Source organism: Rhizobium sp. RU36D (assembly GCF_900176345.1).
In the GTDB taxonomy this organism is placed as follows: Bacteria; Pseudomonadota; Alphaproteobacteria; order Rhizobiales; family Rhizobiaceae; genus Allorhizobium.
Genome location: NZ_FWXU01000009.1, coordinates 1 through 113,212 on the forward strand (window position 1 = coordinate 1; position 113,212 = coordinate 113,212).

At 62.0% G+C, this 113,212-nt stretch carries 105 protein-coding genes, 2 tRNA genes and 2 riboswitches (1 of these 109 cut by a window edge); of the genes, 50 read left to right on the plus strand and 57 right to left on the minus strand.

Going from position 1 to position 113,212, the window contains the following annotated elements:
* Nucleotides 1-251: hypothetical protein (locus B9A97_RS13035; protein ID WP_084365785.1), on the plus strand; the 251-nt coding region annotated here is incomplete at its 5' end.
* A 209-nt stretch (nt 252-460) separates the two neighbouring features.
* Here B9A97_RS13035 and B9A97_RS13040 read toward each other — a convergent pair.
* From B9A97_RS13040 to B9A97_RS13050, 3 genes are all read right to left on the minus strand, one after another.
* Entirely contained in the window at nt 461-1,486 is a 1,026-nt protein-coding gene (locus B9A97_RS13040) for a hydroxyacid dehydrogenase (protein ID WP_084365786.1), read from the minus strand.
* A 117-nt stretch (nt 1,487-1,603) separates the two neighbouring features.
* Entirely contained in the window at nt 1,604-3,493 is a 1,890-nt protein-coding gene (locus B9A97_RS13045; protein WP_143530442.1) for a site-specific integrase, read from the minus strand.
* A 90-nt stretch (nt 3,494-3,583) separates the two neighbouring features.
* Nucleotides 3,584-3,673 (minus strand) — tRNA-Ser (locus B9A97_RS13050).
* Between the two features lie 299 nt (nt 3,674-3,972).
* On the opposite strand from B9A97_RS13050, the gene rplU reads away from it, so the two are divergent.
* The 14 genes from rplU to B9A97_RS13120 all read left to right on the plus strand — a co-directional run bounded on the left by rplU (nt 3,973) and on the right by B9A97_RS13120 (nt 16,299).
* On the plus strand, nt 3,973-4,287 hold the full coding sequence (gene rplU, locus B9A97_RS13055) for a 50S ribosomal protein L21 (RefSeq protein WP_084365788.1): 315 nt from the start codon (nt 3,973-3,975) through the stop codon (nt 4,285-4,287).
* Nucleotides 4,288-4,324: 37 nt separating this feature from the next.
* Complete coding sequence (rpmA, locus tag B9A97_RS13060; protein WP_084365789.1) at nt 4,325-4,597, plus strand: 50S ribosomal protein L27; 273 nt, start codon at nt 4,325-4,327, stop codon at nt 4,595-4,597.
* Between the two features lie 136 nt (nt 4,598-4,733).
* A complete protein-coding gene (locus tag B9A97_RS13065) occupies nt 4,734-5,366 on the plus strand; it encodes a GNAT family N-acetyltransferase (RefSeq protein ID WP_084365790.1) in 633 nt (210 codons plus the stop codon).
* Nucleotides 5,363-5,929 carry a GNAT family N-acetyltransferase gene (locus B9A97_RS13070; RefSeq protein ID WP_244564213.1) on the plus strand — a complete coding sequence of 189 codons (567 nt, stop codon included), beginning with the start codon at nt 5,363-5,365 and terminating at the stop codon, nt 5,927-5,929. Before B9A97_RS13065 ends, B9A97_RS13070 begins: the two co-directional genes overlap by 4 nt.
* A gap of 136 nt (nt 5,930-6,065) precedes the next feature.
* Entirely contained in the window at nt 6,066-7,169 is a 1,104-nt protein-coding gene (gene obgE / locus B9A97_RS13075) for a GTPase ObgE (RefSeq protein ID WP_084365792.1), read from the plus strand.
* Nucleotides 7,166-8,344 carry a glutamate 5-kinase gene (gene proB / locus B9A97_RS13080; RefSeq protein ID WP_084365793.1) on the plus strand — a complete coding sequence of 393 codons (1,179 nt, stop codon included), beginning with the start codon at nt 7,166-7,168 and terminating at the stop codon, nt 8,342-8,344. Before obgE ends, proB begins: the two co-directional genes overlap by 4 nt.
* Nucleotides 8,337-9,623, plus strand: coding sequence for a glutamate-5-semialdehyde dehydrogenase (locus B9A97_RS13085; protein WP_084365794.1), 1,287 nt, complete (start codon nt 8,337-8,339; stop codon nt 9,621-9,623). The genes proB and B9A97_RS13085 overlap by 8 nt, the downstream gene beginning before the upstream one ends.
* A 37-nt stretch (nt 9,624-9,660) precedes the next feature.
* Complete coding sequence (locus B9A97_RS13090) at nt 9,661-10,245, plus strand: nicotinate-nucleotide adenylyltransferase (RefSeq protein ID WP_084365795.1); 585 nt, start codon at nt 9,661-9,663, stop codon at nt 10,243-10,245.
* 61 nt (nt 10,246-10,306) lie between these two features.
* Nucleotides 10,307-10,756 (plus strand): ribosome silencing factor, encoded by a 450-nt coding sequence (rsfS, locus tag B9A97_RS13095; protein WP_084365796.1) that lies wholly within the window; start codon nt 10,307-10,309, stop codon nt 10,754-10,756.
* Nucleotides 10,757-10,927: 171 nt separating this feature from the next.
* Nucleotides 10,928-11,410, plus strand: a complete 483-nt coding sequence (gene rlmH / locus B9A97_RS13100) for a 23S rRNA (pseudouridine(1915)-N(3))-methyltransferase RlmH (protein WP_084365797.1) — start codon at nt 10,928-10,930, stop codon at nt 11,408-11,410.
* Nucleotides 11,411-11,503: 93 nt separating this feature from the next.
* Complete coding sequence (locus B9A97_RS13105; protein ID WP_084365798.1) at nt 11,504-12,958, plus strand: murein hydrolase activator EnvC family protein; 1,455 nt, start codon at nt 11,504-11,506, stop codon at nt 12,956-12,958.
* Entirely contained in the window at nt 12,948-14,270 is a 1,323-nt protein-coding gene (locus tag B9A97_RS13110; RefSeq protein ID WP_084365799.1) for a S41 family peptidase, read from the plus strand. Before B9A97_RS13105 ends, B9A97_RS13110 begins: the two co-directional genes overlap by 11 nt.
* A gap of 240 nt (nt 14,271-14,510) precedes the next feature.
* Nucleotides 14,511-15,638 (plus strand): divergent polysaccharide deacetylase family protein, encoded by a 1,128-nt coding sequence (locus B9A97_RS13115; protein WP_084365947.1) that lies wholly within the window; start codon nt 14,511-14,513, stop codon nt 15,636-15,638.
* A gap of 133 nt (nt 15,639-15,771) precedes the next feature.
* Nucleotides 15,772-16,299 (plus strand): RNA pyrophosphohydrolase, encoded by a 528-nt coding sequence (locus B9A97_RS13120; protein WP_084365800.1) that lies wholly within the window; start codon nt 15,772-15,774, stop codon nt 16,297-16,299.
* A gap of 51 nt (nt 16,300-16,350) precedes the next feature.
* Here B9A97_RS13120 and bfr read toward each other — a convergent pair whose 3' ends face one another.
* The 5 genes from bfr to B9A97_RS30145 form a co-directional block, all read right to left on the minus strand.
* Nucleotides 16,351-16,836 (minus strand): bacterioferritin, encoded by a 486-nt coding sequence (bfr, locus tag B9A97_RS13125; RefSeq protein ID WP_084365801.1) that lies wholly within the window; start codon nt 16,834-16,836, stop codon nt 16,351-16,353.
* 486 nt (nt 16,837-17,322) lie between these two features.
* Nucleotides 17,323-17,745, minus strand: coding sequence for a BFD-like (2Fe-2S) protein (locus B9A97_RS13130; protein ID WP_084365802.1), 423 nt, complete (start codon nt 17,743-17,745; stop codon nt 17,323-17,325).
* Between the two features lie 6 nt (nt 17,746-17,751).
* Nucleotides 17,752-21,090 carry an error-prone DNA polymerase gene (locus tag B9A97_RS13135; protein ID WP_084365803.1) on the minus strand — a complete coding sequence of 1,113 codons (3,339 nt, stop codon included), beginning with the start codon at nt 21,088-21,090 and terminating at the stop codon, nt 17,752-17,754.
* Nucleotides 21,087-22,499 carry a Y-family DNA polymerase gene (locus B9A97_RS13140; protein ID WP_244564219.1) on the minus strand — a complete coding sequence of 471 codons (1,413 nt, stop codon included), beginning with the start codon at nt 22,497-22,499 and terminating at the stop codon, nt 21,087-21,089. The genes B9A97_RS13135 and B9A97_RS13140 overlap by 4 nt, the downstream gene beginning before the upstream one ends.
* 40 nt (nt 22,500-22,539) lie before the next feature.
* Nucleotides 22,540-23,460 carry a hypothetical protein gene (locus B9A97_RS30145; protein ID WP_244564214.1) on the minus strand — a complete coding sequence of 307 codons (921 nt, stop codon included), beginning with the start codon at nt 23,458-23,460 and terminating at the stop codon, nt 22,540-22,542.
* Between the two features lie 158 nt (nt 23,461-23,618).
* Here B9A97_RS30145 and B9A97_RS13145 point away from each other — a divergent pair, with 158 nt between their 5' ends.
* Nucleotides 23,619-24,062, plus strand: a complete 444-nt coding sequence (locus B9A97_RS13145) for a metallopeptidase family protein (protein WP_084365805.1) — start codon at nt 23,619-23,621, stop codon at nt 24,060-24,062.
* 6 nt (nt 24,063-24,068) lie between these two features.
* On the opposite strand, the gene B9A97_RS13150 is transcribed toward B9A97_RS13145, so the two are convergent.
* The 3 genes from B9A97_RS13150 to B9A97_RS13160 all read right to left on the minus strand — a co-directional run bounded on the left by B9A97_RS13150 (nt 24,069) and on the right by B9A97_RS13160 (nt 25,728).
* The gene (locus B9A97_RS13150; RefSeq protein WP_084365806.1) at nt 24,069-24,497 is read right to left on the minus strand and encodes a GlcG/HbpS family heme-binding protein; all 429 of its coding nucleotides are present in this window, start codon (nt 24,495-24,497) and stop codon (nt 24,069-24,071) included.
* A 122-nt stretch (nt 24,498-24,619) separates the two neighbouring features.
* Complete coding sequence (locus B9A97_RS13155; protein WP_084365807.1) at nt 24,620-24,826, minus strand: DUF1737 domain-containing protein; 207 nt, start codon at nt 24,824-24,826, stop codon at nt 24,620-24,622.
* A complete protein-coding gene (locus tag B9A97_RS13160) occupies nt 24,823-25,728 on the minus strand; it encodes an HpcH/HpaI aldolase/citrate lyase family protein (protein WP_084365808.1) in 906 nt (301 codons plus the stop codon). Before B9A97_RS13160 ends, B9A97_RS13155 begins: the two co-directional genes overlap by 4 nt.
* 142 nt (nt 25,729-25,870) lie before the next feature.
* Between B9A97_RS13160 and B9A97_RS30150 the strand changes: the two genes are divergently transcribed.
* The 5 genes from B9A97_RS30150 (at nt 25,871) to B9A97_RS13185 (ending at nt 30,171) form a co-directional block, all read left to right on the plus strand.
* Nucleotides 25,871-26,107 (plus strand): hypothetical protein, encoded by a 237-nt coding sequence (locus B9A97_RS30150; protein WP_244564215.1) that lies wholly within the window; start codon nt 25,871-25,873, stop codon nt 26,105-26,107.
* Nucleotides 26,108-26,217: 110 nt separating this feature from the next.
* The gene (leuD, locus tag B9A97_RS13170; RefSeq protein WP_084365809.1) at nt 26,218-26,823 is read left to right on the plus strand and encodes a 3-isopropylmalate dehydratase small subunit; all 606 of its coding nucleotides are present in this window, start codon (nt 26,218-26,220) and stop codon (nt 26,821-26,823) included.
* Between the two features lie 257 nt (nt 26,824-27,080).
* Complete coding sequence (gene leuB / locus B9A97_RS13175; RefSeq protein WP_084365810.1) at nt 27,081-28,193, plus strand: 3-isopropylmalate dehydrogenase; 1,113 nt, start codon at nt 27,081-27,083, stop codon at nt 28,191-28,193.
* Nucleotides 28,194-28,261: 68 nt separating this feature from the next.
* Complete coding sequence (gene lpxE, locus B9A97_RS13180) at nt 28,262-29,023, plus strand: lipid A 1-phosphatase LpxE (protein ID WP_084365811.1); 762 nt, start codon at nt 28,262-28,264, stop codon at nt 29,021-29,023.
* Nucleotides 29,024-29,301: 278 nt separating this feature from the next.
* Nucleotides 29,302-30,171 carry an RNA polymerase factor sigma-32 gene (locus B9A97_RS13185; protein ID WP_084365812.1) on the plus strand — a complete coding sequence of 290 codons (870 nt, stop codon included), beginning with the start codon at nt 29,302-29,304 and terminating at the stop codon, nt 30,169-30,171.
* 56 nt (nt 30,172-30,227) lie between these two features.
* Here the strand turns inward: B9A97_RS13185 and B9A97_RS29785 are convergent, their stop codons facing one another.
* The 6 genes from B9A97_RS29785 to B9A97_RS13215 form a co-directional block, all read right to left on the minus strand.
* On the minus strand, nt 30,228-30,581 hold the full coding sequence (locus B9A97_RS29785) for a hypothetical protein (RefSeq protein ID WP_084365813.1): 354 nt from the start codon (nt 30,579-30,581) through the stop codon (nt 30,228-30,230).
* A 223-nt stretch (nt 30,582-30,804) separates the two neighbouring features.
* Nucleotides 30,805-32,277, minus strand: a complete 1,473-nt coding sequence (locus B9A97_RS13195; RefSeq protein WP_244564220.1) for a M48 family metalloprotease — start codon at nt 32,275-32,277, stop codon at nt 30,805-30,807.
* Between the two features lie 282 nt (nt 32,278-32,559).
* Nucleotides 32,560-33,282 (minus strand): thiamine ABC transporter ATP-binding protein, encoded by a 723-nt coding sequence (locus B9A97_RS13200; RefSeq protein WP_084365815.1) that lies wholly within the window; start codon nt 33,280-33,282, stop codon nt 32,560-32,562.
* On the minus strand, nt 33,272-34,897 hold the full coding sequence (gene thiP / locus B9A97_RS13205) for a thiamine/thiamine pyrophosphate ABC transporter permease (protein WP_084365816.1): 1,626 nt from the start codon (nt 34,895-34,897) through the stop codon (nt 33,272-33,274). The genes B9A97_RS13200 and thiP overlap by 11 nt, the downstream gene beginning before the upstream one ends.
* 5 nt (nt 34,898-34,902) lie before the next feature.
* Complete coding sequence (gene thiB, locus B9A97_RS13210; protein WP_084365817.1) at nt 34,903-35,925, minus strand: thiamine ABC transporter substrate binding subunit; 1,023 nt, start codon at nt 35,923-35,925, stop codon at nt 34,903-34,905.
* Between the two features lie 44 nt (nt 35,926-35,969).
* Nucleotides 35,970-36,082: riboswitch (TPP riboswitch) on the minus strand.
* Nucleotides 36,083-36,136: 54 nt separating this feature from the next.
* Nucleotides 36,137-36,919, minus strand: coding sequence for an ATP-grasp domain-containing protein (locus B9A97_RS13215; RefSeq protein ID WP_084365818.1), 783 nt, complete (start codon nt 36,917-36,919; stop codon nt 36,137-36,139).
* Nucleotides 36,920-37,077: 158 nt separating this feature from the next.
* On the opposite strand from B9A97_RS13215, the gene B9A97_RS13220 reads away from it, so the two are divergent.
* On the plus strand, nt 37,078-38,841 hold the full coding sequence (locus B9A97_RS13220) for an ABC transporter ATP-binding protein/permease (RefSeq protein ID WP_084365819.1): 1,764 nt from the start codon (nt 37,078-37,080) through the stop codon (nt 38,839-38,841).
* Between the two features lie 6 nt (nt 38,842-38,847).
* On the opposite strand, the gene B9A97_RS13225 is transcribed toward B9A97_RS13220, so the two are convergent.
* Complete coding sequence (locus tag B9A97_RS13225; protein ID WP_084365820.1) at nt 38,848-39,840, minus strand: MBL fold metallo-hydrolase; 993 nt, start codon at nt 39,838-39,840, stop codon at nt 38,848-38,850.
* Between the two features lie 166 nt (nt 39,841-40,006).
* Nucleotides 40,007-42,259 carry a methyl-accepting chemotaxis protein gene (locus B9A97_RS13230; RefSeq protein ID WP_084365821.1) on the minus strand — a complete coding sequence of 751 codons (2,253 nt, stop codon included), beginning with the start codon at nt 42,257-42,259 and terminating at the stop codon, nt 40,007-40,009.
* A 373-nt stretch (nt 42,260-42,632) separates the two neighbouring features.
* On the opposite strand from B9A97_RS13230, the gene ffh reads away from it, so the two are divergent.
* The 5 genes from ffh (at nt 42,633) to trmD (ending at nt 46,346) form a co-directional block, all read left to right on the plus strand.
* Nucleotides 42,633-44,213: a signal recognition particle protein gene (gene ffh / locus B9A97_RS13240; protein ID WP_084365822.1), complete on the plus strand. Its 1,581-nt coding sequence runs from the start codon at nt 42,633-42,635 to the stop codon at nt 44,211-44,213.
* A gap of 9 nt (nt 44,214-44,222) precedes the next feature.
* Entirely contained in the window at nt 44,223-44,543 is a 321-nt protein-coding gene (locus B9A97_RS13245; protein WP_084365823.1) for a chorismate mutase, read from the plus strand.
* A gap of 37 nt (nt 44,544-44,580) precedes the next feature.
* Nucleotides 44,581-44,949 carry a 30S ribosomal protein S16 gene (rpsP, locus tag B9A97_RS13250; protein ID WP_084365824.1) on the plus strand — a complete coding sequence of 123 codons (369 nt, stop codon included), beginning with the start codon at nt 44,581-44,583 and terminating at the stop codon, nt 44,947-44,949.
* Nucleotides 44,950-45,074: 125 nt separating this feature from the next.
* Entirely contained in the window at nt 45,075-45,647 is a 573-nt protein-coding gene (gene rimM / locus B9A97_RS13255; RefSeq protein WP_084365825.1) for a ribosome maturation factor RimM, read from the plus strand.
* Nucleotides 45,648-45,650: 3 nt separating this feature from the next.
* Nucleotides 45,651-46,346, plus strand: a complete 696-nt coding sequence (gene trmD / locus B9A97_RS13260; RefSeq protein ID WP_084365826.1) for a tRNA (guanosine(37)-N1)-methyltransferase TrmD — start codon at nt 45,651-45,653, stop codon at nt 46,344-46,346.
* On the opposite strand, the gene B9A97_RS13265 is transcribed toward trmD, so the two are convergent.
* A complete protein-coding gene (locus B9A97_RS13265) occupies nt 46,328-47,074 on the minus strand; it encodes a sulfite exporter TauE/SafE family protein (RefSeq protein ID WP_084365827.1) in 747 nt (248 codons plus the stop codon). The two genes, trmD and B9A97_RS13265, sit on opposite strands and share 19 nt — an antisense overlap.
* Nucleotides 47,075-47,355: 281 nt before the next feature.
* On the opposite strand from B9A97_RS13265, the gene rplS reads away from it, so the two are divergent.
* Complete coding sequence (gene rplS / locus B9A97_RS13270) at nt 47,356-47,898, plus strand: 50S ribosomal protein L19 (protein ID WP_084365828.1); 543 nt, start codon at nt 47,356-47,358, stop codon at nt 47,896-47,898.
* 111 nt (nt 47,899-48,009) lie between these two features.
* Nucleotides 48,010-48,813 carry an exodeoxyribonuclease III gene (locus B9A97_RS13275; protein WP_084365949.1) on the plus strand — a complete coding sequence of 268 codons (804 nt, stop codon included), beginning with the start codon at nt 48,010-48,012 and terminating at the stop codon, nt 48,811-48,813.
* Between the two features lie 278 nt (nt 48,814-49,091).
* On the opposite strand, the gene B9A97_RS13280 is transcribed toward B9A97_RS13275, so the two are convergent.
* Nucleotides 49,092-49,547: a cyclic nucleotide-binding domain-containing protein gene (locus B9A97_RS13280; protein ID WP_084365829.1), complete on the minus strand. Its 456-nt coding sequence runs from the start codon at nt 49,545-49,547 to the stop codon at nt 49,092-49,094.
* Between the two features lie 66 nt (nt 49,548-49,613).
* Complete coding sequence (locus tag B9A97_RS13285; protein WP_084365950.1) at nt 49,614-50,297, minus strand: response regulator transcription factor; 684 nt, start codon at nt 50,295-50,297, stop codon at nt 49,614-49,616.
* Nucleotides 50,298-50,447: 150 nt separating this feature from the next.
* Between B9A97_RS13285 and B9A97_RS13290 the strand changes: the two genes are divergently transcribed.
* A complete protein-coding gene (locus tag B9A97_RS13290) occupies nt 50,448-50,987 on the plus strand; it encodes a L,D-transpeptidase family protein (protein ID WP_084365830.1) in 540 nt (179 codons plus the stop codon).
* A 118-nt stretch (nt 50,988-51,105) separates the two neighbouring features.
* Nucleotides 51,106-51,885, plus strand: coding sequence for a DUF1194 domain-containing protein (locus tag B9A97_RS13295; RefSeq protein WP_084365831.1), 780 nt, complete (start codon nt 51,106-51,108; stop codon nt 51,883-51,885).
* A gap of 293 nt (nt 51,886-52,178) precedes the next feature.
* Here B9A97_RS13295 and leuC read toward each other — a convergent pair whose 3' ends face one another.
* From leuC to B9A97_RS13315, 4 genes are all read right to left on the minus strand, one after another.
* A complete protein-coding gene (leuC, locus tag B9A97_RS13300; protein WP_084365832.1) occupies nt 52,179-53,588 on the minus strand; it encodes a 3-isopropylmalate dehydratase large subunit in 1,410 nt (469 codons plus the stop codon).
* Between the two features lie 242 nt (nt 53,589-53,830).
* Nucleotides 53,831-55,534, minus strand: a complete 1,704-nt coding sequence (locus B9A97_RS13305; RefSeq protein WP_084365833.1) for an O-linked N-acetylglucosamine transferase, SPINDLY family protein — start codon at nt 55,532-55,534, stop codon at nt 53,831-53,833.
* Nucleotides 55,535-55,718: 184 nt separating this feature from the next.
* Nucleotides 55,719-56,543, minus strand: a complete 825-nt coding sequence (locus B9A97_RS13310; RefSeq protein ID WP_084365834.1) for an amino acid ABC transporter permease — start codon at nt 56,541-56,543, stop codon at nt 55,719-55,721.
* A gap of 28 nt (nt 56,544-56,571) precedes the next feature.
* Nucleotides 56,572-57,369: a basic amino acid ABC transporter substrate-binding protein gene (locus B9A97_RS13315; protein ID WP_084365951.1), complete on the minus strand. Its 798-nt coding sequence runs from the start codon at nt 57,367-57,369 to the stop codon at nt 56,572-56,574.
* Nucleotides 57,370-57,496: 127 nt separating this feature from the next.
* Here B9A97_RS13315 and B9A97_RS13320 point away from each other — a divergent pair, with 127 nt between their 5' ends.
* Nucleotides 57,497-58,456 (plus strand): YihY/virulence factor BrkB family protein, encoded by a 960-nt coding sequence (locus tag B9A97_RS13320; protein WP_084365952.1) that lies wholly within the window; start codon nt 57,497-57,499, stop codon nt 58,454-58,456.
* Between the two features lie 59 nt (nt 58,457-58,515).
* Here the strand turns inward: B9A97_RS13320 and B9A97_RS13325 are convergent, their stop codons facing one another.
* The 9 genes from B9A97_RS13325 to tesB all read right to left on the minus strand — a co-directional run bounded on the left by B9A97_RS13325 (nt 58,516) and on the right by tesB (nt 68,466).
* Nucleotides 58,516-59,040: a copper uptake system-associated protein gene (locus tag B9A97_RS13325; RefSeq protein WP_084365835.1), complete on the minus strand. Its 525-nt coding sequence runs from the start codon at nt 59,038-59,040 to the stop codon at nt 58,516-58,518.
* Between the two features lie 54 nt (nt 59,041-59,094).
* Nucleotides 59,095-60,510, minus strand: a complete 1,416-nt coding sequence (locus B9A97_RS13330; protein WP_084365836.1) for a PepSY-associated TM helix domain-containing protein — start codon at nt 60,508-60,510, stop codon at nt 59,095-59,097.
* Nucleotides 60,511-60,538: 28 nt separating this feature from the next.
* Entirely contained in the window at nt 60,539-61,219 is a 681-nt protein-coding gene (locus B9A97_RS13335) for a helix-turn-helix domain-containing protein (RefSeq protein WP_084365837.1), read from the minus strand.
* A gap of 97 nt (nt 61,220-61,316) precedes the next feature.
* Nucleotides 61,317-61,709, minus strand: coding sequence for a hypothetical protein (locus B9A97_RS13340; RefSeq protein WP_084365838.1), 393 nt, complete (start codon nt 61,707-61,709; stop codon nt 61,317-61,319).
* A gap of 166 nt (nt 61,710-61,875) precedes the next feature.
* The gene (locus B9A97_RS13345; RefSeq protein ID WP_084365839.1) at nt 61,876-62,565 is read right to left on the minus strand and encodes an outer membrane lipoprotein carrier protein LolA; all 690 of its coding nucleotides are present in this window, start codon (nt 62,563-62,565) and stop codon (nt 61,876-61,878) included.
* Between the two features lie 86 nt (nt 62,566-62,651).
* Nucleotides 62,652-65,303, minus strand: coding sequence for an FtsK/SpoIIIE family DNA translocase (locus tag B9A97_RS13350; protein ID WP_084365840.1), 2,652 nt, complete (start codon nt 65,301-65,303; stop codon nt 62,652-62,654).
* Nucleotides 65,304-65,573: 270 nt separating this feature from the next.
* Nucleotides 65,574-66,998 (minus strand): ammonium transporter, encoded by a 1,425-nt coding sequence (locus B9A97_RS13355; RefSeq protein ID WP_084365841.1) that lies wholly within the window; start codon nt 66,996-66,998, stop codon nt 65,574-65,576.
* A 27-nt stretch (nt 66,999-67,025) separates the two neighbouring features.
* Nucleotides 67,026-67,364 (minus strand): P-II family nitrogen regulator, encoded by a 339-nt coding sequence (locus tag B9A97_RS13360; RefSeq protein ID WP_143530447.1) that lies wholly within the window; start codon nt 67,362-67,364, stop codon nt 67,026-67,028.
* Nucleotides 67,365-67,584: 220 nt separating this feature from the next.
* Nucleotides 67,585-68,466, minus strand: coding sequence for an acyl-CoA thioesterase II (gene tesB, locus B9A97_RS13365; protein WP_084365843.1), 882 nt, complete (start codon nt 68,464-68,466; stop codon nt 67,585-67,587).
* A gap of 103 nt (nt 68,467-68,569) precedes the next feature.
* On the opposite strand from tesB, the gene B9A97_RS13370 reads away from it, so the two are divergent.
* A complete protein-coding gene (locus tag B9A97_RS13370) occupies nt 68,570-69,784 on the plus strand; it encodes a ubiquinone biosynthesis hydroxylase (RefSeq protein ID WP_084365844.1) in 1,215 nt (404 codons plus the stop codon).
* A 20-nt stretch (nt 69,785-69,804) separates the two neighbouring features.
* Here B9A97_RS13370 and B9A97_RS13375 read toward each other — a convergent pair whose 3' ends face one another.
* The 5 genes from B9A97_RS13375 to B9A97_RS13395 all read right to left on the minus strand — a co-directional run bounded on the left by B9A97_RS13375 (nt 69,805) and on the right by B9A97_RS13395 (nt 72,892).
* Nucleotides 69,805-70,305 carry a GNAT family N-acetyltransferase gene (locus tag B9A97_RS13375; protein WP_348532395.1) on the minus strand — a complete coding sequence of 167 codons (501 nt, stop codon included), beginning with the start codon at nt 70,303-70,305 and terminating at the stop codon, nt 69,805-69,807.
* Between the two features lie 37 nt (nt 70,306-70,342).
* Nucleotides 70,343-70,531: a Trm112 family protein gene (locus B9A97_RS13380; RefSeq protein WP_084365845.1), complete on the minus strand. Its 189-nt coding sequence runs from the start codon at nt 70,529-70,531 to the stop codon at nt 70,343-70,345.
* A 2-nt stretch (nt 70,532-70,533) separates the two neighbouring features.
* Complete coding sequence (locus tag B9A97_RS13385; RefSeq protein ID WP_084365846.1) at nt 70,534-71,217, minus strand: LON peptidase substrate-binding domain-containing protein; 684 nt, start codon at nt 71,215-71,217, stop codon at nt 70,534-70,536.
* A 115-nt stretch (nt 71,218-71,332) separates the two neighbouring features.
* On the minus strand, nt 71,333-72,313 hold the full coding sequence (gene trxA, locus B9A97_RS13390) for a thioredoxin (RefSeq protein ID WP_084365847.1): 981 nt from the start codon (nt 72,311-72,313) through the stop codon (nt 71,333-71,335).
* A gap of 69 nt (nt 72,314-72,382) precedes the next feature.
* A complete protein-coding gene (locus B9A97_RS13395; protein ID WP_084365848.1) occupies nt 72,383-72,892 on the minus strand; it encodes a prolyl-tRNA synthetase associated domain-containing protein in 510 nt (169 codons plus the stop codon).
* A 66-nt stretch (nt 72,893-72,958) separates the two neighbouring features.
* Between B9A97_RS13395 and B9A97_RS29385 the strand changes: the two genes are divergently transcribed.
* The 3 genes from B9A97_RS29385 (at nt 72,959) to B9A97_RS13405 (ending at nt 73,878) form a co-directional block, all read left to right on the plus strand.
* The gene (locus B9A97_RS29385; RefSeq protein WP_143530448.1) at nt 72,959-73,210 is read left to right on the plus strand and encodes a hypothetical protein; all 252 of its coding nucleotides are present in this window, start codon (nt 72,959-72,961) and stop codon (nt 73,208-73,210) included.
* An 81-nt stretch (nt 73,211-73,291) separates the two neighbouring features.
* Nucleotides 73,292-73,366, plus strand: a tRNA-Gly gene (locus B9A97_RS13400).
* Nucleotides 73,367-73,422: 56 nt separating this feature from the next.
* Nucleotides 73,423-73,878, plus strand: coding sequence for an HIRAN domain-containing protein (locus B9A97_RS13405; protein WP_084365849.1), 456 nt, complete (start codon nt 73,423-73,425; stop codon nt 73,876-73,878).
* Between the two features lie 68 nt (nt 73,879-73,946).
* Here B9A97_RS13405 and B9A97_RS13410 read toward each other — a convergent pair whose 3' ends face one another.
* The 6 genes from B9A97_RS13410 to B9A97_RS13435 all read right to left on the minus strand — a co-directional run bounded on the left by B9A97_RS13410 (nt 73,947) and on the right by B9A97_RS13435 (nt 80,119).
* A complete protein-coding gene (locus B9A97_RS13410) occupies nt 73,947-74,522 on the minus strand; it encodes a CarD family transcriptional regulator (protein ID WP_084365850.1) in 576 nt (191 codons plus the stop codon).
* 371 nt (nt 74,523-74,893) lie between these two features.
* The gene (gene fdxA, locus B9A97_RS13415) at nt 74,894-75,232 is read right to left on the minus strand and encodes a ferredoxin FdxA (RefSeq protein ID WP_084365851.1); all 339 of its coding nucleotides are present in this window, start codon (nt 75,230-75,232) and stop codon (nt 74,894-74,896) included.
* A gap of 283 nt (nt 75,233-75,515) precedes the next feature.
* The gene (locus tag B9A97_RS13420) at nt 75,516-76,535 is read right to left on the minus strand and encodes an aldose epimerase family protein (protein ID WP_084365852.1); all 1,020 of its coding nucleotides are present in this window, start codon (nt 76,533-76,535) and stop codon (nt 75,516-75,518) included.
* A 99-nt stretch (nt 76,536-76,634) separates the two neighbouring features.
* Entirely contained in the window at nt 76,635-77,819 is a 1,185-nt protein-coding gene (locus tag B9A97_RS13425) for a vWA domain-containing protein (protein ID WP_084365853.1), read from the minus strand.
* Between the two features lie 274 nt (nt 77,820-78,093).
* On the minus strand, nt 78,094-79,038 hold the full coding sequence (gene metA / locus B9A97_RS13430) for a homoserine O-acetyltransferase MetA (protein ID WP_084365854.1): 945 nt from the start codon (nt 79,036-79,038) through the stop codon (nt 78,094-78,096).
* An 83-nt stretch (nt 79,039-79,121) separates the two neighbouring features.
* Nucleotides 79,122-79,200: riboswitch (SAM riboswitch) on the minus strand.
* Between the two features lie 79 nt (nt 79,201-79,279).
* Complete coding sequence (locus tag B9A97_RS13435; RefSeq protein WP_084365954.1) at nt 79,280-80,119, minus strand: AAA family ATPase; 840 nt, start codon at nt 80,117-80,119, stop codon at nt 79,280-79,282.
* Between the two features lie 106 nt (nt 80,120-80,225).
* Between B9A97_RS13435 and B9A97_RS13440 the strand changes: the two genes are divergently transcribed.
* The 7 genes from B9A97_RS13440 (at nt 80,226) to B9A97_RS13470 (ending at nt 88,978) form a co-directional block, all read left to right on the plus strand.
* On the plus strand, nt 80,226-80,876 hold the full coding sequence (locus B9A97_RS13440) for a thiamine diphosphokinase (RefSeq protein ID WP_084365955.1): 651 nt from the start codon (nt 80,226-80,228) through the stop codon (nt 80,874-80,876).
* A 4-nt stretch (nt 80,877-80,880) separates the two neighbouring features.
* Nucleotides 80,881-82,710, plus strand: coding sequence for an ABC-F family ATP-binding cassette domain-containing protein (locus B9A97_RS13445; RefSeq protein ID WP_084365855.1), 1,830 nt, complete (start codon nt 80,881-80,883; stop codon nt 82,708-82,710).
* Nucleotides 82,711-83,801: 1,091 nt separating this feature from the next.
* Nucleotides 83,802-84,716, plus strand: a complete 915-nt coding sequence (gene dapF, locus B9A97_RS13450) for a diaminopimelate epimerase (RefSeq protein WP_084365856.1) — start codon at nt 83,802-83,804, stop codon at nt 84,714-84,716.
* Nucleotides 84,713-85,990, plus strand: a complete 1,278-nt coding sequence (mtaB, locus tag B9A97_RS13455; RefSeq protein WP_084365857.1) for a tRNA (N(6)-L-threonylcarbamoyladenosine(37)-C(2))-methylthiotransferase MtaB — start codon at nt 84,713-84,715, stop codon at nt 85,988-85,990. The genes dapF and mtaB overlap by 4 nt, the downstream gene beginning before the upstream one ends.
* Before the next feature lie 18 nt (nt 85,991-86,008).
* On the plus strand, nt 86,009-87,676 hold the full coding sequence (ftsY, locus tag B9A97_RS13460) for a signal recognition particle-docking protein FtsY (protein WP_084365858.1): 1,668 nt from the start codon (nt 86,009-86,011) through the stop codon (nt 87,674-87,676).
* A 67-nt stretch (nt 87,677-87,743) separates the two neighbouring features.
* The gene (locus B9A97_RS13465; protein ID WP_084365859.1) at nt 87,744-88,391 is read left to right on the plus strand and encodes a septation protein A; all 648 of its coding nucleotides are present in this window, start codon (nt 87,744-87,746) and stop codon (nt 88,389-88,391) included.
* Entirely contained in the window at nt 88,388-88,978 is a 591-nt protein-coding gene (locus B9A97_RS13470) for a DUF2585 domain-containing protein (protein WP_084365860.1), read from the plus strand. The genes B9A97_RS13465 and B9A97_RS13470 overlap by 4 nt, the downstream gene beginning before the upstream one ends.
* Before the next feature lie 219 nt (nt 88,979-89,197).
* Here B9A97_RS13470 and B9A97_RS13475 read toward each other — a convergent pair whose 3' ends face one another.
* The 5 genes from B9A97_RS13475 to ccmA all read right to left on the minus strand — a co-directional run bounded on the left by B9A97_RS13475 (nt 89,198) and on the right by ccmA (nt 92,387).
* A complete protein-coding gene (locus B9A97_RS13475; RefSeq protein WP_084365861.1) occupies nt 89,198-89,797 on the minus strand; it encodes a DsbE family thiol:disulfide interchange protein in 600 nt (199 codons plus the stop codon).
* The gene (ccmD, locus tag B9A97_RS13480; RefSeq protein ID WP_244564222.1) at nt 89,794-89,952 is read right to left on the minus strand and encodes a heme exporter protein CcmD; all 159 of its coding nucleotides are present in this window, start codon (nt 89,950-89,952) and stop codon (nt 89,794-89,796) included. The genes B9A97_RS13475 and ccmD overlap by 4 nt, the downstream gene beginning before the upstream one ends.
* Nucleotides 89,953-89,973: 21 nt before the next feature.
* Nucleotides 89,974-90,735, minus strand: coding sequence for a heme ABC transporter permease (locus B9A97_RS13485; protein WP_084365863.1), 762 nt, complete (start codon nt 90,733-90,735; stop codon nt 89,974-89,976).
* An 82-nt stretch (nt 90,736-90,817) separates the two neighbouring features.
* On the minus strand, nt 90,818-91,477 hold the full coding sequence (gene ccmB / locus B9A97_RS13490) for a heme exporter protein CcmB (protein ID WP_084365864.1): 660 nt from the start codon (nt 91,475-91,477) through the stop codon (nt 90,818-90,820).
* A gap of 271 nt (nt 91,478-91,748) precedes the next feature.
* The gene (ccmA, locus tag B9A97_RS13500; RefSeq protein WP_084365865.1) at nt 91,749-92,387 is read right to left on the minus strand and encodes a heme ABC exporter ATP-binding protein CcmA; all 639 of its coding nucleotides are present in this window, start codon (nt 92,385-92,387) and stop codon (nt 91,749-91,751) included.
* Between the two features lie 271 nt (nt 92,388-92,658).
* Between ccmA and acnA the strand changes: the two genes are divergently transcribed.
* The 3 genes from acnA to B9A97_RS13515 all read left to right on the plus strand — a co-directional run bounded on the left by acnA (nt 92,659) and on the right by B9A97_RS13515 (nt 97,068).
* Nucleotides 92,659-95,352, plus strand: coding sequence for an aconitate hydratase AcnA (gene acnA / locus B9A97_RS13505; protein ID WP_084365866.1), 2,694 nt, complete (start codon nt 92,659-92,661; stop codon nt 95,350-95,352).
* A gap of 236 nt (nt 95,353-95,588) precedes the next feature.
* Nucleotides 95,589-96,344: a DUF1223 domain-containing protein gene (locus B9A97_RS13510; protein ID WP_143530450.1), complete on the plus strand. Its 756-nt coding sequence runs from the start codon at nt 95,589-95,591 to the stop codon at nt 96,342-96,344.
* Between the two features lie 325 nt (nt 96,345-96,669).
* Nucleotides 96,670-97,068: a DUF2794 domain-containing protein gene (locus B9A97_RS13515; protein ID WP_084365868.1), complete on the plus strand. Its 399-nt coding sequence runs from the start codon at nt 96,670-96,672 to the stop codon at nt 97,066-97,068.
* Between the two features lie 7 nt (nt 97,069-97,075).
* Here the strand turns inward: B9A97_RS13515 and B9A97_RS13520 are convergent, their stop codons facing one another.
* Nucleotides 97,076-97,633, minus strand: a complete 558-nt coding sequence (locus B9A97_RS13520; RefSeq protein WP_084365869.1) for a GNAT family N-acetyltransferase — start codon at nt 97,631-97,633, stop codon at nt 97,076-97,078.
* Nucleotides 97,634-97,978: 345 nt separating this feature from the next.
* On the opposite strand from B9A97_RS13520, the gene B9A97_RS13525 reads away from it, so the two are divergent.
* Nucleotides 97,979-99,013, plus strand: a complete 1,035-nt coding sequence (locus B9A97_RS13525; protein WP_084365870.1) for an aspartate-semialdehyde dehydrogenase — start codon at nt 97,979-97,981, stop codon at nt 99,011-99,013.
* Between the two features lie 205 nt (nt 99,014-99,218).
* Nucleotides 99,219-100,043 (plus strand): lytic murein transglycosylase, encoded by an 825-nt coding sequence (locus B9A97_RS13530; RefSeq protein ID WP_084365871.1) that lies wholly within the window; start codon nt 99,219-99,221, stop codon nt 100,041-100,043.
* A 30-nt stretch (nt 100,044-100,073) separates the two neighbouring features.
* Here B9A97_RS13530 and B9A97_RS13535 read toward each other — a convergent pair whose 3' ends face one another.
* The 3 genes from B9A97_RS13535 to pdxY all read right to left on the minus strand — a co-directional run bounded on the left by B9A97_RS13535 (nt 100,074) and on the right by pdxY (nt 103,424).
* Nucleotides 100,074-101,681, minus strand: coding sequence for a GGDEF domain-containing protein (locus B9A97_RS13535; RefSeq protein WP_084365872.1), 1,608 nt, complete (start codon nt 101,679-101,681; stop codon nt 100,074-100,076).
* A 107-nt stretch (nt 101,682-101,788) separates the two neighbouring features.
* Entirely contained in the window at nt 101,789-102,463 is a 675-nt protein-coding gene (locus tag B9A97_RS13540) for a carbonic anhydrase (protein WP_084365873.1), read from the minus strand.
* A gap of 85 nt (nt 102,464-102,548) precedes the next feature.
* Nucleotides 102,549-103,424 (minus strand): pyridoxal kinase PdxY, encoded by an 876-nt coding sequence (gene pdxY, locus B9A97_RS13545; protein ID WP_084365874.1) that lies wholly within the window; start codon nt 103,422-103,424, stop codon nt 102,549-102,551.
* A 190-nt stretch (nt 103,425-103,614) separates the two neighbouring features.
* On the opposite strand from pdxY, the gene B9A97_RS13550 reads away from it, so the two are divergent.
* Both B9A97_RS13550 and B9A97_RS13555 read left to right on the plus strand, forming a co-directional pair.
* On the plus strand, nt 103,615-108,402 hold the full coding sequence (locus B9A97_RS13550; protein ID WP_084365875.1) for an NAD-glutamate dehydrogenase: 4,788 nt from the start codon (nt 103,615-103,617) through the stop codon (nt 108,400-108,402).
* Between the two features lie 151 nt (nt 108,403-108,553).
* Nucleotides 108,554-109,939, plus strand: a complete 1,386-nt coding sequence (locus B9A97_RS13555) for an MFS transporter (RefSeq protein ID WP_084365876.1) — start codon at nt 108,554-108,556, stop codon at nt 109,937-109,939.
* A 54-nt stretch (nt 109,940-109,993) separates the two neighbouring features.
* Here B9A97_RS13555 and purH read toward each other — a convergent pair whose 3' ends face one another.
* Both purH and B9A97_RS13565 read right to left on the minus strand, forming a co-directional pair.
* Nucleotides 109,994-111,610 (minus strand): bifunctional phosphoribosylaminoimidazolecarboxamide formyltransferase/IMP cyclohydrolase, encoded by a 1,617-nt coding sequence (gene purH / locus B9A97_RS13560; protein WP_084365877.1) that lies wholly within the window; start codon nt 111,608-111,610, stop codon nt 109,994-109,996.
* 131 nt (nt 111,611-111,741) lie between these two features.
* Nucleotides 111,742-113,212 carry the 3' portion of a heparinase II/III family protein gene (locus tag B9A97_RS13565; protein ID WP_084365878.1) on the minus strand. 206 nt of this gene lie beyond the right edge of the window, so the window shows 1,471 of its 1,677 coding nt (coding positions 207-1,677); its start codon lies beyond the right edge, outside the window — the gene reads right to left on this strand; it ends in the stop codon at nt 111,742-111,744.

The window sequence follows — 113,212 nt, forward strand, 5'->3', positions numbered from 1 at the left end:
GTCCTGACCGGGACGACGTGGCAAGGGTGGCGTTGTTCTGGTTGATCCGCAGGGCCGTGGACAAGGGCCAGGAGGCCGAGCTTGAGACGTTCCAGCGCGTGATCGTCTCCATGCTCACCGAGCAGGGCTTCGATGAGCGCGAAAGCGATGCCGTCTTCGATGACCTCGTCGCCAAGTACCGGTCCGGTGGCCTTCCCTTCCGCAGGAAGCTCCATCTGCTCTTTCCGGACCGAAACGAACGGGAGACGTGAGCCGTCACTCTATCGGGCCCGGCTCTTTCCTCCACTATCGTCTTCCCACGCTCCTCGCGCCAAACGGCGTTTGCTCAGTGGATACCTGTTCCCCCCATTACTTCTTAAAACGCCGTTTGATTCTGAATCGATTTTCCAGAGTGCGACAACGAGGTAGGGCAGCGAAGCGCGCACGTTTCCTGCTCATGACGAGGTCGGCACCTAAGCCTTCAAGACACAGTCACCGGCTTCGACCGCAGCATGCTGGCCGTCGCCGGATCGGCACGCCGGCAAAGGCGCGGCGGTAATCCCTTCATGATCAGTTCTGCATCGGCAACGGCCATGGATCCCAAGGCATAGAACGCGTCGCGTGTGCCGCCCGTCCTATGGGCAGAAAGAAGAATGCCGGAGACTTTGCGAACAGGATCGTCTGCAGCGACAGGTTCTTCCGGGAAAACGTCCGTTGCGACTTTGATGTGGCCCGATTCGGCTGCCTCTATCATCGCCGAGAAGTCAACGAGAGCGGCCCGGCTCATCAGCAGGAAGGCGGCCCCCGGCCTCATCATGGCGAATTCGTTCTTGCCGATGAACCCTTGGTTCTGAAGAGTGACGCTTGCAAAGACAAAGACGACCTGGCTTTCGCGCAGGACCTCTTCAAGCGTCGATGGCTGACAGTCCAGTCGTTCGACGATCTCATTGGGAAGCCATGGATCTAATACGCGGACCTTATTCTTAAACGGGCGGATGAGTTCGCGAAGTTCACGGCCAAGATCTCCGAAGCCGATGATCCCCACGGGTGCTCCGGCAAAGCGAAAGGTGTTCGCGTTGCCCTCAAGGCCGTAGCGCTCGGTGCCCTGACGAAAGTCCCGATCCGCTGCGGTAATGCCACGCGCGAGGTCAAGCGCCATTGCCAGTGACGCTTCCGCCACCGGGGACGCAAATGCCGAGGCAGGCGTAATCACCCATATCCCGCGCTCAACGCAGGCCTGGTAGTCGATGTTCGGCAGAAAGTTCGACTCGACATTGATGATGGCCTTCAGCCCGGGAGCTTTGTCGAGCCGCTCCTTTGGCATATCTGTCTGGCCGAATATCAGCACCGTATTGGGAAGATACCGCTCCACCTCGTCAGCGGACATCGGACGATGTTCTGACACGATGACGTCCCCCAGAGCCTCAAGTCGAGCCTTGACGGCGGGTTCCATGATCAGTTCGAGTGTCCTCGGTAGCGGATCGACAAGAATAATGCTGCGGCTCATTGCTTCCTCCCACGAGAATCGCAGTTTGCCAGAAGACTAGCCGGAAAAGGCCTTCACGGGACCCCTGCTCCGTGGGGCCTGACAAGATAACCGCGTTACCCTTCATTGAGGCGGAAATCATTTCCGCTTTGGCGGACCCGCAACACGTTTGCGCTTGGCAATCGCGTCGAAGTCCAGTCCCCTGAAGATCGAGTAGTCGATCTCCGGATCGAGCGGCAGGGTTTTCAGCTTGCGCGCTTCCTTTTCCGTGGCGACTTCGAAACCGTAGAGATCATGCTCGTCGCTTCCCGCGCTGTGTCCAGCCTGCACCCGCCGCTCGCGGGCATCGACGCCCGATTCACGCATGTCCTGAATATTGCCGCTTCGAAGCGAGTGGAACACCTCGCGTCGACCAGTGCTTTTTTCACCCTTCTTCGGCTTGATGCCCGCCTTCGTGAACAGGCGCTGCATGTAGGATGAGCCGCTCTTGCTGGGGTCCGCGAGTTTCATGATGTTGGGAAATAGAAAGTTCGATCCCTGGCGGGTTGCCCATTCGATGAAGCCAATTTCATACAGGAAGTCGTGCAAAACGAAGTAGCGTTCGCTATCCTGCGTCTTGACAGGGACGGTGGTCCAGACGCCGTTGATCTGCGAAAGACGGGTCACTTGCCCCACCCATACCTCCGGGAACTGTTCGCGGATATCGTTTCCGCGCAGATGGATCAGCAACCCCAGACGTCGAGAGGTGAGATGCCCGAGGAGAGGCAGCATGATGTCCTCCATCAGCCCGGACTCAACACCCGTTCGGAACAGGGTATTCATCTTTGATGTGCCGATAGGGGTTGCCTTGCGCGGGCTGGCGGCCGTCTTCGGGATCTTGATTTCTACCCCGGCGAACGGATCGCGGAAGCCACCTGCGGTGATCGAGGAACGGATCGCTGCCTTGATAACAGCCAGATAGCCTTCTTGAAGCGTCTTTTCGGCCAGGGGCCTCAGGTGAAGATCCTTGTTGTTCTCGATGACCTGCCAGGTCGTGTGATCCGGATCACGCTTGTTATTATCTGCAGGCCAGTACTGCATATAATTGACGAAGGCCTGAAGGTCAGCCGGAAGATAGGTGTCGACAGGATGATCGCCGATCAACTCGATGAAAAGAGCGAGGCGGCTCTCTGCCGTCGAAAGATCGCGTGCGATGTTGGCTCCGCCAGCAATACGTCGCGCGGCGATGTAGGTCGGGATCACGTCGCTGAGTTTTGGCTGAATTGATTTTGGCCGCCTGACGGTGCGCCGGTCCAGTTCGAAGGCTGGAATCAGTTTGCCGTCGGCATCGCGCGGCATGTCACGCTCGTGCCAGGGTACGTCAGTGGCTGTTTGACGATCAACCATGTCGGCCTGTGACATGACCGATACATGGGCTGCCGACTGTGGTGCGCCCGGGGTCAGCGGCGGGGCGGGATCCGAGAGCGCGGAGGAGGCTGAAAGTTTCGCGATAGCGGACTGTTTCAGCATCTCCGCATGGCCCACCACAAGTTCGTTGAAGGACTCGCCACGGGCCTGCCGCTCCAGTTCCCGGTTGAGGCTGACGAGGTCACGGATGCCAGCAGCCTTTTGCATCTCCTCGACGGGAATCGGTGCGTCCGAGCGGTCGATCATCCGGAGATAGGCCTTCAGCTCGCCCTTCATCTCGATGACGGCTTCCACTGCCCGCATCTCGCTGTCGTCGTCGTCCTGCATGCCTCTGCCGTGCCTCATCTCATCGAACATCAATCTGGCCTTCGCCGCCAGAAGGTCGGCCAGGAGTCTTGCGCGCCTGTGGGAACAGGCGCCGAGACTGAGCCGCAAGGGCGGGATGGCACGCGTGCCGCCGCTCGTCTTCGGCATCTTAATCTGGAAGATGTAAACGGACCCTGATTTGGCGAGGTAGGGACCAGGCCCCCGGCCCTTGGGCTTTGCAGACGGTGTCTGATTCGACGGCTCGGGCGATACCCCGACGTGTACCGGAAGGTGTACCGGGCGCGATACCTGCATGATTTTCACTCCTCAAGGGCCGCTGGCGAGCAGAGGTTTTGCGAGGAAATCCAAGGTCTTGCAGGTAACTGGCGGAGAGTGAACACAACCTGGCGGAGAGGGTGGGATTCGAACCCACGATACGGTTGCCCGTATGCCGCATTTCGAGTGCGGTGCTTTCGACCACTCAGCCACCTCTCCGGTCACATTGGTCGGCGCATGTGTTGCGCGGGCTGTCTCATAGCGATGAAAGATCGGGCTGACAAGGGCGAATATCAAAACAGCCTAAGCTTTTATCTTGACAGTTTTTTGCGCCTCACGTATGCGGGCGGTGAATTAGGCATGGGCTAACTGTGTCTTGATTTCTCTGCCTCGCATGGCAGGGCTTCACCGGCGGATATCTCGGGCTCTTTGGAACCTTCTTTATCCGCTCCATCCGACTGGCAAAAAGACGGCCGTCCCAAGGGATAAGAGCCGGAACGAACATGAAAGGATAAAAAATGTTCGCAGTCATCAAGACCGGCGGTAAGCAGTACCGCGTAAGCGCCAACGACGTTCTGACCATCGAAAAGCTGGAAGCAGACGCAGGCGCATCCATCGAATTCACCGAAGTTCTCGTTGTCGGCGTCGGCGCCGATGCCAAGTTCGGCGCCCCCTTCGTGGCTGGCGCGTCGGTCAAGGCTGAAGTCGTCGAGCACAATCGCGGCAAGAAGGTCATCGCCTTCAAGAAGCGTCGTCGCCAGAACTCCAAGCGGTCGCGCGGCCATCGCCAGCACCACACGGTCGTCCGTATCACGGACATCGTGGCAGCTTGAACGGTTAACGAGAAACAAGGTTTAAAGGAGAAATCCCATGGCACATAAAAAAGCTGGCGGTTCCTCGCGTAACGGTCGCGATTCCAACTCCAAGCGTCTTGGCGTGAAGAAGTTCGGCGGCGAAGTCGTCGTTGCGGGCAACATCATCGTGCGTCAGCGCGGCACCCAGTGGCATCCAGGCGCCAATGTCGGCCTTGGCAAGGACCATACCCTTTTTGCTCTGTCCGCCGGCAATGTTGCGTACCGTACCAAGGCCAATGGCCGAGTATACGTGTCCGTAATGCCGAAAGCGGCAGAAGCAGCGGAATAAGCCGGTAGCGCTTTAAAACAGCCGGCGTCACATCGACCCGGCTGGCCGTATCAGGTTCAGACAAGACAAAAGGGGAGATGGGGCGCCACCCAACTCCCTTTTTTCTTTGCCTTTTTTCCAACAGAGGAGCTGAACCATGCAAAGCGAACTATTAAGGGCAGACCAACAACGGTCTCCCGAAAGCCGGTTGAGGCCGGATCGGTTAAGGAGCGATTGCCCCGTCTTATTGTCACAAAGGCTCGTCCTGCGCGCGCCTCATGAAGACGACATCGACGCCCTTGCCCATCTCGCCAATAATGCCGCCATTGCGACCATGGTGTCGCGCATGCCGCATCCCTACACCGCCAAGGACGCCGCCGATTTCGTGCGACGTTCCGCAATTGGCGAGATTGGCAAATGCGTCTATGCCATCACCAAAGGTGACAACGGCGCCTTTCTCGGTTGCTGCGCGCTTGAGCCCCATCCCGGCGGCGATACGCTGGAACTGGGCTATTGGCTGGGTCAGCCCTTCTGGAACCAGGGCTATGCCACGGAAGCCGCCCATGCCCTGATCGACATGGCCTTCCGCACGCGGCAGATCGCCCATATCGATGCCCGGTGCCGGGTCACCAACATCCCCTCGCGGCGGGTGATCCAGAAATGCGGCTTCCAGTTCCAGGGCTCCGGTATGGTCGGCAACATCGCCATGGGCGGCATGATGCCGGTCGAATGGTACCGGCTCGACCGCAAGACCTGGATGTCCCTGAAGAGCTGGGGGGACATGCGATGACGGTCGATCTCCTGCGACGTCCGGCCCAGCAGCTTGGCCCCTGCCCGGTCATCCGCACGGCACGTCTCGTGCTGAGGCCCCATCGGCTTGAGGATGCGGATGCGATCGCGCATTCCCTTGGCGACTTCGCGGTCACGCGCATGCTATCGCGCGTGCCGCAACCCTATCATCGCCAGGATGCGGTGGACTGGCTCACGTCGGAGCCGGCAGGGCCGAAACCATGGAACCTCGCCATCACATCAGATGGCAATGACCATATCGGCATGGTGGGGCTGGAGCTTCGCCACGGTCGGTGGCACATCGGCTATTGGCTCGGCCGTCCCCATTGGGGCAAGGGTTTGATGACGGAGGCGGCGGCCGCGGCCATCGATCGCTTCTTCGATGCCCTGCCGGAAGCGACCCTCTATTCCGGCGCATTTGCCGATAATGGAGCCTCGCTCCGGATCCAGGAAAAGCTCGGTTTCCGTGTCACTCACAGCAACCAGGTCTATAGCCTGTCACGCAATGCCATGGCACCGCATATCGAGACGAAACTGACCAGGGCCGAATTTCGCCGGCCCTGATCCCGCGCTTGGCCGGGCGGCGCTTGTCACCCGGCCAGGCGGAAAAACCCGTGATTATTCTTTGACGCCGGGCTGAAGCAGGGATATCGATGCCCTCTCATGACAGCACAGTCCGGCCCTGACCGATGGTAGAACGATGAAATTTCTCGACGAGGCAAAAGTCTATATCCGCTCCGGCGACGGTGGTGCCGGCGCGGTATCCTTCCGCCGCGAGAAATTCATCGAATTCGGCGGGCCCGATGGCGGCGATGGCGGCCGGGGCGGCGATGTCTGGGTGGAAGCCGTCAATGGCCTCAACACGCTGATCGACTTCCGCTATCAGCAGCATTTCAAGGCAAAGACCGGCACCCACGGCATGGGCCGCAACCGCACGGGTGCCAATGGCACTGACGTGACGCTGAAGGTGCCGGTCGGCACCCAGATCTTCGAGGAAGACAATGAAACGCTGATCGTCGACATGACGGTCGAGGGGCAGCGTTTCAGGCTGGCCGCCGGCGGCAATGGCGGCTTTGGCAATGCCTATTTCAAATCCTCGACAAACCAGGCGCCGGACTGGGCCAATCCAGGGCTCGCAGGCGAGGAAAAGACCATCTGGCTCAGGCTGAAGCTGATCGCCGATGCCGGCCTGGTCGGCCTGCCCAATGCCGGCAAGTCCACCTTCCTGGCCTCTGTGACCCGCGCGCGACCCAAAATCGCTAACTATCCTTTCACCACCTTGCACCCCAATCTCGGCGTTGCCACGGTTGACGGTCGAGAATTCATCCTTGCCGACATTCCCGGCCTGATCGAGGGTGCCCATGAGGGCATCGGCATTGGCGACCGCTTCCTCGGCCATGTCGAGCGCACCCGCGTCCTGCTGCATCTGGTCTCTGCGGTCGAGGAACATGCCGGCAAGGCCTACAAGACGGTGCGCAACGAACTCATCGCCTATGGCGGCGGGTTGGAAGACAAGCCGGAGATCGTCGCCCTGTCGCAGATCGATGTGCTGGATGAGGCGGATCTCAAGAAGAAGGCCCAGCAGCTCAAGCGTGCCTCGGGCAAGACACCGATGCTGATCTCAGCGATCACCGGATCCGGCATGACCGATGTGCTCAGGGCGCTGCGCGACATCATCGTCGCGGATGGCGGCGGATCGGCCGACGAGCTGCCGGAGCGGACCCGCAAGGCGCGCCATCACGAGCGCCCCGTGGAAGACGACAATGCGGAAGACGACAATGCCGATGAGGACGGTGAAGAATGACACGGGGCCTGAAATCACTCGATGATTGCAAGCGCATCGTCGTCAAGATCGGCTCCGCTCTCCTGGTGGATCGCCAAACGGGGCTGAAAAAGGCCTGGCTTGACGCGATCTGCGCCGATATTGCGGAGCTGAAAGCCAGGGGTGTCGAAGTGCTCGTCGTCTCTTCGGGCGCGATCGCGCTCGGCCGCACCGTGCTCGGCCTGCCCTCCGGCGCCTTGAAGCTGGAAGAAAGCCAGGCGGCCGCAGCGGTCGGCCAGATCGCGCTGGCACGTGACTGGTCGCAGAGCCTGTCGCAGCACGACATCGTCGCCGGGCAGATCCTGCTGACGCTCGGCGATACGGAAGAACGCCGCCGCTATCTCAATGCCCGCGCCACTCTCCAGCAGTTGTTGAAGCTCGGTGCCATCCCGATCATCAACGAGAATGACACGGTCGCCACGACCGAAATCCGCTATGGCGACAATGACCGGCTGGCCGCGCGCGTCGCCACCATGGCCGGCGCCGAACTGCTCGTCCTGCTGTCGGATATCGATGGTTTGTACACCGCGCCGCCGCATCTCGACCCCGACGCACGCTTTCTGGCGCGGATCGAGGAAATCACACCAGAGATCGAAGCCATGGCGGGCGGTGCCGCGTCTGAGCTGTCGCGCGGCGGCATGCGCACCAAGATCGACGCCGGCAAGATCGCAACCGGCGCCGGCTGCGCCATGATCATTGCCTCTGGCAAGCCGCTTCATCCTCTCAAGGCCATACGCGAAGGCGCGCACCACTCCTGGTTCGCCCCCTCAGGCACACCGGTGACGGCGCGCAAGACCTGGATTGCCGGCCAATTGCAGCCCGCGGGCGAATTGCATGTCGATGCCGGCGCGCAGACGGCCTTGCGCAGCGGCAAGAGCCTGCTTCCGGCGGGCGTGCGCCAGGTGATTGGCCACTTCTCACGCGGCGACACCGTGGCCGTCATCGGCACAGAAGGTCGGGAGATCGCGCGCGGTCTCGCCGGCTACGATGCCGATGAGGCCGGCCGCATTGCCGGCCGCAAGTCGGGCGAGATCGAGGCGATCCTGGGCTATGCCGGACGCGCCGCCATGGTTCACCGGGACGACCTGGTCCTGACCGAAATTACCCGCAAGACAGACAGTGAGCTACGCCAGCAGAAGGACGCTACCCATGCTTGAACGTGTCGCCCAGGAAGCAGCCAGCATTGAAGAGCTGATGCTTCAGATCGGACGCAATGCCAAGGCAGCGGCGCGACCACTGGCGACCGCATCGACGGAGCAGAAGAACCGTGCGCTTGAAGCCATGGCCTCTGCCATTCTCGCCTCCGAGGCGGACATCCTGGCCGCCAATGCCAAGGATCTGGAGAAGGTCCGCGACAGCGGCCTGCAAGCCTCCTTCATCGACCGGCTGACACTGAGCAAGGATCGCATCGCCGCCATGGCGCAGGGTCTTCGCGAGGTAGCCGAGCTGAAGGATCCGGTGGGCGAGGTCATCGCCGCCTGGGACCGGCCCAATGGATTGCATATCGAGCGCGTGCGCACGCCGCTCGGCGTCATCGGCGTCATCTATGAGAGCCGGCCCAATGTGACGGCCGATGCCGGCGCGCTGTGCCTGAAGGCCGGCAATGCCGTGATCCTGCGCGGCGGGTCGGATTCGGCGCTGTCCTCGCGGGCAATCCATGCCTGCCTGGTCAAAGGGTTGGTCGAGGCCGGATTGCCGGAAGCGGCCATTCAATTGGTCCCTGTGACGGATCGCGCCGCCGTCGGCGCCATGCTGACGGGCCTTGACGGCGCCATCGACGTGATCGTGCCCCGCGGCGGAAAAAGCCTCGTCGCCCGCGTCCAGTCGGAGGCGCGCGTACCGGTCTTCGCCCATCTCGAAGGCCTCTGCCATATCTATGTGGATGCCTCGGCCGATCTCGACATGGCAAAGCGTATCGTGGTCAATGCCAAGATGCGGCGCACCGGCATCTGCGGCGCCGCCGAGACGCTGTTGATCGACAGCGCCGCCATGAACAGCCATCTTCAACCCCTTATCGAGGCGCTGCTGGCAGCCGGCTGCGAAGTGCGGGCCTCGCCGATCGTGCTGAAGGTCATTCCCGGCCTCAAGCCCGCGACGGAAGAGGATTGGCGCACAGAATATCTCGATGCGATCATTTCGGTCGCCGTGGTCGATGGCATCTCCGGCGCCATCGACCACATAGCCCGCTATTCGTCCAACCACACCGAGGCTGTCATTGCCGAGGATCCCGAGGTGGTCGAGCGCTTCTTCAACGAGATCGATTCAGCAATCCTCCTGCACAATGCCTCGACGCAATTCGCCGATGGCGGCGAATTTGGCATGGGTGGCGAGATCGGCATCGCTACGGGCAAGATGCATGCGCGCGGCCCCGTGGGCGTGGAGCAATTGACCTCGTTTAAGTACCGCGTTCACGGCACCGGCCAGATCAGGCCCTGACGTGAGCGGACAGGAAGTCGCCTATCGTTACCGCGTCATGCCGCATACGGAACGCGGCATGGTCGTCGGCCTGTTCGGCGGCTCCTTCAATCCGCCGCACGAGGGCCACAAGCTGGTGGCGGAAATCGCATTGCGCCGGCTTGGCCTGAAGCAGCTCTGGTGGATGGTGACGCCCGGCAATCCCCTGAAGAGTCATAAAGAATTGGCACCGCTGGCCGACCGGCTGGCGATGAGCGAGGCGATGGCGGACGACCCGCGAATCAAGGTCACCGCCTTCGAGCAGGCGCTTGGTACCTCCTATACCGCACGGACGCTGGATCATGTGAAGGCGCGCAATCCCCATGCCCGATTCATCTGGATCATGGGTGCCGACAACCTGAAGAGCTTTCACCACTGGCAGCAATGGCAGAGGATCGTGACGACCTTTCCGATCGCGGTGATCGACCGTCCCGGCTCCACGCTGTCCTACCTGTCATCGAAGATGGCGCGCACCTTTGACTATGCGCGGATCGATGAGGATGATGCCGGCGTGCTCTGGAAGAAGAAGGCCCCGGCATGGACCTTCATCCATGGCCCGCGATCGACCTTGAGTTCCACCGCGCTGCGCGCCGCCCGCCCTTGAAAGATTAACCATTTGATGCCACCTTTTAGGGGTGACGTGTGCCCATGGGCACGAGTCGCGCATGTGTTGTTCTGTTACTGCAAGGAAAGGAAGCACTCTGCCAACAGTACACACCAAGGGCAAGACGGCCACCGTCCTTCCCAAAAGCCCGGAACGTGGCGTCGATGCCGCAGCCCGCGCGCTTGAACTGGTCCTCGCGAGCCTTGAGGACTCCAAAGCTGAAGATATCGTCTCCATCAACATCATGGGTAAATCGGCGCTGGGCGACCACATGGTTGTCGTCTCTGGCCGTTCGAACCGTCATGTGACCGCGATCAGCGAACACCTGGTCAGCGATCTGAAAGACGAGGGTTTCGGCGCCCCGCGCGTCGAGGGACTGGAAACCGGCGACTGGGTGCTCATCGATACCGGTGACATCATCGTCCATGTTTTCCGTCCGGAGGTCCGAGCCTTCTACAACATCGAAAAGATGTGGGCGGCGCCGGACATGGAAGAAAACCGGCTGCACTGAGCCTGGGCGCAAATAGCCAAGGTCAGGAACCGTCAAAGCCACAGGGCTCCGTGAGCATTGCCACGGGGAAGTGGCGCTTGATATCCGGTTCGGATATGGCGATAGGACTTCCACGACCGGCCAATACGGCCGGGCAGTGAAGGACTGGGCCTGAAGGATTGAGGTGCAGCGATGCGCGTGACGATCATTGCAGTGGGTCGGCTGAAGGCCGGCCCCGAGAAGGAACTTGCCGCGCGCTATCTCGACCGCTTCGCCAAGACCGGACCAGCCTCCGGCCTGGAATTCGTGCGCACCATCGAGCTTGCGGAAAGCCGCGCCAGCAATCCGGAAACCCGCAAGCGCGAAGAAGCAGCCCAGATAGAGAAATCCCTGCCGGATAACGCGCTGGTGGTTGCGCTGGATGAGCGCGGCAAGGCGCTCGACAGCCCCGCCTTCGCTTCCCTGCTGGGCGACGCGCGGGACATGGGCCAGCGCGACCTCGTCTTCGTCATCGGCGGGGCCGATGGCATCGACGCGGACTTTCGGCAAAAGGCGCAGCAGGCGATCAATCTGGGCCGCATGACATGGCCCCATCAGCTGGTCCGCATCTTGATCGCCGAACAACTCTATCGTGCCGTGACCATCCTGTCGGGCCATCCCTATCATCGGGTTTGAGGCGACACCGGGCAGGTGGAAGAAGGTTGATTTGCGGTGCCGAGCAAATCAGCTTAATTTGCGCCGATCGATCACAGGAATCACCCACGCTCAATGGCCAGACCGCGGACGACAGCCATAGCCGGCCGACCACGCCTCGCCATTGCCTTCGTGGCCGTTTGCGCGACTGCGCTTGCCCTCGCCAGCGGCTGGGATGATTCGCGGCAGGCCCTGGCCCAGGATCAGCCGCCGGCAGACCCTCCCACTGCTTCCGTTCCGCCAACGATCCCGCCCGAGCCTGTCGTCGCCGATCCTGCCGCAGCCCTGCAGGACAAGCGCAACCAGATCGGCCGCGAATTGCAGACGCTCTCTGCCTCCATCAAGGTCTCGGAGGAAAAGGCTCGCGAGCTCTCCGAGACGATCGCGTCAATCGAAAAGACTTCGGCCAGCCTGCGCCAGGCCCTGATCGAATCCGCCTCCCGGCGCAAGGAGCTGGAGCGCAGCATTTCCGAAAGCGAGAAGACGCTCGCCGGCTTCGGTGTGCGCGAGGACGCGATCCGCCAGTCCTTCCGGGAGCGGCGGGCGATCCTGGCGGAAGTCCTGGCCGCCCTGCAGCGCATGGGGCGCAATCCGCCGCCCGCCCTGCTGGTCAGCCCGGAGGATGCGCTGGGCTCGGTTCGCTCGGCCATCCTGCTGGGTGCGGTCGTGCCGGGGATTAGGGGCGAAACCGAAAAGTTGGCAAAGGATCTGGCCGAACTCGCCAGCCTGCGCCAGGCGGGCCAGAAGGAGCGTGATTCGCTTCTGGTAACCATGCAAAGCCGGCAGGAAGAAGAGCGGCGCATGGATATGCTGCTGGTCGAAAACGACAAGCTCGTGCGCCAGAATGCCGGGCAGTTGCAGGAGGAGCGCGCCCGCTCGGAGGAACTGGCGGGCAAGGCCTCCAGCCTGGAAGGCCTGATCGGTTCGCTGGAAAAGGAGATCACCTCGGTGCGCGAAGCCATGGAACAGGCCCGCGCAGAGGAAGAGCGGCAGCGCCAGTTGACCGAGGAGCAGCGTCAACGAATCCGTGATCAGGCGGAAAATACCCTGCCCGATAAAAACCGCATTGCGCCAGCAAGCTTGTTTTCCGAGCTGAAAGGCAAGCTGGAGCTTCCAGCCGCTGGTGATGTCTTGCGCGTATTCGGCGATCCTGATGGGACGGGACATCAGGCGAAAGGTGTGGTTCTTGCCGCCTCCCCCGGCGCATTGGTGACGGCACCTGCGGACGGACTGGTGGTTTTTGCCGGCCAGTTCCGCAGCTACGGGCAGATGATCATTCTGAACATGGGCGATGGTTATCACGTCGTTCTGTCAGGCATGGACAAGGTCGATACGCGACAAGGCAAGTTCGTTCTGTCTGGCGAACCCTTGGCGACAATGGGTGAGAAAAGAGTGGCAAGTGCCACCGCATTGGCGCTGGAAACCGAACGTCCAACGCTTTACATTGAATTCAGGAAAGATGGTGCGCCGATTGATTCCGCGCCATGGTGGGTTGAAAGAGACTCGGGAAAGGCTAGCAATGATACGTAGGGCTTCATTTGTTCTCGTCGGCGCACTGATGGGCGCGACCGCGATGAGCGTCATCTATTCGGCGGGAGTGCCTGCCGTGGCCGCCGGCGCCTCGACCTACAAGGAGCTGTCGATCTTCGGCGATGTGTTCGAGCGGGTGCGCGCGCAATATGTGACGCCGCCGGATGAAGAAAAGCTGGTCGAAAATGCCATCAATGGCATGCTGAGCTCGCTGGACCCGCATTCGAGCTACATGAATGCCAAGGACGCCTCCGACATGCAGACCCAGACGCGGGGCGAGTTCGGCGGCATCGGCATCGAAGTCACCATGGAAGACGAGCTCGTTAAGGTCATCACCCCGATCGACGACACGCCCGGCTCGCGCGCCGGCATTCTCGCCGGCGACCTGATCTCGGAGATCAACGGTGAAGCCGTTCGTGGCCTCAAGCTCGAAGAAGCCGTCGACAAGATGCGCGGCGCGGTCAACACGCCGATCAAGCTGACCATCCTGCGCAAGGGCGCCGACCAGCCGATCGACATCACCGTCGTTCGTGAAATCATTGCGATCCGCGCCGTGAAGTCCCGCGTGGAAGGCGACGTCGGCTATCTCCGCGTGATCTCATTCACCGAAAAGACCTATGACGACCTGGAAAAGGCGATCGAGAAGATCAAGAAGGACGTGCCGGCCGACAAGCTGAAGGGCTATGTTCTTGACCTGCGCCTGAACCCCGGCGGCTTGCTCGACCAGGCCATCTACGTTTCCGACGCCTTCCTGGAACGCGGCGAAGTGGTTTCGACCCGCAGCCGCAATGCCGACGACACGCGCCGCTTCAACGCCTCGGCCGGTGACCTCACGGATGGCAAGCCTGTCATCGTGCTGGTCAATGGCGGCTCCGCCTCCGCGTCGGAAATCGTTGCCGGCGCTCTTCAGGACCTGAAGCGCGCGACGGTTCTCGGAACCCGCTCCTTCGGCAAGGGCTCCGTCCAGACCATCATCCCGATGGGCGACAAGGGTGCGCTGCGCCTCACGACGGCGCTCTATTACACGCCCTCGGGCAAGTCGATCCAAGGCACCGGTATCCAGCCTGACATCCAGGTCGAGCAGCCGCTGCCCGAGGAGTTCAAGGGCAAGGTGCGTGCCGAGGGTGAATCTGCCCTGCCGGGCCACATCAAGGGTCAGAACGAGAACGAGGAAGGCTCGGGCTCCATTGCCTATGTCCCGCCGGAAGCCAAGGATGACGTTCAGCTGAACTACGCTCTTGACCTGTTGCGCGGCAACAAGACCGATCCGGCCTTCCCGGCGGATCCGCAGAAGGCGGCCGTGGTCAAGTAAGGCACAGCGACACTATTGAACATATGGAATGACCATGCTCCAGCGGGCATGGTCATTCGTTTGATCGGCGCCGAAGTTTTCGGCTCTGGTTCTTGATCCGGTAGGCTTTCGCGCCATCGGATGAGGCAGAATGGCGTTGCGTCAGCGATATCTGCAAGGTTGGCGGAAACGGAAGCGAATTTGAGCGGCAATCTGCATACCCCCCTTGGCAAAGACCGGCCCTCTGCGCCGGCGCCCAGGATGCGTCTGTCCAGCACGCGATCCGCAGGGGTTGTCGCAACCATCCTTGCGCTAGGATTGTCAGCCTATACCGCGGTCACACCGCTTCCCCTCAGCTATACCCCCGCGCCAGAGGCCGCTGATGCCAGTGCCTCAAACGGTGAAAGCGCTCTTCTCACCCAATCAGCGGCGCCTCGAGATGGCCTTGCGGCCGAACGTCCGCGCTCCGGCGCAAATGTGGAAACGACCCTGAACGCGGACGGTTCTGTGGTCACCAAATACAGCCCGCGTCCGCGCGATGGTGCCGGCCCGGTTCTGATCGACACGCCGCGTCTGGGCCAGGATCCGCGCCTCGCGGCCGTTCCCAATCCCGACCTGCTGGAAGACAGTGCCTATGGGCCGATCCCGGTGATCGCATCAGATGGATTGCGGCCAGTCGAGGAATATGCCCGGCCATGGTCTGGCGCGCGTGGCACACGGATAGCCATTGTGGTCGGCGGTTTGGGCCTCAGCCAGACCGGGACGCAGCGCGCCATCCGCCAGCTTCCCGATACCGTGACGCTCGCCTTTGCGGCCACGGGCAACAGCCTGCAGCGCTGGATGCAGGAAGCACGCCAGCAGGGCCATGAAATTCTGCTGCAAGTGCCGTTCGAGCCGTTTGATTATCCGGCGAATGATCCAGGCCGCGGCACGCTTTTGGTGGAGAACAGTCCGGGAGACAATCTCGACAATCTCCACCAGGCGATGGCGCGTATCACGAATTATACCGGCGTGATGAATTACATGGGCGGTCGCTTCCTATCTGATAGCGCGGCTTTCGAACCCGTGGTGCGCGACATCGCCGCCCGCGGCCTGCTCTTCCTGGATGACGGCTCTTCCGCCCGATCGCTGACCGGCAATTATGCCAAGGCCCTTGGTATGCCCCATGCCTTCGGTGACCTGCAATTGGATGCTCAGTTGCAGGAGCAGGCGATCCTGCAGAAACTCGACGAGTTGGAACGCATCGCACGCCGCAAGGGCAGCGCGATCGGCATCGCCTCGGCATTCGATGAAACCATCGCCGCCATCTCCAAATGGAGCGACGAGGCTGCGTCTCGCGGCGTGGAAATCGTCGGCGTCGCGTCGCTCGCCATGGATGAAGCGCCTTAGAGCCCGCGACGGACACACAACCTCGTCAGTCACGACCGGGTCCTTGGCGGGTCGCAAGCCCTGATGTATTGGAGGAGGCCGAATAGCCATCTTCTGGCGCCCCAGACGCCATTCCCATGATCAGGACCACGCCATGACCAGCCACCGTCCAAGCGATATCAAGGCCGAAGATCTCCCCTATCGCCCCTGTGTCGGCGTGATGGTGCTCAACCGTGACGGCCTGGTCTGGGCGGGTCGCCGGATCGCGATCGGCAATTCCGAATATGACGGCTCCCCGCAACTGTGGCAGATGCCCCAGGGCGGCATCGACCCAGGCGAGGATCCCCTGGCAGCGGCATACCGGGAACTCTACGAGGAAACCGGCATGAAAACAGTGAGCCTGTTGGCGGAAGCGTCCCGTTGGATCAATTACGACCTGCCGCCACATCTGATCGGCATCGGGCTGAAGGGCAAGTTTCGCGGGCAGACCCAGCGCTGGTTCGCATTTCGCTTCGAGGGGGACGAGAGCGAGATTGCCATCGATCCGCCTCCGGGTGGGCACGAGGCGGAATTTGATCAATGGGCATGGAAGCCGATGGAGGAGCTTCCCGGCCTGATCGTTGAATTCAAGCGGAAGGTCTATGAGGATGTGGTCGCCGAATTCCGCCACCTGATCGCCTGAGACACGATCATCGCCCTCCGCGCCTAGAATGCAGCGCGGAGGGCGGTTGGATTATTCCGCTTCGTCGGCGGATGCGGCGTTCAGCAGGCCGTAGCGTTCTTCGCCGAGCTTGCCGAGCAGTTCCAGCTGGGTTTCGAGGAAGTCGATATGGCCTTCCTCATCCGCCAGCAGTTCTTCGAAAAGCTTCATCGTCACATAGTCGCCAGCGGCGTGACAGATATCGCGGGACGCCTTGTAGGAGGTGCGGGCGTCATATTCGCCGGCGAGATCGGCTTCCAGCACTTCCTTCACGGTCTGGCCAATGCGCAGCGCGCCGACCTGCTGCAGGTTCGGGTGACCTTCCAGGAAGATGATGCGCGCAACGAGCTTGTCGGCATGCTGCATCTCCTCGATCGATTCGGCGCGCTCCTTCTTGGCGAGCTTGATATAGCCCCAGTCTTCGAGCAGGCGATAATGCAGCCAGTACTGGTTGACGGCACCGAGCTCCAGAAAAAGGGCCTCGTTCAGCCGTTCGATTACCTTGGGATCACCCTTCATGACGATTCGTCCTTTGCGCGTGTTTTTCTACGCGAGATAAAATCAGCTTTGCGCACGGATGTCTAGAAGTTTTAGAACGATTCCAAATTGTGTTTCATGGGAAACGGTACTGAACCATCCACCGAGTCACCGTTCAAGGGATGAGCTCGATCATGGATACGCCGCAGGTTTACCGGCGGTTTTTGCCTGTTAGGCGGATCCGGCCAACAGCAATAGCGATAGCGACCGTGCGCACGACCTGACAGCGCAAAAGTAAGGCGATGAGCTGCGGCAGTCATCGACATTTGGCCGGAAGACCGGACTTTGCTTGAGCCCTGGTATGCTCGACTTTCGCTTTTTCGCTACTGAGGCGCCGAAAGTGTGTTTAGCTGGAATTGGTTTTGGAACAGCAGCGGTCTGCGCATACTTCAACGCCAGCACTGCATCAGCCATCAGTGCAAGATGGAATGACGAAGTTCGGGAAGAACGAAAGCCAGATGCGAATTGTCAGGCCGTCTTTGCCATTCTCTGACGACGTTCCTGGATGGCGGCCCGCTGCTCTTCGTGAAAACGACGCAGGCGCTCCATGAAGTCAACGACCTTCTCGTCTTCGGAACGGCGATTGGCGTGATAGGCTTCCGTGGTCTGGATGATCAGGTCAACAACCGTCGGGAAGCAGCCGCAGCAACGGCCACGCTTGGCCATGGCATGATAGACCTTGGCAGGCACGATCAGCTGCCAACAGTCCTCGTCAAGGAGCTCATTGATCGTCGAGACGATCTCCTTGTCGGTGATGTAGTTGCAGCTGCAGACCAGCATCGCGGCATTCATCCATCTAACATGATAGTTTATGTCGTCTTTTTTGCTAAAGAAGACATGGATTGTCAAGATACCAATAGGGCGTTGGCAGTCGGGCCACCCGAGATTCATGCCTCTTCAATGAAAATTGCGTCCTTTCGGCATCACATCATGGACCGTGGCCGCCTCGGACGCATTGCGCCCTACCGGAACGACACGGCGTCGGCGTTCGCCCTCGTCTCGCCTGATGTCTCTGACGGGTCGCCGCACCTCGTCTGCCGGGGCCAGATGGGAGAATTGCGGCACGTCGCGCACCAGTTCGGCAAGCGATGGAGTGAGGTCATCAAGCCTCTCGGCAACCACATGGATGACACCATTGACTTTCTGTAGCTTGCCGAAGACCTGCACCAGCCGGGCACCCATCACAACCGGCCGGTATTTCTGGAATATCCCGTTCCAGACGATGATGTTGGCGACACCGGTTTCATCCTCAAGCGTCATGAAAATCACGCCCTTCGCCGATCCTGGCCGCTGGCGGACCAGAACCAGTCCGGCGACGGAGACGCGGCGACCATTGTTCGTGGTTTCAAGCTCAGCGCTGCTGAGGATGCGACGGCGTCGGAAATTCTCCCGCAGGAAGGAAACCGGATGCGCCTTCAACGAGAGCGACAGGGTCCTGTAATCCTCGATGACCTCCTCCCCCTGGGGCATGAGCGGCAAGGCGATGCTCTCTTCCTGTTGCAAGCCATCAAGGTCGTTGGCGGCAAACAGCGGCAAGGTCTCGGCCGCGGCCGCTCGGTCAAGCGCCTGGGCCAGCCATAGGGCTTCCCGACGCCGCACGCCGATCGAGGAAAAGGCATCGGCTTCCGCCAGTTTTTCGATGACCGAACGTGAAAGCCCCGTTCGAAGCCATAGATCCCGAACGGACAGATAGCCGGCACCGCGACGCTCGACCACGAGCGTCATCTCCTCCTCGCTCAAACCCTTGACCTGGCGAAATCCGAGCCGGACCGCCTTGTCGGTTCGGATCACGCCGCGCATGCTGGCATGCCGGATCGCAATCCGGTCACGATCGAAATCCCCATCCTCCAGCAGGTTGTCCCAACCCGAATGGTTGATATCGACAGGGCGGACATCCACCCCATGTTCTCGCGCATCGCGCACAAGCTGGGCCGGCGGATAAAAACCCATGGGCTGCGAATTGAGCAAGGCCACGAGGAACACATCAGGATACCGGGCCTTGAACCAGCAGGAGACATAGACCAGCAGGGCGAACGAGGCGGCATGGCTTTCCGGAAAGCCATATTCGCCAAACCCCTCGATCTGGCTGAAGCAGCGCTCCGCAAAATCCGCATCATAGCCGTTTTGCACCATGCCGCTGATAAAACGGGCCTTGAATTCCGTCACCTGACCTGTGCGCCGGAATGTTGCCATGGACCGGCGCAGACGGTCGGCCTCCGCTGGCGAAAAGTCGGCTCCGGTAATCGCGATCTGCATGGCCTGTTCCTGGAACAGGGGAACCCCCAGTGTTCGCTCGAGCACGGATTTGAGCGCCTCGCTCGGATAGTCGATCTCCCGGCCGGCGCGCTTGTCCTCCCGACGCTTGAGATAGGGATGCACCATATTGCCCTGGATCGGCCCAGGCCGCACAATCGCAACCTCGATGACGAGATCGTAGAATTCACGCGGACGAAGCCTGGGCAGCATGCTCATCTGCGCCCGGCTCTCGATCTGGAACACGCCGATCGTATCGGCACGACAGATCATGTCATAAACTTCAGGTTCCGGCTCGTCGAGCAAACCGGCCAACGTCTTCTCGATTCCGTAATGGCGGTGCAGCAGCGCAAGCGCCTTGGCGAGGCAGGTGAGCATGCCAAGCGCCAGCACGTCGATCTTGAGGATCTTGACGTCATCCAGATCGTCCTTGTTCCACTCGATCATGTAGCGGCCATCCGCCGTGTTCATGATCGGAACCACCTCGTCAAGGCGATCGCGGGTGATGACAAAACCGCCGACATGCTGCGACAGATGCCGCGGGAAATCCTGCAGCATGCTGGAATAGCTCATGACACGTCGCGTGGTCGGATCCTTGAGATCGAGCCCGGCCGCCCTCGCCTGCTCCTCGTCGAATGTCTTGGTCCACCAGCCCCAGATGGAGCCGGAGATCGCCGACTGCACATCCTCCGAAAGCCCGAAGGCCTTCGACACCTCCCGTCCAGCCGACCGCGCGCGATAGCTGATCACGGTCGCCGTCAACGCCGCATGCTCCTTGCCATAGGCATCGTAGATAAAGCGGATGACCTCATCGCGCCGGTTATGCTCGAAATCCACGTCGATGTCGGGCGGCTCATCCCGTTCCGTTGAAATGAAGCGGTCGAACAGCAGCTTGAACTTCTGCGGATTGACCTCCGTGATGCCAAGGCAGAAGCAGACCGCGGAATTGGCGGCCGATCCGCGCCCCTGGCAAAGAATGTGCTGGCTGCGCGCATAATTGATGATGCGATGGACCGTGAGAAAATAGGCCTCGTATTTCTTCTCGGCGATCAAGGTCAGCTCATATTCCAGGAGCTCAATGACGTCTGGCGGTATATTCCCCTTGAAGCGGTGCATGGCGCCCTCATAAGCCAGTCGCCGCAGCGCGCTACTGGCCGGCTCGCCATCAATCGTCTCATCAGGATATTGATGGCCCAGCTCCCGAATCGAGAACTTTAGCCGGCGAAAGAAATTCTTCGTCGCGCCGACCGCCTCGGGATAGTCCTTCAGCAGGCGCGCCATCTCGGCAGGCGCCTTCAGATGCCGCTCGGCATTGGGCGCCAGACGCAAGCCTGCCTCCGCGACCGTAACATGCTCGCGGATCGCGGTGACCACATTGGCCAGCGGCAGCCGCTCCGGCCGATGATAGAAGGGATCGTTGCTGGCAATCAGCGGCAGGCCGAGGCGACGGGACATGGCCGCGATTTCCGCATGGGCAAGACGGTCGAGACCGTCATGGCGCGGCACCAGAAGGAGATAAAGCCTTTCGCTAAAACAGGCCTTCAGCCTGCCGGCGCGCTCCTCGAAATCGGTGACCTCAGGGGAATTGCGGAAAGCCGGTGGCACCACCGCGGCCATCATGTCCTCGGACCATTCCACGATATCGGCCTCGTAAAGGGTGCAGATGCCCTTTTGCGAGCGCAGATTTCCAGCGCTCAGCAACCGGCACAGATGCCCCCAGCCCCGCCGGTTCATCGGATAGACCAGCAGATCAGGCGTCCCGTCGGCAAAGACCAGCCGCGCACCGGGCTGGAAACGCAAACCCGCCGCTTCCGCCTGCATATGCATGCGCACTACGCCTGCCACCGTGTTTCGGTCGGCAAGCCCGATGCCGGAAAGGCCGATCTGCTGGGCAGCCTCCACAAGTTCGGCAGGACTGGAGGCGCCCTCCAAAAAGGAGAAGTTGCTCCGCGTGCCGATCTCGAAGAACAGAGGCTCACTCACGCGAATATCCCCTGCATGTACCACTGCGGCGACACTGTTCCACGCTCGTAAAGCCCTTGCCGGTAGAGCCAGAACCGGCGGCCGGTCAAATCCTCGATGCGGAAGTAATCCCGCGGCAAGGCATCCTCTCCATCAAGCCACCATTCGGCGGTGAGCCGCTCGGGCCCTTCTGCCCGGGCAACCCGATGATGGGTGCGCCGCCAGCGGAAGCTGGCGGGCGGACCATCGGGAACCTCGGCGGTGACATCGACGAGTTCGGGATAGCTGAACAGCCGGATCGGTCTCGGACCGCGCATCGGTGGAAGAGCCTCTGGCGGCGGCTCCGGCAGGCCATCGAGCAAAGGCACCAGGATGGAAGCTCTGTCGGGCCAATGGCTCGGAGCAGCCAGGGGTGTGCGCAGACATTGCGCACCGAGCCGAGCCGCCGCCTGGTCGAAGAACACCGCCAGCCGCTCCTGTTTTCCATCGCCGCCCTCCAGGTGCCCTTGGCTCTCGCGCAAGATCTCTCCACGCAGCACGTTGAGACGCGCCAGCTCGAAGCCATAGCCGGCATCGATATCGTCCTGCAGCACCCGCAGCCTCTCGGTGAACAGGGAGCGGATCCGGCGGGCGGCGCGCAAGGGAGAGGCCGTTCCCACCTCGATGCGAAACACCCGTCCATCGACCCGAAACAGCAGCAATTCGAACAACCGCCCGCCTTCCCCTCTCGCTTCAAGGCCTCCGACCAGCCCTTCCGCCAGATGACCCGTCAGTTCAAGGATTTCCTCTTCTTCACGGATCGGCTCGACGAGCTGCCGCTCGACCGAAATCACCGCCAGCGGTCGGCGCGGCGAAATCGCCTCGCCTTCGCGTCCGAGCGCCTGGTCAAGCCGCAGGAGGAGGTCGCCGCCGAAACGACGGGCAAGCGGTGCGCGCGGAGCGGCGATGATGTCCCCGATCCGTTTCAGCCCCACCCGTTTCAGCAAGGCCACGGTTTCCGCCGCAATGCGCAACGCCTGCACGGGCAAGGGAGACAGAAGCGCCTCAGCCTCCTCGTCGGCCACGACAAGTCCGCCACCGGTGAAGCGGGCCGCCGCCCAGGAAAGACCCGGATTGGAGGAAATGGCCCCCTTCACCTTCAGCCCCAGGCCGGAAAGCCGCTCCACCACCTGGCGGAGCATGGCGTCCTCCCCGCCAAAGAGATGGGCGCAGCCCGATATGTCGAGCATCAGCCCGTCCTCGCCATCGATCGCGACAAGCGGCGTATAGCGGTCGCACCAATCGGCCAGCGCTTCGAGAAACCGGAAATCGGCGGCGGGATCGGCCGGCACCACGTCGAGGCCGGGATGCATGGCGCGCGCCTCCGCCACCCCCTGGCCCTTCTTCAGGCCGACGGCACTGGCCACCTCGTCCAGCGCTGAAAGCCGCATGGCATTGCTGGAAAGCGCGGCACAGACAACAGGCGGATGATCAGGACGCCCGCTCGAACGCCAGGACATGCCCCAGCGCTTGCGCGCCAGCCGATCGGTCGCCAGCCGCGGGAAGTAGAGCGCCAGGATGCGGCGGTCTCCCAGGGAAAGGCTGGGCTGCAACAGAGGCAAGGACGGGTGAGAGGCGACGCTCATGGGGGTTCCACTCCAGGAAAAATTCGCAAGAGGCCGGAAATCGGCTCTTCTCGCTGAGGACACGAAAGACGGGATTGCCGATGCTGCCGCCAAGCATCGACCCGTCGGTGAGGCGCCGCGCCGCCGCCGGCGCGGGTTCCACCTTCAGACGAAGCGAGGCACTGGAGGCCTCTTCCTCGCCTGCATGGCGAATGAGCAGGAGCAGGCCATCCGTAGCCCGTGTCTTGAGGCCCAGGCGACGGCTCTCCGTCAGGCCGAACTTGCGGGGATTGCCGTGGATCTCGAGCAGGATGGTGGTGAAGGCCCTGGAGGCAAGCGCGGCATCGGCCAGCCACAGGGCATCTTCCAGGCGCCTCGGCAGCGCGTGGATGAACTGCTGCGGCCTGAAGCCGAAATCGCCAAGTCCAGGCGCATAAGGCAGTCCCGCCTCGCGCGCGACCTGGGGATCACCGATAACAAGATGGCGACCCTCTGACACAGCCGGCCTCGACAAGGCCAGTGCCAGGGCAAAGCCGCTTGCCGCCCCCGCCTCGCCGAGCCGCGTGCTGCGGATCTCGGTCATGGCACCGGGCTGCAACGCCTCCTGCAGGAGCGCCTCTGCGTCTAGCCTTTCAGGCCCTGGCGCCGCAGCGTCGGCCGTCGCGCTCTCCAGCCTTTCCTGGTCCTCCGCCGCCATGCGCGCGGCATGGACGGACTTCCCCTCGATACGGGCAATCGCCTGTCTCAAGGCAAAAATCTCCTGCCGCGGCATGGCATGTCCGGCCATCGCGTTCACTCCTGTCGATATGTTCTCTATATGTTCTTATGGATTCCAGAGCCCGAAGAAAGAGTCAACCACGATTTCTATGAAAATATTCCTCACCCGGATTCCCACTCGAAAAGCCTGGTCAAAATCTCTATATGATGAAGGAAAAAGGAGCTCCCATGGCCCGTATCGACCAGACCGAAGATTGGCGCGAAAGACACGCGCCGACGATCAGCACATTCGAATCGCTGGCAATCGAGGCTTATGGTCACCTGCCGGAGGAATTCCGTGCGCTCACGGGCAACCTGATCATCGAGATCGTGGATTTTCCCACCGACGAGGTTTTCGAGGACATGGCGCTCGAGACGCCGTTCGACCTGCTGGGCCTGTTCGAAGGCCGCGGCATCTCAGAGCGCTTCACCATGGAAACCGGGGAGATGCCCAACCGCATCACCCTCTATCGCCGTCCGATCCTCGATTATTGGGCTGAAAACGAGGAGACGCTGGGCGACATCATCACCCATGTGCTGATCCACGAAATCGGCCATCACTTCGGCCTGTCGGACGACGACATGGAGCGGATCGAAGAAAGCGCCGAGGATGCGGCCTCGGCGGAGCGTTGAGACCTATTACGCCTTGAGGCTTTCGATGAAGTGATCGATGCCCGCCTGGGCGCAGTCGAGATCCTGCATCGGCGTGCCGGAACTGATGCCGATGCCGCCGACAACATCGCCGTCGACCACGACCGGCAGCCCGCCGCCGACCACCATCAACCGCCCGCCGATGGCCGAGTGAATGCCGAAGGTCGGCTTGCCCGGCTGGCTGGCCTCGCCATATTCATGGGTGGCCTTGCGCGCACCGGCCGCCGTGAAGGCCTTGTCGATGGCGATGGTGATGCTGGTCACCTTGCCGCCATCCATGCGCTCAAACGCAATCAGGTGCCCGCTTTCGTCCGTAATGGCGATGCACATCGGCACACCGATGGCCTGCGCCTTCCGCCGCGCGCCCTCAATCAACACCCGCGCATCGGCCTGATCCAGCCGCTTGATGGTGAGCATTCTCGATCCTTCCCTTGAATTGCAACGATGCGCGCAATGTCGATCAAGGGGCGGCAAAGACAAGGATCACGGCTGGAGAAACACTTGTTCCAAACAGCCGTCCAGTACGGGACAGGATTACATCACTGCTCGCCGAGCTTCATGGAGGGGTCGTAATCCTTGCCATGCACTGTTTTCACGACCGCTTGGCCGCAATGCATCTGGTTGGTGGCCGCATTGAAGGAAAGACTCGGCGAGCCATGCAGTTCCCATCCCTTGTTCAGCGCGTCGGTGACGCGGTGACAAAAGGCGGAATCATCGGGCCCGGTGAGGAAACGGTAGACTTTCATGGTTGATCTTTCCTGTTTTGGTCAGCGAGCGACGCCTTGGCCATCAGCCGCTCGGCCTGTTCGAGATGCAGCCGCTCGATCATGCGGCCATTGACATTGATGACGTTGAGATCCGAAGCCCCAGGCGCCGAAAAGGCCGATATCACCATGCGCGCCTCGGCAATCGCCTCGTCTGAAAATCCGAACTGCCGGTTGGCGCCCTCGATCTGGGCGGGATGGATCAACATCTTGCCGTCAAAACCCATGGCGCGGCCCTGGCCGCATTCCGCCTCGAAGGCCGTCAGATCCTTGAAGTCGTTCGAAACACTGTCGATCACATCAAGCCCGAAGGCGCGGGCAGCCAGCACCACCTGCATCAGCCAGGGCACGAGATAGGTTCGCCCCGGCTCCGCCGGCACGCCCGTGTCCTTGCGCAGGTCGTTGAGGCCCACCACGAAACAATCGAGCCGCGCACCGGCGGTCCGGCCATATTCGGCGATTGCCGCTGCGTTGAGGATAGCCTTGGGCGTCTCGATCATCGCCCAGATCCGAAGCGTCTCGGCCGCGTCGGCCTCATCCAGCATCTCGCCCGCCAACTGCACATCATGCGGCGTATTGACCTTGGGGATGAGCACGGCATCCGGCCAGCAGGAAAGCACCAATGCCATATCCTCGTGAGCTTCAGCCGTCTGCAGCCCGTTGATCCTGATGATCCGCTCGCGGGAGCCGAAATTCTCCGTCGCAAACAAACGCCTGAGATTGTCGCGGGCCTCTGCCTTGCGTTCCGGAGCAACCGAATCTTCCAGATCGAAGATGATGGCATCGCAGGCCAGCGAAGAGGCTTTTTCGAGCGCGCGCTGATTGATCGCCGGCACGCTGAGCACGGATCGGCGCAACCGTGCGGGATGGCTGAAACCGGTCATGGATCCTGATGACGTGGCTGATGAAATCATTGTGATCCCTTTTGCCAAGCTTTGCCGCGCGAAGCAAGCAAACAGGCGGTCGCGGACCCTTGCAATCTCGATGGGACATGCCCAATTCTGTGCAAAGAAAGGAACTTCGACCATGAACAATCTTCGTTCCCTCGGGCTTGCAGTCGCCGGTGTCGCAATCATCGCATCTGCTGCGGTCTTCACCCTGTCGCTGACCGTACTGCTCGGCGGCCTCCTCACCATCTCGCTTCTGACGCGCATGGTCACCGGACGGCTGAAGGGAAACATGGTCCATGCCCGTGCGCCCAAAGCCAGCCAGCAGGACATGCGCATCTGGAACGACGGTCGCGGAACGATCATCGATCTGTGACAGCCACCTGCCGACGTCGCGAGCCTCGGCAGCCAAGATTCCACTTCTTTTTTGCCCTGTTTTCCTCTATGGGCAGGATCATCAAGACGTAAAATCGAAGGCAGGACCTGATGGACAAGTTCACCAAGCTTACCGGCGTCGCCGCTCCGCTTCCGGTCGTCAATATCGACACCGACATGATCATCCCCAAGGATTATCTGAAGACGATCAAGCGCACCGGTCTGGGATCCGGCCTGTTCGCCGAAGCCCGCTTCCACCAGGATGGAACGGAAAACCCTGACTTCGTGCTGAACAAGCCGGCCTATCGCAATGCCAAGATCCTCGTGGCCGGCGACAATTTCGGCTGCGGCTCCTCGCGCGAGCATGCGCCCTGGGCGCTTCTGGACTTCGGCATCCGCTGCGTGATTTCCACGTCCTTCGCCGATATCTTCTACAACAACTGTTTCAAGAACGGCATCCTGCCGATCATCGTCAGCCCCGAAGATCTGGACAAGTTGATGGACGATGCCGGCCGTGGCTCCAACGCCGTGCTGACGGTCGACCTGGAAGAGCAGAAGATCACCGGCCCCGATGGCGGCACGATCAGCTTCGAGATCGACGCATTCAAGCGCCACTGCCTGTTGAACGGCCTCGATGACATCGGCCTGACGCTCGAAAAAGCCACGTCGATCGCTTCCTTCGAAAAGACCAACGCCGTTTCGCGTCCCTGGGCGTAAAAAAACGCGTATCCGGCCGCTTGTCGTTGTACGCCCCGGGTTTTGAATTATCTCCGGACACGATCATTCGATTCGTGTCCGGTATGATGCGCGATGGACTTCGAAGGCCGGATATGAGCGCCTACGTCCAACACGTCTCTCGCCAGCGGCAATCGAACGCCTTCATGCCGTACCAATCTGTCTCTTGCCGTCCTTGAAATACCCCGGCTTGCCCGATAAAACGCGGCAACTCTTTCATAAGCTAGGGAGGCTTCTCCATGACAGTTCGCAATCTTTTCCTTCTGCCCGGTGACGGCATCGGCCCCGAGGCCATGGCGGAAGTCCGCAAGATCATCACCTATATGAACGAGGCGATGGGCTCGGGCTTCAAGACCGAGGAAGGCCTGGTGGGCGGATGCGCCTACGACGCCCATGGAGCGGCGATTTCGGAAGACGACATGGCGAAGGCCGTTGCCGCCGATGCCGTGCTGTTCGGCGCCGTGGGCGGCCCGAAGTGGGACGATGTCCCCTATGAAGTCCGCCCCGAAGCCGGCCTGCTGCGCCTGCGCAAGGATCTGGAGCTCTTCGCCAACCTGCGTCCTGCCATCTGCTACCCGGCGCTTGCCAATGCCTCTTCGCTGAAGCCGGAACTCGTCGAAGGCCTCGATATCCTCATCATCCGCGAGCTGACCGGTGGCGTCTATTTCGGCGAGCCGAAGACCATCACCGATCTCGGCAACGGCCAGAAGCGCGCCGTCGATACCCAGGTCTACGACACCTACGAGATCGAGCGCATCGCCTCGGTCGCCTTTGAAATGGCCCGCACCCGGCAGAACCGCGTCTGCTCCATGGAAAAGCGCAACGTCATGAAGTCGGGCGTGCTCTGGAACCAGGTCGTCACCGCGACCCACAAGGAAAAATATTCCGACGTGAAGCTTGAGCACATGCTGGCCGATGCCGGCGGCATGCAGCTGGTGCGCGCGCCCAAGCAGTTCGACGTCATCGTCACGGACAACCTGTTCGGCGACATGCTGTCGGACGTCGCCGCCATGCTGACCGGTTCGCTCGGCATGTTGCCGTCCGCCTCGCTCGGCGCGCCGGATGCCAAGACGGGCAAGCGCAAGGCCCTGTATGAGCCGGTGCATGGTTCGGCCCCCGACATCGCCGGCAAGGGCATTGCCAACCCGATCGCCATGATCGCCTCTTTCGCCATGTGCCTTCGCTACTCCTTCAACATGGTCAAGGAAGCCGACAACCTGGAAAAGGCCATCGCCAACGTGCTCGAAAAGGGCATTCGCACCGGCGATATCATGGCAGACGGCTGCCGCCAGGTCGGTACGGTCGAGATGGGCGATACCATTCTCTCAGAGTTCAAGGCGCTCTCGGCCTGATCTCACCGGGAGGCCCGACCACGGGCCTCCCATCCTCTCACGGACAGGCTGAGTGAGACGTGAAGCCGATGAAAGCACATGTCGCATGGCTGAAAGCGCGCCGCGATCGCAATCGCAGCACGCCACCGGCCATTCGCTGGAAATCCTTTCTGTTCGCCATGGCGACGCTCGTGCCGCTTGCCATGCTGGTGCTGGACGCTCCCTTGGGCGCCGGGGCGGCGCAAATCGCGCCGTTTGCCCGCACGCTCGGCGAAAGGATCACCGATTTCGGCAAGTCGGACTGGATCCTGCTCGTCTCCGTCCTGCTGTTCTTCCAGGCGCTCGCCGCATCCCGCATCCTTGCCACGCCGCGCGCCCGGGTGCATGCCTGGTTCGTCAGCCATGCCGCCTTCTTCCTGTTCACCACGATTGCCCTTTCGGGCCTCTCGGTCAACCTGATGAAGCGCATCATCGGCCGCGCCCGGCCGGTCTATTATGAGGAATGGGGCATATTCGGCTTCTCGCCCTTTTCCGGCTCCCGCTTCGAGAGCTTCCCTTCAGGCCATGCGACGACGGTCGGCGCGCTGTTCATGACGCTGGCGCTTCTGATGCCCCGTCACCGATTGCTCTTCCTCATCCTCGCCATCTGGTTTTCCATGACCCGCGTCATGGTCTCGGCCCATTATCCAAGCGATATCATTGCCGGCACCGTCTATGGCGCCTGGTTCACCCTGATGATGGCCATCGTCTTCTCCCGCTACCGGATCCTCTTCAAGATCGCGCCGGATGGCTCTCCAATTCCCCGCCAGCCGCTCCTGGTATCGGGATCACGGACCTTGGCGAAATCCTGACCGCGCCCTAGATAACCTCCTATCGAACTCATCACGCACGCCTCGCACCGCTTCACAAGCGCGTGATCGGGTCCTCGTGTCTCCATCTTGTCATTGCCGGCATGGAACAATCGGCGGAGATTGCTGTTGTAATCTCCGAATTGGGCTGACGCTTTCTGCCCTTATCTGGTCGTTGCGTTCCTTTTCGTGTCGGAAAACGCTCCCTGTGATCCGGCTGCCATGTTTGGGCGTAGACTTCCTTAGTCCGCGAATGCCGTTTTCGCTTCATGGAGACCCCGATGAAAACCATGTCTGCAGATCGCCAGTTGATTCGCTTCGCAATGGCAGCCCCCTATCTCGACCGCGACAAGGAACATGACCTGGCGGTGCGATGGAAAGACTCGCAAGATCAGGACGCGCGCAATCAGATTGCCCACGCGCATATGCGTCTCGTCATCGCCATGGCATCGAAATTCCGCGGCTTCGGCCTCCCCCTGGCCGACCTGATCCAGGAAGGCTATATCGGCCTGCTCGAGGCCGCCGCCCGCTTCGAACCCGCCCGCGAAGTTCGCTTCTCCACTTATGCCGGCTGGTGGATCCGGGCTTCGATGCAGGATTATATCCTGCGCAACTGGTCGATCGTTCGCGGCGGCACCAGTTCCTCCCAGAAGGCGCTGTTCTTCAACCTGCGCCGTCTTCGCGCCAAGCTGGCCCAGGGCGATCAGCGCCTGACCGACCAGGCCATCCACCAGGAAATCGCTTCCGCGCTCGGTGTCAGTCTGGCCGACGTGCAGACCATGGATGCCCGGCTCGCCGGCAACGACGCCTCGCTCCAGGCGCCCGCCTTCAACGGCAATGGCAATGGCGGCGAGGGCGAAAAGCTCGACATGCTGGTGAGCGATGCCCCGCAGCCGGATGAGCTGGTGACCGGTATCATCGATGGCGAACGCCGCCTGAAATGGCTGAATTCCGCCATGGGCCGCCTCAATCCGCGCGAAAGCCGCATCATCAAGGCCCGCCGCCTCAGCGAAAACGGCGCGACACTGGAAGAACTCGGCACGGAACTCGGAATCTCCAAGGAACGCGTCCGCCAGATCGAGAGCCGCGCCATGGAGAAGCTGAAGGAAGCACTGACCCAGTGCGACCCGATGATCGGCGAAATGGCCTGAATCCTCGGGTCATATACAGTTGCGGACTATCTGGCGCCGGCAAGCTTTAGCCGCGATCATTCACACACGTTCGTGCTTTGGAGACTGATGTCGTAAACAACCGGTGCGTCGTCCATAAGTTTGACTTTCCATGTCGCCCACCAGTCAATACGACACCAGAAGTTCTCGTAAGCGGTTGCACCCTGTTGCCCCGGCTCGTAGCTCCATGCAGGGCTGTAGCCAAGCTGGCGTAACATATCATAGAACGACCCAGGATCCTTGCCTTCGAAGGCTACTGGATTGAATTCATATCGCGATCTCGATGAACCCGTTGCATCCGTTGGCCTCCAAAAGCTTATGTCTATCGCCGCAAGCAGGAGAACGCCGGCTGCTGTCCAGACCAGAACCAGTTGAAGAGTGAGAGCCCGCATGCATCGCCTCTTTCTGAGAATATAGTCCACGGGAGCAATTCAGACGAACTTGCCCGGCGAGTTCCCCCTAAGGACCCAAAGCATATCTCGCGAAAGGGTGCAGCGGTTTTGCGAGATATGCGCAACCAAATGATTGGGCAGGGCACTTGCATACGAAACAATTCGACCTGCTGTAGCAGTTCTGGCGTCTCGAACAGAACGGAACGCTGCAGCGCCGACGCTTTCACTCCGAGATGATCTTGACCCTGCTGCCGGGCGCCAGCGTTGACGTCGCCGTCAGTGCATTGATCAGCTTGAACAGTTCCAGCTTGCGCTCTGTGCCCATCATCCGCGCGGCAAGCGAGCCGATGGTCTCACCGGCTTTCACCGTCACCACGCGCACGCGCAGCGGCTTCAATGAAGCGGCTTCCGCGGGGCTGATCTGGCGGAAACTGGTGCGCAGTTTCTCCGCCGTCGGTTCCAATGCCGGGCTGCCCTTCGGCACCGCCGTCAGGAAGCGGAAGATTTGGCCACCGATGCGAATGACGGTAATGTCGAAATCCCAGCGCTCTGCCGAGGCCTTCGCCGTGGCCGCTTCAAGCCCGTTCACCGTGATCGGCCGGATGGTTTCCGGCAGAAGCCCCGTCACCCAGCCGCTGGAGATGTAATTCGTCAGGCTGCGCTTGTCGCTGTCGGCCACGCCGTCGAACCGGATGGCGATATCGCCAGGGCCGGTCGCCAGCACGGCTTCCACCTTGTTGTCGATCTGGAACCCGTCGGGCACTTCAAAGCGAATGCCGAGGCTGCCATGTAGGAAGGTCTGCCCCCGCACATAGCCTTCCTGCGGGCTGTCGCCATAAAGCAACCCGTCGATGCCGTTCAGGAAATACTCGCGACCGGTTTCCCCGTGGGTGCCCGGCGGACCAAAGGCGCGGGCATGGCGACGCGCCAGTTCCACGCGCTGCGGCGCATTGGGGTGGCTGGACAGGAAGTCGAGGCTCTGGTCCGCTTCCGGATCAACCGAGCTGTAATGGGCATAAGCCGCCATGGATTCCAGGAAGCGCGCAGCGGCATAGGGATCATAACCCGCCTCGCCCAGCGTGCGCACGCCGATCACGTCGGCCTGCAATTCCTGCTGGCGCGAAAAGGCAGCGAGCCTTAGCTTGCCGCGGGCCAGCGCCTGCTTGCCTGCGAGGTCGCTGGACAACACCTCGGCGACGACCCGGCTGGCGATCACTTCCGCCTCCTCGCGCCGCTGCCGCTCGATGCCGTGATTGGCCGTCACATGCGCCATCTCGTGGGACAAGACGGCCGCGACCTCCGAGGCGTCATTGGCCAGCGCCAGCAGGCCGCGGGTCACATAGAGATAGCCGCCCGGCAGCGCAAAGGCATTGATTGCAGGCGAATTCAGGATGGTGATTCGATAGGACTGGTTCGGATTTTCCGAAACCGCCGTTAGCGCGCCGGCAATGCGGGCCACCAGCCGCTCGGTCTTGGCATCCTTGTATTCGCCCCCATAGCTCGCAACGATGCGCGGATGCTCCCGCGCGCCCATCTGCGCCCTGGGATCGCTCTTCTGCACTTCGTCGACGATCTGCGGATTGCTGGAGGGGCCGACATTGGCTTCGTAGCCCGGATCCAGAATCGACTGGCACCCCGACAGAACCAGGCTGGCACCGACAAGGCTCGCCATCGCACGCAGATGCACGCGCGACATCGGCCTCGCCCCCTGTCTGGTGTTCTTGGCTGCCATAGCGTTCATGCTGCCTGTCAATGTTCCCAATGCCCGCCGCTGCATCCCGCCATCACGACGCCGACCGCGTCGCCGAACCCTGCCCATGATTTGCTTATATAACAAGACGTCGAAGAATGAAAAAAGCGCATCGCTCAGGGGCTTGTCGTTGTTACAGAAAGTCTTGAAAGAGAATATGAAAGCATGGTTTCGCCCGCCTTCGCACCGGCGGACGACCAAAATAAGGCGCTCCAGGTAAAAAAGTCTTTACCTTTTTAAAAAACGGTTCAGTGCGGAATTGCCCTGGAAATCGGCAAGCTTTCCAACGGATCCCGCAACTGCGATACGGCCATTGTCCACGAACAGCAGATCATCCGCCAGGCTCTCGACCTCATCGGGATCGTGGCTGACCAAGACGACGGTATTTCCGGTTTCCCGGTGCAGTTCCATCAACAGCGCCGCCATGTCGCCCCGCAGGCCCGGATCAAGCGCGGCAAAGGGCTCATCCAGCAGCAACACAGGCTTGTTGCGGACGAGCGCCCGGGCAAAGGCCGCCCTCTGGCGTTCACCGCCGGAGAGCGTGCCGGGCTTGCGCCGCTCGAAGCCGGAAAGCCCGACCCGCGCCAGGGCCGCTGAAACTCTTGCCCGGTCCTCCTGCGACAGCTTCAGCGCCGGATGGATGCCAAGCCCGATATTGGTGAAGAGATCGAGATGGGCAAACAGGTTGTTGTCCTGGAACACCAGGGAAACCGGTCGCTCCGCCGGGTGCAGCGAGGAAACGTCCTTGCCGGCGATCAGCACCCGCCCGCGCAACGGTCGTTCGAAACCGGCGATGAGATTAAGAAGCGTCGATTTCCCTGACCCTGAAGGGCCGGCAATCGCTGTCACGGCGCCGGAGCGGATCGCGCAATCGAAATGAAAATCCTGGGTGCCGAGCCTCAGCTCGACCCCATCCAGCACAACGGCGCTTGCATTGGGATCAGGCGCCATCTTGATATCTCCGCGCCGGTATGCGCCCGGTGCCAAACAGGGTCAGCGCCAGGCAGGTCAGGCCCAGCAACAGCGCCAGCCCGTCTGCGTCGTCACTGCGATAATTGCCAAGCCGGCTATAGATCAGCCAGGGCAGCGTCGTCAGGTTTTCCGTGCCGAACAAGGCGGCGGCTCCGAGATCGCCAAGCGAAAGCGCCATGGCAAAGGACAGGGCCATCAGCACGGGCCATTTCAGCACCGGCCAATCCACCAGCCGCAGCTTTGCCAGGCCTGTCAGCCCGAGGCTGGCCGCAAGCCGCGCCGTCTGCGCCCGGTGGTCGGCAAAGGCCGGGACCAGCACGCGCATGACGAAGGGCAGCGCCATCAGCATGTTGATGCCGGCCACAATGACAGGTGCGAAGCGGCCCACCTCGCCCAGCGGACGCAGCAGCAGAAACCAGCCCGTCGCCAGCACCATCGCCGGCACCAGCAGCACGAGCGACGAGGAGGCCGATAGCAGCGCCTGAAAGATCACCACAAACATCCCGCCCCCCGCCCCGGTCAGCGCCGCCTGGGCCCTGATCATCGCAATCGCCACCGTCACGGCCATCAGGCCTGCCGCCAGCGCAATAACAAGGCTGGTCGCCGTCGCCTTCAGGAAAGCCGGTTCTCCCACCAGACCCAACAGATCAGCGCGCAGCCCCGCAATCACGATCGCCGCCAGCGGCAGCGCCAGAAACAGCCCTCCCAGCAGCAGCATGGCCGCATCGATGAGCCGCACGGCAGTCGCCTGCCCATCCATTCGTCGCACCGGCCGGCCAGCTGTCTGGGCCGCAGTCTCCGGTGCCGGAAACATGGCCATCGCCAAAAGCAATGCCGCCGTCACTGCGATCTGCAGCAGCGCCAGCGTGATGGCCCGTGGCGGATCAAAATCGAATCTGAGCGCCTGGTAGATCGCCACCTCGATCGTTGTCGCCGCCGGGCCGCCGCCCAGCACCAGCACCAGGGTGAAGCTGGTGGCGCAGAGCATGAAGATCAGGCTTGCCACGCCCGGCAGCAATTGCCGGATCACCGGCCATTCCACGAAACGAAACTGAGACCGGGGCGTCATGCCGAGCCCCGCCGACACAAGCCAGTATTCGTCGGGAATGCGCTCCAGCCCGGCCAGAAACAGACGCGCGGCGAGCGGCAGGTTGAAAAACACATGGGCTAGCAGGATGCCCTGGAGGCCATAGATGCTGAAGCGCGACATGCCCATCGCCGCAAGCAGGTCGTTGATCACCCCGTTGCGTCCCCAGACGCCGATCAGCCCCAGCGCCCCGATGAGGACCGGCAGGCCCATCGGCACGGCCATCAGCCGCAAGGCCCAGGACCGCCCGGGAAATCGCGGCTGTCGCGCCAGCGCCCGGGCCAGCGGAATGGCGAGCAGCACCGAGAGAACGGTCGAAAGCCCCGCCTGCAGCATGGTGAATTTTAGCACCGACAGCACGACGGGATCGGCGACCACCTGCCTGACAGAACTGCCGCCGCCGAGCGCCAGAAGCGCTGCGACCGAGACGCCGATGAACAGGCCGATGCCGGCAAGCGCGATCACGCCGCCGGCAAGACCCTGAAACCTCTGGCGCTCGGTCAGCATGCCGCTCAGTTCAGCGTCATGGCCTTAAGCCACTCGTCGATCCAGGCTTTGCGATTGGCCGCAACCTCCTCAGGCGACATCAGGAATGTCTTTTCCGGCGCCACCAGCTTGCCGAAGGCCTCCGGCAACGGTTCTGAGGTGGCAGCTGCCGGCATCATCCAGTTGTTGGTCGGGATCGTGTCCTGGAATGCGGGGCTGATCATGAAGGCGAGGAAATCCTTGGCCAGGTCCTTCTGGGGCGCATTCTTGGTCAGGCCCGCCACCTCGATCTGGATGTAATGGCCCTCGGAAAAGCTTGCCGCCTGGTAGCGCTCGGTATTCTCGGCCACCATGTGATAGGCGGGCGAGGTGGTGTAGGAAAACACCATCGGCGCTTCCCCCTTGGTGAAGAGACCATAGGCCTCCGACCAGCCCGGCGTCACGGTCAGCACCCGGTCCTTCAGCTTTGCCCAGGCCGCCGGCGCCTCGTCGCCATAGACCGCCCGCATCCAGAGTAGCAGGCCAAGGCCCGGCGTGGACGTCCGCGGATCCTGAATCGCGATCTTCTGCGAGGGATCGCCCTCCACCAGCTCCTTCAGGCTTTTCGGTGGGGTCTTGATCGTCTCGGTGTCGTAGATCACGGCAAAATGGCCGTAATCATAGGGAATGAAGGTATCGTCGCTATAGCCGCCGGGCACTTTCACCGCCGATGCGTCGATGCCGTGGGCCTCGAACAGGCCGGTCGCCTTGGCCTCGGCGACGAGATTGGTATCGAGCCCCAGCACCACATCGGCCTTGGTGGTTTCTCCCTCGAGCTTCAGCCGGGTCAGCAGCGCCACGCCATCGGCCACGCCGACGAAGTCCACCGTGCAGCCGCAGGTCTTTTCGAAAGCTTCCTTCACCTTCGGCCCTGGCCCCCATTCGGAAACGAAGCTCTCATAGGTATAGACCGTCAGCACCTTGTCCGCAGCCGATGCGGCCCCGGCAGCAAGTGCAAGGACTGACGCGGCAAGGCCGCGGATCAGGAATTTGGAATAGCAGGCAGGCATGATCACCCCTCCATCAATTGCAACAATACGGGAAAAGGGCGTCGTCTCGACACGCGTCTAATCCCTCCGCCGGTCTTAACCGGATCAGGTTCCGCGGGTTGGCTTTCAAAAGCCTCTCAGCCCCCGGCATCACGCAGGAGCACCCCGTTAGAGCAGATGGAGACATATAGCGGGCGTGTGCGGGTTGCAAGAGGCACGCCGGCGGCAGACGTCAGCGCCTGAGCGGCATCCCATCGATGGCCGCGGCAAGCTTGACGAGATCGGCCGCATAGAATCCGGCGGCGTTGATCCCGTTCGTTTCGAGAATCCTGAGGCCATCCTGCGTCCGGCAGACATCGAGCACATAGGCACGGGAATAGTCCGGATTGAGCGCAACCATCCGCCGTGCGAAGTCCAGCGCGTCCTCATCGATGTCGGGGCGATAGACCACGCGCGTGCCCTCCTTGTAGAGCGACCAGGTGATCACGTCTCCATCAACGATCCAGCAACGCCATTCCTTCAGGATCTTGACCGGCGGCGCCAGCATCAGCAGGGTGTCGTGGGCAAGCGATCCGCGCGGTATCTCGTCTTCCGCAAGCGACAACACGCTGCGGGCAATCGAGACCAGTTCCGCCCCGGTCATGACGGTGCCGGCAATCTCCTTGCTGTCCTCGATGGGGCGAATGAAATGGAGCGTCTCGTCTGCTTCCATGTCAGCGGCCTCCCTCACCGAAAGTGTCCTGACATCGCCGTTCAGCAGGAATGGCCTCCAGGCCTCCTGCGACAGGAAGGGCTCGATCTTGAACACGCCGGGGCGCCAGCCCATGGCCTCGGCAGCCCGCCATAGGGAATAGGAGCCGAACAGCACGACCGCATCGGGGTCGGCGACCTCGGGAGCTGGCTGCAGTTCGCCGATGAAGGGCACCACCTTGTGCCAGCTATAGGCGATGCCAAGCCGGTCGAGCGCCACCGCCAGCTTTGCCGTATCCTCGAATTCCTGCAGGATCCACTGCATGTCCGTCCCTCGCAGCTCTCCGTGAGCGTGTATTGGCTCATCGCATAGTGGGTCAGAATTGCAAGGCTCTGCTTTTCGAGGGGCCTTCCAGCTTCATCCTCTGGCAATGTGCTGCCGCCATGCTATGCCAGCGACAGAATGGACACGACCGGGCACTCATGACGACGACAGATCAGGACAAGGCGCCGGCAGGTGGCAGCGACAACCAGCCGGAAATCTCGTTTCGCCGGCAGCTTTCCATCGCCTGGCATTCCTTCTGGGCAACTGCGGTCAGAAACCGCGTTCTGGGGCTGGCGGCAGCGCTTCTGTCGGTCATCCTCATGTCCACCTATGGCCAGGTGCTGCTCAACCGCTGGAACGTGCCGTTCTACAACGCGCTGGAGCGTCGGGATCTTGATGAGTTCATCCGCCAGCTCGGCGTCTTCGCCATGATCGCCGGCGCGCTGCTGGTCATCAACGTGGTCCAGACCTGGCTGAGCCAGATGACCGCGCTCTACATGCGCGAGGGCCTGTCACGCGACGTGATCGACCAGTGGCTGACCGATCGCCGCGCCTACCGCCTGTCGGTATCGAGCCCTCTAGGCGTCAATCCGGACCAGCGCCTGCACGAGGACGCCCGCAAGCTGGCCGAGATGACCACCTCGCTTTCCATCGGGCTGGTGCAGTCAACCATCCTGCTCGCCAGCTTCATTGGCGTCTTGTGGCAGATCTCGAGCGATTTCACCCTGGAGATCGCCGGCCATGCCATCTCCATTCCCGGCTATATGGTCTGGGGGGCGCTCCTCTATGCAGGTCTCGCCTCGCTGCTCAGCCAGGCCGTGGGCTGGCCGCTGACCCGGCTCAATGCGGACCGCTACGCGCGTGAGGCAGATCTTCGTTTCTCGCTGATGCGGGCCAATGAAAACCTCGAGGCCATTGCCCTTGCCAGCGGCGAGGCCACCGAACGCCGCCATATCCACGAGGATCTGGATCAGGTGCTCGCCAAGATCCGCCAGCTGGCCGGCGCGCTCACCAATCTTACCTGGGTCACCGCCGGCTTTGGCTGGCTGGCACTGATCGTGCCGACCCTGATCGCCTCGCCCGCCTATTTCGCCGGCACGGTCACCTTTGGTGGCTTGATGATGGCGGCTGCCGCCTTTACCCAGGTCTATGCGGCGCTGCGCTGGTACATGGACAATTTCGGGGCCATCGCCGACTGGAAGGCGACGCTCTTGCGTGTCACCGTGTTCAAGGCCGCACTATCAGACATGGAGGATCGACGCCCCGATGGCGCCGATATCGTGCTGCAACCCAGCGACCAGGGCAGATTTGCCTTCAAGGATGTGGTGATCTGCTCAAGACCTCAGGGTGGCGTCTGCGAATCGCTGTTTCGCATCGCCGAGAAGGACCCCGAGGTGAAGCACGGCGAACGCGTGATGTTTAATGGCGATCCGGGCGTGAACCGCAAGCTGCTGTTTAATGCCATGGCCGGCCTTTGGCCCTTCGGCAGCGGCACCATCACCGTTCCGGCCGATGGTGACGTGCTCTACCTGCCCCAGCTTGAATACCTGCCGGAGGGCAAGCTGCGCAGTATCCTTGCCTATCCCGTGGCGTCAGCCGGCTTTACCGATGAGCAACTGGCCTCGGCATTGACCAGCGTCGGCCTGGAACGACTGGTGGTGTCGCTGGATCAGCGCGCCCGCTGGGATCGCATGCTGGACCGCGACGAGCAGATGGCGCTGGCCTTTGCCAGCATCCTGCTGCGCCGCCCGCGCGCCATTGTCTTCAATGACGTGCTGGAAGGTCTGGAGCCGGAAACGGTTGCCCGGCTTGCCGCGCTGATGGCGGAGCTCCAGGATATCACGCTGATCTATATCGGCCGATCGGAAGCCTATCTCCAGACGCTCCAGCCCCGCCTGCTGCACCTGGAGCGGGTCAGCTAGACTGTGTCACGGAACGTCGAAGACCTCGCCCGGCAACAACGGACGAAACCGGTCATGAGCCACCCCATGCCGGTCGAGCGCGGCGCGCAGATGCGTCACCGGCTGGTCGATCGGTTCATCGGTCAGCTGGAAGGTGCCGAAATGATGGCCCGCGACATGGGTAGCACCTGAGAGCAGCATGCCCTGCACCGCCTCGTCGGGATTCTGGTGCTGGCCCTTCATGAACCAGCGTGGCTCATAGGCGCCGAAGGGCAGGATCGCTAGCCGGAACGCACCGTATTTTGCTGCCGCAGCCCGGTAGTTTATCCCGTCGTGAAAGCCTGTATCGCCGACATGATAGATCAGGCCCGCCGGTGTCTCGATGACAAAGGCCGCCCACAGCGCCATGCGCCTGTCCGAGCTGCCCCGAGCCGACCAATGATGGCTGGGTTCGGCGGTGATCCTGACGCTCTCGGACACCTCGGTGCTCTCGCCCCAGTCGAGCGTCTTGATCCCGGCCCCTGGCGCAACCGGACGGATGATCGTGTCATTGCCAAGCGGCGTGATGATTGCGGGCGAATGGCTCTGGTGCAGCCGCTTCAGCGTCGCGACGTCCAAATGGTCGTAGTGATTGTGGGACACCAGCACGAGATCAATCGGCGGCAGGTCCTCGAAGGCGATCCCGGGTTTGACGACCCGCTTCGGTCCGACGAACGAAAAAGGGCTGACCCGCTCGGACCAGACCGGATCCGTGAGGATATTTAGCCCGGCGACCTGGATCAGCATGGTGGCATGCCCAACCATCGTCACCCGGAGCTGGCCGTCCTCGACCCGCGGCTCGGGTTTATGGCCGGCAAACGGGCTTTCGACGGCTTTCGGCCATTTGGAACGCTGCCCATTGAACTGCCAGCGCAGAAGATCGCGAAAGCTTCCCGGCTCCACCCCGCCGGGATTATAGAACCGGACCCCGTCGAAGTGATCGGACTGAGGCCCGCTGTAATAGGGATTTCGCGCTGCCATGCCTCACCTCGCTCTTTGCTGGTCGTCAATATGGGGGCACACACCGCCTTGATCCAGTGGCGCCGAACCGAGCCGCCTTGCATCCAACGTTTCCGCTCCATGACAAAAGGCGCCCGTCTTGCCGACGGACGCCTTGATTGATGTGCCCTGATGCCGGGATCGCTCTTTAGAATTCCTGCCAGTCCTGGCCGGATGCGGGAGCAAGTGCTGCGGATGCCGCTGCCCTTGGCGCTGCGCGGCGTGCCGCGGTCTGGGTCGGGGCGGGAGCTGGCGCTGCTGCCCGGCGCGGAGCCGCCATCTGTGCGGCAACCTGGCGAAGTGCTGCCGTGCCCGAAGCGCCGGCAGAGCCGAGCTGGAACTGGGCGATCAGCTCGCGCAGGCGACCCGCCTCGTTGGCGAGTGTCGCGCTTGCGGCATTAGCCTCTTCCACCATGGCGGCGTTCTGCTGGGTCACCTGGTCCATCTGGTTGACAGCGGTGTTGACCTCGGACAGGCCGACCGACTGCTCGCGCGCCGAAGTCGCCATGGCATCCATGTGCTGGTTGATCGTAACGATATAGGTCTCGATCTTCTTCAGCGCCTCGCCGGTCTGGCTGACCAGCCGCACACCGTTTTCGACCTCGTCGCTGGAATTGCGGATCAACTCCTTGATCTCCTTGGCAGCCTTGGCCGAGCGCTGCGCCAATTCGCGAACTTCCTGGGCAACGACCGCGAAACCCTTGCCCGCCTCGCCAGCACGGGCCGCCTCAACGCCGGCATTGAGCGCCAACAGGTTGGTCTGGAACGCGATGTCATCGATCACGCCGATGATGTTCGAGATCTGGCCGGAGGATTGCTCGATCTTGCCCATAGCATCGACGGCGGTCGCAACGACAGTGCCGGACTGGCGGGCGCTTTCATTAGCCTGGATCGCGACGTTGCGGGCCTCTTCGGCACGCTTGGATGAGTTGGTCACATTGACGGTGATTTCATCCAGGGCCGCGGCGGTTTCCTCCAGCGAGGCCGCCTGCTGCTCGGTGCGCTTCGACAGGTCGTCGGCGCTATGGCTGATCTCGCGCGAACCGCTGTCGATCGAGCTGCCCGCCTGGGCGACCGCGGCCAGCGTCTCGCGCAGCTGCGAAACAGCGGCATTGAAATCGGTGCGCAGGTTCTCGAAATCGGCAGGCAGCGGCTGGGTGATTTCATAGGCCAGATTGCCGGCGGAGAGATTTTTCAGGCCCTCGGCCAGCTTGGCAGTGGCCTCCGCCATGGCTTCGGCGCGCTGGCGCTCCGAATCGGCGGCGCGGCGGCGCTCGCTTTCGGCGGCGCTGCGATGCGTATTGGCCTCGCCTTCCAGCTCGACCGCCCGCAGCGCATTGTCCTTCAGCACCTGCACGGCCCGGGCGATGGCGCCGATTTCGTCATTGCGGTCGCCGCCGTCGATTTGGGCATTGAGATCATTGGCCGCAAGCCGCGACATGCTGCCCGTCAGACGACCCAGCACGCCGGCGATCGAGCGCGCGAAGATCAGGAAGCCGAGGGAGGAGACAAGCGCCACCAGCACCGTCACCAGCGAGGTGAGCCACAAGGCCTGGCGACTGCCAGCGATGATCGGCGTGACATCCGACGCAACCGAGAGGACGCCGATCTTGTCGCCGGAGAAGTTTGTGAACGGCACGCCGGCAACGACGAAATCCTTGCCGCCTTCGGACATCTGCACCTGCACCGACTTGCCATCGAAGGCGTCTTTCAGCTGATCCTCGGTCAGCAGCGATTTTTCGCCGAGCGTCGAGGCCTGCTGCACAAGCTTGCCTTCGGAAAGGATGTGAACCGAGATCGCGCCATCGATCAGCGTCGCGAGCGGCTTGAAATAGTCATTGGTCAGGCCGGTGCCGGTGTCGACGACGCCAACCACCTTGCCATCGCGGATCACGGGGGCGGATGCAAACATGCTGACCGCGGTCCGTCCGGGCTCCGTGCCGGCCACGAGCTTGCCGCTCGAAATCGCAGACACGATGGTCTTGCGCCGGCCCTTCATATCGTCGCCGAATTTATCCGGCGCGTGGATGCGGGCAACCGCCTCGCCATTGGCATTGACGAAGGTGATCAACTGCACGCCGCCATTGGCGCTGATCTGCGGCAGGCTGGTTTGGTAGCGCTTGAGGATTTCGTCGCGCGCATTGCTTTCGATGAGGGTGGCTGTGTCCGGCTCGCCTGCAAGCGCCAGGCCGACCGAGGAGGCAATCTTCTTCTGGGCGGCCATGTCGGTTTCGATCAGGGCGATATCGCTCTGCAGCTCCTTGCGCAGAGCATCCTCGTTCATGCCAGCCTGTCGATACCAGGCCGTGCCGCCGATCGCCGCACTTGCGAACAGGACGGCGCCGAAGCCATAGGCCGTCATCCTGATCCACAAAGGCCACTTGATTGTCGCATTGCTCATTCTGCTGTCCCCACCTCAGGCAATATCAGGGGGCAGGATGATCCGAATTCTTCAATTTTAGATAAACGATCAGCATTTTTTGAAGTACCGCTGTCCAAACAGCGAGCACATCAGCCACCCCCTGATGCCAATTCGCAGCGGTCTTGTTGACTTTCTGCCAGTTTTCCTGTTTATCCCGCCCAATCTGCGACGAGAACGAAACTCCGAGCCACCGACCGGGACCCGCAAAGGTATAAAGAGATCCCGGAGGTCAACACCCGACAGCGCGATGCGCCCTCGGGTGGTTTTTGGCTTTGCGTCTTGTTTTCGCCGAGGAAAGCACCAACGTTTCGATGGGCGCCTGTAGCCGATCCGAAACGAGAAGGAAGAAGCGATGTTTGATAACCTCCAGGACCGTCTTGGTTCCATTCTGAATGGACTGACTGGCCGTGGTGCGCTGTCGGAGGCCGATGTCTCCGCCGCCCTGCGGGAGGTTCGTCGTGCGCTTCTGGAAGCCGACGTTTCGCTGGAAGTCGTGCGTTCCTTCACCGACAAGGTCCGGGAAAAGGCCGTCGGCTCGCTGGTGGTCAAGTCCATCAAGCCGGGCCAGATGGTCGTCAAGATCGTCCATGACGAACTGGTCGAGATGCTGGGCTCCGAAGGCGTCGGCATCGATCTTAACGCACCGGCCCCCGTCGTCGTCATGATGGTCGGCCTGCAGGGCTCGGGCAAGACCACGACCACGGGCAAGATCGCCAAGCGGCTGACGGACCGCGAGAAGAAGAAGGTCCTGATGGCCTCGCTCGACACGCGTCGTCCGGCCGCCCAGGAACAGCTGCGTCAGCTCGGCGTGCAGACCGGTATCGACACGCTGCCGATCATTGCGGGCCAGTCGCCGACCGACATTGCCGCCCGCGCGGTTCAGGCCGCCAAGCTCGGCGGCCATGACGTCGTCATCCTCGACACGGCAGGCCGTACCCATATCGACGAGCCGCTGATGGTCGAGATGGCCGAGATTAAGGCCAAGTCGAAGCCGCATGAAATCCTGCTGGTCGCCGATGCGCTGACCGGTCAGGACGCAGTCAATCTAGCCCGCAATTTCGATGAGCGCGTCGGCATCACCGGCCTCGTACTGACCCGCATGGACGGCGATGGCCGTGGCGGTGCGGCGCTTTCGATGCGTGCGGTGACCGGCAAGCCGATCAAGCTGATCGGTGTCGGCGAGAAGATGACGGAACTCGACGAGTTCCATCCGCGCCGTATTGCCGACCGTATTCTCGGCATGGGCGACATCGTCTCGCTGGTCGAGAGGGCCGCCGAGAACATTGATGCCGACAAGGCGCGTGCCATGGCCGAGAAGATGGCCAAGGGCAAGTTCGACCTTGATGACATGGCCGATCAGCTGAAGCAGATGCAGAAGATGGGCGGCATGGGCGGCATCATGGGTTTGATGCCCGGAATGGCCGGCATGAAGGACAAGATGGCCGCAGCCGGCCTCGACGACCGCATGTTCAAGCGCCAGCTCGCCATCATCTCCTCGATGACCAGGGCGGAGCGCGCCAATCCCGATATCCTCAAGCATTCCCGCAAGAAGCGCATCGCCGCCGGCTCCGGCACCGATGCCGCGGAGATCAACAAGCTCCTGAAGATGCATCGCGGCATGGCCGACATGATGAAAGCCATGGGCGGCAAGGGCAAGGGCGGCGGCATGATGAAGCAGATGATGGGCGGCCTTGCCTCCAAGATGGGGCTGGGTGGCCTGGGCGGTATGGGTGGCATGCCTGATCTGTCGAACATGGATCCCAAGCAGCTGGAAGCGCTGGCCAAGCAGGCAGAGGCCGCAGGTCTCGGCAAGCCGGGCGGCGGATTGCCGGGTCTTGGCGGCATGCCCGGCGGACTGCCCGGCCTCGGCGGGCCAAAGCTGCCCGGCCTTGGTGGGCTTCCGGGTCTTCCTGGTCTGCCAAAGAAGAAGTGAGGGGAGAGAATGTCCAATCCATCGGTCAAGGAACAGCTCGCCGGCTATCGCCAGTCGATCGACAATATCGATGCAGCACTCGTGCACATGCTGGCAGAGCGGTTCCGTTGCACCAAGGCCGTCGGCGTGCTGAAGGCCACACACGATTTGCCGCCGGCAGACCCGGCGCGCGAGGAATACCAGATCAATCGCCTGCGCAAGCTTGCCCAGGACGCCAATCTGGACCCGGATTTCGCCGAGAAGTTCCTGAACTTCGTCATCAAGGAAGTCATCCGGCATCATGAAGCCATCGCCGCCGATATCGGCGGCATCAAGGAAAAGACCGCCTGATTGGCGGACAGCAAGAAAGCCTGAAGGAGTTACAACAATGGCACTGAAAATTCGTCTCGCCCGTGGCGGTTCCAAGAAGCGTCCCTACTACCAGATCGTCGTTGCCGACGCCCGCTCGCCGCGCGACGGCCGCTTCCTGGAAAAGGTTGGTTCGTGGAACCCGATGCTGGCTAAGGACAATGAAAAGCGCGTCGAGCTGAACGCTGAGCGCATCAAGCATTGGCTGTCCAACGGCGCCATCGCCACCGACCGCGTCCTGAAGTTCCTGAACGATGCCGGCCTCGCCACCCGCGACGCCCGCAACAACCCGGAAAAGGCAAAGCCGGGCAAGAAGGCGCTGGAGCGCATCAAGGAAAAGGAACAGAAGGCCGCTGACGCCGCCGCTGCAGCCGCAGACGCCGCGTAATCGTCCCCTTCTGAACACTGATAGACGGCTGGCATGCATTCATGCCGGCCGTTTTCTGTTTCAATTGCATGCGCTTCATCTTAAAAGAAGCAACCGAAGATTTGCCGAAACGCACGTAGTAACCGATGACGAAACTCGAAAATCCCGTTCTGATGGCCGTGATCGGCGCAGCGCAAGGCCTGCGCGGCGATGTCCGGGTGAAATGCTATACGGCGGATCAGCTGTCGATCGGCGATTATGGCAATCTCTACAGCAAGGATGGTCGCGTCTTCGAAGTGCTCGAAGTGCGGGAAGCAAAGACCGTGGCGATCGTGCGCTTCCGTGGCATCAATGATCGCAATGCCGCCGAAGCGCTGAACGGCACCGAGCTGTATGTCGATCGTGACGCCCTGCCGGACGAGGATCTGGAGGAGGACGAGTTCTTCTACGCCGATCTCGAAGGCCTTGATGTCTTCGATGCCGAAGGCAAGAGCTACGGCTCCGTCAGCGGCGTCTATGATTTCGGCGCCGGCGATCTTCTGGAATTGAAGGGGCCGGGACGTCGACCCGTGCTCATCCCCTTCACCGAAGCCGCCGTGCTGGAGATTGATCTCGAAGGCGGTCGCCTGCTGGTCGATCCCGTCGCCGCCGGCCTTGTCGATGACGGCAGCGAGCCGCCACCCTTCGGCAGCCCGAAGAAACCCTATACCCGCAAATAGGCCATGACCTTTCGCGCAACCGTGCTCACCCTCTACCCGGAGATGTTTCCGGGCCATCTTGGCCATTCGCTGGCTGGCCGAGCACTCGAGCGCGGCCAATGGGCCATCGAGCCCATCCAGATCCGTGATTTCGCCCTGGACAAGCACCGGAGCGTCGATGACACGCCCGCCGGCGGCGGTGCCGGCATGGTGCTGAAGCCTGATGTGCTCGCACGCGCCATCGACCATGTCTCATCGGATGATACCCGCCCCAGACTGCTGATGAGCCCGCGTGGGCGGCCGCTCACCCAGGCGCGCGTGCGTCAATTGGCAGACGGCGAGGGGGTCGTGATCGTCTGCGGCCGCTTCGAAGGCGTGGACCAGCGGGTGATCGATGGCCGCAATCTCGAGGAAGTTTCCATAGGCGACTATATATTGTCAGGCGGCGAGCCGGCGGCCCTGACGCTTCTCGATGCGGTGGTGCGCATTCTGCCCGGCGTAATGGGCAACGACCTCTCAGGCATCCATGAAAGCTTCGAGGGTGGCCTGCTGGAGCATCCGCACTACACCCGCCCGCAGAGCTTTGAAGGCGTCGATATTCCCGCGATTCTCACTTCGGGCAATCATGGGGCCATCGAGAAATGGCGCCATGAGCAGGCGGTCCGCCTGACGCGTGAACGCCGTCCCGATCTCCTGCCGCCTCAGCCAGTCACGAAGTAATAGATCGCAAGCCCGGTGCCCGCGGCCACGACCAGCCAGCGCAGCAACGCCTGCGGCGCCCGCTTGGCAAGGCTGACACCCGCCCAGCCGCCCAGCGCCACGGCTGGCACCATGATGACAGCATGAAGCCATGAGACGGCACCCGCCGCGGTAAAGACAGCAATCGCCACGGCGGCGATGACAATCGACAGGAAATTCTTCAGCGCATTCATGCGGTGATAGCTGCCGCCGCTGGCCAGGCCGAGCGAAGCCAGCATCATGATGCCCATGCCGGCACCGAAAAACCCGCCATAGAAGGAGGTAGCGGCCTGCATGGCGATACCGAGCGGGCTTGCCGCATGGCTTTCGCCAGCCGCCTTCGGCCGCAGCCACGGGCCTGCCGCAAAGACGGCGGTCGCCGCCAGCAGCAGCCACGGAACCATGTCGCGAAAGGTCGGGTTGGAAAGCGAAATCAGGAACAGCGCGCCGCCCAGCGCCCCGACCGCCGAGATGAGGGCGAGCACAACAGCGCTTTTCCAGATTTGCCTGAGCTCGCTCACATAGGCGAGCGTCGAGGTGATATAGCCCGGAAACTGCACGATGGACGAGGTGGCATTGGCGGAAATCGGCGGCACGCCGGCCAGCGTCAGCGCGCCAAAGGTAAGAAACGTGCCGCCACCGGCAATCGCATTGACCACGCCGGATAGGAAACCGGCAACGAAAAGCAGCGCGATGAAGGCCAGCGACATGTTTTCTCCCTCAAACAGATCGTTGCAAGCCATAGGCGGCCCATGCTGCGGCGACAAGCCGCCAAGGGCGCATTTGCGGCACGTGCAAGAAAAATAGCCCTGTCAGGGGTGACAAACTGATGTTCTTGATATACAGGCACACGCGGAAATGGGCTTGATGCCCGTCTGCCACCAACAAAGAGCATGCGTACCCGCTCCGCCGCAAGGCAGGACCCAAGGCTATTGACCAAGGGACCGATGTTGAGCGCTCTGGCTGTTTTAGAAGAACCTGAGGTAAGACAATGAACATCATTCAGCAGCTGGAAGCCGAACAGGCCGCCAAGATCGAAGCCAAGCGCAAGCTCCCTGACTTCTCGGCCGGCGACACGCTCCGCGTCAACGTCACCGTTAAGGAAGGCAACCGTACCCGCGTACAGGCCTATGAAGGCGTTTGCATCGCCCGTTCCGGCGGCGGCATCAACGAGAGCTTCACCGTTCGCAAGATCTCCTACGGCGAAGGCGTCGAGCGCGTATTCCCGGTCTACTCGCCGATGGTCGAAAGCGTCGAAGTCGTTCGCCGCGGTAAGGTCCGTCGCGCCAAGCTGTACTACCTGCGCGATCGTCGCGGCAAGTCGGCTCGTATCGTCGAGAACACCAATACCCGCGCCCGCAAGCTGAACGACGCCGAGCGCGCTGCCATTGCCGAGGAAAAGGCACGCATCGAAGCTGAAAAGATCGCAGCCGCCCAGGCTCTGGCCGCCGAAAAGGCAGCAGCCGAAGCCGCTGCAGCCAAGGCTGCTGCCGAAGCTGAAGCTGCAAAGGCCGCCGAAGGCGCAACCGAATAAGATTTCCCGATAAGGGAACTGGAAAAAGGCGGTCCTCGGGCCGCCTTTTTTGTGTTCATCGCCGGCAAAATTTCCTATTGCCATCTGGATTATCAAACGGGATCCCTCGGCATGGCGCTTTCCATTACCACCTGGAACATCAACTCGGTGCGGCTGCGCATGCCGATCGTCGAACAGTTCCTCAAGAGCCATTCGCCCGACATTCTCTGCCTGCAGGAGATCAAGTGCCAGAACGACCAGTTCCCGCTGGAGCCGTTCCAGGCGCTGGGCTACGAGCACATCATCCTGCATGGCCAGAAGGGCTATCACGGCGTCGCCATCGCCTCCCGGCTGCCGCTCACGGAAGACTATCGCACCGACTATTGCGGCGTCGGAGACTCAAGGCACATCTCCGCCCGCTTCCAGCACGGGGGCAAGCATATCCGCATCCATAATTTCTACGTCCCGGCCGGTGGCAACGAGCCGGACCGCACGGTGAACCCGAAATTCGGCCACAAGCTGGATTTCGTCGAGGAGATGAAGGCGCTGCGCGCCGATGCCGAACCCGGCGTCTCGGCCATCTTGGTCGGCGATCTCAACATCGCGCCGCTCGAAAACGACGTCTGGTCCCACAAGCAGATGCTGAAGATCGTCAGCCACACACCTATTGAGACCGACGGCCTGCTTGAGGTCATCCGGAAGGGCGGCTGGCTGGACCTGATGCGTCAGCACACACCCGCCAGCGAAAAGCTCTATACTTGGTGGAGCTACCGCGCCAAGGACTGGAGCGCCGCCGATCGCGGCCGCCGTCTCGACCATATCTGGTCGTCGCCCGATCTCGGCGCGCACCTCAAGGATATCGGCATCCTGCGCGAAGCCCGCGGCTGGACCCAGCCGTCCGATCACGTGCCGGTCACCGCCTATTTCGATTTGTGAGTGTGGTCGGCAGGTCGCTTTGATTTGAATTCCATAGTGCCCGATGGTTCCTGCAACGTCATGTCAGGGCTTGTCCCGAGGATCTGCCAACGTTGGAAATTTTCATTTCTTCAATGTCTTAAGTGAGCGTCAGTAGATCCTCGGGACAAGCCCTGACATGACGCCGCGACGTTGACGAAACGCTTGGATTGATCGCTTTCTTCGGATGTCATTATGGACCGATTGTCATCATCCGCGCAGGGGATGCGCAACCGCTATATAATTTCGCGGAATATTCTCTACCGAAACTTGTCCTGCATGCCCGCCGCCTGGCTGGCGAGCGTCTTGAGGCTCGCCGCGATGCGCTGGCGCACGATCGTCGCCATGTCGGGATATTCCTCGATCAGGCGATGAAACAGCGGCCGGCTGATGCGCATCACATCGCTGTCCTCGGACGCAACCGCCGTGAATTTCCGCTCGACCGAGGTCGCGAGCGCCAGTTCCGACAGCATCGTGCCCCGGCCCGCGCGGGCCTGCAGGTGATGCTCGCCCAGGCGATCGGTGACATAGAGGTCCAGCCGGCCCGATGCCACGACATAGGCGCATTCCGCCTCTTCGCCCTGGCGGAACAGCATGTCATCGACCCGCAGCCGGCGATGCTCCGCACCAAAGGCGATCAGCCGCAATTGCTCGCCGTTCAAGCCCTTGAACAGCGGCACACCGGCCAGAAGCTCCACATCGTCGCTGACCGCCATCGGCCGGTCTTTCCTCTCTAAACATCAGGTCATCGGCTCGAACGCCGCGACCATCCGCCGTGCCGTTTACGGCACGATCTTGTAGCCACCGTTTTCCGTCACCAGGATCTCGGCATTGGATGGATCGCGCTCGATCTTCTGCCGGAGCCGGTAGACATGGGTCTCCAGCGTATGGGTCGTCACGCCGGAATTATAGCCCCAGACTTCCTCCAGCAGCACGTCCCGCGTCACCACCTTCTGGCCGGCACGATAGAGATAGCGGATGATCGCCGCCTCCTTCTCGGTCAGGCGGATCTTCTTGCCGTCCTCGGTCGTCAGCAGCTTCTGGCTGGGCTTGAATAGGTAGGGCCCAACGGTGAAGGTCGCGTCCTCGCTCTGCTCGTGCTGCCGCAGCTGGGCGCGGATGCGCGCGAGCAGCACGGCAAACCGGAAGGGCTTGGTGACATAGTCATTGGCACCCGCCTCAAGCCCCAGGATCGTGTCCGAATCCGTGTCGTGGCCGGTCAGCATGATCACAGGTGCCTTGAAGCCGCCCTTGCGCAAAAGCTTGACCGCCTCGCGGCCGTCCATGTCAGGCAGGCCCACATCCATGATCATCAGGTCGACCTGGCCATTGCGAGCCGCCAGGATGCCCTTGGAGGCATTGGCTTCCTGCTGGATATTGAATTCCTCATAGAGCGACAGCTGCTCGACCAGGGTTTCACGCAGGTCGTCGTCATCATCCACCAGAAGAATGGTACGGGCTGTCATCTGAATTACCCCAGTTATCGCCGCCGCCATCCGTTCATCGCAAAAGATGACGGGATGGGCAACCTCCATTGCCATGTTGTAAGCGTCGCGCTGCTATGAATAGTATCCAATTCACAGGCAAAGCAAAATCTTGTGAGCAGAATGCGACGCATGCCGGCAAAAACGAATCATCATCCCCGGTCGCTGATCGTGCGCCCCTCACCCCTCGACAGGCGCAAGGCGATCCTGTCCTTCGGTCCGCTCTCGATAAAGGCGGCGCTCGGCCGCTCCGGCATCACCAGTCTCAAGCGCGAGGGCGATGGCGGCACGCCACGAGGAACACTGCGGATCCTCTACGCCTATCGCCGCGGCGAGCGCAATGGACACCTGCCCACCCCGCTGCCAACAAGGCGGATCAAGGCCGATATGCTCTGGTGCGATGCATCAGAGCATCCCGCCTATAACCGCCCGGTCAAGGCACCCTTTGTCGCCAGCCACGAAAAGCTCTTGCGCCAGGACAGGCTATACGACGTCTGCGTGGTGCTCGACTGGAACATCCGCCAGCGTCGACGCGGCTGCGGATCGGCGATCTTCTTCCACCTCGCCAAGCCGGGTTACCAGCCGACGGAGGGCTGCATCGCCGTTAGCCTGCGCGACATGCAGCGCCTGCTGCCGCATCTGCGGCCGGGGACCAAGATCCGCATCCCCTGACCCCTATGGGATGCCGTTCACCGGAAGTTGAACGCATCAGGCCTCTGGCGTCTCGCCCTTCGCCCGCCTTGTGTTAGGCTTTGCTGCCGAGGCTGGGTTTGAATCATGGGATGACGTCATGCTTGCCACACTCGCAGTGCTCCTGGGTCTGAGTTCCACGCCAGCCATACAGACGGTCGCCGCGCCCGCTGGTGAGGAGGTCGATGTCGAACTGATCCTGGCCGTCGATATTTCCCGCTCCATGGATTTTGACGAACTCGAGGTGCAGCGCTCCGGCTATGTCGCGGCCCTTCAGCATCCCGATTTCATCAATGCCGTGCAGGACGGCCTGCTGGGCCGCATCGCGGTCGCCTATTACGAATGGGGCGCTGCGGTCAATTCCGGCGCGCTGGTGAACTGGCAGATCATTTCCAATGCTGAGGAAGCCGCCGCCTTTGCGGCCAGGGTCAAATCCGGCAGCATCGAAACGCTGCATGGAACCTCGATCTCCAGCGCCATCGATTACGGCTATGACCTGTTCGAGAAGAATGGCTACCAGGGTCTGCGCCAGGTCATCGATGTCTCGGGCGATGGCCCGAACAATCGCGGCCTGCCGGTCACGCCCTCACGCGATCGGGCGCTCGCCGCCGGGATCGTGATCAACGGGCTGGCCATCATGATCCGTCCATCCTCGTCGGTGGTGTCGCTAGACAAATACTATGCCGATTGCGTGGTCGGCGGCCCCGGCGCCTTCGTCGTGCCGGTCCATAAGCCCGAGGACTTTGCCGCCGCGATCCGTCGCAAGCTCGTCATGGAGATCAGCGGCATCAGCCAGCCCGGCGCAATCCCGGTCGCCGCAGAACAACCCGCCGACTGCATGATCGGTGAAAAACTGCGCTATCAGTGGATGGATCGGTAAAACGAAAAAGGCGGCCGCGACGGCCGCCTTCAGCTTGATGACAAAGATGGACTTTCCGCGACACCCCATTCAGCCGTCATTCCGGCGAAGGCCGGAATCCAGCCACGGCGCGTCTGCGCCGTGAAAGGAGTCTTTCGCAATCAAGGACTTGATTGCGCTGGATGCCGGCTCGGCGGCCGGCATGACCGTAGGGTTTTCGGTCAAAACCAACGGTAAAGACCTGAGATGAGAGTTTGCCAGCAGTCTGAAAGCGGCCGCAAGGGCCGCCTTCTCGTCGGATCACGTGGGACCGCTTACTTGAAATCGCGGATATCGACGAAGTGGCCGGCAACCGCGGCAGCGGCCGCCATGGCAGGCGAAACCAGATGCGTGCGGCCCTTATAGCCCTGGCGGCCCTCGAAGTTGCGGTTCGAGGTCGAGGCGCAGCGCTCTTCCGGCTTCAACCGGTCGTCGTTCATGGCCAGGCACATGGAGCAGCCCGGCTCGCGCCATTCGCAACCGGCGTCCTTGAAGATCTTGTCGAGACCCTCGGCTTCCGCCTGTTCCTTCACGAGACCAGAGCCCGGAACGATCATGGCCGAGACGGTCGGAGCGATCTTCTTGCCTTCGAGCACCTTGGCAGCAGCGCGCAGGTCTTCGATGCGGCCATTGGTGCAGGAGCCGATGAACACACGGTCGATGGCGATATCGGTCATCTTGGTGCCGGGCTTCAGGCCCATATAGTCAAGCGCACGCCACTTGGAGGCACGCTTGTTCTCGTCCTGGATGTCGTCGGGGTTCGGTACGACGCCCTGGATCGACACGACGTCCTCAGGCGAAGAACCCCAGGAAACGATCGGCGGGAGGTTGGCAGCATCCAGAACGACCGTGCGGTCGAAATGCGCGCCCTCGTCGCTTTTCAGCGTCTTCCAATAGGCCACGGCCTGGTCCCAGGTCTCGCCCTTCGGCGCGCGCGGCTTGTCCTTGATGTATTCGAAGGTCTTTTCGTCCGGCGCGATCAGGCCGGCGCGGGCGCCGCCCTCGATCGTCATGTTGCAGACGGTCATGCGGCCTTCCATCGACAGCGCCTGGATCGCTTCGCCGGCGAATTCGATGACGTGACCGGTGCCGCCGGCCGTGCCGATCTCACCGATGATGGCGAGAATGATGTCCTTGGCGGTGACGCCTTCCGGCAGCTTGCCATCGACACGCACCAGCATGTTCTTGGCCTTCTTCTGGATCAGCGTCTGGGTGGCGAGCACGTGCTCGACCTCGGAGGTGCCGATGCCATGGGCCAGCGCGCCGAAGGCGCCATGGGTCGAGGTGTGGCTGTCGCCGCAGACGATGGTCATGCCCGGCAGGGTAAAGCCCTGTTCCGGCCCTACGATATGCACGATGCCCTGGCGGACATCCTTTTCGGAATAATATTCGACGCCGAAATCAGCCGCGTTCTTGGCAAGCGCCTCGACCTGGATCCGGCTTTCCTCGTTCTTGATGCCTTCGTGGCGATCCGGCGTGGTCGGCACGTTGTGGTCCACCACGGCCAGCGTGCGGCTCGGCGCATGCACCGAGCGTCCGGTCATGCGAAGCCCTTCGAAGGCCTGCGGGCTCGTCACCTCATGCACCAGGTGGCGATCGATATAGAGAAGACAGGTTCCGTCTTCCTGGCGGTCGACCAGGTGATCATCGAAAATCTTGTCGTAAAGTGTGCGCGGTGCGCTCATGGCTGCTCATCCCTGAAATTCTGAAAAAGGAGGTCGTAGGTCCGCCGCTCAAGCGGCAAGGCGCGCCTTAGTCGAGGCGGCTCGTCAGTGCGCCATGCACACGCGCAAAAAATCGTGCCGGCAGGCGCTTATGATCCTGCAGGACAAAAATGCACGGAGCGAGACATCTGAATTTCGATCCCATGGCACATGCTATTAGCAGTTTTGCCTGAGCTCTTCAATTTGATTCCGTGACGGCTGCGTCACCGCGGCAGGGCGGGCACGCTGATGTGATCCGGCTCAAGGCCCGCCTTGGCGCGCGCCACCATCATTTCGTAGGCCGTCTCCAGATGCCGTGTGAACCTGACCGTGTCGAACAGAGGCGCCTGCCGACGATTGTCAGCGGTTCGCCGGCGGATATCCGCGCGCCAGGCATGATCGTTTGCCAGGCGCACGGTCAGGTCGACATAGCCCTGCTGGTCCCGCGCCACCAGCTCTGGCAGGTCGAGCGCGGTCAGCAGGCTGGCGCTCACCCGCGAGGCAAAATGGCTGCCCACATAGGTCGGCACCGGCAGTCCGGCCCAGAGCTGGTCTGACGTGGTGGTGTGGCCGTTATAGGGAAAGCTATCCAGCCCGATATCGGCAACCGGCAGCCGTGCAAGATGATCGGGATAACGGGCTGGCCCGGTGAAGACGATCCGCTCCCGCGTCACGCCTTCACGCTCCATCCACCGCACCAAATTCTCCCGCGCAAAATCTCCCTGGCACATCATCCATAGCACGCTATTATCGACGCGCCGCAGCACCTCGGCCCAGAGCTCCGCCGTCAAGGGCGTGATCTTGCGCAACCCGTTGAAGGCGCCGAACACAAGGCGGTCCTCGGGCAGCCCCTGCGCCTTGCGCGTCGATGGCGGCGGCAGCGGCCGGAACTTGTCGTCATTGGCCTGATAACTCTCCGGCATCAGGCAGAATTTCTCGTGATAATGCGGTTTGCTGCTGTCCGGCAGAACGATCTGGTCACCGATCACATAGTCGCAGTCGATGCCATTGGCGGAGCCGGGATAGCCAAGATAGGCCACCTGGATCGGCGCCAGGCCGCGATTGATGAGACTGATCCGGACACCCTTGGTATGGCCCTTCAGGTCAACGAGGACATCGATCCCCTCTGCGCGGATAAGGTCGGCGGCAGCCTCGTCGTCGAGATGCCCGATCCGCACGATCCGGGGATAGCTGGCCCGGATACCGCTATCCCCCTTGATCATGGCGTCATCGGTGTAACAGAACAGCGTGACCTCGACCCTCTCGGGGTCATGCGCCATCAGCACCCCCTGAAACAGGAGCATGGTGGGATGCTGGTCGCTGAAATCGTTAGAGAGATAGCCGACACGGATTTTGTCGGCAAACTGATGCGGCCGCGAGCGCCGTTCCTCGCGGGATGCCTGCGTGAAGAACAGCCCTTTGTCGGCGCCGAAGCGCATCTTCGCGTTGATGCTCTCGTCCGCGCACCAGGCGAGGTTTTCCAGATACTGTTCGGCCGCGAGATAGCGCGGGTCGCCGCGCCGAAGCCGATCCAGAAAGGCCTGGTCCTCCATCAACCGCTCGTCGAGGCAGAGCGCGTGATTGAGGAAATTGCGGAAGGTGGCAAGAGAGTTGCGGTCGAAGTCCAGGGTCTTCACCGCCTTGCGCGCCTCCGACAGTGCCGGCAATATCTCGTCGGCCTGGGCCAGCATTTCCGCCTGCAGGGCCCGCAGCATCGCCTTCTTGTCACCGCCCACTTCCGCCGCGCGACCGTAATACGACGCGGCCGCGGCATGGCGCGACGTCTTCGCGCAGCATTGGGCCGCAATCAGCAGCAGTTGCAGCACCGGTTTCGCCTGGGGTGTGACAAGGGGCCCGATCGCCGAGAGCGCTTCGTCAAAGGCTCCAGCCTGGTAATGCCTGAGAGCAATCTGGAGCGTATCTGACACGAATCACCTTTTCATCCGGCGCGCCTATGGTGTCCTTTGGTTACGTTGCACGGCTGGCGCAAGGCTGGAATGATCGGCGGGGAGAAAGACAGAATTCACTGGACTTGGCCCTTTCACGGGCCTGGCATAGGCCGCGTCCAAGATCCGCAGATGTTTGCCAGGGTTCACGGAGGCCGGAGGTTTTTCAGCCTGCTTTACCGTGCTGGCGCATGCGCTTTTCCAGTGCCCGCAGCATGAGCGAAAGCCCGATCGTCAGGATCAGGTAGACATAGGCCACGATCGAATAGGTCTCGAAGAAACGGAATGAGCCCGAGGCATAGACTTTGCCCATCTGCGTGATATCAGCCACGCCCAGCACCGAGACCAGCGAGCTGTCCTTGACCATGGCGACGAAGTCGTTCGACAGCGGCGGGAAGATCACCCTGACAGCCTGGGGCAGCACGACCAGTCGGAACCGCTGATACCGGTTGAGGCCGAGCGATTTTGCCGCCTCGATCTGTCCCTTGTCCACCGATTGGATGCCGGCCCGGAAAATCTCGGCGATGAAGGCGGAATAGCCGATCATCAGGGCAATGATCGCCCGCCACATCAGCGAAAAGTCACGCACCAGCATCGGCTCGGCAAGTCCCGCCGCCGTCAGCGGCGAGATCACGAGGTTATAGAGCCCGACGATCGCCGGCGCACCGACAAACGCGATGTAGAACAGAAGCACCAGGATCGGCACGCCCCTGATGACCTCGATATAGAACCGCGCCGTCTGGCGCAGGGCCACATGGTCGGACATGCCCAGAAGCGCAATGCCAAGCCCCAGCGCCGTGGCCAGCACGAAGCCGACAAGCGTGACGAAAATCGTCGTGAACAGCCCTTGGGCGACGATCGTGAAAACCTGGGAATAGAGATCGTTGACCGCGATGACGATCGCGATGCCCAATCCGATCACCACGAGCGCGACCAGCCACCAGGGCCGGTCGCCGCCCTCGCCGCCCTTTGGGAGCGTCTGGAACGCCATCAGCCCGCGCGCCCGGAACTGAAGCCGGTCACTCGCCCATCTTGTAGTCGAGGAACCACTTCTTGTTCAGCGCATCCAGCGTGCCGTCAGCCTTCAGCGCGGCAATCGCAGCATTCACAGGTCCCACGAGATCCGAGCCCTTCTTGAAGATGAAGCCGAAATCCTCGGTGCCGAGCGGCTCGCCGACAATCTTGAGCGTGCCGTTCGAGGCCGCCACATAGCCATTGCCCGCCGTGCTGTCGGTCAGCACCAAATCGACATCGCCGGCCTTCAGTGCCTGAACGGTCGCGCCGAAGGTCTCGAACAGCTTGATGCGCGGATTGGCCTCGTTGCCGTCGAGAATCTCATAGACCGCGGTGTAGAACGGGCTCGTTCCCGGCTGGGCGGCGATCAGGCCGCTTTCCAGTGCTGCAAAGCTCTTGGCGTCGGTAAAGCGGCTCTCGTCGCCGCGCACCAGCATTAGCTGCTGCGAACGCATATAGGGATCGGAGAAATCCACCTTTTCCTTGCGGTCGTCCTTGATGGTGATGCCGGTCATGCCGAGATCATATTGGCCGTCCGATACCGCCTGGATCATCGCGTCCCAGGAGGTGTTCTGGTACTCGACCTTGAAATTCAGCCGCTTCGCGATCTCGTTCATCGCATCATATTCCCATCCGACGGCCTGGCCGGTCTTGGGATCGACGAATTGCAGCGGCGGATAGGCGTTTTCCGTGACGACGACAACGGTCTTGCCGCCGAGGTCCGGCAGGCTGGCGGCGCTGGCCAGGACGGGAGAAAGGCTAAGGGCGGCTAGCCCGGCGAGGATCGTGCGGCGATGGATCATGGTCAGGAACTCCAGGTAAGACTTGGGATTGAGCACGCAATCGGCCTACGTTTCAAGAGGGAAGTGGAACAAGCGGCGCAGGTCCTCGTTAGCGGCGAGGGAGGGCCACGATTTGACCAACACCGGCATGATCAGCGACAGCGACGCGCGCGGCAGAAATGCCGATACGCCCGGCGACATCCCGGCCTTGGGCCTCAAGGATGTCTTCTGGCGCGTCATCGCCGCCACCAGCCGCGACCGGGTATCGCTGATCGCCGCGGGCGTCAGCTTCTACATGCTGCTCGCCCTGTTTCCGATCCTCGGAGCACTGGTCTCGCTCTATGGCTTCTTTGCCGATCCGCTTGTCATCGGCACCCATTTGCGTGCCATCGGCGGCCTGCTTCCGCCCGGCGCCTTTGAACTCATCTATACCCAGTTGGAGGCCCTGACGAAGCAGAACACGTCGTCGCTCAGCATCGGTTTCGTCACCGGCCTCGGCATCGCGCTTTGGGGCTCCCATAACGGCGTCATGGCATTGTTCGATGCGATGAATGTCGCCTATAATGAACAGGAAAAACGCGGCCTGGTCATGCTGAACCTGTTGGCACTTGCCTTCACGCTCGGCATTCTCACCGTGCTGATCGTCACCCTCACAGCCATGACCCTTGTGCCAGTCGTCATGTCCTTCTTCTGGCTGGACACCTGGACGGAAAGCCTTGTGCTCGTCCTGCGTTGGCCCTTGGTGCTGCTGCTTGTCGGCATGGCGGCCAGCTGTCTGTATCGATTCGGCCCCAGCCGCGAGCCGGCCAAGCTGCGCTGGCTCACCTGGGGCGCTATGCTCAGCACCGGCGCCTGGTTCCTCGCATCGCTCGGCTTTTCCTTCTACCTTCAGCATTTCGGCAATTACAGCGCCACCTATGGCGCCTTGGGGGCCCTCGCGGGCTTCATGGTCTGGCTCTGGATCTCCGCCATCATCTTCATCGTCGGCGCCGAATTGAACGCCGAGCTTGAGCACCAAACGGAACTCGATACCACCACGGGCACGCCGCGGCCCATGGGCTCCCGCGGCGCCTATATGGCCGATACTGTGGGGGAGGCAGTGGAGTAAGCCGCCCATAAAAGGCAAATGCGGGCGGCAAGGTCCGTCTCCCGCGCCGCCCTGGTCATTCAGGGTTTGTGTTGATGCTGGTGCCCGGCGGCATGCCCGTCATCGCCCGCTTCCACCATCACGGTACCCTCAAAGCTGGCAAACAGGGCCAGCAGGCTCGGATCGAGCGGCTTTTCCGCCTCGGCCAGCTTTGCCGCAAGCCCTTCGGCATCGGCAGCAGGCAAGCCGATCTGCTTCAAGGCCGAGGCCTCCTTAAGACTGTCGCCGCTGCAGAGGTGAATGCTCCAGCCCTCGCCCTTTTTCTTCAGCAGGGCGCGGCCGCCTTTGCCGTCCTGCGCCCAGCCGGCAATCGCCCAATCGCCTGATACCACGACGGGATTGACGGCAAGCGGATGCCCCTCGGTCTCGAACATCGCCTTGAGCTTGGCGGATATGTCGGTCACGGCGTCACCGGTGGGCGCCGGCGCGGCATGACCAGCTGCGGCGCCATGGGCGGCATGGGCGTTGTGGTTGGAATGGTCGGTGGCATAGGCGGGCGCTGTCAGGATCAGCAGGGCCATACCGGCCTTTATCATGGTCTTCATCGGGATATCCTCTCGTGGAATGGCAGCGCCCACACAGGCGCCGCCTTTGAAATCTCAACCCAACGCCCGCCGAAGCGGCGTCACATGGCGAATGACCAGGAGGTCAAGCAGCAGCACCGCAATCAGCGCGGCCCCGCTCAACGGAAACAGCAGCGAAACCGCCAGCATCACGATCGCGCCGGTCTTCCACAGCGGGCCTGGCTCGCTGATGACAGGCGCAAACAGCCGGGCTGCCCCAGCCTTCGGCCGACGTTTCCACCACATCACGATGCCGCTGACCGAGAGAAAGATGATCGACAGACAGAAGACCGTGAGCAAGGCCACATTCCAGGCGCCCATGTCTCCCTCGTGGAAGGCGATCCCGACCGCCATGGCCTTGCCGGCCGCGCCATAGTCGCCGAAGCCGACATCGGCGAGTATCCTGCCGGTATAGCGATCGATATGCACGGTGCGGTCCGACATCGGATTGCCGCTGTCATTGCTCATCGTATCGCGCGATATGGTCCAGACCCCGCTGTCGCCGCTCGGAAATGCAAGCTGGAACCGGTTTTCGAAGCCGATCGACCGGGCAAAGGCCACCACGCTGTCGGCATCCACGGCTTGCCCCTCACCGATGCCGCCATGGCCGGCATGGGAGCCGGAGGCTGGCATTGGCGTCTGTTCCAGAGCCCAGGGCACATCCTTGATGCCGCCATGGTTCATGCTTGCATGGGTCGCGTCCGACAACGGCACATTGTCCCATTTGGCGGCGGGAAAAGTGCTCCAGGCCTGGGTGAACTTGTCGCCCCAGATGCCCGCCCAGCTCAGGCCCGACAGCAGGAACACGAGAAGGATCGCCGAGGCATAGAAACCGATGGTCATGTGCAGCGATTTCCACAGCTGCCGTCCGCGCGCGGCCATCTGCGGCACCAGAACAGCGGAAAAACCGCCGCCATCCCGCGGCCACCAGAGATAGAGGCCTGTGACGATCAGCACCACGCCGAAACCGGCAGCCACTTCGATCAGGCGATCGCCCAGATCGCCGATCAGCAGCGTGCCGTGGATATTGCTGGCGAGATCGTAGAGCGCGTCGCGCCTATCCCACTGGCCGAGCACCGCGCCCGAATACGGATCCACCGCCACCATGGTGGAGGCATCGCCTGCATTGACCCGGAACAGCGCCGAGCCGTCGGCTGTGCGCGGCGCGATATATTGCACCACCTCGCCGCCGGGGACCGCAGCCCCCGCGGCCGCCACCTGATCGGCCATGCTGACCGTCTGCGTTGCGGGCGTCACCGAATAAATCTTCTCGCCGTCGCGGCCGACCAGCACCGAAGACCACAGCATCAGCAAGCCGGTGACCGCCAGCATGATCAGGAACGGCGCCACATAGAGACCGGCATAGAAGTGCCAGCGCCATGCGGTGGTGTAGAAGCGCCGCGACAGGGCGGCGGATGGTCGGGTCGGCGGGCTTTCGGCCAGGACGGACATCGGTCTCTCCTCAAGGTTCAACGGGTTTTTAAAGGGTGTCCGTCACGGTGCCGCCGGCGGCGATATGGGCTATCGCGTCGGGCTTCAGCAGCGTGACGATTTCGGGTTGCTGGAAGTCGATCAATCCCGCCCGCTTCATCCGGGTGAAGCACCGGCTCACCGTCTCGACGGTCAGCCCAAGCCAGTCGGCGAGATCGCCGCGCGTGGGGTGCAGGTGGAAGCAGACAGTGCCGCGCCGGCGGTTCCGGGTCGGTCGCACGAACTGGGCTGCGAGATCGAGGATGGCCGTGGCGACGCGCTCCATGGCCGTCTTGCGGCCAAGCAGCATCGCGAGCGCCTGCGCGCGGGCCACCATGTCCCGTAGCGCCGCCTCGTTTTCCCCGGCGGATAGCCCGTCCACCGGCTCGATCAAGGCATAGGCGAGCGTCTCTGCGGTGCAGCGGCTGGTATCGCTCGTCCATACCCCGATCATGCGGCCGGGGCCGAGAATATCCATGACCTGACGGCGCCCGTCCGGAAGCAGCTGGGAGAGCGCGACGCATCCCTCGACCAGCCGATATTGCCGGTCACGGGCATAGCCCTGGAGGAACAGGGTGGAGCGTGGCGGATGAAATTCCTGCGGGCCGCTGCGATGGCGCGGCACCACCGGCACCGACGGGGCAGGAAAGGCAGCCAACGGCAAGGCCGTGGCGGAAACCGATTGTAGCATGACGAAATCCGGCTATTCGGCCGGTTTCGCGCAGTTGCGCCTCCGCCGGCCTGTCTACATCAATCCGGACGCGAGAAACGATCTCGCGGAGCCGGGCTCAGACATAGGCAGGGGCAGGTGGCGCGCGGGGCGCCGCATTGGGTGGGAAAAGCTGGCGCTGGAAGGCCTCGAAGGACCGCGGCAGAGCGACAGCAGCCGAGGCTCTGATCACGATGCCCGCGACGTCCGCGGGCTGCGGCAGAAGCGCGACAGAGGTAATCCGGCAGGCTTCGCAGTCCTTGACGACGGTATGACCCTTGTCGTCGTGGTCGGCGTCGGGCAGGCAGAGTTCGGGCAGAGTGCCGTCCGGCAGGGTGAGCTCCGCGATTTCCGCCGGAGACAGCACGGATGCGGCTGTGGGAACACGATGGGCAAAGCCAACGGCGAACAGTGCGATCACGCAAAGCGTACGCACCAAGACACCCCATGTCTTGATCTTGCCGTCAGGCATCGTGAATCCCCATTCACGACAAGGAGTAGCAGCGGCTTGGCGACCGCACAAGAGATGCGCGCAAACGCCGCAGGCCCGTCACACCGATCGCTATCCTGTGGTGAGAAACACAAAAGGCGGCCCTTTTGGACCGCCTTCTCGTCGATATCACAAAAGCAAAAATCGCTTATCGATTGGTGCCGGTGCTGTGCACGTCGGAATAGGGGATCTCGAACACCTTGTCGTCGAGATTGACGCCGGTCTGAACGTTGAAGATCATGACCGTCGTATCCTTGGCCTGGGGATCGGTGATGGTCCATTGCCGCAGCTCGAAATTCTTCGGATCGAACATCAACGTGATGGTCGATTCGCCGAAGATGGTCTTGTCGCCCAGGATGATGGTGGTGAGGTCCTGCTCCTCCTGCACACCGCGCACCATTTCCCGGCCAAGATCGATCTTGTCGGAGAGCAACAGGCTGAGCGGCGTCTTCGACAGCGGATAGAGATCCCAGGTCTTCAGCTTGTAATTGCCGATGACCAGGTTGCGGCCATCCGAGATGACACGCAACGGAGACGGGGCCTCGTAGTTGAAGCGCAGTCGGCCGGGTCGCGAGATGAAGAACTTACCGCCGGTCTGCTCACCGCGCGGGCCGAACTGGACGAATTCGCCCATCATCGTCTTCACCGAAGAGAAGTGATCGGCAATCTTCTGCGCCGATTCCGAAGGTGCAGCCGCCCAGAGGTCGCCGCCCGGCACCATCGCGGCCAGAGCCGCCGCCCCCGCACCGAGGACGAAGCTGCGGCGCGAAACAAGTCCGGTTTCGATCTGGCCGGGCAGGCCCCCGGTTCTCTTCTCACTCATGCGATTCTCCTTCATTCCTGCATTCACTGCCGTTAAAACACGGCACCATCATGACAGCGCCGGTTCACGCGTTCGGCAGCCACTTGGCTGATGTCTTTTGCTCATCGCTCGATGATATCGGCCTCCGTCGGCACCAGGATCTCCCGCTTTCCGGCGTGGTTGGCGGGGCCGATCAGGCCTTCCTTCTCCATCCGCTCGATCAGCGAGGCCGCGCGGTTATAGCCGATGCCGAGGCGGCGCTGGATATAGGAGGTCGAGGCCTTGCCGTCCTTCAGCACCACGGCGACAGCCTGGTCATAGGGGTCGTCGGATTCCGCCAGGTTGAGCGTTCCAGGGGAGCCGCCCTCGTCCTCGTCGTCATCGGCAGTGATCGCATCGAGATATTGCGGCGATCCTTGCGTCTTTAGGTAAGCGACGATCTCCTCGACTTCGATATCGGAAACGAATGGCCCGTGGACGCGCTGGATGCGGCCGCCGCCGGCCATGTACAGCATGTCGCCCTGGCCCAGCAGCTGCTCGGCGCCCTGCTCGCCCAGGATCGTTCGGCTGTCGATCTTCGACGTCACCTGGAAGGAAATGCGCGTCGGGAAGTTCGCCTTGATCGTGCCGGTGATGACATCAACGGAGGGACGCTGCGTCGCCATGATCACGTGAATGCCCGCCGCACGCGCCATCTGCGCCAGGCGCTGCACGGCGCCTTCGATATCCTTGCCGGCCACCATCATCAGGTCGGCCATCTCGTCGATGATCACAACGATATAGGGCATGGGCTGCAGGTCGAATTCTTCCGTCTCGTAGATTGCCTCGCCGGTCTGGCGGTCGAAGCCGGTCTGCACGGTGCGCGTCAGCACCTCGCCCTTTTCGAGCGCCTGCTCCACGCGGCTGTTGAAGCCATCGATGTTGCGCACGCCGATCTTCGACATCTTCTTGTAGCGTTCCTCCATTTCGCGCACGGTCCATTTCAGCGCCACCACGGCCTTCTTCGGATCGGTCACGACAGGTGACAGGAGATGGGGAATGCCGTCATAGACGGAAAGTTCCAGCATTTTCGGGTCGATCATGATCAGCCGGCATTTCTCCGGCGGCAGCCGGTAGAGCAGCGACAGGATCATGGTGTTGATGGCCACCGACTTGCCCGATCCGGTCGTACCGGCTACCAAGAGATGCGGCATCTTGGCGAGATCCGCGATCACAGGCTCGCCGCCGATGGTCTTGCCCAGCGCCATGGCGAGCTTGGCCTTGGAGCCGTCGAAGTCGCGGCTGGCGATCAGCTCGCGCAGATACACGGTTTCGCGAAGATGGTTGGGCAGTTCGATGCCGATCGCGTTGCGGCCCGGCACCACCGCCACACGGGCGGCAATCGCGCTCATCGAGCGGGCGATGTCGTCCGCCAAGCCGATCACGCGCGACGACTTGATGCCGGGCGCCGGCTCCAATTCATAGAGCGTGACCACGGGACCGGGCCGGACCTGGATGATCTCGCCCTTGACGCCGAAATCTTCCAGCACGCCTTCCAGCATGCGGGCATTCTGCTCCAGGGCGTCGGAGGAGAGCGTCGCATCGCGGGCAATGCTCTTCGGCTCGGCCAGGAGATGGACCGAGGGCAGCTGGAACCCATCGGGACGCATGAAGGAGGCCTGCCCGTCCCGCTCCAGCCGCGCGCCGGGTTTCGGGCGCGAAGGCGGCGCGGCCACGCGTCCCATGGCCGGCGCGGTCCGGGCCGGTGGCGCCACCTGCGCCCAGTCATCATCGTCATCCTCATCAACAAGGATATCGGCCGGCCGGCGCGGCATGTCGTCCATGTCAAAGGGTGGATCGTCGTCCAGCCCGCGCGCCATCGGCGGCGCCGACACCAGCGGACGGCCGCGCTCTGTGCCCGTCCGGGCAGACACCACAGGTTCCGTGTGAAGTCCTGCCTTCGGCCGCACCGGCTCGTTCAGGCTGCCGAACTCGTCATCGTTGAAATCATAGGGTTGCTCGAAGGCACGGGCGCGCTCCTGCGGCTTCACGCCCATGATGCGGCGCAGGCGCGCACGGATCGTGTACCAGTGGTGCGCAAGGGCACCGAGCCACAGCATGCTGGAGCCAGTCTCCTCCTCGTCGTCCTGGCGGACCTGGCGCACGGTCTTGGCCTTGGTCTTGGTCACCGGCGGCTCGACTTCGTCGGGATCGTAGTCGTCGTCAATGCCGACGATACCGGCGGCAAACAGCATCATCCACAGCGCCGGCAGGAAGAAGATCGCGCCGATCACGGTCGCGGCCGTACCGGTGGGATAGGCGCCGATGAAGAGCCCGGGAAAGCGCAGGATCATGTCGCCCAGCACGCCGCCAATGCCGTTGGGGATCGGCCAGGTGGCGGGCGGGGGAAAGCAGCCGACAACGGCGGCAGACAGCAGCGCGCCGACGATCCAGGTGCCGAGCCGCGCGGGAATGCGGTCGATCCGCCGACCGGTGATCAGCGCCATCGACCAGGCCAACACCGGCAGCAGCGCCACGACGCTTGCCAGGCCCAAGAACTGCATCATCAGGTCGGCGAAGATCGCCCCGCCCTGCCCCAGGATATTGGTCGGCTCATTGTTGTTGGCATAGGAAAAGCTGGGATCCGCCACGTTCCAGGTGGCCATCGCGGCGACGGCCAGAAGCAGGCAGAGGAACAGTCCGAATCCGCACAATGCCAGGATCTGGCGCATCACGAATGCCGAAATCGCCCGGTTGGTGGTCCCGCCCAGCGCCGCCGTTGTGCCCTTGCTCATGTCTGTGCCTGCTTCTCGCGAATGATTCGAAATCTGCCGGAGGCTCGCCGGGGACTGTTCATGCCCTGACGCCATCAGATGGACTTTAGCGGGCGGCGGTTAATGGTCCTTTAACCATCGACACCCCGCTGGTGGTGGAGAGCGCAATCCGTCTTGAAACTGAACAAAAAAAGCCCGGACACCAGGGTCCGGGCAAAAGCGGCTTCTTGTGAAAACCGCGACGGGATGTTCGGCCGCGCCGGGGTGGATCCGGCGCGGCGGCATTTCTTATTAGGAGTGGTAGGCGGCTTCGCCGTGGGAGGCGAGGTCGAGACCTTCGCGCTCGGCTTCGACAGGCACGCGCAGGCCGACGATCACGTCGGTGATCTTGAAGATGATCGCCGAACCGATACCCGACCACAGAACCGTGACGATGACGCCCTTCAGCTGTGCCCAGACCTGGGTTGCCGTACCGGCATAGCCGGCTGCGAAATCGGCGGTCGAGTAGTCGACGATGCCGGCACCGCCGAGAGCAGGGTTGACGAAGACGCCGGTCAGGATCGCGCCGACGATACCGCCGATGCAGTGTACGCCGAAGACGTCAGCCGTGTCGTCATAACCGAACTTGTTCTTGATCGTGGAGACGAAGAAGTAGCAGACCGGAGAGGCGATCAGGCCCATGACGATGGCGCCCATCGGGCCGGCAAAGCCGGCAGCCGGGGTGATCACGACGAGGCCGGCAACGGCGCCCGAAGCGGCACCCAGCATGGAAGCCTTGCCGCGGGCAAAGGTTTCCACGATCGCCCAGGAAACGATCGCGGCGGCGGTGGCAACGAAGGTGTTGATCATCGCGAGAGCGGCATAGGCGTTCGATTCCAGGTTGGAACCGGCGTTGAAGCCGAACCAGCCAACCCACAGCAGCGAGGCGCCGACCATGGTGAGCGTCATCGAATGCGGAGCCATCATGTCCTTGCCATAACCGACGCGCTTGCCAACCATGATGGCACCAACCAGACCGGCGATACCGGCATTGATATGGACGACGGTGCCGCCGGCGAAGTCGATCGCGCCGAAGGAGAAGATCAGGCCAGTCGGGCCGTCAAAGGCGCTCGGGCCGCCCCAGAACCAGACCATATGCGCCATCGGGAAGTAGATGAAGGTCAACCACAGGATTGTGAAGACGATCACGGCCGAGAACTTGATGCGCTCGGCAAAGGCACCGACGATCAGGCCGGGCGTGATGGCGGCGAAGGTCATCTGGAACACGACGAAGGCGAGTTCCGGAATGGCGACGCCCTTGGAGAAGCTTTCCGCCACGGTCGTCGTATCGACGCCGGCGAGGAACATCTTGGAGAATCCGCCGACGAAGCTGTTCAGCGCGCCGCCATCGGTGAAGGCCAGCGAATAGCCATAGGTGACCCAGACCAGCATGGCAACGGCAGCGACCATCATGACCTGCATGAGCACGGAGAGCATGTTCTTGGCGCGGACGAGACCGCCATAGAACAAGGCCAGGCCCGGAACCGTCATCAGCAGGACCAGCGCAGACGAGACCAGCATCCAAGTTGTGTCGCCCTTGTCGACGGTCATCGCCGGCGCAGCGGCGGCAGCCGCAGGGGCGGCGGCGTCCTGCGCAAAGGCGATCGCCGGGGCCAGCAGGGCGGCCGCAGCAGCACCCAAGCGCCCGAAGGAGGACGAGACTTTAGTAAATGACATCGTGAAAAACTCCCTTGTCAGCCGTTCTTACAGAGCTTCGGAATTGGTTTCGCCGGTACGGATGCGCACGGCCTGGTCGATCGCGTAGACGAAGATCTTGCCGTCGCCGATCTGGCCGGTCTTGGCGGCGGTCGCGATGGCCTCGACGGCCTTGTCGGCCAGTTCCGACGAGACGGCGATCTCGATCTTCAGTTTCGGCAGGAAGCTGACGGCATATTCGGTGCCGCGATAGATTTCGGTGTGTCCCTTCTGGCGCCCGTAGCCTTTTACCTCGGTCACCGTCAGGCCCTGAATGCCGACAGCGGTTAGGGCTTCGCGGACCTCATCGAGCTTGAACGGCTTGATAATGGCCATCACAATCTTCATCTGGTATCCCATCCTTTGTTTGTCCTCGGCACGGAGCCGACTCTCCTTGCCGCTGGATTGAACAGCGACTGGACATAGACATTCAAACGGTGTGCCAGATTCGAAGTGGCAAAATAAGTTATTGAAATCTAAAGGCTATATTGTATCGCGCCAATAAAGAGGCAATTGAACGGCGACTGTGCGGCTAAATAATGGGCAAATTTGGCCGTTTGAGCATTATTTAATCATTTGCCTTTTTCCGAATCAGACCTTCCTGGGCCACCGAGGCCACCAGGAGACCCGAACGGGTGTAAAGGCTGCCTCGCGTCATGCCTCGTGCACCCGAAGCGCTCGGGCTGTCCTGGGTATAGAGCAGCCATTCGTCCAGCTTGCACGGACGGTGGAACCACATGGCATGGTCGATGCTCGCGGCCTGGATGTCGGTGTCGAAAATCGACCGGCCATGGGCATAGAGCGAAGTATCGAGCAGCGTCATGTCGGAGAGATAGGCCAGCACCGCGGCCTGGAAATGCCGGTCGTCCGGAACGGCCCCCGTCGTTCTCACCCAGATATCGGCCTGCGGGTCGAGCTTTTCCTTGGAGACGTAATGCACCAGCGAAACGGGCCGGATCTCGATCGGCCGCTCGCTGCCCCAGTATTTGCGGATAGCCGCCGGCGCCGAGGCCAGGAAGGCTTCCTTGAATTCCTTCTCGCCGATCAGGCTTTCCGGGCCTTTGACATCGGGCATAGCGAGTTGGTGGTCATAGCCCGGTTCTTCCACCTGGAAGGAGGCGGACATCGAAAAGATCGGCCTGCCGTGCTGGATCGCCATCACGCGCCGCGTGGTGAAGCTCGCCCCATCGCGGATCCGTTCCACTTCGTAGAGGATCGGCACCTGTGGATCTCCGGGCCTCAGGAAATAGGCATGCAGCGAATGCACGAAGCGGTCAGATGGCACGCAGCGCTGCGCCGCCATCAGCGCCTGGGCGATCACCTGGCCGCCGAACACCCGCTGCCAGCCGACATCCGGGCTCATGCCGCGAAACAGGTTTTCCTCGATTTTCTCGAGATCCAGCGTGCGAATAAGCTGGTCCATGGCGGCGCTGTGGCTGGGCTGCGACATTAAGGATGCCCCCGGTTATAGGAAGTCGTGACCGCCTGATCTATATAGGACCCTGAAGCGACACAAGAGCCCGGAACGACACGCGGGCAGGGGAGTGCGAGCCATGTTAGATATGCTTGTGGTGGGTGGCGGATATGTCGGCCTTGCTGCAGCGCTTGCGGTCAAGCAGGCGGCGCCGCATCTCCAGGTGCAGGTCATCGAGGCCGCCCCCGAAGATGTTTGGCAGAAGGACCCGCGCGCCTCCGCCATCATCGCCGCAGCCATCAAGATGCTTGAGGTCTTCGGCGTCTGGGACGAAATCGCCCCGGAAGCCGAACCCATCACCCGCATGATCGTCACCGATTCCAAGGCCGGCGACCCGGTCCGGCCTGTTTTCCTGACCTTTGACGGCGCCGTCGAGGAAGGAAAGCCCTTTGCCCATATGGTGCCCAATGTCGCGATGGTGCGCGCGCTGCGCCGGGCGGCGGCAGAGGCCGGGATCACGATCCGCCACGGCGTGAGGGCCGTCGGCCTCAACAACGGGCCAGCTGCCGCGAGCCTGTCACTGTCGGATGGTTCCGTGCTAGAGGCGCGCTTGGTGGTTGCCTGCGATGGCGTGCGCTCCAAGCTGCGCGACATGGCCGGCATCAAGACGGTGACCTGGGATTACGGCCAGTCCGGCATCGTCACGACAGTGGAGCATGAGCGGCCCCATGGCGGCTGTGCGGAAGAGCATTTCCTGCCCGCCGGACCCTTTGCCATCCTGCCGCTCAAGGGCAATCGCTCCTCGCTGGTCTGGACCGAGCGCACCGCCGACGCAGAGCGGCTGGTGAAGTCTGATGATCTGGTCTTCGAAACGGAACTGGAGCGCCGCTTCGGCCATAAGCTCGGCACGCTAACCGCAACCGGCGACCGCCGCGCCTTCCCGCTCGGCCTCGCACTGGCGCGCGCCTTTGTCGCGCCGCGCCTGGCGCTGGCCGGCGATGCCGCCCATGGCATTCACCCGATATCGGGCCAGGGCCTCAATCTCGGCTTCAAGGATGTGGCGGCCCTCGCCGAAACCGTGGTCGAGGCGGACCGGCTCGGCCTCGATATCGGCGATCTCAATGTGCTGGACCGCTACCAGGTCTGGCGCCGTTTCGACACTTTCCGGATGGGCGTGACAACCGATGTGCTGAACCGGCTGTTTTCCAATGATATTGGCCCGTTGCGCATCGCCCGCGATTTCGGCCTTGGCGTGGTGGACAGAATTCCGCGGCTGAAATCCTATTTCATTGGAGAAGCCGCCGGCACCGCCGCCCGCCACAATCCGCGGCTACTGACCGGCCAGGCGATCTGAGGCCTAGCCGCTTTAGAATTTCAGGAAACATCGTATCGCTTGAGAATGCGATCGACGGGCGTGCCGTCGCGCAGCGGAACTGCGTGAAGCGTTCGATAGGCAACAAAACCCATCCGCGCGTAATAGGTGAGCCCGCTAGTATTGTCGGCGCGGATGGCGGCATTGATGCTGCTCAGGCCTGCTTGCCGGGCCCGTTCTGCCGTGACGGCGAAGAGCCGGCGACCCACTCCCGGGACATACGGCTCAAGACGGGTGAAAGTCGCGATATCGCCCCAGCCCACCGGCAGATCGGGATGGCGGCTCACCGCCTGAAAGCCGAGCACCGCGCCGCTCGCTCTTTCCACGGCCACATGGCTCAGCAAGACATCGTCGCCGGAGACAAACCAGAGGTCCATATCCGCCTCGCTCAACCGCGCCTCGATCGCGGTCATGCCGCCCCGGTCGATGATGTCGTTGAGGATGTGGCACATGGCGGGCAGGTCGGCGGCTGTGGCTGGGCGCACCAGGATCGTTTCATCCATCACTGCCCCACCTGTCATCGCCAAGCGAGCACCACGCTCAATCGACAATCTTGCGCCCTTCCGACACCAGCATGATCGGAATGCCGTCGCGGATGGGATAGGCCAGCTTGGCCTTGTCGGAGACGAGTTCGTTGAGCTCGCGGTCATAGACCAGGCGGCCCTTGGTCAGCGGGCAGACCAGAAGCTCGAGCAATTTGGGATCGACGCGGCTGATCTTGTCGTCCATGGCTATTGCAGCATGGTGTCCGCTTCGCCGAAATTGCGCGCAAGCACGATCTCGGTGATGGCGATCAGGGTTTCGGCCCGGGTCTTCAGATCAGGCGCTTCCAGCAGCGCCTGCTTTTCCGCAGGCCCGAACGGCGACATCATGGCCAGCGAATTCACCAGCGTCATGTTGCGCGCGCGCTCCACGCTATCCCAGTCCGCCTCCAGCTTGTTGGCCTCGAGATAGGCACGGAATGCCTGCAGCAGGCCATGCCGGTCGACCTGCTCTTCCTCCTCTTCGGCAGACAGGTCTGCAATGAAGGGCGCAATGCGGAAGGTGCGGAACGGCCGGCCATTGGCCGCGATTTCCTCCATCACGCGGAAGCGGCAGACGCCGCCGAGCGACAGGATATAGCGGCCGTCCCCGGTCTCGGTATAGGAGGTGATGCGACCGATGCAGCCCACCTGGCAGACCGGCACGTGGTCGCTGTGGAGCGCATTGTGATCCGTCTCTACCAGGGATGGCTGCACCATGCCGATCAGCCTGTTGCCCGCCAGCGCATGATCGATCATCGCCAGGTAGCGTGGCTCGAAGATGTTCAGCGGCAGCTGCCCGCCCGGCAGCAGCAGCGCTCCGCTGAGGGGAAAGAGGGGCAAGGTCACCGGGACATCGCCCGCCCGCAGATATCTGGCATTTCCGACGTGCATGTCCGCTCCTTCTGGAGGGTTTCGGCGAAAAATGTCGCCGGATACTAAATTGGTATCCCGGCGATAATTCTCAAGTCCCACCCGCGGCAACGGCAGGAATCGGAGACAGAATGCCTCAGGAAAACAGCAGCGACGAGAGCTTGCGTCGGGCCATTGATGTGGCCGGGTCCTTCGGTCCCCAGACCTCGAAGAACTGCAACAACTGGCGGCGCGCGCCGTCGTCATCGAAGGTCCGGTCGCGCTTCATGATCAGCAGCAGGTGTTCCGCCGCTTCCTCGCGCTTGCCCTCGACATTGCGGATCTTGGCGAGATTCATGCGCGCTTCGTGATCGTCGGGCTCAAGCGCCAGCCGGTGCTCCAGTGCCACGGGGTCGCCCAGTTTGCGAGCCTCCTCGATCTGCTCCAGCTTCTTCAGCACCGCCTGGATGCCGCCGTCCTTGGCCATCTCCTCGGGGATATCATTGAGCAGCTGCCGGGCGCGCTCGTGCTGGTTTGCCACGATCATGCATTCGGCAATGCCGGCAACAGCCTTGGCATTTTCAGGATCCGCCTGCATGACAGCAGCATAAAGCTGGCCCGCGCCGTCGATATCGCCGGCGGCGAGCAACTGCTCAGCCTCCGTCAGCACCGCGGCGATCTCGGTCGCCGGATCGCCGGCGGCCGGACCTGCGAGCTTCTCGATGAACTGGCGCACTTGGCTTTCCGGCAGCGCGCCCATGAAGCCATCGACCGGACGTCCGTCGACGAAGGCGACAATCGCCGGGATCGACTGAATACCGAGCTGGCCCGGAATGGCCGGATGGTCATCGATGTTGAGCTTGACCAGCTTCACCTGGCCGCCAGCCTGGTTGACGACTTTTTCCAGAACGGGGGTCAGCTGCTTGCACGGGCCGCACCAGGGCGCCCAGAAATCCACGAGAACCGGCTGGCGGCGGGATTCTTCCAGCACGTCCTTGGCAAAGCCTGCCGTCGTCGTGTCCTTCACATGATTGCCGCCTGGCGCCGCCGTGGCACCCGCCGCCGGCGCGCCGCCGAACTGGGCCTGACCCCGCATCTGGCCGCTGAAACCGCCATAGGGATTGCTGCTGTCGCTCATGTCATGTCTCCCGCCGATTGGGTCCTGCGGATCTTCGGCCCGCCTTTTACGTGTCGTTTAGATCGTATGTCAGGCCGTGACTTTCAAGACAAGCGGCGTGTGGCCGGTCGCCTCAAGAAAGCGGATGAGGTCGGCTGACGCAAGCGACGTGGTCGCCTCGTTGGTAAGCGGATGGCAGTTGATGATCTCCTCCCGCATCAGATCGGCATCCAGCACGAAGGTCACGTTGTGACCGGTATCGTTGATGGCGCCGAGCGCTGTGACCGAACCGGGCGCGACGCCGAGATATTCCATCAGCTTCTCCGGCTTGCCGAAGGAGACCTTGCTGGCCGCACCGATGATGGTGTGCACCGTCTTCAGGTCGACCACGGCATGTTCCTCGACCGTCAGCAGGAAGAACTGGTCCTTCTTGTCCTTCACAAACAGGTTCTTGGTATGCCCGCCGGGAATCTCGTCGCGCAGCGCCACAGCTTCCGCCACCGTGAACACGGGCGGATGCGTCTTGGTCTGGTGCTTGATGGACAGGGAGTCCAGGAAGTGGAACAACGCTTCAGGGGTCTTGGGCGACTGGTCGGTCATATCTCTCTCGGGTCTTTGGACGGGCACTTGGGTCAAACGCATGAAACGCAACAGCCAAGGCCAGAAATGGACGGCATCGAACTGGCTGCCGTGATAGTGCGGCCCGCCCCTCTTGGCAACGCGCAGCCATGCCTGAGGCGCGCAATCACGCGGCTGCGCCCGGCCTCCCTCACACCCACGCTGCCGGCTTCTTCCACGCCGACGACGAAAGGCGGCGCATGGACACAGGATTATCTTTTAGTGTCAGTTATTTATCCGATTTTCAGCGGCAAATTTGAAAATTTCTCCAATCAACCGTCATTTCGCTGTTGCATTTGAAAATGGTTTGGGCCATATAGCCCCCGTCGCCGCAAGCGGACGACCCACGATCCACCGACTACCCCCGGATCGCGGATATGAGCGGGTGTAGCTCAGGGGTAGAGCACAACCTTGCCAAGGTTGGGGTCGGGCGTTCGAATCGCCTCACCCGCTCCAGTTTTTCTCAACACGAACGAATTCTAATCCACAACGCCAAATTGTTCGTGGCTCCCATGCAGTCGAATCTCACGCGCAGAACTTTCAATGCCGCGGTTCTAGCCGGCTTCGCCGGCGGTTTGGTCGGCAGACCCACAGCGCCCGCGTCAGCTGATGCGTTGACGCTTCTGGATTTTGCCATTGCAGGCGGACACTATCACGGGCTGGCCGCTACGATGTCAGACCTCATTTCAGGAGATCGACTTGAGCTGCGGCGCGAGGCCGACAATCCGCATGATCGCAATGCCATTGCGGTCTATCGGGCGTCTGTGAAACTTGGCTACATTCCACGCGCGGTCAACACGCCACTTGCGGCACTGATGGATGCGGGCCGCCAGATACGGGCCGATGTCGTGGGCTTTATCGACGGACGCGAAGAAAACCAGGAACACCTGGCATTCACCAGCTTCTCCAGTGGCGATCCGAAAATTCGTCTCTTTCTGGAAGCGCAGTCGATGCCTTCATCGACCTGACCCTCTAAACAAAAAAAGCTCCGGCCTGCACCGGAGCTTTTTTCCATTCCAAACAACCACACCGCAGCTTATGCGGCTTCTTCCTGGGTGTCGTCTTCGTCGATAGTCTTGCCGCGCTTCGGGCCCTTCGCGAGATTGACCTCGACCAGGCGAACAGCTTCGGTTTCCGACATCTTGTTTACGGCGGCGATTTCGCGGGCCATGCGGTCGAGCGCTGCTTCATAGAGTTGGCGCTCGGAATAAGACTGTTCCGGCTGGTTCTCGGCGCGGTAGAGATCGCGGACCACTTCGGCGATCGAGATCAGGTCGCCCGAATTGATCTTGGCATCGTATTCCTGGGCGCGGCGCGACCACATGGTGCGCTTCACGCGGGCCTTGCCCTGCACGACCTTCAGGGCGCGCTCGACGAAATCGGTTTCCGACAGCTTGCGCATGCCGATCGCGACGGCCTTGGTCACCGGAACCTTGAGCCGCATCTTGTCCTTTTCGAAATCGATGACGAAAAGCTCCAGCTTCATGCCGGCCACTTCTTGCTCTTCGATTGCACTAATGGTACCCACGCCATGTGCCGGGTAGACGATTGCCTCACCGGTCTTGAAGCCCTGGCGTGTATTGGATTTCTTCTGCTGCTGCTGGGTCGTCATACGTTCTACAAACTCCCTGTTTGTTTCCGGCTGCCGCCGGCGCCGGGTCGATCAGGCCCGGATGAGACGGGGGAAAACCGTCAGGTCACTCAAAGCTGGTCCGCACGGTAACGCGCAAACAAAACCCGCCGTTGCGACGGCGACACAAACACTGATGTCGCCTATGTCACCGATCTCGGAGGGTGGATTGTTTGCTTTCGTGATGGTTTAGGGCACGCAAATGCCACGATGTGGAACAGTTTCCGGACGCTATCACAAAAATAGGTGGAAATCAATATTTTACTGCGCAGCTGCTCTACCTTCCTTAACGGAAGGCAGCCTGGCGCAAGCTTGACCTGTCCTGATTCGTCCGGGCGGGGCCTAACCGCCGATCAGTCGCCGGTGCCGGGATTGGGCGAGAAGAATTTCTCGAACTTGCCTTCCACACCGTCCATCTCGGCGGCTTCCGGCATGGCGTCGCGCTTGACCGTGATATTGGGCCAGATCTTCGAATATTCGGTGTTGATCTTCAGCCAGCTGTCAAGGCCCGGCTCGGTATCGGGCTTGATCGCCTCCGCCGGGCATTCCGGTTCGCAGACGCCGCAATCGATGCATTCATCGGGATGGATGACGAGAAAGTTCTCGCCCTCGTAGAAACAGTCGACGGGACAAACCTCGACACAGTCGGTATACTTGCAGCGGATGCAGTTGTCGGTCACGACATAGGTCATGCGGCACTCCAGAGATCATGCTTTCTTCGCAAAGGACCTGAGGCGGCTAGGGAGCCCATCCCTCTACGGCCCCCATTCTTCAATGGCGACAGGCCGCAGCGGCTGCTTTGCGGAGTTTGCGTTCGGACTTTGTCAGTTATTGTGTCCGCCCGGCTATAGCAAGGATAAACAATCCTGAAAATAGCCGGCAGCGAAACAGAATTTCCCCTGAAAACAGGTCGGGGTGCGGACCGCGGCTGAGTGCGCGTTTGAAGTCCCCGCCCTGCCGCTGCGACCTCGTGTCTCAGCTCTTGGAAAACACATAGTCGGTTTCCTGCCGCATCGTCTCGCCCGGCCGCAGCACCGCCTCGGGGAAGCCCGACTGGTTGATCGCATCGGGCCAGACCTGGGTTTCCAGGCAGAAGCCGGCAAAGGCGCCGTAGCGTCGTCCGTCAAGCCCCGGCACCGGCACGGTCAGCTTGGCGCCGGTATAGACCTGCACGCCGGGTTCGGTGGTGCGCAGTTCCAGCACCACGCCGGATTGCTGGCTGCGCACCAGGCCCACGGAGCGCTTGGCCATGCGCTCGCCGGAGAAGCAGAAATTATGGTCATAGGCCACCTGGCGACCGGCTTCGAACCGCTTCATCGGCGCCATCACCCGGAAATCGAAGGCCGTGCCGGCCACGGGACGGATTTCCCCCGTGGGTATCAACAGGTCATCGACCGGCAGATAGTGGTCGGCCGCCAGCATCATGTCATGGCCCAGCGCGTCGGCCGCGCCATCCAGGTTGAAATAGGAGTGCTGGCAGACATTGACCGGCGTCGGTGCGTCGGTCGTGGATTCGTACACCACCGAGAGCACGCCGCCCGGCAGCAGGCTGTAGGTCGCCGTCACCGAGACATTGCCGGGATAGCCCGCCCGGCCATCCGGATCGACCGTCTTCAGCGTCACGCTGTCAGCCTTGAGATCGGCAATGGTCCAGACCTGGCGCGCCAGCCCGTCGCTGCCACCGTGCAAATGGGTGACGCCGCGCTCGTTCAGCTCCAGTTGGTAGTCCCGGCCGTCGATCGTAAACCGCCCTGCCGCGATGCGGTTGGCGCAGCGCCCCGGCGTGGCGCCAAAGAACGGCGAGTATTTGAGATAATCTTCCAGTGTGTCGAAGCCTAGCACCAGCGGCGGCTGATGGCCTTCCAGCCGCAGATCCTGAATGACGGCGCCCCAGGTGATGACCTTGGCGGTAAGCCCGCCACCGCTGATCGTCACCCGCTGAACGGCCTCGCCCTCAGGTGTCTGGCCAAAGCTTTCGATCTCAGGCTTGGTCATCGTGTATCCTCCCATGCAGCGCTTCTTTTCCGGTTGCGCCTTCATCCCACAGGTCACGTGGCCTGCCAATGGTCCCAGTCCGGAATCCTGCGGGCAGGATCAGCGCGACAGCATCCGGGCGGCGTCTTCCAGGCCGCCAAGCGTCAAGGGAAACATCCGATCCCCCATCAGCCGGCGGATCAAGCCGACCGACATGGTGTGTTCCCAATAGTCGCGCGGCAGCGGATTGAGCCAGAGCGTCTTGCGGAAGTGACCCGTCAGCCTGTTGAGCCAGGCTTCGCCGGCTTCCGCGTTCCAGTGCTCGACCGAGCCGCCAGGCTGCACGATCTCATAGGGGCTCATCGAGGCATCGCCGACCAAGATCACGCGATAATCCGGACCGTAGGTCCTGAGCAACTCGTCGGTAGCGATCACATCGGTGCGTCGGCGCCTGTTGTCCTTCCACACCCGCTCATAGAGGCAGTTGTGGAAGTAGAAGTAGTCCATGTGCTTGAATTCGGCCCGGGCGGCGGAAAACAGCTCCTCGACACCCCTGATGTGATCGTCCATCGAGCCGCCAATGTCGAAGAACATCAGGAGCTTCACCGCATTGCGCCGCTCCGGCCGGGTCTGCACGTCGAGATAGCCATGCTCGGCGGTGGAACGGATTGTGCCGCCAAGGTCGAATTCCTCGGCCGCACCCTCGCGGACGTAGCGCCGCAGACGCCGGAGCGCCACCTTGATGTTGCGGGTGCCAAGCTCCACGCTGTCGTCGAGATTCTTGAACTCGCGCCGGTCCCAGACCTTCACCGCCCGCCGGTGCCGGCTCTCATCCTGGCCGATGCGCACACCCTCGGGATTGTAGCCATAGGCACCGAAGGGCGAGGTGCCGGCCGTGCCGATCCATTTCGACCCGCCCTGGTGCCGGCCTTTCTGTTCGGCCAGCCGCTGCCGCAGCGTCTCCATCAGCTTGTCGAAACCGCCAAGGCTCTCGATCAGCTTCTTGTCGTCCTCACTCAAATGCTTCTCGGCGAGCTTGCGCAGCCAGTCCTCCGGGATTTCGGCCGTGCCCATGCCATCCTCGGGCTGGAGCGCGGACAAGCCCCGAAACACCTCGCCGAAGACGAGATCGAACCGGTCGATATGCCGCTCGTCCTTCACCAGGGCTGCACGCGCCAGGAAATAGAAGGCCTCGACGTCAAAATCGGCAATCCCCGCCTTCATGCCCTCCAGCAAGGACAGCAATTCACGCAGCGTCACGGGTATCTTGGCTTCGCGCAGCTTGATGAAGAAGGGGATGAACATGGTGCTATTCTTTCCCGAACGGCCAGAGCATCGCAAGGTGATTTAACAGGCCAGAAACCGGTCTGCATCGGGCAAACCCGTTTGCCGTCATGCGGGACTTGATCCGGCATCCAGCCATCGCGCGTCTGCGCGATGAAGAGAGTCTTTTGCGATCAAAGACTTGATCGCGCTGGATTCCGGCATTCGCCGGAATGACGCGTGGTAAATGGCACAGCCACAAAATGCAACTCGCCAAACCGAAAAGCCCTGCTTGGCGAGCCCGGAACCCGCGCCCTCAAGCCGCCTCAACCCGTCCCTGCGACGGCAAGCCGATATCGGCGATGTCATAGGGCGTGGTCTGGTAGATCTCGTTGATCCAGTTGCCGAAGAACAGATGGGCGTGGCTGCGCCAGCGGTTCTGCGGCTGCAGTGCCGGGTCGTTATGCGGGAAATAATTATGCGGCATCTTGATCGGGATGCCGGCATTCACATCCCGGAAGTATTCGTCCGCCAGCGAGGTCGAATCATATTCCACGTGGTTGAACATATAGAGCCGGTTGCCGCGCTTCTCATGCACGAGGCACACGCCCATCTCGTCGGATTCCATCAGGATTTCGAGGTCTGGTACTTTCTCGATATCGGCGCGGCGCACCTCCGTCCAGCGCGACACCGGCACCTGGAAATCATCCGAAAAGCCGTTGAGGTAGACCGAGGAGGGCTTGAGGTTGCGGTGGCGATAGACGCCGAAGGCCTTCTGCTTCAACGCGTGCTTCGGCACCTTGTGGAAGTGATAGATCGCCGCCATGCCGCCCCAGCAGACATTCAGCGTCGAATGGACATTGGTCTCAGTCCAATCGAAGATCTGCCGCATCTCGTCCCAATAGGTCACGTCCTCATAAGGCAGCGTCTCGACCGGTGCACCGGTGATGATGAAACCGTCGAACTTGCGGTGCTTCACCTCTTCCCAGGTCTGGTAATAGGCCAGCAGATGCTCTTCCGAGGTGTTCTTGGCCTTGTGGGCGCCGACCCGCACCAGCGAGAATTCCACCTGCAGCGGCGAGGCGCCGATCAGGCGCGCCATCTGGATCTCGGTCTTGATCTTGTTGGGCATGAGGTTCAAGAGCCCGATCTGCAGCGGACGGATATCCTGCCGGATAGCCGCCGTCTCGGTCATCACCCGCACGCCCTCGTGAACCAGGGTTTCGAATGCAGGCAGGGTATCGGGTATCTTGATCGGCATCGTCGTCTCTCTTTCCCCGCGACACGACCAGCTCGCGGAAAACAAAAAACCGGCCGCGAAAATCGCAACCGGTCCCAGGACATTTGATCTGTTCCTCGGCCCATTTAGCGATTTGTTTAACGTGGCTGCAAGCCGGCCGGCCAAATCACCACAGACCCGATCTCATACGCCCAAAGGCCCGAAAGGGCAAGCCGCATAACATGCTGCACTGCCGCTCCCGCCGTTTAAGATTAGCAAATCCTCAATTTCCCCGCCGCGCCATGAAGGCCAGCCGTTCGAACAGATGCACGTCCTGCTCGTTCTTCAACAGCGCGCCATGCAGCTTCGGCAGCATCTGCTTGGGATCGGTCTTGAGATCGGCAGGATCCACGTCCTCGGCCACCAGCAGCCGGATCCAGTCCAGCGCTTCAGAAGTCGATGGCCGCTTCTTCAGCCCCGGCGTCTCGCGGATCTCGTAGAAGCGCGTCAGTGCGCTCCTCACCAGCGCCTGCTTGATACCGGGATAATGCACGTCGACGATGCGGGCCAGCGTCTCCGCATCAGGAAAGCGGATATAGTGGAAGAAGCAGCGGCGCAGGAAGGCGTCCGGCAGCTCCTTCTCGTTGTTTGACGTGATGATGACGATCGGCCTCACCTTCGCAGTCACCGTCTCGCCGGTCTCGTAGACATGGAATTCCATCCGGTCGAGTTCCTGCAACAGGTCGTTGGGAAACTCGATATCGGCCTTGTCGATCTCATCGATCAGCAGAACGACCTTCTTCTCGGACTGAAACGCCTGCCACAGCTTGCCCTTGCGGATATAGTTGGCGACATCGTTGACGCGCGCGTCTCCCAATTGGCTGTCGCGCAGCCGCGATACGGCATCATATTCGTAAAGCCCCTGCTGTGCCTTGGTGGTCGACTTCACGTTCCACTCGATCATGTCGAGGCCGAGTGCCGCCGCCACTTGGCGCGCCAGTTCCGTCTTGCCCGTGCCGGGCTCGCCCTTCACCAGCAATGGCCGCTCCAGCCGGATGGCGGCATTCACCGCGATCATCAGGTCCTTGTCGGCGACATAGTCGGCGGTGCCTTCGAACTGCATGCTTTTCTTCCCGTTCATCTCCAGCCGGAAGGTAAAGGGGCCGGCCGCGCCGCGCAACCCGCTTCACCCTTTCCCTTTTTGGGCAAGATGCGCTATGGGCAGGCGCATGACCGCCAACAGTTTCACCATCCTTCTCGGGGGCAGCCTCACGCCGACCGACCGCCTCAGGGCGGCCATCGCGGGCACCAGGATCATTGCCGCCGATGGCGGCATGCGCCATGCGCGCGCGCTCGGCCTGACGCCGGAGCTCTGGGTCGGCGATTTCGATTCCTCCCCGGATGCCCTGGCACTCGATTTTCCCGATGTGCCACGCATGCCCTATCCCGCGCAGAAGAACGAAACGGACGGCGCCATTGCAGTCGATGCGGCGATCGAACGCGGGGCGACAGGCCTGATCCTCGCCGGCGCCCTTGGCGGAGAGCGCACCGATCACGCGCTGATGCATCTCCTGGCCGGCGTGGCGCTCGCCAAGCGCGGCCTCAAGATCGTCATGACCTCGGGCGAGGAGGAGGCCTATCCGCTTCTCTCCCAGCCGCAGACGCTCGATCTCCCCAAGGGCTCGCTGTTTTCGATCCTGGGTTTCAGCGATCTCGCCGGCCTCGATATCGTCAATGCCCGCTATCCCCTGACCAATTTCGACCTTCCTTTCGGATCGTCGCGCACCATTTCCAATGTCGCGGAAGGACCTGTCGGCTTCTCGCTCAAGAGCGGAGACGCCGTCATCCTCGCCCGACCCCAAGACATGACCGGAGCTTGACCCCTTGGCACCGCCGATCCTGAAACTCGACGACATTTTCCTCTCCTTCGGCGGCACGCCGCTCTTGAACGGCGCCGGCCTGCAGGTGGAGCCGGGCGACCGCATCTGCCTGGTCGGCCGCAACGGTTCGGGCAAATCGACGCTGATGAAGATCGCCGCCGGCATGGTCGAGCCGCAATCGGGGGAGGTCTTCCGTCACCCCTCCTCGACCATCCGCTATCTGGAACAGGCGCCTGACTTTGCCGGCTATACAACGGTACAGGCCTATGCCGAGTCTGGCCTTGGCCCGGGCGACGACCCCTATCGCGTCACCTATCTGCTGGAACATCTGGGCCTGACCGGCCAGGAAGACCCGAAAAGCCTCTCCGGTGGCGAGGCCCGTCGCGCGGCGCTTGCCCGCGTCATGGCGCCCGAGCCCGATATCCTGATGCTCGACGAGCCGACCAACCATCTCGACCTGCCGACCATCGAATGGCTGGAAGGCGAGTTGATGAAGACCCGCAGCGCGCTCGTGCTCATCTCCCACGACCGTCGCTTCCTGGAAAAGGTCTCCACCGCCACCGTCTGGCTGGACCGCGGCCTGTCGCGCCGGCTCAATCGCGGCTTTGGCCATTTCGAGGAATGGCGCGACAAGGTGCTGGAAGAAGAAGAGATCGAGCAGCACAAGCTCGGCAAGGAAATCCAGCGCGAGGAACATTGGCTGCGCTATGGCGTCACGGCGCGGCGCAAGCGCAACATGCGCCGCCTCGGCAATCTCCAGTCGCTGCGCGCTGAATATCGCGGCCACAAGGGACCCCAGGGCACCATCCAGGCCTCCGTCACCGAGGGCAAGGAAAGCGGCAAGCTGGTCATCGAAGCCGACAAGATCACCAAGTCCTATGGCGACCGCCCGATCGTGACGCCCTTCTCGATCCGCGTTCATCGCGGCGACTGCATCGGTCTGATCGGGCCGAACGGTGCCGGCAAGACCACGCTCCTGAAGATGCTCACCGGCCAGTTGGATCCGGATAGTGGCACGATCAAGCTGGGCACAAACCTGGAAATCGCCGTGCTCGACCAGAAGCGCGAGGACCTCAACCTCGAGGACACGCTCGCCCATTACCTCACCGACGGCCGTGGCGAGAACCTGCTTGTCAATGGCGAGCAGAAGCATGTGACCGGCTACATGAAGGACTTCCTGTTCCAGCCGGAGCAGGCCCGCACGCCGATCAAGAACCTCTCCGGCGGTGAGCGCGCCCGGTTGATGCTGGCCCGCATCATGGCCAAGCCGTCGAACCTGCTGATCCTCGACGAGCCGACCAACGATCTGGATATCGAGACGCTGGACCTCCTGCAGGAAATCGTCGCGGGCTACTCTGGCACTGTCATCCTCGTCAGCCACGACCGCGACTTCCTCGACCGCACGGTCACCTCGACCATCGCGCCGGCCAATCCCGAAAACCCTGACGGCCGCTGGATCGAATATGCCGGCGGTTATTCGGACATGCTGGCCCAACGCAAGGGCGTCGAAGACGAGCGCAAGCGCGCGGAAAAGGCCGAAAAGGCCAAAACCACCGACGGCCAGGCCAAGCCCGTCGATGCCGGCGGCAAGGGCAAGGCCAAGCTCTCCTTCAAGCAGAAATTCGCCCTGGAAAACCTGCCGAAGGAGATGGAGAAGACCGAAAAGGAAATCGCCGCCCGCGAAGCAAAGATGGCCGATTCGAAGCTTTTCACCAAGGACCCCGCCACATTCAACAAACTCGCCACCGAAACCGAAAAACTCCGCGCCGACCTCACCCGCATGGAAGAGGAATGGCTGGAACTCGAAATGCTCCGGGAAGAACTGGAGGGCTAGGGTGGGTGTCTCGCGTTATCGAACAGGAGAGGCGGGTGTACATAAAGTCATCCCCTCACCGACAAAATCTGAGGTTTAGCTGCGCTGAGCCCTCGATTTTGTAACCTCTCCCACAGGGGGAGAGGTGGCGATCAACGAACTCTCAACCTTACCTCTTGCACCGGCAGAAGGCGCTGTGACCTCGCCCGCGCGTGAGTGAGGGGTCTGCACTCTCGACGCTATCCCTCCCCCTTGGTGGGGGAGGTTACAAAATCACGATCTTGGCCCGTAGGGCCTAAGTCGTAGATTTTGTTGGTGAGGGGGTCAGGAGCCGGGCACAAAATCATTCCTTCATGTGAAAAAAGTTAAGCATCAACTGAGCTAAGCCGCTGATTTCCCTTCCGCCTCGACACCACGGCGACAAAAATCCCCCTCTCCATCATCCCCGCCCTCAACACCCATGCCACACTTCTCCCGTCCCGCTCTCGGATACACCGCAAGGCGTTGCGGCGAGGTGGGGCCGGCACGGGTCGTGGGGGGGCAAGACGCAAGACCTCACGGGCTGGGTTCGCGGAACATGGTCTCCCTCCGGCGACAGCGGGGGTGATGGAGGGGTATCGGACCGGCCCGCCATCTCCAAGCCCGCAAGAGCGCGTCGGGTGTGCCTGTGCGGCATGGGAGGATGCGAGCGCCGCGCGCGACCGAAGGGTCTTCTGACCCAAAGGCGCGGCGCAGGTGGAAGATGCAGCCGGCGGCCGTCATGGCCGCGCAGAGGGGTGAGGACGGCGACGTCCGAACCGCAAAGCAAGCCGGCAGCGTAACTCTTAAGGGCGTGCATGACACCAAAGCCGGCGCCAATGCCGGTTGCGGTCACGACCCTTTCCCACCGCATCGCAGAGAGACCGAAGTCGCGAGCAGAAACTGCCGAACGGGGCGCTGAGAGGTGTCACTACTTAACTACCTTACGAGGCAGCTTTCAGCGCCCCGTCCGAACATCACCCCAGCACCACGGCGGTCTGCGCGCGTGGCTCTTGGTGCTGCGCGCGCGCCACTGGTAATTCCATGCGTTTTCCGCCATATACACCACAAAGACAAAGCTATCGGATCCCCTTATGGACGCACTCGTCGAATTCGCTGTGATGAACGGGCTTGGCAACAAGATCCTGGTCGTTGACATGCGCGGCCGCAAGGACCGGGTCACGCCATCGGCGGCCATTGCGCTTAATGCGACGGCAGACACGCGTTTCGACCAGATCATGGCGATCCACGATCCGCGGGCCGATGGCACCGACGCCTATATCGACATCCTCAACAATGATGGGTCGAAGGCCCAGGCCTGCGGCAACGGCACGCGCTGCGTCGTCCAGGCGCTTTCGGCCGAGACCGGGCGCAAAGTCTTCACCTTCCAGACCGTCGCAGGCATCCTGAATGCCGTGGAGCATGACGACGGCACGATATCCGTCGACATGGGCATGCCGGTCTTCGAGTGGAACCGTATTCCCCTGTCGGAAGAATTCCACGACACCAGCCGCATCGAGTTGCAGATCGGCCCGATCGACGCGCCCATCCTGCATTCGCCCTCGGCCATGTCCATGGGCAATCCCCATGCGGTCTTCTGGGTCGACCGCGACCCGATGAGCTACGACCTCGAACGCTTCGGCCCGCTGTTGGAGAACCACCCGATCTTTCCGGAAAAGGCCAATATCACGCTGGCCCAGGTCACATCGCGCACGACGATGGTCACTCGCACCTGGGAACGGGGTGCCGGCTTGACGCTCGCCTGCGGTTCCGCCGCCTGCGCCGCCGGGGTCTCGGCTGCCCGCACCGGCCGCACGGAGCGCAAGGTCACGATCACCGTTGCCTCCAGCCCCAACAGAGGCACGCTTGGCATCGAATGGCGCGAGCGCGACAACCACGTCATCATGACCGGCCCGGCCGAATGGGAATGGGCCGGCAGGGTCGATCCCGTCACCGGCGCTTTCGAGCGCGACGCTGCCGACAGCCTTGCGGAGGCCGGCGCAAAGTGAGCGGTATCGAGGTCATCACCTTCGGTTGCCGGCTCAATACCTACGAATCCGAGGTGATGCGGGCCGAAGCCGAGAAGGCGGGGCTCGCCAACGCCATTCTCGTCAACACCTGCGCGGTGACCGGCGAGGCCGTGCGCCAGGCCCGCCAGGCGATCCGCCGCGCCCGTTGCGACAATCCGGAAAGCCGCATCATCGTGACCGGCTGCGCTGCCCAGACCGAAGCCGAAACCTTTGCCGGCATGGCCGAGGTGGATCTGGTGATCGGCAACGAGGAAAAGCTCAAGGCCGAGAGCTACCGCGCTCTGCCCGATTTCGGGGTTTCCGCCGAGGAAAAGCTCCGGGTCAACGACATCATGAGCGTGCGCGATACCGCACCGCAGCTTGTCAATCACATAGACGGCCATGTCAGGGGGTTCATTCAGGTGCAGAATGGCTGCGACCATCGTTGCACCTTCTGCATCATTCCTTTCGGGCGTGGCAATTCCCGCTCGGTGCCCATGGGCGCGGTGGTCGATCAGGCGCGAAAGCTCGCCTACTCGGGCTATCGCGAAATCGTGCTGACCGGCGTCGATGCCACGAGCTATGGCGCCGACCTGCCCAGCCAACCGAGCCTCGGCCTGCTCGCCAAGACCATCCTGAAGCTGGTGCCGGAGATCACCAGGCTCCGGCTTTCCTCCATCGACAGCATCGAGGTGGACAGGCATCTGTTCGACCTGATCGCCGATGAGCCGCGCTTCATGCCGCATCTGCATCTGTCGCTGCAGCATGGCGACGACCTGATCCTAAAGCGCATGAAGCGCCGCCATTCGAGCGCCGATGCCCGCGCCTTTGCTGATCAGGTCCGGCGTCTGCGCCCCGGCTTTGCCTTCGGTGCCGACATGATTGCCGGGTTCCCCACGGAAACCGCCGAGATGGCCGCCAGTTCAAAGCGGCTGGCGGAGGATATGGGCATCGCCCAGCTGCACGTCTTCCCCTATAGCCCCCGCCCCGGCACGCCGGCCGCCCGCATGCCGCAACTCGACCGGGCGCTGGTCAAGGCCCGCGCCGCCGAGCTCCGCGACACCGGCGAACGGCTGCGGCTTGCGCATCTCGCCGCCATGGCCGGCACACGCCAGACCATCCTGGTGGAGAATGGCGGCAAGGCGCATACGGAAAATTTCACGCTGGTGGCAACCCCAGGCCTTCGCCCCGGTGACCTCACGACGGTCACGATAGCGGGCCATGATGGCCGCCACCTGCAACTGCACCCCGCAGCCGATCGCTCGGCGGCCTGATATCGGACGGATCGGCTCATGGCCTTCGACTTCCTCAAGAAAGCCTTCACCTTCGGCAAGGACAAGCCGGCTACCGAGCCGCCGCGCGCCGATGACGCGCCCGCTGACAGCGAGGATTTCGCCGCCCTTGTCGAGGCCGCCGAACGCGCCGAACAGGATGCCTCCGCACCAGTGGCCGCCGACCCGGTTTCATCGCAGGAGATGGAAACGGCGGGGCCTGCTCCGGATGAGAAAGTGGATGGGAGGGATACCCCCCCTGCCCTGCCGGCCTTCGGCGCTACAATCGATTCGCTGGATCGATTGCCCGGCTCCGCCGGCCGCGCCTCACCCCCCACAGGTGGGGGGACAGCCCCGCGGCCTTCATCTCAAACGGTTTCAGAGACTGAGACAGCGGAACCCATCAGCGACCCACTGCCAGAACTGCCTTCTTTGGAAGGTCTGGAAGCCGACCGCAGTGCGAACGAGGCCAACCTCTCCAAAACAGCAACGGTCGAAGAAGGGCAGTCAGCCCGCCCCGCGCCGATCTCCCCCCTTGAGGGGGAGATGTCCGGCAGGACAGAGGGGGGTTCGGCTCGCGAGAACCCGTATGAATCACGGGTTGGGAACAACGCCAGCCCCGAAATCATCCCCCCACCTGTGGGGGGGATGCCCGGCAGGGCAGGGGGGGAATCGGCAACCGACGCTATCCCAACCGACATCGCCCTCCCCAAAGGCTTCGCATCCGCCACCAAGACTCCCGAGCCGCAGCCTGAAGCCACGGCCCCAAAGCTCTCCTGGTTCCAGCGCCTCACCTCGGGCCTTCTGCGCACCTCATCGCAGCTCACAGGCCAGATCACGGCGCTCTTCACCAAGCGCAAGCTGGATGACGATACCCTGCAGGATCTCGAGGACCTGCTGATCCAGGCCGATCTCGGCGTCGAGACCGCGATGCGCGTCAGCGGCACGCTGGCGGCCGAGCGCTATGGCAAGGATGTCTCGGGCGAGGATGTGAGCCGGATCATGGCCGGCGAAATCGTCAAGGTGCTGAAGCCGGTCGCCAAACCGTTGTCGCTCGACCTCAATCACAAGCCCCATGTCATTCTTGTGGTCGGCGTCAACGGCACCGGCAAGACCACGACTATCGGCAAGCTCGCCGCCAAGCTCTCCGGCTCCGGTCTCAAGGTCATGCTGGCCGCCGGCGATACCTTCCGCGCCGCCGCCATCGAACAGCTGAAGATCTGGGCTGACCGCACCGGCTCCACCTTCATCGGTACCAAGCTCGGTGCCGATGCCGCGGGCCTTGCCTATGACGCCTTCGAAAAGGCGCGGGCCGAGAAAAGCGACGTGCTGATCATCGACACCGCCGGCCGGCTGCAGAACAAGACCGAGCTGATGGCGGAACTTGAGAAGATCGTCCGCGTTCTGGGCAAGCTCGATCCCGACGCGCCCCATACCGTCATCCAGACGCTGGACGCAACGACAGGCCAGAACGCCATGAACCAGGTGGAAATCTTCCGCAACATCGCCGGCGTCAACGGGCTCGTCATGACCAAGCTAGACGGCACCGCCCGCGGCGGCATCCTGGTCGCCATTGCCGCAAAGCACAAACTGCCGGTCTATTTCATCGGCGTGGGCGAAGGCATCGACGATCTCGAACCCTTCGAGGCCGAGGATTTCGCCAATGCCATCGCCGGCCTGTCCCATTGAAGCCACAGCCCATTGAAGTCACGGGATTGCGCGTGACAACCGACTGGATCATCTAGGAAATAAAGCAATGTCCGATATCGAAAGCGACACCAAGCCGAACGAGGCCGAGAAGCATCATCCGATGCTGAAGCTCGCATTGGAGATCGGGCCGCTGCTCGTCTTTTTTTTCGGCAATCTCAGGGGCGAATGGCTGGCCAAGACCTTCCCATCGCTCTCTGCCATCGGCGGGCCGCTGCTGATCGCCACCGCGCTCTTCATGGTCGCCACGATCCTCTCGCTCATCGTATCCAAGATCGTGTTCAAGCATCTGCCGATCATGCCCTTCGTCTCGGGCGTGGTCGTGCTGATCTTCGGCTCGCTGTCGATCTGGCTGCAGGACGAGACCTTCATCAAGATGAAGCCGACCATCGTCAACACACTGTTCGGCCTCGTGCTGCTCGGCGGCCTGGTCTTCGGCAAGTCCCTGCTCGGTTATGTCTTCAACGCCGCCTTCCAGCTGGATGACGAGGGCTGGCGCAAGCTGACCCTGCGCTGGGGCATCTTCTTCCTGTTCCTGGCCGTCCTGAACGAAGTCGTCTGGCGCAATTTTTCGGACGAGGTCTGGGTGAATTTCAAAGTCTGGGCCACCATGCCGATCACCATTCTCTTCACGCTTGCCCAGATGCCGCTGATCATGCGCCATTCGCTTCAGCAGCCGGAGGGCGACAACAAGTGAACGCGCTTACCGGCAGCCCGACAGGATCGCAATCGGCCCGCTTCTGGAGCGTGGTTTTTCTCGCTCTGGTGATTGCCCAGGCGCTGACGCTTTATCTCATGGGCCGCATTCCCTTCTGCGAATGCGGCTATATCAAGCTGTTCGAGCCGGGCGTGAACACGGCGGGCAATTCCCAACACCTCTCGGACTGGTACACGCCATCGCACATCATCCATGGCTTCCTGTTCTATGGCCTTGCCTTGCTGGTCATGCGCGGCAAGCCTCTCGGGGCCAGGCTCGCCTTTGCCGCGATCATCGAGATCGCCTGGGAAATCCTCGAAAACTCGCCCATCATCATCGATCGCTACCGCAGCGCCACCATGGCCATCGGCTATGAAGGTGACAGCATCCTGAACTCGGCCATGGACACGGTCTTCATGGCGCTGGGCTTCCTCTTCGCCGCCCGCGCGCCCGTCTGGCTGACCGTCGTGATCGCAATCGCCTTCGAGCTCATCACCGGCTGGATCATCCGTGATAATCTCACCCTCAACGTGCTGATGCTGGTCTGGCCGGTCGAGGCCATCAGGGTTTGGCAGGGCGCTCTTTGACATTGTTGTTCGAAGCATAAGCCGGCAGGGGAACCGGCCCACCCAGTTGTCATCCTCGGCCGAGAGCTTCCCCCCGCCGGGAAGAAGAGGGTAGTAGCCGCAGCGCTTCAGAAATTCCTCTCCCCTCGGGGAGAGGGTGGCCGAGCGGAGCGGAGGCCGGGTGAGGGGGATCACACGAACCGTCGTCGACTATGCAATGCCACACGACAATGCCCGTCCTCAACCGCCCGCAAGAGCCTTCTCGATCGCCGGAAAAAGCCCCTGCTCCAGGGACTGCTCATCAAACGGCCCGACCTTCTTGTAGAGGATCGTTCCGTCAGCCGCGACCAGATAGCTTTCCGGAATGCCGTAGACGCCCCAGTCGATTGCCGCCTTGCCATCAGGATCGATACCAATGGCGCTATAGGGATTGCCCAGTTCGCCGAGGAACCGAAGGGCGTTTTCCTCGCGGTCCTTGTAGTTGATGCCGACGATGGTGAGCCTCTGGTCCTTGGCGAGTTCCTTCAGGATCGGATGCTCGTCCCGGCAGGGTATGCACCAGGAGGCAAAGACGTTGACCAGCGTCAGCTTGCCGGAGATGGCATCCGTCGTCAGCGCCGGCGTCTGCGAGCCGCCAAGCGGTGCCAGCGCCAGGGTCGGCGCCTTGGTGCCGATCAGGGCCGAGGGGATGTCGGCAATGTTCTTGCCGTTGAAATCCTGATCATACAGCATCTTGCCGGCCGTCAGCGCAATCCCGGCGAAGACCACGAGGGGCAGGAGCGCCAGCACATAGCGGCCGGCACCCTGTCGCGGCGCCTTGTCGTCGATATTCTCGCTCATGCCTGCCCGCCTTCCCCGGCGGAGACCGCCGAACGCCGCCGGATGCCGGAGGCTTCCAGCGCCTTCAACTCCTTCTGCCGCGCGCGGCCATCGAGCCAGATCCAGAGCGTGGCCATGCCGACAAGGCCGAAGGTCACGGCATAGGAGGTGTAGATATAGAAATCATGGGTCACGGATCAGCCCTCCCGACCGGCCATGCGCGCCGCAAGCCGGCGCTGCACTGATATCCGCCGGCGCCAGATTTCGTTGCGCATCGCCATCATATGCAGCGTGAAGAACAGAAGCGAAAAGGCCAGCGCCATGATCAGCAGCGGCCAGAGGAAAACGGGATCGATGGTCGGTCCGTCAAGCCGGATGACGCTTGCCGGCTGGTGCAGGGTGTTCCACCACTCCACGGAAAACTTGATGATCGGGATGTTGACGAAGCCGACCAGGATCAAGACGGCGCTCAGCCGCGCCGCCCGTGACGGATCGTCCATCGCCCGGTTGAGCGCAATCAGCCCGAGATACATCAGGAACAGCACGAAGACCGAGGTCAGCCGCGCATCCCAGACCCACCAAGTGCCCCACATCGGCTTGCCCCAGAGGGAGCCGGTGACCAGAGCGATCAGAGTGAAAATGGCGCCGAGCGGGGCTGCGGCCTTGTGGCTGACATCAGCCAGCGGATGGCGCCAGACCAGCGTCCCGATCGCCGACAGCGCCATCACGGTATAGCACATCATGGAGAGCCAGGCGGCCGGCACATGCACATACATGATGCGCACGGTCATGCCCTGCTGGTAATCGCCCTCGGCGGTGAAGCCGAGATAGAGGCCAATGGCGAAAAGCACCACCGTGATGGCCGCCATCCATGGAATGATCCGCCCCGCCAGCGCCAGGAAGCGCGTTGGATTGGCCAGATCGCTGAACTTGGTAATGGCGAGCGTGCTATCGTTCATGGAATGCTTCTAACCTGCCCATCGTTCGGCTGCAATTGATCTTGGTCAATCCAAGCGAATGTGATCACCCGCGAGGACCTTGTCAGTCTCCGGCATTGCGCAATGCGAGCGCGGCAGCGGCCGGCCCGATCACCGCGAAAAACAGCGTCGTTGCCACCAGAAACAAAAAGGGCGGCAGGAATGGCGCGGGATCTTCCACCGCCGCATAAGAGGCGCTGACCCCGAAGATCAGCACGGGGATGGCGAGCGGCAGCACCAGAATCGACACCAGCAGGCCGCCACGGGGCAGAACCACCGCCACCGCCGCACCGGCCGCGCCGATGAAGGTGATCGCCGGGCTGCCGACCAGGAGCGTCAGCATGACCGCACCGATCGCCACCTCGCCCATGTTCATGAACAGGCCCAGGAGCGGCGAGGCGATCACCAGCGGCAGGCTGGTGCCGACCCAGTGCGCCAGGCACTTGACGAAGACCGTCAGCACAAGCGGCGTTTCCTGCATCAGCATCAGGTCAAGCGACCCGTCATCGCGATCAGCCTGGAACAGCCGGTCGAGCCCCAGAAGCGCCGCCAGCAGCGCACCGATCCAGACGATCGCCGGGCCGATTCGCGAAAGCAGGTTGAGGTCGGGACCTACGCCAAAGGGAATGACGGCCACGACGGTCATGAAGAACAAGACCCCGATCAGCGCCCCACCGCCCGACCGCACCGATAGTTTCACGTCGCGCAGGAAGAGGGCGATCATGAGGAGGTCCCATTCTTGGCTAATGCAGCCAAGATCTTTTGTATCGGTGCAACCATACCCCCGTCTGCCCTCTTTCGATTACATCGAAACGCGGGCATCTCCCCCTCAAGGGGGGAGATCGACCCGTGGCACTGATCCGCCATCCAGCCGACTACGATGGGTTTTGCGGGGAAGCGAGCGCGTGCGGCATATCGATCTCCCCCCTTGAGGGGGAGATGCCCGGCAGGGCAGAGGGGGGTATTTCTAGACACCGGCATATCGTGAATCATCATCATGCCAACTCACCATACTCAAACCCCTTCATGACCAGCTGCTGCGCCCCCTCCAGCCCGAGCGGCTGATGGGTGGCAGCAATCGCCATGCCGCCGCGGGCGAGGTGATCCGTCACCAGCCCGGCAAACATCACGTCGGCGCTCGAATCAAGCGCGGCAGTCGGCTCGTCGAGCAGCCAGAGCGGCCGGTGGGCGACCAGCAGCTTGGCCATGGCGAATCGCCGCTGCTGGCCGGCGGAAAGATAGCCGAAGGGTAGATGGGTAATGCCAACAAGACCGACGGCATGGGCCGCCTCTTCGATATCCACCCCCTGGCCACCCTCGCTATCGCCGAGAAAGCGCTGCCAGAACAGCAGGTTTTCCGCAACGCTCAGTTCCTGTTTCATGGCGTTGCGATGGCCGAGATAATGGCTGAGTTCCCGCGCCGGGCGCTGCTCTCCGTGACCCTGTCCTGCCAGCGTCACGGTGCCGTTTTCAGGCCGCAAAAGGCCGGCGATCACCCGCAGCAGGGTCGATTTTCCCGAGCCGTTGCGGCCGGTCAAAAGCAGCGCCTGCCCCTGCTCCAAGGTAAAGGAAACATTGGTGAAAATGAGCTCTTCGCCGCGGCGGGCGCTCAAGCCTTCGGCCATCAGGCGCATGGTCGGACTTTCGTTAAGATTTTAGTCATCGCGTTGCAAATTTTTGTCCGATTTAGGCATGGCCCGGTCTGGCACCTTTTTTAGAAATTATCTATAAGACCTGCAACACGCCAGCGGTCGGCGTGAACTTCATCCTTGTGCCGAACTTTGAACTGCGACAGCGGTTCTGGGGCGGACAGCGGAAATGGCCGTACCCGCATCCTGATGTGCATGAAGTGCATAGGCGTCCGCACCAAAAGTGTAGGCTATCAGAATAAGCGGGGTTCTATCCGTGTCAAAATCTCTCGACAGTTTCAATTGCCGTTCCACATTGACCGTCAACGGCAAGGATTATGTCTACTACAGCCTGCCCAAGGCAGAGGCCAATGGTCTCGCCGGCGTTTCCAAGCTGCCCTATTCCATGAAGGTGCTGCTGGAGAACCTGCTTCGCAATGAAGACGGCCGCTCGGTGACCAAGAAGGACATCGAGGCCGTGGCCGAATGGCTCAACAACAAGGGCCTGAAGGAAGCGGAAATCGCCTATCGTCCAGCCCGCGTGCTGATGCAGGACTTCACCGGCGTTCCCGCCGTCGTCGATCTCGCGGCCATGCGTGACGGCATCAAGGCTCTCGGCGGCGATCCGGAAAAGATCAACCCGCTTGTGCCCGTCGACCTCGTCATCGACCACTCCGTCATCGTCGACGAATTCGGCACGCCGCAGGCCTTCGCCCGCAACGTCGAGCTGGAATACCAGCGCAATGGCGAACGCTACCGCTTCCTGAAGTGGGGCCAGCAGGCATTCAAGAACTTCCGCGTGGTTCCGCCCGGCACCGGCATCTGTCACCAGGTCAACTTCGAATATCTCGGCCAGACGGTCTGGACCAAGGACGAAGACGGCGAAACGACAGCCTATCCCGACACCTGCGTCGGCACGGACTCCCACACCACGATGATCAACGGTCTCGGCGTTCTCGGCTGGGGCGTCGGCGGTATCGAAGCGGAAGCCGCCATGCTCGGCCAGCCGGTCTCCATGCTGCTGCCTGAGGTCATCGGCTTCAAGCTCACCGGCAAGCTCAAGGAAGGCGTCACCGCCACCGACCTCGTGCTGACCGTTGTGCAGATGCTGCGCAAGAAGGGCGTGGTATCGAAGTTCGTCGAATTCTTCGGCCCTGGTATGGAAAACATGCCGGTCGCCGACCGCGCCACCATCGGCAACATGGGTCCGGAATACGGCGCGACTTGCGGCTTCTTCCCGGTCGATGCCGAAACGGTCAACTACCTCAACATGTCCGGCCGCACCAAGGACCGCATCGCCCTGGTCGAAGCCTATTCCAAGGCGCAGGGCATGTGGCGCGACAATGACGGTTCGCAGCTCGTCTTCACCGACACGCTCGAACTCGACCTCGGCGACGTCGTTCCGTCGATGGCCGGCCCCAAGCGTCCGGAAGGCCGCTTGCCGCTCGAAACCATCGCGCCGAACTTCGCCACGGCTCTCGAAAACGACTACAAGAAGCCCGGCCAGCTCAAGACGCGTTATGCCGTCGAGGGCGAAAGCTACGATCTCGGTCATGGCGACGTGGCCATTGCCGCCATCACCTCCTGCACCAACACCTCGAACCCGAGCGTGCTGATCGCAGCCGGTCTCCTGGCGCGCAATGCGGTGGCCAAGGGCCTGAAGTCCAAGCCTTGGGTGAAGACCTCGCTTGCACCGGGATCCCAGGTCGTCGGCGAATATCTTGCCAAGTCCGGCCTGCAGAAGGATCTCGACGCGCTCGGCTTCAACCTGGTCGGCTTCGGCTGCACCACCTGCATCGGCAATTCCGGCCCTCTGCCGGCGCCGATCTCGAAGACGATCAACGACAAGGGCCTGATCACCGCAGGCGTCCTGTCGGGCAACCGCAACTTCGAAGGCCGTATCTCGCCTGACGTGCAGGCCAACTACCTCGCCTCCCCGCCGCTCGTCGTCGCCTATGCGCTGGCCGGCTCGGTGCAGATCGACCTGACCACGGAGCCCCTGGGCGAAGACCAAAACGGCAACCCGGTCTTCCTCAAGGACGTCTGGCCGACCTCGGCGGAAGTGCAGGAGTTCATCCAGAAATACGTCACCCGCGAACTGTTCGAATCGAAATATGCCGACGTGTTCAAGGGCGACGAAAACTGGCAGGCCGTGCAGGTTCCGGAAGGCCAGACCTATGCCTGGGACGACAACTCGACCTATGTGCAGAACCCGCCCTACTTCGTCGGCATGGGCAAGACCGGCTCGGGCCTCAAGGACATCAAGGGCGCCCGCGTACTCGGTCTCTTCGGCGACAAGATCACGACGGACCACATCTCGCCCGCCGGCTCGATCAAGGCAGCCTCTCCGGCCGGTGCCTATCTCCTGGGTCATGGCGTCGGTGTTGCCGACTTCAACCAGTATGGCACGCGCCGCGGCAACCATGAGGTCATGATGCGTGGCACCTTCGCCAATATCCGCATCCGCAACCACATGCTCGGCCCGAACGGCAAGGAAGGCGGCTACACCGTCCACTATCCGTCGAAGGAAGAGATGTCGATCTACGACGCCGCCATGAAGTACAAGGACGAGGGCGTTCCGCTCGTCATCTTCGCCGGCGTTGAATATGGCAACGGCTCGTCCCGCGACTGGGCTGCCAAGGGCACCAACCTCTTGGGCGTCAAGGCCGTGGTCGCCCAGTCCTTCGAGCGCATCCATCGCTCGAACCTGGTCGGCATGGGCGTCGTGCCCTTCACCTTCGAGGAAGGCACCACCTGGGCATCGCTCGACCTGAAGGGCGACGAAACCGTCACGATCGAAGGTCTGGAAGGCGAGATCAAGCCGCGCGAGAAGAAGATCGCCAAGATCACCTATGCCGATGGCACGGTGAAGGAGGTGCCGCTTCTGTGCCGCATCGATACCCTCGACGAGGTCACCTACATGGAGAACGGCGGCATCCTGCAGACCGTTCTGCGCGACCTCGCAGCCTGATACGATCGATATCGTCAAAACGCGCCGCCGGGAGCAATCCCGGCGGCTCTTTTTTGGGTGAGCGGGCTTTCGACCGGAAGCCTCACCCCTTCGTGACTTCCTGTTGATGGCCTGAAAGTTTATGTCTTGCGCGAAAAATGTGGCAAGGACAGTAACCTTGGGGCAAGCGGTATCGGCGAAACTAGCCTGATATCGCACCCAGGATGGAAAAGGGCACGGCAGGCAGGACAATGGTTATGACTTCAAGGCGTTTTGCGTTCGGTCTCCTGTTGGCACTGTCGGCATCGCTGCCCGCAGCCGCAGAAGACGGCTCGCAGCAAGGAACAACGCCGCGGGGTGTCGTCGAACTGTTCACCTCCCAGGGCTGCCGATCATGCCCCCCGGCCGACAAGGCACTAGGTGATCTGGTCAAGCAGGGTGGCGTCGTCGCCTTGTCCTATCACGTGGACTATTGGAACTATCTTGGCTGGCAGGACACCCTCGCCACCCCCGACAATACGGCCCGGCAATATGCCTATGCCCGCTCGCTCGGCCGCAGCGGTGTCTACACGCCGCAAGCCGTCATCAACGGCCGCGACCACGTGCCCGGTAGCGACATGGAGGCCATCACCGGCAAGATCAAGGGCCTGCATGACGTTGGACGCGGCCTTGAAGTGCCCGTATCGGCCCGTCAGCGTGGCGACGAAATCGATATCGATATCGGCTCGGGAACCGGCAAGGCAGATGTTGTGATGGTCTATTTCAAGCATCAGCAGGACGTCGATGTCCTGAAGGGCGAGAACAAGGGCAAGACCTATACCTACTGGAACAGCGTCACCGACATCCAGACGGTCGGCATGTGGCACGGCAAGGACATGCGTCTCGTCCTGCCTGCCAAAGTGATGAAGTCGGGAAAAAGCGACGGCTGTGCGGTGCTGCTGCAACGCTCGAGCGAAAAGGGCGAACCGTCGGAGATTGTCGGCGCGACCGTCCTGATGTCCAAGCCGGAATAAACAGCCCGCATCCTTGCGAATCAGGCTTCCAAAACTGAGGCCTGTCAGGCGTCCGGCGGTCCGATCCGGAAATGCTGGGGGGCTGGGGGTAAGGGGTCAGCATCCCAGACCGGACCTGTTTGGCGCGAGCGCCAACCGAACAATCCCACTGTCTGTGTCAAATTGGGCGCTGTTTTGTTCAAAATACGGCGGTAGCGAAAAGAACCCGAGCGGTCGGACACGGTCATGTCTCGGGGCGACCGCCGCTTGGCACCCCGGGCTTGCAATTTCCAAAGGCTGGGGCACACTGTCACCGATCTGTCATGCAGAAAGGGCCGAGGATTTCATGACTGATGAGCAGGATTTGCCGCGGGCCAACCACGACGGTGGCGAGGCCCGTAGCGCATCCGTGGTCGATCTTGGGCAGTACCGGCAGGACCGCGATCCCATGCCGGTGACCTTTCATCGGCGCGAACTGGATGCGATTCTCTGGATCTATGGCCGCATGGTGGGCGAGGGCGAATGGCGCGACTATGCCATCGACCATCTCAAGGACCGGGCGGTCTTTTCGGTATTCAAACGGTCTGGAGAAATGCCGCTCTACCGCATCGAGAAAAACCCGAAGCTTGCGGCCAAGCAGGGCGCGTTCAGCGTGATCAACACCGCCGGCATGATCCTGAAACGCGGCCACGACCTCAAGCAGGTTCTCAAGGTTTTCGACAAGACCCTGAAACTGGTCGAGTGACCGCAGCTCATCCGCGATAAAGCGTTCCCGGATATTGCATCTCGTCGGGATCGGTGGACAGCCCCTCGCCAAGGGCGCGTTGCATCAGCACCGTATCGAGCCATTTCCCATGCTTGAAACCGGTGCCTTTCAGGACACCGCTCATTTCGAAACCCATGGCCTTGTGCACCGCGACGGAGGCGGGGCTGGCGCCACCGATCACCGCCACCATCTGGCGAAATCCCAAGTCCGTGCAATCGGCAACGAGCCTTTCCAGAAGTGCCCGGCCGATACCGCGTCCGCGCGCTGCCGGCGCCAGATAGATCGAATCCTCCACCAGCCAGCGATAGGCCGGACGGGTGCGAAACGCCGAGGCATAGGCATAGCCGAGCAGGGTGCCGTCGGCGTCAACAGCGGCAAGGTAAGGATAGCCCTGCCCCCTGATGCTTTCAAAACGCTGGGCCATCTCGGCCTCGTCGGGTGCGGCAAGTTCATAGCTTGCTGTGCCGTTGAGAACGCTGTCGGCATAAATTGCGGTAATGGCGGGGAGATCGGCCTCCAGGGCCGGGCGAAGCGAGAAGGACATGGCAACCTAGCGAAACTCGACACAACTCCCATGTTCTTCCCATAGGCATCAGGACGACGCAATTGCTTGACTCCCACTGAAAACCTTTTATTAGGACGGCTCGGATAGGAAATTCATATGCACGCTCTCGAATCGAACATCTCAGTTCCTTTCGCCCCGGCTGGTCAGGCCGGGCTGCCTGCATGCGTCAATGCTTCATCCACGACCAAGGCCAAAACGACGACCAAAACCGTCTGACGTCTCTGGCCACCGCTCTCTCCCCGGCACGGCCGGGGATCAAGAAGGCTGGCGAATATGCCGCTTTCTCCTCACGTAACGCGGAGAGATAGAAAGAGAGCAGGAACAATGGGCTTTAAGATTGCAGTAGCGGGCGCGACCGGAAATGTCGGCCGCGAGATGTTGAACATCCTGGCAGAGCGCGGTTTCCCCGCCGATGAAGTTGTGGCGCTGGCATCGCCACGTTCGCAGGGCACGGAAGTTTCCTTCGGCGACAAGGTGCTGAAGGTTCAGAACCTCGAAAATTATGACTTTTCCGACACCGATATCTGCCTGATGTCGGCCGGCGGCGACGTTTCGAAGAAGTGGTCGCCCAAGATCGGCGCCCAGGGTTGCGTCGTCATCGACAATTCCTCGGCCTGGCGTTACGACGCCGAGGTTCCGCTGATCGTACCGGAAGTGAACCCGGACGCCATCAGCCTGTTCACCAAGAAGAACATCATCGCCAATCCGAATTGCTCGACGGCGCAGCTCGTCGTGGCGCTGAAGCCTTTGCATGACGCCGCCAAGATCAAGCGCGTGGTCGTCTCCACCTACCAGTCCGTTTCAGGCGCCGGCAAGGAAGGCATGGACGAACTCTTCACCCAGACCCGCGCCGTCTTCGTGGCCGATCCGGTGGAATCGAAGAAGTTCACCAAGCGCATCGCCTTCAACGTCATTCCCCATATCGATAGCTTCATGGAAGACGGCTACACGAAGGAAGAATGGAAGGTTCTGGCCGAGACCAAGAAGATGCTCGACCCGAAGATCAAGGTGACCTGCACGGCCGTGCGCGTTCCGGTTTTCATCGGCCACTCGGAATCGGTCAACATCGAGTTCGAAAACGAGATCACTGCCGATCAGGCCCGCGAAATCCTGCGCGAAGCGCCGGGTTGCCTCGTCATCGACAAGCATGAGAACGGCGGCTACATCACGCCCTACGAAAGCGCCGGCGAAGACGCGACCTTCATCTCCCGTATCCGCGAGGATGCCACCGTCGAGAACGGCCTGAACATGTGGGTGGTCTCCGACAACCTGCGCAAGGGTGCGGCCCTCAACGCCATCCAGATCGCCGAACTGCTGGTCAATCGCGGCCTGATCAAGCCGAAGAAGCTCGCAGCCTAAGCTGATCTGCCGGGTTTAACTCCGGGTGTGGCCTGACCACGCCCGGATTCTCCTGTTTTGCGCCCACGAAGACAGCAAATAACGTCGTCGTGAATGATTTCTTAAGTAAATCGGCGCCAGAGAGAGTTCCGTTACGTGACAGAATCATCAAGTGCTGTCATGTATCGGCCAGTTAATTTACCCCAGCGAAAGGCTTTAGAACGCGATGCGTGTTGGCACCCTTCTGACTTCAGCCCTGATTGTCGTGGCGAGCACCGTGTTCGCTGCATCCGACGCAAGCGCTGCTCAGTGCGGAAACACGGGCGCGGGCTTTGATGCTTGGGTCGCTCAGTTCAAGAAAGACGCGGTCGCAAACGGCGTGAAGGCCGATGTGGTCAACAGAGCCATGTCATCCGTGTCCTACAACACCGGCACGATCCGCGCTGACCGGGGCCAGAAGAGCTTCAAGCTTTCCTTCGACCAGTTCATGGCAAAGCGAGGCGGCCAGGCCATCATCTCCCGCGGCAAGGGCATGAAGCAGAACAATGCCAGCCTGCTCAACAATATCGAGCGCCGCTATGGTGTTCCCGCCGGTCCCCTCTTGGCGATCTGGGGCATGGAAACAGGCTTTGGTGGCTTCCTGGGCAAGGAACATACGCTGTCGGCCGTGGCCACACTCGCCTATGACTGCCGTCGCTCGGAATTCTTCACCGACCAGCTCTATGCCGCGCTGCAGCTCGTTGCGACCAACTCCTTGAGCGTCAATGCTCGCGGTGCTGCCCATGGCGAAATCGGCCAGACCCAGTTCCTGCCGCGCAATGTGGTAAAATACGGCGTTGATGGCGATGGCGACGGCCGGGTTGATCTAGTGGGTTCGCGTGCCGATGCCCTGGCGTCTACGGCCAATTTCCTGCGGGGTCACGGTTGGCGGGCAGGGGCGGGCTATCAGCCGGGCCAGCCGAATTTCGTGGCACTTCAGGGTTGGAATGCGGCCTCCGTCTACCAGGAGGCGATTGCCTATATCGGCGCCCGCATCGACGGCCAGCAGTAAAAGCCGGCTGCCGATCCGCCGGGACCAACTTTAAGCAAACCGAACTTCGCGGCGTTCCATGGAGATTTCATTGAAGTCTCCATCCCGCACGACCTTGTTTCGACCGGAAAATTTCGCAGCATAGAGCGCAAGATCGGCCTTCTTGATCATCGCGTTGAGATGGCCGCTTTCGAGCGCACCATGATGAGCGGCGCAGCCAAAGCTGGCGGTCACCCGGATCGTCTTGCCGCTCGGCAGATGAATATCCGTGGCGGCGATGGCCTCGCGGACATCCTCAGCCGCAAGCGCCGCTTCCACAAGGCCGGTATTCGGCAGCAGCGCCACGAATTCCTCGCCGCCATGGCGTGCCAGCAGATCACCGGAGCGGAAGCTGCCGCGCGCAACCCGTGCCACTTGCGCCAGAACCGCATCGCCACCATCATGGCCATGGACATCATTGACCTGTTTGAAGCGATCGAGATCGAAAATAACAAGCGAATGGACAGCTTCACCATCGGACCGGGTCTCGATAGAGCGCAGGGCGGCATCGAAACCGCGTCGATTGGGCATGCCTGTCAAAACGTCCGTGTGCGAGGCGCTGCGAAGTTCCTGGATTAGTGCTTCACGGTCGCGAGTCAGGCGGTCGACCAGCCGTATACCCTTGGTCGCCAGCACAAGCACCGTTGTGGTGAGCACAAGCATGACAATCACGCCCGTGATGAGCGCAAGAAAGTGCATGCGGGACTGCAGGGTCAGGCTGTCCGCCAGTTCGCGCGTATCGCGAATATGCTTGGCGAGGTCCGCCTTCCACGCCTCCATGCGTTGCGCGTGAAGCTCGGTCCAGGCATCGGCAAGACGTTGCGGGGAACCGGACAAACTGGCCGGCTGCAAGCCGCGAGTCCGGATATGGGAGAGCACATCGCGAAATTGAGTGCCGCTCTCGCTGTTGTGAAACTTAAGCACCGCACGCTGCTCAGCATATTCGAATTCAGCAAGTTCCTGTAGCCGGGCATCATAGACATGGACCGCCTTGAACAGGGCCTCGTTCTCCTGTGGCGTGAGTTCGACACCCGACAGATATTGATAGCCAAAGGCGGAAATGATCATGCCTGCTTCGTGTCCGTGCAGCATCGCCTGCAACTGATCGAGCTTTCGCAGGAGCCGGTTGTCGTTGATCTGCTCGTCGAGCGCATTCACGAGATCGAGATAGGCTTCTGAAAGAGGGCGATAAACCTCCAGGAGCGAAAGCGTCGTCGCCTGCCCTTGCTCGACCTGTTCCCGAAACTTGTGGAGGGTATCCAACTGTCCACGAAGAGCCGCATAGGGGTCTTGTAAGCTATGATCGGTGAGGTTTTCCTGGATTAAGGCGTCCAGCCTTTCGTTCTGCCGGTCCAGTTCAGCCTGCGCCTGCTCGAAAGCGAGCTTGGTCGCGGGGCCGGGATCTTTCAGGTAGTTGGTAACAGCCTCCGCTTCATCCGGCGTCGCGGAGGAAGCAATCTCTCCGGCCATCGTCAAAAGAGTGGCATATTCGCGTGTCGCTTCCACACTGGACAGATCGCGATAGGTATAGGCGATCAGGACTCCTGCTTCCAGGGTCATGGCGAGCGTCGGCAGCAGAAGTGCCGCCATCACCACCTTCTTGATCATCACCAGATGCATGCAACCCTCTTCCCACGCCTGATATACAGAGGGTAAAGGCTCCAAGGTCCAGCGCTAACACCCCAATCCTAAAGGTGTATAGCGTAGACGGCTGAAAAATATCTGAATCAGGCCTGGGCGGCCAAGGCATCTGCCGGGAGGACCGGCTCCATGCGTGAGAAATCCCTGGTCTGGGGATCCATGACCCACAATTCGCCATTGCCGATATCGAACCAGGCACCGTGCAGGCTGAGCTTGCCGCGCTGTTCGAGGATCTGGACGCACGGGAAGGTCCGGAGATTGGCAATGGAATTGCGGATCGAAATCCGCTCCAGGGCCGTCTGCCGTTCGGTCGCGGTCATGATGTCATTGGACTGGATCTGCTCGGCCGCCGGCTTCAGCAGGCCCATCCACTTGCCGATGAAATCACCAGGGGAAAGTGGTTCTGAATTGGGATCGAGCGCCGCCTTGATGCCGCCGCAGCGGCCATGGCCCATGACGATGATATCCCGCACCCGGAGAGACTGCACCGCAAATTCCAGCGCTGCCGATGTCGCATGATAATTGCCATCGGGCTCGTAAGGCGGAACCATGTTTGCGACATTACGCACGACGAACAATTCGCCGGGGCCGGCATCGAAGATCATTTCGGGGGCGGCGCGCGAATCGCAGCAGGCGATGATCAGCGTGCTGGGCTTCTGCCCCTCTTCCGCGAGCTTCTGATAGCGATCGCGCGCGTCGCGATAGCGACCGCTCATGAAGTTGTTGTAACCGTCGATGAGGGAGCTCGGAAAGTGCTGCATATCCTTGAATTACAGCGGTCGAATCACTTACGCAACCGCCCTGCAGACGAATCAGCCCTGCATCCCCATATCAGCCAGGGAAAGCCTATCGCGAGCTGCGCTGGGCCGGGTGCATCAGCCTGCGCATCTGCACCAGCGCCATCGGCGTGGACAGGCTCGAAGCGTCGCTGGTCAGCGTCAACTCGTCATTGCCGCGCTTCATCGTCCGGGCAAGGATCTCATAGACGCTGGCGGTTGCCAGCTGCAGCGCCTGCTCTTCGCCATGTCCCTGCAGAATACGGGCAAGGAACAGAGCCGCCAGGAGATCGCCGAGGCCATTGGGTGGCCGGTCGATCAGCCGGTGCTCCGCGAGAAGCGCATGACGTCCTGATAGGAGAAGGTTGCCTGTGCCGCCCGCCATCATCGGCACGGCCGATGTCACCAGCATGCGGGCCGGTCCCAGCGACAGCGCAGCATCCATGATCTGCTGATTGCTGGAAAGCTCTACCCCGCTTAGCCAGCCCAGTTCGAACCGGTTGGGCGTGGCGACGGAGGCAAGCGGGATCAGATGATCGCGCACGGCAGCGGCCGTCTCCTCGGCGATATAGAGCCCGCCATTGTCGCCCATGACGGGATCGCAGACATAGGTGAGATCGGGATTCTTGGCCCGCAAGGCGGAAACCAGGCGGGCGACGGCCCGTGGCTGTGCCGCATTGGCGAAATAGCCGCTCAGGACTGCGGTGACTTCACCGGTCCAGCGCGCGCCGATCAGGTCATCGATCGCCCGGTCGAATTCGCCCTCGGGAAAGGTCATGCGCGTCGAGGGGCCATGACCGGGATGCCAGGGCAGGACGACCGTGGGCATTGCCCAGACCGGAAAACCGAGCGTCTCCAGGGCAAATACCGCTGCGCGGTTTCCCACGCCGCCGCGCACGACATGGCTCGATATGACGATGACTGCGCCTGCGGGCTTTTCCGACATGCTGCCAATTCCAGATTTACATTGCGACGTTGATCGTCCCTTGGCGGCGGAACTGTCAATACGCGGATTTATGAAGTTTTCGAACTTTGCCCTCTTCAAGACTATAACCTTGTCAAGTTCTCGCTTTAATACATCATTTCGAAATCATTTTTCCGCAGCTTGAGCGGGATTCCAGGGGAGAGAGATGGTAATGGCGACGGCACGAAAGACGAAGCGGGAACAGCAATTCCTGGCAGCGCAGAAGATCGCGGCAGCGATCGAGGCGCCGTTCATCGATCCATCCATCCTCTATGGGCGAGCGAGCAATGACGACCTCGACCGCTGCACGCCGGAAATGCTGGCATTGTCGGCCGTTCGGGCCGCAGCCGACCTGAAGGCCTGGGACGGCCATACCGCCTCCATCAGGATCGACACCGTGGCAGATGTCGAGCCGGACGGCGTGCCGGTCAGCATTCTCTCCATCGTCGATAACAACAAGCCGTTCCTCTACGATTCCGTCATGGGGGAGGTGACCAGCCGCTATCGCGACATCTATCTTGCGGTGCATCCGATTCTCTATGCCGAATCGCCATCCGATGTGATCCTGGCGGAAGGCGACGCCCATCTCGATCCGGCCAAGCGCATTAGCTATATCCAGCTGCATCTGGCGCCGCTCGACGGCAATCAAGCCGACGCATTGATTGCTGCCCTTGCCAATGTGCTGCAGCAGGTGCGCCTGACGGCCGCCGACTGGAAGCCCATGCTGGAGGCGCTGGATGGGGCGATCGCGCAACTGGGATCCCAGACCGGCGGGCGCCGCAAGGCCGAACGCGAGGAGGCGCTGGCCTTTCTCGACTGGCTGCGCAACGACAATTTCACCTTCCTCGGCATGCGTGAATATCTCTATTCCGGCGAAGGGGCTGACGCCAAGCTGGAGCGCGGCGAGGGCACGGGACTGGGGATCCTCTCCAATCCCGACGTGTTGGTTCTCAGGCAAGGCCGGCATGCCACCATCACCACACCGGAAATCCTGGCGTTTCTGCAGGGACCGGACTTCCTGATCGTTACCAAGGCCAATGTGAAGTCGGTCGTCCATCGCCGGGCCTATATGGACTATGTCGGCGTCAAACGCTTCGACGCCGAGGGCCGGGTGATCGGCGAACTCAGGATCGTCGGCCTGTTTACGGCTACCGCCTACACCCATTCGGCCAACGAGATACCCTTGCTCCGGGCAAAGGTCGACAAGGTGGTCAAGCATTTCGGCTTTGACCCCCAGAGCCATTCCGGCCGCATCTTGCAGAACACGCTCGAATCCTATCCGCGCGATGACCTGTTCCAGATCGATGTCGATTTGCTCGCCAAATTCTGCGAGCAGATCAACGACCTGACCGAGCGGCCGCGGGTCCGCGTGCTGCCCCGCATCGACCACTTCGACCGTTTCGTTTCGCTGATCGTCTATGTGCCGCGCGAGGAATACAATTCCAATGTCCGGGAAAAGATCGGCAGCTATCTGAAGACGGTCTATGACGGCCATGTCTCCGCCTACTACCCCGCGTTTCCAGAGGGCGGGGTTGCCCGCGTACACTTCATTATCGGCCGTGCAGAAGGCAAGACGCCGCGCATCGCCCAGGCCGAGCTGGAAGCGGCCATCCGCCAGATCACCACGCGCTGGCTGGACCACTTCCATGCACTCGCGGGACCGGGAGCACCGGTGGTCGAGCTGACCCAGGCCTATGAAGAGGCCTATACGCCCGAAGAGGCGGTGCGTGATCTGCCGCATATCCAAAGCTGCCTTTCAGGCGGCGCCGTCAGCATCACCTTCCACGACCAGATCCATGACGGAAGGCCTGTCCTCTATCTGAAGATCTTCCATGCCGGCGCTCACCTGCCTCTGTCGCGGCGTGTACCGCTCCTGGAAAATCTCGGCTTTTCCGTCATCAGCGAGCGCACCTTCGACATCAGCGCACCGACCCCTGACGCGCCCGAGCGACTGGTCGTTCTGCACGACATGGAACTGGAGGTGCGCGGCGGCCAGGCCTTCGACATTTCCAAGCACGGCGCCCGCGTCGAAGAGGCCTTCCTCGCCGCCTTTTCCGGACTTGTGGACAATGACAGCTTCAACCGGCTGGTGCTGGCGGCGGGCCTGACCGCCCGCGAGGTGACGGTGCTGCGCGCCTATGCCGCCTATCTGCGCCAATGCGGTATCGTCTACTCCCAGGATCACATCGCCGAAACGCTGAACAAGCATGCCAGTGTCTCCGCCAGTCTGTTCACCCTGTTCAGCGATACCTTCGATCCGGCACTCGGTGAGAAGCCGCGCCTGCGCAGGCTGACTGAGACGCGGAAGGCGATCGAGACGGCACTTGCCGCCGTGCCGAGCCTGGACGAAGACCGCATCCTGCGGCGGACGCTGAATGCCATTGATGCCACCCTACGCACCAATTATTTCCAGCGCGGCGATGACGGCAGACCGAGGCCGATGCTGGCCTTCAAGATCGATCCGCAACTGCTCGATTCGCTGCCCGATCCCCGTCCGTTCCGCGAAATCTTCGTCTTCGGTGTTCAGGTGGAGGGCATTCACCTGCGCTTCGGTAAGGTCGCGCGCGGCGGCCTGCGCTGGTCGGATAGGGCACAGGACTACCGAACCGAAGTGCTGGGTCTCGTCAAGGCGCAGCAGGTCAAGAACGCCGTCATCGTGCCGGTGGGCGCCAAGGGCGGCTTCTATCCGAAGCAACTGCCAACAGGCGGCAATCGCGACGACTTCCTCAATGCCGGCCGCGAAGCCTACAAGACCTTTATCCGCACGCTCCTGTCGATTACCGACAATATCAGCGGCGGCGAGGTGGTGCCGCCCAAGGATACGGTGCGGCTGGACGAGGACGATCCTTATTTCGTCGTCGCTGCCGACAAGGGAACGGCAACCTTCTCAGACACTGCCAATGGGCTGGCGCGGGAGGCGGGTTTCTGGCTGGACGACGCCTTCGCCTCAGGCGGCTCGGCGGGTTACGACCACAAGAAGATGGGCATTACCGCCCGCGGCGCCTGGGAGACGGTGAAGCGCCATTTCCGCGAAATGGACGTGGACATCCAGACGACGCCCTTCTCCGTCGTCGGCGTCGGTGACATGTCGGGCGACGTGTTCGGCAATGGTATGCTGCTATCGGAACATATCCGGCTGATCGCCGCCTTCGACCACCGCGACATCATCATCGATCCCGATCCGGACACGGCCAAATCCTTTGCCGAGCGAAAGCGCATGTTCGCCCTGCCGCGATCCAGCTGGCAGGATTATGACCGCAAGGCGCTTTCCAAGGGCGCCATGATCATTTCCCGTGCGGAAAAATCCGTGACGCTGACCGCCGAGGCGGCAGCCGCGATCGGTCTTGCCTCAACGGTGGCGACGCCCCTGGAGATCATGACGGCGATCCTCAAGGCCAAGGTGGATCTGCTGTGGTTCGGCGGCATCGGCACCTATGTGAAGAGCCCGAGCGAAACCGACGCCGAAGTCGGCGACCGCGCCAATGACCCAATCCGTATCACGGCCAACGAGGTGGGGGCCAAGGTCATCGGAGAAGGCGCCAATCTCGGTGTGACGCAGAAGGGACGCATCGCCTATGCGCTTCATGGCGGGCGTTGCAATTCCGATGCGATCGACAATTCGGCCGGCGTGAATTCCTCCGACATCGAGGTCAACATCAAGATAGGTCTGTCAACCGCACTTGCCGATGGACGCCTGACGCTGCCCAAGCGCGACAAGCTGCTGGCCGAGATGACTGATGAAGTGGCCGAGCTGGTATTGCGCAACAACTACCTGCAATCCCTGGCGATTTCGCTGACGGAACGGCAGGGCACGGCCAATCGCGAGGAACTGAGCCGGCTCATGAGCCAGCTCGAGGCGGCGGGCAAGCTGAACCGCAAGGTCGAGTTCCTGCCCGACGACGCCGCAATCGCCGAACGCTATGCGTCTGGCCGGAGCCTGACGCGGCCGGAAATCGGTGTTCTGCTCTCCTATGCCAAGCTGACCCTGTTCGATGCGCTGGTGGACAGCGAACTGCCCGACGATCCCTACTGCCAGACAACCCTGGCGCAGTATTTTCCGGCGAAGATGCGCAAGGCCTATGCCGGGGACATCGCAGGGCACCGGCTGAGCCGCGAGATCATCGCGACCGTGCTGGCCAACCATGTGATCAACCGCGGCGGGCCGGGCTTCATCGCCGCCATCGTCGATGAAACCGGCGCCCTGCCGGCGCATGTGGTGAAGGCCGCTTTGCTGGTGCGCGACGGGCTGGAATTGCCCAGGCTTTGGGAACGTGTCGATGCGCTCGATGCCAAGGTCTCGGGCGCCCTGCAGAACAGGCTCTATGCCACCATTGGCGCCAGCTATGTGCAGATGACCCGGCTGATCCTGCAGACGGATACGGCGGAGGGGGATCTTTCTACCGCTCTCACCCAGCTAAAGGCAGCGGTGAAGACCTTGCGACAGGCGACGCGAAGCACCTTGCCCGAGGCGGCGAGGGATTTCATTGCGGCCGAAACCGCCGAACTGATGGAGGCCGGCGCGCCGCAGGAATTGGCCGCCGAGATCACCGCGCTTTGGACCGTCATGCTGACGCCCGAAATCATGCAGATCGCCGAGCGCACCGGGACACCGCTGACCAGGGCGCTCGAGGGCTATTATGCCGTCAGCGAGCTGTTCCGCATTGGTCGGGTGATGGAATCGGCGCGCAGGGTGACCACGAACGATCACTATGACAGCCTTGCACTGACCCGCAGCATCGACCAGATCGCCACCGCCCGGCGCAACATCGTCATCTCGGCGCTGGCGAAATATCCTGACGAGAAGCAGCCGGTGACCGCCTGGCACGAGGGGGATCGGATCCGGATCAACCGGTTGGGTGCCGAACTGGTCAATCTCAGCGAAGGCGGCGATCCCAGCCTGTCCCGCATCACGGTGGCGGCAGCACTTCTGACCGACCTTGCGCATGACAGGACGAAGTGACAGAGTCAGCCCTCCAGGGTGGATGATGTCAGGTCGGATCGGCCTGACATCTGAATCCTCTCTGGGACTAAACAAGCCGGGCAGGATGTAGACCGAAAACTGATCACGTTTCGGCATCAGGCTCTGGCGATCATGTGAGGGCAGGGCATCGATGTCAGTTTCGGCTGAAGCCAGTCGGCCGCCGGTTCCGGCGCGCGGAATCTGGGGGTGGATGTTGTTCGACTGGGCGGCACAGCCGTTTTTTACGGTCATCACCACCTTCATTTTCGGTCCTTATATCGTTACCCGGCTCACGGAAGATCATGCCGCGGGGCAGGCGGCTTGGAGCTATACGCTGACGATCTCTGGCATCGTCATCGCCATCCTGGCGCCAATCATGGGCTCGATCGCTGATGCCTCGGGGCGGCGCAAGCCCTGGATCGCCTTTTTCGCCGTCATCAAGATCCTCTCGCTGGCGGCTCTGTGGTATGCGGCGCCGGGCTCGAGCCTCGTCACCGCCATGATCCTGGTCGTCCTGGCGACCGTCGCCGCCGAGTTCTCCATCGTTTTCAACGATTCGATGATGCCGAGGTTGGTCGGTCCGCAAGAGGCCGGTCGCATCTCCAATATCGCCTGGGGTCTGGGCTATCTCGGGGGCATGATCGTGCTGATCGCCGTCGTACTCTTCCTGGCCGGCAGTCCCGAAACCGGGAAGACGTTGATCGGCCTCGATCCGCTGTTCGGGCTCGATCCGGCCAAAGGCGAGGACGCCCGCGTGACGGGGCCGATCTCGGCGCTGTGGTATCTCGTCTTCATCCTGCCGATGTTCCTGTTCACGCCCGATCGCGGCGTCGGCATGCCGATCATCAGGGCGGTTGGAGCGGGATTGTCGGAACTCAAGGACACGCTGATCGATCTCAAGCAACGCAAAGGCACTCTGCGGTTTCTGATCGCGCGGATGATCTACCAGGACGGCGTCAACGGCCTGCTGGCCTTGGGCGGCGCCTTCGCCGCGGGCATGTTTGCCTGGCAGACGGTCGAGCTTGGCGTCTTCGGCATCATCCTCAATGTCGTCGCCATCGGTGGCTGCCTCTATGCCAGCCGGCTGGACACACGACTGGGTTCAAAGCGCGTTGTCGTTATCAGCCTGGTCTGCCTCGTGGTCGCGACCTTCGGCATTGTATCGACCGGTCCCGGCTTCACCGCTTTCGGACTGATCCAACTGCCCACCGACGATGCAGGCGGGCTGTTCGGCACGGCGGCGGAAAAGGCCTATATTCTCTATGGCCTGCTGATTGGGGTGGCCTTCGGCCCGGTTCAGGCCTCGGCCCGCTCCTACATGGCGCTCAGCGTGCATCCTGATGAGGCCGGCCGCTATTTCGGCCTTTATGCCCTGTCAGGCCGCGCCACATCCTTCCTCGCGCCGCTCTCGGTTGCCGTGGTAACCTCGGCCACCGGCTCGGCCCGGCTCGGCATGATGACCCTGGCAGTTTTCCTTCTCGTCGGCCTGCTGCTGCTGATCAAAACGCCTTATCCGGCAAACCAGCCAGTTGAATGAGAAACGCCCCCGCGAGGCAGGGGCGCCATCCACGACAGATATGAAATTCGCCGATCAATGCCGGAAGTGACGGACGCCGGTGAAGACCATGGCAACGCCATGCTCATCGGCAGCGGCGATGACCTCAGCGTCGCGCATCGAGCCGCCGGGCTGGATGACGGCGGTGGCGCCGGCGGCGATCGCGGCGAGAAGGCCATCCGCAAAGGGATAGAAGGCCTCAGACGCGACGGCCGAACCCTTGGTCAGCGGCTCCGAGAGCCCGAGCGCCTTGGCTGCATCCTCGGCTTTCAGCGCCGCAATGCGAGCCGAATCGACGCGGCTCATCTGGCCTGCCCCGATGCCGGCGGTCTGGCCGTTCTTGGCATAGATGACCGCATTCGACTTCACGTGCTTGGCAATGCGGAAGGCAAACTTCATGTCTTCCAGCTCGGTTGCGGTCGGCGCGCGCTTCGTCACCACCTTGAGCTCGAGATCATCGACCATGACATTGTCACGGGACTGCACCAGCAGGCCGCCGGAGACGGTCTTGGCCGTGTAGCCCTTGGCCCGAGGGTCGGGCAGGGCGCCGGTCGTCAGCAGCCGCAGGTTCGGCTTGGCGGCAATGATCGCCTTGGCTTCGTCGGTGACGTCAGGAGCAATGATGACTTCGGTGAAGAGCTTGATGACCTCGGTTGCCGTCGCCGCATCCAGCGTCTGGTTGAAGGCGACGATGCCGCCGAAGGCTGAGACGGAATCGCAAGCCAGCGCCCGCTCATAGGCCTGCAAAAGGGTAGCACCAGTGGCGACGCCGCAGGGGTTGGCATGCTTGATGATGGCGCAGGCCGGCGCCTGTTCCGGTGGGAATTCGGCCACCAGTTCGAAGGCCGCATCCGTGTCGTTGATGTTGTTATACGAGAGCTGCTTGCCCTGATGCAGCGTCGCGGTGGCGACCCCGGGGCGGTTTTCGCCGGTCACGTAGAAACCGGCCGACTGGTGCGGGTTTTCGCCGTAGCGCATCTTCTCCTTGAGCGGCCCGCCGATCGCCCTGTAGTCCGGCACCTCGATCGACAAGGCCTCGGCGAACCAGTTCGAAATGACAGCGTCATAGGCCGCGGTGCGGGCGAAGGCCTTGGCTGCAAATTTCTGGCGCAGGGCATAGGGCACCGAGCCATTGCCGGCCTCCAGGGCTGCGACCAGTTCGGCATAATCAGCGGGATCTGTGACGACAGTGACATAGGCATGATTTTTCGCCGAGGCGCGGATCATGGCAGGGCCGCCGATGTCGATATTCTCCACCGTCGTCGGATAGTCGCCGCCCGCCTTGCGGACCTGTTCGAACGGATAGAGGTTGATGACGGCGAGATCGATGGCCTCGATACCGTGTTCCTTCATCGCCGCCACATGCTCTTCGTCGTCACGGATCGACAGGAGGCCGCCATGGACATTGGGATGCAGCGTCTTGACCCGGCCGTCCATGATCTCAGGAAAACCAGTGACTTCGGACACGTCGGTGACGGGGATGCCGGCAGCCTTGATGGCACCATGGGTGCCGCCGGTGGAGAGGAGCCGCACACCGGCCTTGTGCAACGAGGCCGCCAGATCGACAATGCCCGCCTTGTCGGACACCGACAGCAGGGCCGTCCTGATCCTTACCAAGTCGGGGGCGGGTATCTTCTTCGAAACGACGGCCATGATCTGTCTCCGGTTTTGGGGGCGGGCGCCGGACAAGCCGGCACGGGCTCTTTGGCCCGCCGCCTAGCACAGCTTGGGGCACGGGGAAACAGGCCGTGATGCAAAACAGCCCTTTGAGGCCGGCCGGTGGGTTAGGCGTGATGGATCAACGACCAGCGGATCTCAGGTCCGGAGAAGCGCACCGCGATCTGCTCCGAGGCGCGGACGCCGGCGACATCGGCGAAGAACACATCCTCCTCGATATCGAGCGTTCCACCGGACACGCTGAAATCCCAGCTTTCGCCATCCGTCGCCATCATGCGCACCTTATGGCGATCGAACTGCTCGAGCACGATGGCCGGATGCACATGGAACCGCGCGACCGCCTCGACCGGCGGCGGACCATCGAGAGCCTGTCCGGAGGCCTTCAGCAGGAGATCCCGACCCAGGATCTTCTTGCCATAGGGTGCTAGCCGCAGCTCACGCTCATGGATCAACCCGAACTGTTTGACATAGCCCTCGTGCCGCGCGCGCAGGGCGTCGCAGCCATCCGGCAGCACCTCCCGGGCATCCGTGACCTCGAAAGGCGGGCTGGCAAGGACAGGCCCAAGAAAGCCCGACTGCGAGATGCGACAGATCGAGGTATCGCCAAGGGTGACGGTGGAATGGGCTGCCGTGGCCCGGGACATCTGCCGCAGCTTTTCACCCGCATAACGCGGCACGCCTGAGTTGATGATGAAATGATTGCGGCCCGACGACAGCTCGAAGGCGAGGCATCCGGCATGATGGGTGCGCGACATATCCACCGAAGGCGCGCTGCCGGTATCCATGATGACAACCGTATTGCCTTGGGAGAGGCGATGATAGCGGCCATGGGGCAGGGACTTGAACGGCTGGCCGGCACTTTCGTCATACCGCAGCACCGCCATCAACTCGTTCGCCAGCGTCGATGTCGCTCCGTTGAACAAAGCGAGATCGCCATTCTGGTGCCTGAAGAAGCGCAGCGCCGGATACATCCGGTCGATCGCCGGGATGAGCTTCGACGGAACGTCATGGCCGAGATTGATATAGGTCTGCCTGAGCGGCAAAAGATCAAACAGAAGCTCGACCGAAGCCTGGGGATTGCGCGAGGCATGGGTTCCATCGCCCAGGATCTGCCGCTCGATCTCGAAATCCAGGTCGCGCGCGGCGCGGCGGATCGTCGTCGCCGAGGTCGACATCGAGACCGAGGCCATGGCAAGAGCGATGCGCACACGAAACCGCGGAAGGCCGTCGGGCGCATAGGCTGAGACATGCCGGAGATAGCGTACTTGAAGGGAAAGGCTCTTCAGGAACCGCCTATAGAAACCGTTTTCGCTGTCTTGCAGCACCACGGGCGAGTGGGAAAGCCAGGCGATGACACGCTGGGCGATCACGTCAGGCTCCCAGGCGATGCCGTGAATGCGGGAGCCATGACGGCTGATCCAGTCATCGACGACAGCGCGAGCATGGGCGCAGGCCGCATCCGTCTTCGCCGCCCTGATATGCCGCAGCCAGCCGAACGCGTGCAGCCGGACCGCAAACAGCCGTGTCGGCAATTCCTGCGAAAAGGGCGAACTGTCGCCGCATTCCACCACCCGGCCG

Bases quoted from the DNA above. Each gene is read 5' to 3' on its own strand.
- B9A97_RS13385 (WP_084365846.1), bottom strand. From the start codon at position 71,217: ATGCACGTCGGAAATGCCAGATATCTGCGGGCGGGCGATGTCCCGGTG.
- B9A97_RS13395 (WP_084365848.1), bottom strand. From the start codon at position 72,892: ATGACCGACCAGTCGCCCAAGACCCCTGAAGCGTTGTTCCACTTCCTG.
- B9A97_RS13330 (WP_084365836.1), bottom strand. From the start codon at position 60,510: ATGTCCGTCCTGGCCGAAAGCCCGCCGACCCGACCATCCGCCGCCCTG.
- B9A97_RS13550 (WP_084365875.1), top strand. From the start codon at position 103,615: ATGGCGACGGCACGAAAGACGAAGCGGGAACAGCAATTCCTGGCAGCG.
- B9A97_RS13375 (WP_348532395.1), bottom strand. From the start codon at position 70,305: ATGGATGAAACGATCCTGGTGCGCCCAGCCACAGCCGCCGACCTGCCC.
- B9A97_RS13115 (WP_084365947.1), top strand. From the start codon at position 14,511: ATGCGTCTGTCCAGCACGCGATCCGCAGGGGTTGTCGCAACCATCCTT.
- B9A97_RS13225 (WP_084365820.1), bottom strand. From the start codon at position 39,840: ATGGCAGCGCGAAATCCCTATTACAGCGGGCCTCAGTCCGATCACTTC.
- B9A97_RS13525 (WP_084365870.1), top strand. From the start codon at position 97,979: ATGGGCTTTAAGATTGCAGTAGCGGGCGCGACCGGAAATGTCGGCCGC.
- B9A97_RS13230 (WP_084365821.1), bottom strand. From the start codon at position 42,259: ATGAGCAATGCGACAATCAAGTGGCCTTTGTGGATCAGGATGACGGCC.
- B9A97_RS13510 (WP_143530450.1), top strand. From the start codon at position 95,589: ATGACTTCAAGGCGTTTTGCGTTCGGTCTCCTGTTGGCACTGTCGGCA.
- B9A97_RS13320 (WP_084365952.1), top strand. From the start codon at position 57,497: ATGATCAGCGACAGCGACGCGCGCGGCAGAAATGCCGATACGCCCGGC.
- B9A97_RS13325 (WP_084365835.1), bottom strand. From the start codon at position 59,040: ATGAAGACCATGATAAAGGCCGGTATGGCCCTGCTGATCCTGACAGCG.
- bfr (WP_084365801.1), bottom strand. From the start codon at position 16,836: ATGAAGGGTGATCCCAAGGTAATCGAACGGCTGAACGAGGCCCTTTTT.
- B9A97_RS13040 (WP_084365786.1), bottom strand. From the start codon at position 1,486: ATGAGCCGCAGCATTATTCTTGTCGATCCGCTACCGAGGACACTCGAA.
- B9A97_RS13355 (WP_084365841.1), bottom strand. From the start codon at position 66,998: ATGTCATTTACTAAAGTCTCGTCCTCCTTCGGGCGCTTGGGTGCTGCT.
- B9A97_RS29385 (WP_143530448.1), top strand. From the start codon at position 72,959: ATGGACGGCATCGAACTGGCTGCCGTGATAGTGCGGCCCGCCCCTCTT.
- B9A97_RS13290 (WP_084365830.1), top strand. From the start codon at position 50,448: ATGCCGGCAAAAACGAATCATCATCCCCGGTCGCTGATCGTGCGCCCC.
- B9A97_RS13145 (WP_084365805.1), top strand. From the start codon at position 23,619: ATGGCCCGTATCGACCAGACCGAAGATTGGCGCGAAAGACACGCGCCG.
- B9A97_RS13340 (WP_084365838.1), bottom strand. From the start codon at position 61,709: ATGCCTGACGGCAAGATCAAGACATGGGGTGTCTTGGTGCGTACGCTT.
- proB (WP_084365793.1), top strand. From the start codon at position 7,166: ATGACACGGGGCCTGAAATCACTCGATGATTGCAAGCGCATCGTCGTC.
- B9A97_RS13265 (WP_084365827.1), bottom strand. From the start codon at position 47,074: ATGTCGCTGGCCTTCATCGCGCTGCTTTTCGTTGCCGGTTTCCTATCC.
- B9A97_RS13530 (WP_084365871.1), top strand. From the start codon at position 99,219: ATGCGTGTTGGCACCCTTCTGACTTCAGCCCTGATTGTCGTGGCGAGC.
- B9A97_RS13360 (WP_143530447.1), bottom strand. From the start codon at position 67,364: ATGAAGATTGTGATGGCCATTATCAAGCCGTTCAAGCTCGATGAGGTC.
- thiB (WP_084365817.1), bottom strand. From the start codon at position 35,925: ATGCCTGCCTGCTATTCCAAATTCCTGATCCGCGGCCTTGCCGCGTCA.
- B9A97_RS13090 (WP_084365795.1), top strand. From the start codon at position 9,661: ATGCCGCATACGGAACGCGGCATGGTCGTCGGCCTGTTCGGCGGCTCC.
- B9A97_RS13285 (WP_084365950.1), bottom strand. From the start codon at position 50,297: ATGACAGCCCGTACCATTCTTCTGGTGGATGATGACGACGACCTGCGT.
- B9A97_RS13275 (WP_084365949.1), top strand. From the start codon at position 48,010: ATGGCGCTTTCCATTACCACCTGGAACATCAACTCGGTGCGGCTGCGC.
- B9A97_RS13195 (WP_244564220.1), bottom strand. From the start codon at position 32,277: ATGTCGCGCGTGCATCTGCGTGCGATGGCGAGCCTTGTCGGTGCCAGC.
- B9A97_RS13200 (WP_084365815.1), bottom strand. From the start codon at position 33,282: ATGGCGCCTGATCCCAATGCAAGCGCCGTTGTGCTGGATGGGGTCGAG.
- B9A97_RS13220 (WP_084365819.1), top strand. From the start codon at position 37,078: ATGACGACGACAGATCAGGACAAGGCGCCGGCAGGTGGCAGCGACAAC.
- B9A97_RS30145 (WP_244564214.1), bottom strand. From the start codon at position 23,460: ATGGCCGGACATGCCATGCCGCGGCAGGAGATTTTTGCCTTGAGACAG.
- B9A97_RS13535 (WP_084365872.1), bottom strand. From the start codon at position 101,681: ATGCATCTGGTGATGATCAAGAAGGTGGTGATGGCGGCACTTCTGCTG.
- leuD (WP_084365809.1), top strand. From the start codon at position 26,218: ATGGACAAGTTCACCAAGCTTACCGGCGTCGCCGCTCCGCTTCCGGTC.
- B9A97_RS13120 (WP_084365800.1), top strand. From the start codon at position 15,772: ATGACCAGCCACCGTCCAAGCGATATCAAGGCCGAAGATCTCCCCTAT.
- B9A97_RS13070 (WP_244564213.1), top strand. From the start codon at position 5,363: ATGACGGTCGATCTCCTGCGACGTCCGGCCCAGCAGCTTGGCCCCTGC.
- B9A97_RS13555 (WP_084365876.1), top strand. From the start codon at position 108,554: ATGTCAGTTTCGGCTGAAGCCAGTCGGCCGCCGGTTCCGGCGCGCGGA.
- B9A97_RS13435 (WP_084365954.1), bottom strand. From the start codon at position 80,119: ATGCAGTTCGAAGGCACCGCCGACTATGTCGCCGACAAGGACCTGATG.
- B9A97_RS13370 (WP_084365844.1), top strand. From the start codon at position 68,570: ATGTTAGATATGCTTGTGGTGGGTGGCGGATATGTCGGCCTTGCTGCA.
- ccmA (WP_084365865.1), bottom strand. From the start codon at position 92,387: ATGCGCCTGATGGCCGAAGGCTTGAGCGCCCGCCGCGGCGAAGAGCTC.
- B9A97_RS13245 (WP_084365823.1), top strand. From the start codon at position 44,223: ATGTCCAATCCATCGGTCAAGGAACAGCTCGCCGGCTATCGCCAGTCG.
- B9A97_RS13410 (WP_084365850.1), bottom strand. From the start codon at position 74,522: ATGACGACCCAGCAGCAGCAGAAGAAATCCAATACACGCCAGGGCTTC.
- B9A97_RS13420 (WP_084365852.1), bottom strand. From the start codon at position 76,535: ATGACCAAGCCTGAGATCGAAAGCTTTGGCCAGACACCTGAGGGCGAG.
- B9A97_RS13110 (WP_084365799.1), top strand. From the start codon at position 12,948: ATGATACGTAGGGCTTCATTTGTTCTCGTCGGCGCACTGATGGGCGCG.
- rplS (WP_084365828.1), top strand. From the start codon at position 47,356: ATGAACATCATTCAGCAGCTGGAAGCCGAACAGGCCGCCAAGATCGAA.
- B9A97_RS13520 (WP_084365869.1), bottom strand. From the start codon at position 97,633: ATGTCCTTCTCGCTTCGCCCGGCCCTGGAGGCCGATCTCCCCGCCATT.
- rpsP (WP_084365824.1), top strand. From the start codon at position 44,581: ATGGCACTGAAAATTCGTCTCGCCCGTGGCGGTTCCAAGAAGCGTCCC.
- dapF (WP_084365856.1), top strand. From the start codon at position 83,802: ATGGACGCACTCGTCGAATTCGCTGTGATGAACGGGCTTGGCAACAAG.
- metA (WP_084365854.1), bottom strand. From the start codon at position 79,038: ATGCCGATCAAGATACCCGATACCCTGCCTGCATTCGAAACCCTGGTT.
- B9A97_RS13475 (WP_084365861.1), bottom strand. From the start codon at position 89,797: ATGAGCGAGAATATCGACGACAAGGCGCCGCGACAGGGTGCCGGCCGC.
- B9A97_RS13465 (WP_084365859.1), top strand. From the start codon at position 87,744: ATGTCCGATATCGAAAGCGACACCAAGCCGAACGAGGCCGAGAAGCAT.
- B9A97_RS13345 (WP_084365839.1), bottom strand. From the start codon at position 62,565: ATGAAGGAGAATCGCATGAGTGAGAAGAGAACCGGGGGCCTGCCCGGC.
- B9A97_RS13425 (WP_084365853.1), bottom strand. From the start codon at position 77,819: ATGTTCATCCCCTTCTTCATCAAGCTGCGCGAAGCCAAGATACCCGTG.
- B9A97_RS13440 (WP_084365955.1), top strand. From the start codon at position 80,226: ATGACCGCCAACAGTTTCACCATCCTTCTCGGGGGCAGCCTCACGCCG.
- B9A97_RS13215 (WP_084365818.1), bottom strand. From the start codon at position 36,919: ATGCAGTGGATCCTGCAGGAATTCGAGGATACGGCAAAGCTGGCGGTG.
- B9A97_RS13380 (WP_084365845.1), bottom strand. From the start codon at position 70,531: ATGGACGACAAGATCAGCCGCGTCGATCCCAAATTGCTCGAGCTTCTG.
- B9A97_RS13315 (WP_084365951.1), bottom strand. From the start codon at position 57,369: ATGATCCATCGCCGCACGATCCTCGCCGGGCTAGCCGCCCTTAGCCTT.
- B9A97_RS13280 (WP_084365829.1), bottom strand. From the start codon at position 49,547: ATGGCGGTCAGCGACGATGTGGAGCTTCTGGCCGGTGTGCCGCTGTTC.
- B9A97_RS13185 (WP_084365812.1), top strand. From the start codon at position 29,302: ATGAAAACCATGTCTGCAGATCGCCAGTTGATTCGCTTCGCAATGGCA.
- B9A97_RS13105 (WP_084365798.1), top strand. From the start codon at position 11,504: ATGGCCAGACCGCGGACGACAGCCATAGCCGGCCGACCACGCCTCGCC.
- rimM (WP_084365825.1), top strand. From the start codon at position 45,075: ATGACGAAACTCGAAAATCCCGTTCTGATGGCCGTGATCGGCGCAGCG.
- leuB (WP_084365810.1), top strand. From the start codon at position 27,081: ATGACAGTTCGCAATCTTTTCCTTCTGCCCGGTGACGGCATCGGCCCC.
- ftsY (WP_084365858.1), top strand. From the start codon at position 86,009: ATGGCCTTCGACTTCCTCAAGAAAGCCTTCACCTTCGGCAAGGACAAG.
- B9A97_RS13160 (WP_084365808.1), bottom strand. From the start codon at position 25,728: ATGACCGGTTTCAGCCATCCCGCACGGTTGCGCCGATCCGTGCTCAGC.
- B9A97_RS13405 (WP_084365849.1), top strand. From the start codon at position 73,423: ATGCAGTCGAATCTCACGCGCAGAACTTTCAATGCCGCGGTTCTAGCC.
- lpxE (WP_084365811.1), top strand. From the start codon at position 28,262: ATGAAAGCACATGTCGCATGGCTGAAAGCGCGCCGCGATCGCAATCGC.
- B9A97_RS13295 (WP_084365831.1), top strand. From the start codon at position 51,106: ATGCTTGCCACACTCGCAGTGCTCCTGGGTCTGAGTTCCACGCCAGCC.
- B9A97_RS13140 (WP_244564219.1), bottom strand. From the start codon at position 22,499: ATGCGGCTTTCAGCGCTGGACGAGGTGGCCAGTGCCGTCGGCCTGAAG.
- tesB (WP_084365843.1), bottom strand. From the start codon at position 68,466: ATGTCGCAGCCCAGCCACAGCGCCGCCATGGACCAGCTTATTCGCACG.
- purH (WP_084365877.1), bottom strand. From the start codon at position 111,610: ATGGCCGTCGTTTCGAAGAAGATACCCGCCCCCGACTTGGTAAGGATC.
- trmD (WP_084365826.1), top strand. From the start codon at position 45,651: ATGACCTTTCGCGCAACCGTGCTCACCCTCTACCCGGAGATGTTTCCG.
- B9A97_RS13350 (WP_084365840.1), bottom strand. From the start codon at position 65,303: ATGAGCAAGGGCACAACGGCGGCGCTGGGCGGGACCACCAACCGGGCG.
- trxA (WP_084365847.1), bottom strand. From the start codon at position 72,313: ATGAGCGACAGCAGCAATCCCTATGGCGGTTTCAGCGGCCAGATGCGG.
- rpmA (WP_084365789.1), top strand. From the start codon at position 4,325: ATGGCACATAAAAAAGCTGGCGGTTCCTCGCGTAACGGTCGCGATTCC.
- B9A97_RS13085 (WP_084365794.1), top strand. From the start codon at position 8,337: ATGCTTGAACGTGTCGCCCAGGAAGCAGCCAGCATTGAAGAGCTGATG.
- ffh (WP_084365822.1), top strand. From the start codon at position 42,633: ATGTTTGATAACCTCCAGGACCGTCTTGGTTCCATTCTGAATGGACTG.
- B9A97_RS29785 (WP_084365813.1), bottom strand. From the start codon at position 30,581: ATGCGGGCTCTCACTCTTCAACTGGTTCTGGTCTGGACAGCAGCCGGC.
- fdxA (WP_084365851.1), bottom strand. From the start codon at position 75,232: ATGACCTATGTCGTGACCGACAACTGCATCCGCTGCAAGTATACCGAC.
- leuC (WP_084365832.1), bottom strand. From the start codon at position 53,588: ATGAGCGCACCGCGCACACTTTACGACAAGATTTTCGATGATCACCTG.
- rplU (WP_084365788.1), top strand. From the start codon at position 3,973: ATGTTCGCAGTCATCAAGACCGGCGGTAAGCAGTACCGCGTAAGCGCC.
- B9A97_RS30150 (WP_244564215.1), top strand. From the start codon at position 25,871: ATGAACAATCTTCGTTCCCTCGGGCTTGCAGTCGCCGGTGTCGCAATC.
- B9A97_RS13335 (WP_084365837.1), bottom strand. From the start codon at position 61,219: ATGCTACAATCGGTTTCCGCCACGGCCTTGCCGTTGGCTGCCTTTCCT.
- B9A97_RS13485 (WP_084365863.1), bottom strand. From the start codon at position 90,735: ATGAACGATAGCACGCTCGCCATTACCAAGTTCAGCGATCTGGCCAAT.
- B9A97_RS13130 (WP_084365802.1), bottom strand. From the start codon at position 17,745: ATGAATCTCGGGTGGCCCGACTGCCAACGCCCTATTGGTATCTTGACA.
- ccmB (WP_084365864.1), bottom strand. From the start codon at position 91,477: ATGATCGCCCTCTTCCTGCGCGACGTGAAACTATCGGTGCGGTCGGGC.
- rsfS (WP_084365796.1), top strand. From the start codon at position 10,307: ATGTGTTGTTCTGTTACTGCAAGGAAAGGAAGCACTCTGCCAACAGTA.
- B9A97_RS13045 (WP_143530442.1), bottom strand. From the start codon at position 3,493: ATGCAGGTATCGCGCCCGGTACACCTTCCGGTACACGTCGGGGTATCG.
- B9A97_RS13310 (WP_084365834.1), bottom strand. From the start codon at position 56,543: ATGGCGTTCCAGACGCTCCCAAAGGGCGGCGAGGGCGGCGACCGGCCC.
- B9A97_RS13540 (WP_084365873.1), bottom strand. From the start codon at position 102,463: ATGCAGCACTTTCCGAGCTCCCTCATCGACGGTTACAACAACTTCATG.
- B9A97_RS13155 (WP_084365807.1), bottom strand. From the start codon at position 24,826: ATGAAAGTCTACCGTTTCCTCACCGGGCCCGATGATTCCGCCTTTTGT.
- pdxY (WP_084365874.1), bottom strand. From the start codon at position 103,424: ATGTCGGAAAAGCCCGCAGGCGCAGTCATCGTCATATCGAGCCATGTC.
- B9A97_RS13065 (WP_084365790.1), top strand. From the start codon at position 4,734: ATGCAAAGCGAACTATTAAGGGCAGACCAACAACGGTCTCCCGAAAGC.
- B9A97_RS13515 (WP_084365868.1), top strand. From the start codon at position 96,670: ATGACTGATGAGCAGGATTTGCCGCGGGCCAACCACGACGGTGGCGAG.
- B9A97_RS13150 (WP_084365806.1), bottom strand. From the start codon at position 24,497: ATGCTCACCATCAAGCGGCTGGATCAGGCCGATGCGCGGGTGTTGATT.
- rlmH (WP_084365797.1), top strand. From the start codon at position 10,928: ATGCGCGTGACGATCATTGCAGTGGGTCGGCTGAAGGCCGGCCCCGAG.
- thiP (WP_084365816.1), bottom strand. From the start codon at position 34,897: ATGCTGACCGAGCGCCAGAGGTTTCAGGGTCTTGCCGGCGGCGTGATC.
- obgE (WP_084365792.1), top strand. From the start codon at position 6,066: ATGAAATTTCTCGACGAGGCAAAAGTCTATATCCGCTCCGGCGACGGT.